This is a genomic window from Massilia polaris (assembly GCF_012927275.1).
GTDB classification, from domain to species: Bacteria; Pseudomonadota; Gammaproteobacteria; order Burkholderiales; family Burkholderiaceae_D; genus Telluria_A; species Telluria_A polaris.
Map to the genome: position 1 here is coordinate 1 of NZ_JABBGG010000007.1, position 112,817 is coordinate 112,817.

A 112,817-nucleotide genomic window follows, 5' to 3' on the forward strand; every position below is an offset into this window, starting at 1 on the left:
GCGAAAGGCTGGTTAGCCTCCTGAGTGACGAACGGCCCGATCGCAAATACGACCGGGCCGTCAAAGCGACACCGAAGCGCTACGCCGTTCGCGTCATTAAGAAATCACCTTAACTGAACGGCATTACTGGCAGAAGCCAGGCTTTCATGATGCGCCGGAAACGCGGTGCTTACTTGACCGGAGCCGGGGCTGGCGCCGCTGCCGCGCCCGCCGGGGCGTTCAGGTAAGTGATCCAGTACTTCGACAGGTCGGTCAGGCCATCGTTGCCCTTCAGGCCTTCGAACGCCTTGATCGCATCCGCCTTGCGGCCAGCTTTCGCGTAGGCAATCGCCAGGCGCAGCTTGGATTCGTCAGTGCGCTTCAGGCCGCCCTTGGCGATACCTTGCTCCATCAGCTTGATGCCCTTGTCGAACTGGTCCATGGTCACGTAAGCGTAACCGAGGTTGACCAGGCCGGTGCCGTCCTTCGACTTCATCGCGCTCGCTTCGCCAGCGGCAATGTTTTTGGCATCGTCGGCGGCTTGCTTGTTAGCCTTGTCGCGCAGTGCCTTGTGCGGGCCGGCATTGTTGCCTTTGCCCATCACGCCAGCAGCGTAGCCTTCGTCCATCGCCTTTTTCGCCTCGGTCGGGAAGCCTGCCAGCAATGCCAGCTCAGCCATTTCGTTGTACTCGAGCGGATCCAGCGTCTTCATCGCCATATCCTGCAGGCGCAGCACGTCGAGGCGGAAACGGTCGTTCCAGGTCGGCTTGCGCTGCATGCGGCTCAGCAGGTCGGTCCAGAAATCGTCGCTCGGGTGGTAGGTGACCAGCTTTTCCATCGCCATGATGTAGGTAGGATCATCCTTCAGCTTGGCGGCCGAGCTGCCCAGCAGGCGCAGGTCTTCCAGCTCAGGCGCCTTGCCTGCCTTTTCCGCATCGGCGATCACCGGCAGCAGCTCGGTCTTGGCGCCGGCGTAGTCGCCGCTCAGGTAGTAGGCGCGTACCAGCGCGTTACGGACCTTCTCCGGTGCTGGGCTTTCTTTCTGGTAGCGCTTCAGCCACTCGATTGCCTTTGGGTAGTTCTTGGCGTTGTAGTGGTAGTTGCCAAGTGCCTGGGTGAATTCAGCCTGTTCGTTTGCCGGCAAGCGGCCCGAAGTGATGACCGCTTCCAGTGCGCCCATTGCCATCGCATCGTTCCCCGACGACGAGCCCAGCGCCAGCTTCATGCGGTTCAGGACGTAGTCTTCGTACGGGGTGCGGTTCGGGAAAGCCTCGGCCTGGGTAACGCGCTCCTGCAGCTCGGGGAATTTCTTTGCAGCCATCATCTCTTTGAACACGGCCGGGTCGAGCAGCTTGAACATCTCCGGGCGGACGGTGTCCTTAGGCGCTTCGGCGGCGGCCGGGGCGGCTGCCGGTTTCGCCTGGGCATGCGCGCTGGTAAGCAGGGCAGGTGCCGCGTTCAGGCCGATAGCGGCCAGGAGCAAGCTGATACGAGCAAGACGGAATTGGGACATGAAAGATCCTTCAACAATGACAAAGAGGTGGAACCAGCACTACAACGCGCGAGCCCGGCAATCCGTGGACAAAGGCGAATCCGACGATGCCGAACGCAGAAAAGCGCACATTGTGGCATAAAGTAGACAAACAGACCCGGCAATCGTGTGAGCAAACGTTTCCGACTTCGGCGGCAACTTCGGGGTCCGTCCCCGGGGACAGACCCCGGGGACGGACCCCGAAGTTGCCGCCGAAGTTGCGGCGCCGAAGTTGCCGCCGAAGTTGGGGGAATGTTCAGGCGTTGTCGAAACCGGGGACGGGGACGTGGCCGTTGGCGTCGAGTTCGCCGGCAAGCCAGGCGTCGACGGCGTCGAGCGCCGGGGCGGCGAAGCCGTAGGTGATCAGCGCGGGCGCGTCGAAGTCGAGCGCCTGGTACGGATTCCACAGCGCGAGATGCAGGTCAGGCCTGAAGCGCGCGCGCGCATTCGGGCCGTAACGTACGCGCGAGGTGGACGCCAGGATGACGAAGCGGCCATCGTCAGGCAGCGCGCTCCAGTCGAAGGCTTCAGCGTCCGCATACGTCACGGTATCGACATCGAACCTGCGCGCCAGCACCGTGGCCAGCACGCTGGCCGTGACGCCGGCTTCCGACACGCCGTCGCTGACCGCATCCTGGCGCATCACCAGCCGTACCTTGCCGCCCACCGGCGGTCGCTGCGGATTGCCGCGCGCGGTCAGCGCACGCTTCCAGCCTTCGGCCATCAGCGCGCGGTCGTCTTCATCGGCCGCGTAATCGCACTGCGCGCACGCATAGGCGGCGGTCAGCGACGCCAGGCGTTCTAGCTTGCGCTCGACGTCGGCCATCGGCAGCTCGCCCGATTCGATCGCGCGCGCAATGGCATCGATGGTTTCTTCTTGCGTGACCGGGGTGCCGAGCGCCATGACCATGTCGGCGCCCGCGACCAGCGCCAGTACGGCTGCATGGCCGATGCCGTAGCGCCCCGCGATCGCATGCATGTCCATGCCGTCGGTGATGATCACGCCTTTGTATTGCCACTCGTCGCGCAGCAGGTCGCCGAGGATGCGGCGCGACATCGTGGCCGGGTGGTCCGGGTCGAGCGATGGGTACACGATGTGCGCGGTCATCATCGCCGGCGCCGCCTTCGAAGCGAGCCGGAACGGCTTGAATTCGAATTGTTCGAGTTCGGCCAGCGGCTTGTCGACCGTCGGCAGGTCGCGGTGCGAGTCGACGTGGGTGTCGCCGTGTCCCGGGAAGTGCTTGACGCAGCAGGCCACGCCTTCCGATTCGCTGCCGGCCATCCAGGCCATCGCCAGTTCGGTGGCGCGCTGCGGGTCGGCGCCGAACGAGCGTTCCGCGATCACCGGGTTGTGCGGGTTGTTGTTCAGGTCCAGCACGGGCGCGAAGTTCCAGTTGAACCCGAGCGCCTTGACCGCGCGCGCAACGGCGGCGCCGGTGCGCCAGGCGAGATCGGTGTTGTCGGCCGCGCCCAGCGCCATCGCCGACGGCGGCGCCGGCACCCAGGTCGAGCGAACGACAGCGCCGCCTTCCTGGTCGAGCGCGATCAGCGCGCCCGCTCCCATCGCCTCGGACAGATCGGACGTCAGCCGCTTGAGCTGCGCGGCGTCGGTCATGTTCTGCCTGAACAGGCAGGCGCCGCGCACGCTGTTGGCGCGCATGAAGTCAGCCGTCGCTTCGTCCAGCACGGTGCCGGGGAAGCGGATCATGATCAGCTGGCCGGCGAGTTTGCGGTATTGGTTCAATTGGCTGCTCCGTGGCCGTGCTTAGTTTGTCTTGGTGACTTTGCTCAGGTGGCGCGGACGGTCCGGGTCCATGCCGCGCGCTTCGGCCAGCTTGGCGGCCATCACGTAGAACGCCTGCACCGCGACGATCGGGTCGAGGTCCGGCGTGGCGGCGGTCGGCAAGGTCAGGTCGCGTTCGGCGATGTCGCTTGGCGCCGCCAGCAGCACGCGCGCGCCGCGGCCGCGCATCTCGGCTGCCAGCTGCACCAGGCCTGCCTGGGTCGGGCCGCGTGTGGCGAAGATCATCAAAGGGTAGCCTTCTTCGATCAGCGCCATCGGGCCGTGCTTGATCTCGGCGCCCGAGAATGCCTCTGCCTGCAGGGCCGAGGTTTCCTTGAACTTGAGCGCCGATTCGAGCGCGATCGGGAAGCTGATGCCGCGGCCGACGACCATGATGTTGCGGGCTGGCGCCAGCACTTCGATCGCAGGCGACCAGTCGGCTTGCGCCGCGACGGCCAGCGCGTCCGGCAGCGCGGCCAGGCTTTCTTTCAGCTCAGGGTCGTTCTGCCATTCTGCGACCAGGCGCGCGCCGGCGACCAGGCTGGCGATGAAGCTTTTGGTGGCGGCGACGCTTTGCTCTTTACCGGCGTGCAGCGGCATCGCCCATTCCGCGGCCTGCGCCAGCGGGGAGGTGATGTCGTTCACCAGTGCGACGGTGGTGGCGCCGCCGTTGCGGAAGTAGCCGGTCGGTTCGACCACGTCCGGGCTCTGGCCCGACTGCGAGATGGCGATGGTCAGCGTGTTGCGCGTGACGAGCGGCGACTTGTAAAGGGTCAGCAGCGACATCGGCAGCGACGCGACCACGCGGCCCATGCGCGCCATGATCAGGTAGGCGCAGTAGTTCGCGGCGTGGTCCGAGCTGCCGCGCGCGATGGTCAGCGCGGTGTTGAACTGCGTGGTCCGGAGCGTTTGCCCGAGGGCGGCGTAGCGGTCGGCGTCTTGCGACAGTTGCAGGGCGACGCATTCTGCCGCGGATACGGCCTCTTTAAGCATCATTGAGGTCACAGGCTTCTCCTTCGATATAAACAGATTTGATGTTCAGGTTGCGGTCGAGGACCACGAGGTCGGCGAAACAGCCAGGCGCGATGCGCCCGATCTGCGTTTCGCCCAGATAGTCGGCGGCATAGGTCGATACGCGGCGCGAGGCGTCGGCCAGGTCGAGGCCGAGCGAGACCAGGTTGCGCAGCGCCTGGTCCATCGTCAGCGTGCTGCCGGCCAGCGTGCCGTCGGGCAGGCGCACGCCGCCCATGCATTTGTGGACGACCTGGCGGCCCAGCATGTACTCGCCGTCCGGCATGCCGGTGGCCGCGGTGGAGTCGGTCACGCAGTACAGGTGCGGGATCGCGCGCAGCGCCACCTTGATGGCGCCTGGGTGCACGTGCAGCAGGTCGGGAATCAGTTCGGCGTACTGGGCATGCGCCAGCGCCGCGCCGACCATGCCGGGCTCGCGGTGGTGCAGGCCGTTCATCGCGTTGAACAGGTGGGTGAAGCCGGCCGCGCCGTGCTCCAGCGCGGCCACGCCGTCTTCATAAGAGCCCATCGTGTGCCCGATCTGGACGCGGATGCCGGCGTCGGCAAGCTGGCGCACCAGTTCGAGGTGGCCTTCGAGTTCGGGCGCCACGGTAATCAGGCGCATCGGCGCATGTTCGCCCAGCTTGTTGACTTCATCCAGCGTCGCCGAGCGCGCGAACGGCGGCTGCGCTCCGAGCTTGCCGGAGTTGATGTACGGGCCTTCGAGGTGTACGCCGAGGATGCGCGCGCTGCCTGCCACCGGATTGGCGCATGCCGCGCCGATTGCCTTCAAGGCGGCGACGATGTCTTCCGGCGGCGCCGTCATCGTGGTCGCCAGGAGGCTGGTGGTGCCGTGCTTCGCGTGCATCTTCGCGATCACCTGCGGTGCGTCGCCGCCCTGCATGACGTCCTTGCCGCCCGCGCCGTGCACGTGCAGGTCGACGAAGCCGGGGATGATGTAGTCGTCGCTGTTGATGGCCGGGTCGGTGGCGCCGCCATCGATGGCATCGATGCGCTTGCCGAAGCGGACCTCGCCGCTTACCCAGCCTTCAGGTGTAAGGATGTTGCCCTTGATTGCAGTGCTCATTGCACGCCTTTCTCGATGTGCTGTTCGATCATGCGCAGCGCGCCGCTGGCGGCGTCGCCGTGCGGTGCGACTGTGCGCGCGAGGAGTTCAGGAGGCAGGTAGGCGCGCAGCGCTTGACCGAGGCCGCCGCATAGTGCCAATGGTAGTTCCGCTGCCGGATCGAGGGCGCGCGCAATGACGGCCACTTCGCTGCCCGCATCGGCCAGGATCTGGCGCGCGGTTGCGTCGCTGGCCGCATGCGAGACCACGATCGGCGCCAGCGATGCGTACGCGGTCTGCGTCGCCTTGCCAAGCCAGACCTGGATGGCGTCGCGGTTGCCGCCGCAGGCGTCGATCACCTGCTGTGCAAACGGCGAATGCGGCTTGCGGCCGTCGAGAACCTGTTCGATGTGGTTGATGGCGCGCAGGCCCATCCAGCCGCCGCTCGCTTCGTCGCCGGCGGGGAAGCCCCAGCCGCCGACTTCGTGCTGTTCGCCGTCCGGCAACAGCACCTGGCCGACGCTGCCGGTCCCGATGGCGACAATCGCGCCGGGCTGGCCCTGGTGCGCGCCCATCAGTGTCGTGAAGCCGTCGGTCTCCAGCCGCAGCGCGGCATAGCCCGGGTTCGCGGCGACGAATTGCGCAGCCCACTCCTTGTTATGCACGCCCGCCAGGCCAAGGCCGATGGCGAGCAGGGACAGGGGAGGGTGTTCAACGCCGGCGGATGCAAAGGCGGCTGCGACCGCGTCGCCGATCGCACGCCACGCCTTGTCGATGCCGTGTGCGAGGCCGGATGGACCGCCCTGCGCCTGCGCGATTTCCTGGCCGCCTGCGCGCGCGAGGCGAACCCGCGTGCCAGTGCCGCCGCCATCAACGCCGATGAGATATTCGATCATATGGAGTGGGATCCTGTGCTGCCGTGAAGGTCAGGGCACTATAGGGATGCCAAACTCGTGTGTCAACAGGTATTTAATTGGTATTGGTGGGGTTTAAACTGGTATTGTGGTGGTGCTGTGTTTCGTGCGCCAAGTCCTTGATTTTTAAGGACTTGGCGCGAAAGTGGAATGGTGGTGCGGGGAAGGTGGTATGCGACCAGCCGGCGGACCGTCATCCCCTCCTGCTGCGGGAATGACGGGACCTTACTCTTCGCGCGCGCCCTTGCGGTCGATGGTGACCATGCGCGGCTTGTCGAGCATCGCGGTGCGGGTTTCGATTTTCGAGCGCACGTTGACGACGGCGTTACCAGGACCGCTCACGACAACGTCGGCGTGGCCGGCGGTCAGGGTGCGCGCATTCAGGCTGCCCGATCCCGACAGTTGCGCATTGATGCCTTCGACCGTGCCGCTGATATCGGCGTCGGCAGGGCCCATCATCTTCAGCAGCAGGCGCTTGCCGGACAGCGCGGCCTGCAGGCCGCCGGAGCCGTGCAGTTCGGCGTCGAGCGTGCCGGCCACGGTGGCCAGTTCCGCCGAGCCCGGGCCGCGCGTGCGCACGGTGGCGTTGGTGACCGCCAGGCGCGAGCCATCCAGGTCGCCCGATCCGGAAATGTCGGCATTCAGGGTGCCGGTGCTGCCGGCCAGGTCGACATTGCCCGGTCCTGCCATCAGCACGCGCACGTCGCGTGCGGCCAGGCCGCTGACCGACAGGTCGCCCGATCCATGCACTTCGCCTTCGAATTTTTTCAGGTTGCCGGCGATGCAGCCGTTGCCCGGCCCGTGCATCTGCGCGGTCGCGGATTCCACCGCCAGCGAGCAGGCTTCGAGGTCGCCGGAACCGTGTACTTCGGCGCGCAGGTCGCGGCTGCTGCCATCGAGGCGCGCGCCGCCCGGACCGTGCAGGTCGATGTTGGCCGATGCCAGGCGCAGGCGCCGCGCTTCCAGGTCGCCCGATCCGCTGACGCGGGCCGACAGCGTGCCGCTGATGTCGGCCAGCGTGACGTCGCCGGGGCCGGACATGGCCAGGTTGGCGCGCGTCGCGCGCATCAGGTGCAGGTCAAGGTCGCCGCTGCCGCTGCTGGTGACCTGGAGGTCGCGCACAGCGCCGCTGGCGCGCACGTCGCCTGGGCCGTTGAGGGTGACGGAAAAGCGTTCGCCGCCGACCTGGTCAAGTTCGACGTCGCCGCTGCCGGACGAGGTCAGCTTGCCCACCATCGCCGCGCTGATATTGACGGTGATCCGCTCGCGCGGCTTGCTGAAGCCGATGAAGAAGCCGCGCCGCTTCACCGGCCGCACCACCAGCGTGTCGCCGCTGACGAAGGTTTCGACGTCCGCCAGATCCTTGCGCGGGCCGGTCACCGACAGTGCGTTGCGGCCCTGCGCCTTGATGATCACGCGATAAGGGCCCGACAGTTCGATCGATTTGAACGCGCCGACCTCGCGCTGCACGGAGACGAGCTCCGAATCCTGCGGCGCTGCTGCCTGCAGCGATGGTGAGGCGAGGATGCCGGCGGCGACGGCGACGGCGAGACTGGTTTGCTTGAGCATCGTTTTCATGTCTTCTTTTCGTGGATGTGATCGAACCGAAGCATGACAATACGACAGGCCCTGGCCGGGCGCGACCGGAAACCGACAGAAGCGCAAAAACGTGGCCTCAAATGCAAAAGCGGCGGATAAACCGCTCAAGCCTCGTCATTCCCGCGGAGGCGGGAATCCATGGCATCGCGGATCATCCGGGCATGGCGTTCCCACCTGCGCGGGAACGCCGGCTGGCTTAGTTCTTGTACTGTTCCAGCTGCACGGCCAGCGCAGTTTTGTGGTTTCGTACGAACGCCACGGCTTCGGCCTTGACGGCGGCGCGGTCGCTTGCCGACGATTTGCCGATCGTGACGGTCGGGATGTTGAGCTGGTCGGCGCTGGCGCTGTTGGCGGCTGCGGTTGCTGCTGCTGCGGCGGTCACGGCGGCGTTGGCCAGTGGCGCGTCGGCGGCGAATGCGGAACCTGCTGCGACGAACACAACAGCAGCGGCGATGAATTTGGTTGCTTTCATGGTGTTTCTCCCTGTGTGTGGATGTCGCGGTATTGCTCGTCCAATGAAAGTCAGTGTACACATTGCGCCCTGAGCAAAAAAGGCGAATAATCGCAATGCTCCGTTGCGGTGGGCGCAATAATCAAAGGACAACATGGACAGATTGCAATCGATGCGGGTATTCGCGAAGGTGGTCGAGATGGGCAGCTTCGCCAAGGCCGCCGACGCGCTCGAGCTGTCGGCCACGGTCGTCACGCGCAACCTGGCCGATCTCGAAACGCATTTGGGCAGCCGGCTGCTCAACCGCACAACCCGCAAACTGTCGCTCACCGAATCGGGCCAGGTCTACCTGGCGCGCGTGCGGCAGATTTTGTCCGATATCGAGGACGCCGATGCCGAAGTGTCGTCGCAATCGCGCACGGCCAGCGGCGTGCTGCGTATTTACTGCCAGCCGGGTTTCGGCCAGTCGCAGCTTGGGCGCCTGCTGCCGCTGTATGCGCGCGACATGCCCGACGTGGTGCTCGACGTGACCTTGTCCGATCACGGCGTCGACCTGGTGCAGGAGGGCTTCGATGTCGGCATTTTCCTCGGCGTGCAGAAGTTCGACAGCAGCCTGGTCGCGCGCCAGCTGGCCACGTCCAACCTGATCCTGTGCGCGTCGCCGGAGTACGTGGCGCGCCGCGGCGAGCCGATCGCACCGGCCGACCTGTCCAATCACGACTGCCTGAACTTCGCCTACGAACAGCTGCGCCACCACTGGCCGATCCAGTGGGGCGACCAGCATGTCAATGTGCCGATCCACAGCCGGATGATCTCGAACAATGGCGCGGTGCTGCGCGAGGCGGCGCTGGCCGGGATGGGCGTGGCGATCCGGTCGTCGTTCGCGATCGAGGACGACCTGACCAGCGGTCGGCTGGTGCAGCTGCTGAAAGGTCGCCACCTCGGCCAGACCTCGGTGATGATTGTCTATCCGAGCCGGCGCCTGATGTCCTGGAAGACGCGCACCTTCATCGACTTCATGGCCGCCCGGTTCCCCCATCCGAAGTGCGATCCGTGGCTGGCGGAGACCGAGGCTGTGGCTGAGGCGTCCCCGGACGCCGCTTGTCGGGCGAAGTGATAGCCGCGCTGGCCGCGCCGGTGTCATAATGCAGGCATTGGCGCGGGCCCACGGGCATATCGCGCGCGCAAGTGGAGAATGGTAATGATTCGTTATATGGGTACGCAGAAGAACCCGGACGGTGCGACTGTCTACGTATTCCTCGTAAACGGCTTGCAAAAAGAAGTACGCGAGAGCGCGCTGAAACAGCACCCCGGGTGCTATGAAGCTTTGCCTGCATCGGCCAAGGCCAAGATCGCGGCGAACCGGCAATGGCTGTCAAAGCTGTAGCAGTGCGTCTCTGCGCCGCGCTGGCCTTCACCCTGGCCGGTCTGGCGCCGTCCTTTGCGCTGGCGGCGCCATCCACCTTCGGTCCCGTGATCGGCAGCGCGCTGCTGTGCCGCAGCCATCTCGATAATGCCTACTTCCATTCGTACCTGACCTCCGCTTTCGGCCCCTCGTACAAGCACGAAGGCGGCGCGTACTGGTTCAAGGCCGACGGCAGCCTGTGGGGCGCGCAGGTCACGGACATCATCGTCAGCGACGATACCAGCGAACTGGTTTTCGTCGGCGCGGTCGCCGAAACCTCGCCCGACAAGCTGGAACAATCGATCCGCAGCGCGTCCGGCGTGCGCCATCTTCCCGCCGACGGCTCGGTCTTTCCGGTGAGGCGCTCGGTGCCGGGTAGTAAAATCGTCTACTTCAACGACAAGTCGAAGATTTACTGCGCCCGCTACAAGCCTTTGCCGCCGGCGCGCCAGGTCAGGTAAACATGTACACCCAATTCTTCAGCCTGACCCAGCCTCCGTTTTCCATCGCGCCCGATCCGCGCTACCTGTTCATGAGCGACCGCCACCGCGAAGCGCTGGCGCACCTGCTGTTCGGCGTGGGCAGCGGCGGCGGCTTCGTGCTGCTGACCGGCGAGATCGGGGCAGGCAAGACGACCGTGTGCCGCTGCTTCCTCGAGCAGGTTCCCGAGCACTGCGAGCTTGGCTACATCTTCAATCCGCGCCTGAGCGTGGAGGAGCTGCTGCAATCGGTGTGCGAAGAATTCCACATCGCGCTGCCCGCCAGTGCAAGCGTCAAGGCGTACGTGGATGCGATCAACCGCTACCTTCTGGACTGCCACGCGCAAGGCAAGAACAACGTGCTGGTGATCGACGAGGCGCAGAACCTGTCGGCCGGCGTGCTTGAGCAACTGCGCCTTCTGACCAACCTCGAAACCAGCGAACGCAAGCTGCTGCAGGTGATCCTGATCGGCCAGCCGGAGCTGCGCAGCATGCTGGCGGAGCCGGGCCTGGAACAGCTTGCCCAGCGCATCATCGCGCGCTACCACCTTGGTTCCTTGTCCGAACAGGAAACCGGCAGCTACGTCGGCCATCGCATGGCGGTGGCGGGAGCCGTTGGTGCGCCCGCGTTCCCGCCCGCGCTGACGCCCTTGATCCATCGCCTGTCGAAAGGCGTGCCGCGCCGGATCAACCTGCTGTGCGACCGCGCGCTGCTTGGCGCCTATGTCGAAAACACGCTTCAGGTGACGCGGGCCATCCTGCGCAAGGCGGCTTCCGAGGTATTCCACGAACAGGGCGAGGCGCCGGCACACAAGCGCTGGGCGATGCTCGCCGGCGGCGTGCTGGCAGGCGCCGCGATCAGCGCCGCGGCGCTGCAGTTGGTGCCACAACAGCGGCAGGCAAAGTCCGTGGCCGTTCCGGCAGCGGCGCCGGCGCCGGTTGCAGCCGCCATCCCAAATGGCCACGAGTCGGCGGCCCCCGCGCTGCGCGAGCTGGCGGCGCTGTGGGGGCAAACGCTTTCCATGGGCGATCCATGCGAGGCAGCACTGCTGCAAGAACTGCGCTGCCTTCAGGGCAAGGGCGGCCTGTACGAAATGCTTCAGCTGGACCGCCCCGCGGTATTGACGCTGCGCGATGGCCCGCTGACGCGCCACGCCGTGCTGGTGGCGCTGGACGACGACAAGGCCACGCTGTCGGTCGCCGGTGTCAGGCGCGTTGTGACGGTCGCCGCACTGGCTGCGCGTTTCGACGGCAGCTTCATCACGTTCTGGCGCGCACCGCGCACGTTCCGTGATCACGTGCCTTCAGGCGGGCAGGGCGCGGACGTCGACTGGATCGCGGCGCGCCTCGCACAGCTTGACCGTGCCGACGCACCGGCTTCGGGCCAGCTGCTCGACGCGGACATGCAGAAGCGGCTGCGCGCCTTCCAGGCCGCGCAAGGCCTGAAAGCCGACGGCATGGCAGGCCCGCGCACCTACATGCGTTTGAACCAGTTGGGCGGGGTCGCGGAACCGCGCCTGCTCGCCCAGCGCAAGGAACACTGAGCCGATGTCATACATCCTTGAGGCCCTTAAAAAAGCACAGGCGGAGCGCGAGCTTGGTTCCGCGCCGAGCATCCATGCAGCACCGGTCCACGCCGCGCCTGTGCGTCCGGCGGCCAGCCGCAAGCCGCTCTTGATCGGACTGGGCGCGGGCGCGCTGCTTGCCGGCGTCGCGGCCTTCGCGATGCTGCGCCAGAGCGCGCCGCCGCCACAGCCGAAGCTGGTCGCCATGGCTCCGGCGCCGGCGCCGGCCATCGTCGCCGTTCCGCCCGCACCTGTCGTCGCGCCGGCGCCGGTTCCGAAGCCCCCCGTGGCAGCGGTAAAGCCGCCGCCACCGAAACCGCAGCCAAAGCCTGAACCCGCGCCCGCGCCGGCCGCGCCGCCGCAACCGGTCGAGGACACCACCCCGCCGCTTAGCCAGCTTCCCGACGCCATCCAGCGCGAAGTGCCGCAGATCGCTGTCGGCGGCTACATCTACTCCGCCAATCCTGCCGATCGCCTGCTCCTGATCGACAAGGTGCTGCGGCGCGAGGGCGAGGAAGTGGCGCCCGGCCTGACCCTGGAGAGGCTGCTGCCCAAGGCGGCGGTGATGAACTACCGCGGTTACCGATACCGTCTACCGTATTAGAAAGCGCCGAACATGCAGAACGAAACACGGCCCGGAAACGTGCTGGGCGTGGTCGGCTGGTCCGGCAGCGGCAAGACCACCTTGCTCGAATACCTGGTGGCGCAGCTGGCGGCGCGCGGCGTGCGCGTCAACGTCGTCAAGCACAGCCACCACGACATCCCGCTCGAACCGCCGCACAAGGACAGTGCGCGCCTGCGCATGGCCGGCGCGGCCGAGGTGATGATCGCGTCGCCGTTCCGGGTGGCGATCATGCGCGAACTGCACGGCGCGGCCGAACCATCGCTGCCTGAGCACCTGCAGCGCCTCGCCGCCGCCGACCTGACGCTGGTCGAAGGGTACAAGTGGGAGCCGATCCCCAAGCTGGAGGTGCATCGGCCAGCCCTGGGGCAGCCGGCGCTGTATCCGGACGACCCGGACATCGTCGCCGTCGCAAGCGACGCGGCGCGGCCGGCGCAGTTGCGCGCAGGCGTCGAGTGGCTCAACCTGAACGACCAGGCGGGCATCCTGGACTGGCTTGAGCGCCGCCTGCCTAAAGTTCGCTGAAAACCTGCCGTTACCAGGGCATAGCCCCTATCACGGAGAACGCCATGGACGTCGCTGCAATCGCAAAATTATCGAGCTCGATCGCTGAAACCGGCAACCGCCAGGAAGTGCAGGCTGCTCTCCTCAAGCGCGCCCTGCAGATCGAAGGATCGACCGCCACCCAGCTGATCGATGCCGTTAAGACAGTGCCATCCGTACAGAACTTGCCTTCGAACCTAGGCAATACCATCAACACGACTGCCTGATCGTGCCACGGTTGGAAAACGCGGTAGAATCCGCCATCCAACCGAGGAGAGTTACATGAACAAACGTCAAGCCATGATCGCCGCAGCCCTTGCCGGCATGTGCGCAGCGGCCAGCAGCACCGCATTTGCCCATAACCACGGTTCCGAAAAAGGTGACAAGGCCGAACAGGAAAAGTGTTTCGGCGTCGCCAAGACCGGCCAGAACGATTGCGCCAGCTCCAACGGCTCGCACGGCTGTGCCGGCCAGGCCAAGGCCGACAACGATGCGACCGAGTGGAAGTACGTTGCCAAGGGCACGTGCGAGAAGGCCGGCGGCAAACTGCCGGAGAAGAAGTAATTTTCCTCCGTGACGCTTGAACAGCGTGCAGGACTGGCGCCGGACATTGCTGCCGGCGTCGGCCTCCGCGTCCCGCATTACCGCGATTTTCTTGAGCAGCGGCCGAAGGTCGGCTGGCTCGAAGTCCACACAGAAAACTTCCTCGACCGTTCCGGCTGGGACTGGCACGTCCTGACCCAGCTGCGGCGCGACTATCCGGTCAGCCTGCATGGCGTCGGACTCGGCCTTGGTTCCGCACGCGGATTCTCCGAATCGCACCTTGAGCGCGTCCGCGCGCTGGTCGCCGGCGTCGAGCCGATGCTGGTGTCCGAGCACCTCTGCTGGGGCGCCACACATGACCGCAACCTGAACGACCTGCTGCCGCTGGCGCTGGATAACGCCGCGCTGGACCTGCTGTGCGAGCGGGTGGGGCGCGTGCAGGATGCGCTCGGCCGCCAGCTATTGCTGGAGAACGTCGCGACCTATGTCAGGTTCCGTTCTGACCAGATGAGCGAGGCCGAGTTCATGGCGGCGTTGTCGAAGCGGACCGGCTGCCGCCTGCTGCTTGACGTGAACAACCTGTACGTCAACCAGCGCAACCATGGCGAGGATGCGCTGGCCGCCATCGCCGCGATCGCGCCAGGCAGCGTCGGTGAAATCCATCTTGCGGGACACCTCGCCACGCCCGCAGCCGTTGTCGATCATCACGGCGCGGCGGTTGCGCCCGAAGTGTGGGAACTGTACAAGGCGGCGCTGGCGCGTTTCGGCCGGCTTCCAACGCTGGTTGAATGGGATACGGACGTGCCCTCGCTCGATGTGCTGCTGGCCGAAGCGTACAAGGCCGATGAGATCGCCGCCGGGTTCACTCGCCGTGCGGACATTGCCCCGGCGCAGCCCCGTCCGGGCAGCGGCGCCGCCCATGATGCGCTTGCCGCCAGCCAGGACGCCTTTGCGCGCGCCTTGTTCGATGCAAACGGCGAGGCCGGCGTGCTGGCGCACTTCAGCAGTGGCGGCGCCGAGCGTTTCGGCCTGTACCGCGGCAACCTTACCGTCACCTGGGACAAGGTCCTGTCCGCCGCCTTTCCGGTCATACGCCAGCTCGTTGGCAAAGAATTTTTCACCGCGTTGAGCCGCGCCTGCGGCATGGCGTATCCCTCGGCCGACGCCGACCTGAACAATTTTGGCGCTGGCTTCGCCGCCTTCCTCGCCGATTTCGAGCACGTTGCCCAGTTTCCCTACCTGCCCGACATGGCGCGCTTCGAGTGGGCGCTGCACCGCAATCACTTCGCCCCGGACGCTGGCGCTGTCACGGCGGCACAGCTCGGATCGCTCGACCCCGTCCGTTTCGAGCAGGCGTGCGCCAAGCTCCACCCGGCCTGCACCTTGTTCGCCTCCGAGTGGGCGATCATCCCGCTGTGGCAGGCGCACCAGCCAGGCAGCGGCATCGCCTTCCCTGAAGACATGTCCAGGCCATCGTTCGGACTGATCGCGCGGCCGCGCTGGAAAAGCGAAGTCGCGGCAATTCCCGCCGCCGCACATGCCGCATTGAAAGCACTTGATTCGGGAGAAAACTTCGGCGCCGCGCTCGACGCAGCCTTCGCCATCGACGACGATGTCGACGTGGCTGCACATTTGGCGCAATGGATCGCGCTGGGTGTGTTCGGTTCGCTGGAAGAAGGGTAGGGGATGCGGCGCCGGGCCCGGACGCCGCACTGGTCCTGCTGGAACTACTCAGTGGAAAGCACGCAGGACGCGCGCTTCGCCGGACTGGTCGGCATGCTGGACGGCGGCGGCGTTGGTCGCTTCGATCATGCGGGACAGCTGGGCGTCTTCGAACCGCGCCAGTTCCTCGGTCGCGGCGGTGAGTGCATGCGCCAGCTTGGCGCGCGCGTTCTGGTAAATCACACTGGTGTACTGGTCGGTGTTCTTGAGTAGTTCCTCCGCATTTTCGATGACGAGTCGCAGGTCTCCGATGAGCCTTTCCTGTGCCTGAGACCTTTCTTGAGGGCTGTTCATGGCGGCCTCCTCCAACGGTTGATCACGGTTACAATATAAACAAGCAAGAACGGCTGAGTTTGTCTGCGCGCAAATGAATGCGGGCACTTATCCCCGGCCCAAAGAGCCGCCTGATCCTTGCTTTGTTTCCATCATTTCCCGTCAACCGCGACGCTTCACCGACCCTTATTGCACGCGAATCCGCACGTCGCCGACACTGACGGTCTGGCCCGAGCGGATCTTCGCGGTCTTGCGTAATTCACGCTTCCCATCGACGGCGACCACGCCGCTCGCGACCATGTTCTTTCCGGCGCCGCCGCTGGCGCACAAGCCAGCCAGTTTTAGCAGCTGGTTGAGCTCGACGAACTCGCCTTCCAGATCAAAAGTGACATTTTGCATTCTATCCTCAATTAAATTTGTTGGTTTTTTGATACGCAAATCGCCTCATGGGGCAGGGTGGGTCATGTCCATCGGAACGATCCATTGGCCGAACTCCTGCTCCGTGACATAACCCAGCGCCAGCGCGGCTTGCTTGAGCGTGGTGCCGTCGTGCTGCGCCTTCTTGGCGATCTGGGCCGCGCGATCATAGCCGATGTGCGGCGCCAGTGCAGTCACCAGCATCAGCGACCGCTCCATCAGCTCGCCGATGCGGGCCCGGTTCGGCTCGATGCCGCGCGCGCAGTGCTCGTCGAAGGAGCGCATGCCGTCGGCCAGCAAGCGCGCGCTCTGCAGGAAATTATGGGCAATCATCGGTTTGAACACGTTCAGCTCGAAGTTGCCCGACGCGCCGCCGACGGTGATCGCGACATCGTTGCCGAACACCTGGCAGCACAGCATGGTCAGCGCCTCGCACTGGGTCGGATTGACCTTGCCAGGCATGATCGAACTGCCCGGCTCGTTTTCCGGGATCGTGATTTCGCCCAGGCCCGAGCGCGGGCCGGACGCCATCCAGCGCACATCGTTGGCAATCTTCATCAGCGCGGTGGCCAGCGTCTTGAATGCGCCGTGGGCCGCGACGAGGGCGTCGTGGCCGGCCAACGCGGCGAACTTGTTGGGGGCACTCTTGAATGCGACGGCGGTGCGCGAGCCCAGTTCGGCCGCGATGCGCGGCGCGAAATCAGGATGGGCATTGAGCCCGGTGCCGACAGCGGTGCCGCCTGCCGCCAGCTGCAGCAGGCCCGGCAACGTGGCCCTGATCATGTGTTCCGAAAACTCCAGCTGCGCAACGTAGCCGGAAAACTCCTGCCCCAGGGTCAGCGGCGTCGCATCCTGGAGGTGGGTCCGGCCGATCTTGACGATGTCGGCAAAGTCGCGCGCCTTGACGGCCAGCGTGGCACGCAGTTGCACCAGCGCCGGCAAGACGTTTTTCACCACCGCCTGGGCCGCTGCGACGTGCATCGCGGTCGGGAAGATGTCGTTCGACGACTGCCCCATGTTGACGTGGTCGTTCGGGTGCAGCAGCCGCGCTTCGCCGCGTTCGCCGCCCATCAGCTCGGATCCGCGGTTGGCCAGCACCTCATTCATGTTCATGTTGCTCTGGGTGCCGGAACCGGTCTGCCACACGACCAGCGGGAACTCGTCCGGATGCTGGCCTTCCAGCACTTCCAGCGCGGCCTGCATGATGGCGTCGGCCTTGTCGGCGGGCAGCAGGCCCAGCGACCGGTTGACCGCGGCGGCGGCGCGCTTGACCTCGGCCAGCGCGTTGACCAGTTCCGCCGGCATCCGTTCGCTCGAAATGTGGAAATGCTCAAGCGAACGCTGCGTCTGCGCGCCCCACAAGCGGCCTGTTGGCACCGCGATCGGGCCGAAACTGTCCTTTTCCATCCTGGTTTCCATGGCGTTTTTCCTGTTATGGGTGGATTTTGCTAAAGAGTTTACTCCAACGCTCGTTAATGACGTCAGGGTAGCAAATTCGCGCTGCCTACCTTTAGCCATTGGCCCAGATTCCATGCCTCGTCGTTGCCTCGCCGTTCTCATCCGCACCGCAGCATTCCTTGCCCTCGGCGGGCTGCTTGCCAGCGCCCACGCGGTGGAACTCGGCGAGGTGGCCGTGCGCTCCCACATCGGGCAGCCGCTGGTGGCGGACATCGAACTGACCGGCTTCGCGGCGGACGGCGGCACGGTCGACGCGCGCCTGGCGCATCCGGACGTATTCCAGGGCGCGAACATCGGCATGCACCCGGTGCTGCCGAGCGTGCGCATGTCGGTGATGCGGCGCGATGGCCGCCAGTTCCTCCACATCACCTCGATCGCGCCGGTCCAGACGCAATACGTGCACCTGTTCCTCGACCTGGGTGAAGGCGGGCGCCGCAACGTGCGCGCGGCCAGCCTGCCGCTGACGCCTGATCCGCGGCCAGCGCCTCCGCCACCTGCACCGACGCCAGCTGCGCCTGTTCCAATTCCGCTCGCGGCCGCTGCTGTACCGAAACCGGTTGCGCCAGCGCCGAAGCCCGCTGCCGCTGTGGTGAGAGCGGTTGCCGCCGCCTGCCCGACACCCCGTTACAGCGACGAAGAAATCCTGTCCTGCGCCACGCGCGACTACAAGAACGCGATGCTGTCGGCCCAGATCGTCGAACTGGAAGAGAAGGTCAAGGCGCTGCAGGCGGCGCTTGACGTTCCCGCGCCCGCTGCGCCGGTCGCCCTGCCTGCCATCAAGCCGGCCAAGGCCGCGCCGCCGCCGATCCGTACCGCGCCTCGCACGAAGGCTTCGCCGGCGCCAGCGAAGGACGCGGCGTTCCCGTGGATGTGGATTGGCGTGGCATTGGCTGCCCTGGCTGCATTCGCGGTCGGCACGATCGTCGTGCTGAAACGCCGTAGCAGGGTAATGGTCGTCGCGCCGGAGCGGCCGAAGAGCAACCTGATGGGCCGTCTGAGGGATGCCCTGCACCGCGACAAGCGGCCCGGCGCGCCGGTCGAGGAAGCGCCTGAAGCTGTGGTGTCTTAATTAATGTTACGAAAATGTTAAAAATACTTTGCGTGCATGGTGCACAAGCGAAAGAACTGGGCTATACTCGTTCCCATGGTCTTCAAGGCCAACAAAACAGGGCATGGACCTGGCGCAGCCACCACCGATAGCGTGGCGCGACAAACAGGTGATCGTTGAAGAAACGCCTGTCCTGGAAGCTGACTGCGAGGCTACGACGCCTTTCAGCCGCCGGATGCAACCGGCAACGAGGCGACACCAGGAGATACCTGGTGTTCGCTCTCCAGAATTCCTTCCTGTAGCAAATCCCTTTGTGTCTGCGCCAAGCCCCTCCCGGGGCAACTGTGCGTTTGTTTGCCGTAATAATCGGACGAGTTAAAGTCACAAGACCTCGACCGGCCGCTATCGACCCGAGGCAGACCGTCAACGTGAACAGGCGATGTGTCCCGTCTTACTAACGTTTCGCACAGCTATGAGGCGCACGACGTCAAAATCGTCTGTGTCTCCCTTCGCTGACTCATTACGGTCGCGGTGTACGGGGAGAGGAGGAGGGCGGTGCTTTCGCCCGGCGCCACCTGGCCCGGTAATCCATAAGCGATACGGTAGCTCGCGAGTGACGCGAGCAGGATCGGCGTCACCGGGATGCGCCGTTCCTTCCCGCCTTTACCCGTTTCGGCGGTGACCAGGAACACCCAGTACCGCTGTGCGGACTTTGGGTCCGACAATTGATAGAACGCACCCATCGACGCGCCTACCAGCTCACCCGGGCGCAGGCCCAGTTCGCGCAGCGCCACCAAAATAAAACAGTCGCGCCGTTTTTTTGTCGGCCGATCGCGCGATCAAAGGTGTCGCGTTCCAGCGTCTGCAGGACCAGTTGATACAGGTCGACGTCGATGGCGCGTCGTACGTTCACCTTCCGCTTGGATCCGGCGCCGTCCATCCCCATGGGGTTGATTCGGACGTATCTCATCGTGTGCCAGGCCTTGAACATCGCGTCCACGCAGCGCACGATGTCCGACTGGCTGCCGACGGCGGGCTGCTGGCGGAAGGGTGTGTATCCGGTCTACACCGAATGTTTGAGTTTCAAACGCTGCCACCCACGGTTTAGTAAACGCGATTAAACATATGCCGGATCAGCATGGTTCTCTTGCTCAACAAGCGAACTCGGCATATGTTTGCAAAACAATCAAGCGTTTGCTGCCACCGATGGAGACACCATGACCAACCGTTTCGCCCGCTATGCCATCCCCTTATCTACCCTCGCTGCCATTACCAGCCTGGCCCTGCTGGCGGCCAGCGCCCTGCCTGCGCATGCCGCAGCCCCGGGCACCGCGGCCGCCGCGGTAAACGTCTTCATCGGCACCGGCGGCGACGGCCATACCTTTCCGGGCGCCAGCCGGCCCTTTGGCATGGTGCAGCCCGGCCCCGACAGCCAGGTGCGCCACTTCCGCCAGAGCTACCCATGGGCCGCTGGCTACCGCCACGAAGACAATTCGATCCTGGGCTTCTCGCACACCCATTTCTCGGGCAGCGGCCATTCGGACCTGGGCGACGTGCTGCTGATGCCCTACAGCGGCGCCACCAAACTGGAACCCGGCTATCCCGAGCGGCCCCACTCCGGCTACCGCTCGCGCTTCTCGCACGACGAGGAAAAGGCCGAACCTGGCTACTACGCGGTGCGCCTGAAGGACAATGAGGTCGACGTCGAGCTGACCGCCAGCGACCGCGTGGCCATGCACCGCTACCGCTTTCACAAGAACGCGCCGGCCAAGGTGATCCTCGACCTGCGCAGCAGCATCTACGACTATGCCGGCAAGAACCTGTGGTCGCGCCTGCGCGTGCGCGACGCCACCACGCTGACCGGCATGCGCGAGACGCGCGGTTGGGCGCCGGGCCGCCAGCTGTATTTCGCAGTGCGCTTCTCGCGCCCGATGAGCGCGCGCCAGCTGCACAACCGCGAGGAAGCCATTGAGTACCGCGGCTTCACCCCGCCCGGCAAGACCCCGGCCGACAAGGTGGTAGTCGAGGGCAAGGCCCTGATGGCGGCGCTGGAATTCGGCGTTCCCACCGATGGGACCCTGCTGGTGAAAGTCGCCATTTCGCCGGTCAGCGAAGACAATGCCATGGGCAACCTCGACGAGATGCCCGGCTGGGACTTCGAGGCCGAACGCGCTGCCGCCTCGGCCGCCTGGAATGAGGCCCTGTCGGTGGCGCAGGTGCAGGCGCCCGAACCGATGCGCACCATGTTCTACACCGCCCTGTACCACAGCATGCTGGCGCCGTCGCTGTTCATGGACCGCGACGGCAGCTACCGCGGGCCGGACAACGCGGTGCACCAAGCCAAGGGCTTCCGTTACCACTCCACCTTCTCGCTGTGGGACACCTACCGCGCCCTGCACCCGCTGCTCACGCTGCTGGCGCCGGAGCGCCGCAACGCCGACTTCGTCAATTCGCTGATCGCCTCGCGTGAGCACAGCCCCCACGGGATTTTGCCGGTGTGGCAGTTCCACGGCCAGGAAACCTGGTGCATGATCGGCTACCACGCGGTGCCGGTGATCGCCGACGCCTACATGAAGGGCATCCGCGGCTTCGACGCGAACAAGGCGCTAACCGCCATGACCGCCAGCGCAGAATACGGCCCCTACGGCGGCCTCGAACACTACATGAAGCTGGGCTACGTGCCGATCGACCGCGAGCCCGAGGCAGCATCGAAAACCGTCGAATACGCTTTCGACGACTGGACCATCGCCCGCATGGCCGAGAAGATGGGCAAGAAGGATGTCGCCGCCACCTACTACAAGCGCGCACAGAACTACCGCAACGTGTTCGACCGCGAAACCGGCTTCATTCGCGCACGCAAGTCCAGCGGCGAATTCCGCACGCCCTTCGATCCGGCCCAGTCGAACTTCGGCAGCGACTACACCGAGGGCAGTGCCTGGCAGTATTCCTGGTACATGCCGCACGACAATGCCGGCCTGATCTCGATGCTGGGCGGCGACGCGGCGCTGGCCGCCAAACTCGACCAGGTGTTCGACGCCAAGATCGACGAGAAAGTCTACGCCCACATGGAAGACATTTCGGGCCTGATCGGCCACTATGCCCACGGCAACGAGCCGTCGCATCACGTCGCCTACCTGTACGGCTTTGCCGGCGCGCCGTGGCGCACGCAGGAGCGCCTGGCCAACATCATGGCGACCCAGTACAGCAACCGCCCGGACGGACTGTCGGGCAACGACGACCTGGGCCAGATGTCGGCCTGGTTCGCCTTCACCGCGCTCGGCTTCTATCCGGTGGCGCCCGGCAGCAACGAATACGTGATCGGCCGTCCCTTCCTCGACAAGGCGGTGCTGAACCTGCCGAGCGGCAAGCGCTTCACCGTGCGCGCCGAGCAGTTGAGCGAGGCCAACCGCTACGTCGGCGGCGTGACCCTCAACGGCAAACCGCTCGCCCGCACCTTCCTGCGCCATGACGACATCACCTCCGGTGGCGAGCTGGTATTCACGATGCAGGCAAGCCCCAACAAGGACTGGGGCAAGGAACGCAGCGCCCGTCCGTACACCCAGACCAACTATTAATGCCATGATCATCGTTCGCCACACTGCCACCGCCCTGCTCCTGGCCAGCACCGCCAGCCTCCCCGTCCACGCCCAGGTCGTGGACAAGGTGCCCGACCCGGTCAAATGGGTCAATCCGCTGATGGGCACGGCGAGCAAGCCCGAGCTCTCGAACGGCAACACCTACCCGGCCATCGCGCTTCCTTGGGGCATGAATTTCTGGACGCCCCAGACCGGCAAAATGGGCAACGGCTGGGCCTATGCCTACGACGCCGACCAGATCCGCGGCTTCAAGCAGACCACCAACCCTCGCCCTGGATGAACGACTACGGCCAGGTCGCCATCATGCCGGTGACCCGGTCCAGGCGCTTCACCCAGGACGCGCGCGCCAGCTGGTTCTCGCACAAGGCCGAGGTCTCCAAACCGTATTACTACAGCGTGTATCGCGCCGACGCCGACGTCACCACCGAGATCGCGCCGACCGAGCGCGCGGCGCAGTTCCGCTTCACCGTCCCCAAGCCCGACGCCAGCTACGTCGTGGTCGACGCCTTCGACAAGGGCTCGTACGTGAAGATCCTGCCGGGCCAGCGCCGGGTGATGGGCTACAGCACCCGCCATAGTGAAAACAACGGATAGGCTGACGCTCGATCGGACTGATCAGGAGACGAGCCCAGGCTTCGACCGAGCGACGAACAGGATCAACGTAAGCGACACTCGCCAGCATCGGATAGTGGTCGCACCTTTAAATGACTTCACCTCGTTGCGACTCATTGTTGCGTTAGCCGCACCATTACCTCGGGCGGCGCACCGACGGCACTCAGCCAATGTGGAACTGTATTCATGGTTGATAACCTCTACTGGCTGACGCCTTTCGGGTAATGGGCTACGTCCGCAGCCGATAGCAGACATCGTGCCGAAGCGCTCAAACCCAAAAACAAAAAGCGCCCGCAGGCGCTTTCGATGTGTCGGTCGGGCAGGGCTTAGTGAGCTGCGTGCATTACGTCCGACAATTGCCAAGGTTGGGTAACTTCGCGGATGGCGCGGTCGTTGGCCATGATCTGCTTGATCAGCTCGATCTTGCGCAGGCGGGCAGCGCCTGCCAGTGCCGGCACGCCGGTGTCCACGCCAGCCGCTTGTGCTGCACACGCGTTTTCCATCGCAGCCAGGCCATTCCAGTCGCCGGTTTTTGCGGCGCCTGCCATCTTGGCAGTCAGGCCAGCAATATTTTCGTACATCGAGAGGACTTCGTTGGAGGTCATGTGACACCTGGCCGAGAGTTAGCGGATTACCGCGTGTCCCTCTATATCGGTGCCCGTTTAGGAAACTTTAGGGTTTATTTGGAAGTTTTTGAAAATAATTTCGATGTTGCTAATTGATTAATTCGTCCAGGCCGGCGCTGAGTTTGGACAATTGGGGGCATTTCCTCCAGCAGCAGCCCAGGCTCGAGCCCGAACATTGAAGCGGCTGCCGACGGCGCTTCGCCGGCAATGTCGTCCGGCGCTTCGCGCTTCATCGAGCTGGGCGCGCCATGCGGCAAGGTGCACGATGGCGGCGAGCCGGTCAGGGGGTGACGGAACCAGCGGAGTGGGCATCGCGCGGATCGTGCGTGTAAATACTGCCGGGAACTTCCAGCGTTGCGCGAGGTCAGCGCCGGCGTCGTAGAAACTGAAGCCGAACGACGCCATTTCCTGCTGCATCCGGCCCGGGTCGTAAGGGCTCACCACCTCATCGAGCTTCCGGGCTTCCACCGGCATGCCGGCATGAATGATCACCAGTCCGATCGCATGCATCAGGCCGATCGTGAAGGCCAGGTCGGTGTCGTCGCCGGTTTTCTTCGCGATCCATCGCGCCGCAACCGCGGTGTTCAGGCTGTAGCGCCAGAAGCGCTGCAGGTCGAGTCCGGGTGCGCTCTTGAATCCATTGACCAGCCCGCTGCTGATGACGAGGGTGCGTACCGTCACGAATCCGAGCATGCGCACCGCGTCATCCACCGTGGCCACGCTGCGCGATACGTTGTAGTAGGCGGAGTTGGCCAGGCGCAGCAGCTTTGCGCTCAGCACGGGATTGGCCGACAGGGTCCGCGTGATCTGCGCGACCGTCACGTCCGGGTTTTCGAAACTGTGGATCAGGTCTGCCAGCACCTTCGGCGCGGTCGGCAGGGCCTTGGGATTGTGCAGCAGTTCGTCCAGTGTCATTACAGCTGTCTCCTCGGTTGCGCGGTCACGACACCCCGACTATATGGCGATTCTTCGCGCAGCGGTACAGGCGCCGGCACAGCCGGGGCATTCCGCGATTTGTGCAGTCTGGCGCTGGATTTTGCATCCTGTCGCAATTGCACGCTGCGCCGTCGCCCGTTCGAATACAGTGCATGCTGGGGCGTTGCGGCATGTTGCGCGCCCACCTACAATAATAGAGAGACGAGATGAGACATCCACAATTGAAACAGTTGGCGCTGGCCGCCGCACTTGCGTTCGCCACGCTTTCCTCGCAGGCGGAAGCGCCGTATTCCTTCGCTGCCACGCCCGGCAAGCTTCCCAAGAACGTCGTGCCGGTGCTGTACACCGCGCACCTCGTACCTAATTTGACCGACAACACCTTCGCCGGTTCGCAGACTGTCGACATCGATGTATTGACGCCGACGTCGCGCATCATGCTCAATGCCGCCAACATCGAGATCGATGGCGCCAGTTTGTCGGGCACCGGGTTCCGTGAGCTCGCGCTGCGTCCGCAGCTGGACAAAAAGGAAGAAACCGTCACCTTCGACGTCGGCCGGCAACTGGCTCCGGGCCGCTACCAGCTGGCGCTGAAGTTTCGCGGAGAGATCAACCGCGAAGCGCGCGGCATGTTCCACATGGATTACAAGGCGGGCAGTGTCGCCAAGAAGATGTTCGCCACCACGATGGAGCCGACCGACGCGCGCCGCATGCTGCCCACCTGGGACGAGCCGGCCTTCCGCGCCAGTTTCAAGCTGACGGTCGACGTGCCGGCCAGCTTCAAAGCTTACTCCAACACCGCGGTCGAAAAACAGGAAGCGCTCCCCGACGGCATGCAGCGCATCCGCTTCGGCGCGACGCCGAAGATGCCGAGTTACCTGGTGGTGCTGGTTGCGGGCGAGCTGGAACGCAGCAGCGACCGGCATAACGGCGTCGACATCGGCGTCGTCACCACCGAAGGCAAGAAGGAATCCGGCGCGTTCGCACTCGAATCGACCAAGCGCCTGCTGGGCTACTTCAATAACTACTTCGGCCAGCCATACCCGCTCGCCAAGCTTGACCAGATCGCGATCCCGGGCGGCTTCAACGGCGCGATGGAAAACTGGGGCGGTATCGTCTACAACGAAGCGACCCTGCTGTACGACCCGAAGAAAAGCCCGGACCATGTGCGCCAGGGCTCGTTCGAAATCAACGCCCACGAAGTGGCGCACCAGTGGTTCGGCAACCTGGTGACGATGGCGTGGTGGGACAACCTGTGGCTCAACGAAGGCTTCGCCTCGTGGATGGCGACCAAGGCCACCGACCATTTCTATCCGGACTGGCGCCCCTACCTGTCCAGCATGGCCGAACGCGATTACGTGATGGAGCTGGACGCGCGCAAGACCACGCATCCGATCCAGACCCCGGTGCTGAACGAGTCGCAGGCGGCCGACGCCTTCGATGCGATCACCTACACCAAGGGCCAGGCTTTCCTGCGCATGCTTGAAGCCTACCTGGGCGAGAGCGACTTCCGCAAAGGGATCCGCAGCTACATGGAGAAGCACCAGTACTCGAACACCACCACCGCCGACCTGTGGAGCGCGCTGGAAAAGGCGTCCGGCAAACCGGTCGAGAAGCTGGCCTCCGACTGGACCACGCAGCCGGGCTTCCCGGTGCTGAAGGTCGAGCAAAGCTGCGAGGGCGGCAAGCGCAAGGTCACCTTGTCGCAGCAGCAGTTCCGCCTCGACGAACCCGCCACGGAACAACGCCTGTGGAACGTGCCGGTGCAAGTGGGGACTGTCGGCGGCAAGGCCTACTACACGCTGCTGGCCGGCCCGAGCACGACGATCACCCAGTCCGGCTGCGACGCGGCGCTGGTGGTCGATCCGCACAGCGTCGGCTACTTCCGCGTCCAGTACGACACCGCGTCGTTCGATGCGCTGTCCCGCCAGGCCGCGCGCCTGCCTGACACCACGCGCTTCAAGCTGCTGTCGGACACCTGGAGCATGGTGCAGGCAGGCCGGCTTGACCTCGGCAGCTACCTGAAACTGGTATCGGGCTATGGCGAGGAGCCGCGCCTGGCAGTGTGGGCGACGATTCTTAGCAACTTCGGGACATTGGACCGCATGGCGCAAGGCGAGCCGGAACAAAAGCTGATCCGCCGCTACCTCGTCCAGGTCGTCAAGCCGCGCTTCAGCAAGCTCGGATGGGACGAACGGCCAGCCGACACGATCGAAGACAAGCAGATGCGCGCGATGATGGCCGCGTCGCTGGCGCGTGCCGGCGACCTTGACGCGATCGCGCAGGCACGCGCGCGCTTCGCCAGCTTCCAGGCCGACCCGTCCAGCGTCAGCCCGGCGATGATCGACTTCACGCTCAGCGTGACGGGCCGCTATGCCGACGCGGCCACCTACGAGGCCTTGTCGAACAAGGCGATGACGGCGCAAACTGGCGAAGAGCGTAACCGCTACGGCCGCGCGCTGACCAACGTCCTCGATCCGGCGCTGTCTGCGCGCACGCTGGAAAAAGCCCTGTCGCCCGACCTGCCGCCGCAGCTGACCACCCGGATCGTTCCGGATGTCGCGCGCAGCGAGCATATCGACCAGGCCTGGGCGTTCGCCGTGAAGAACCGTGACGCGCTGATGAAAAACCAGGACGCCATCGGGCGCAACCGCGCATTCCCGAGCATCGTCGGTTCTTCGGCCGATGCACGCCATGCCGACCAGCTCGAAGCCTACGTCAAGGCCAACTTTGGCGAGGACGCGCAAGCGGAAGCGCAACGCGTAGCCAACGCGATCCGCACGCGCGCCGCGCAAAAAGCGATGCTGCTGCCGCAGGTACGCGCCGCCCTCAACTGACAACATCAAAAGGAAAACCGTGAAAACAAGCTGGAGACCTGCCCGTACCGCCATCGCGATGGCCTTGTGCGCCACCTTCGCGATCGGTACCGCCCAAGCGCAAACGCCCGCCGCCCAACCCGCGCCAACGGCCTCGATGACCGTTATGCCGGGCGACGACTTCTTCGCATACGCGAACGCCGACTGGCTGGCGAAGACCGAGATCCCCGCCGACCGCAGCGGCTGGGGCGCCGGCGCCGCGCTGGCCGAAGAGACCAATGACCGCATCCGCAAGATGATCGAAGCGATCGCCGCGGACACAAGGCATTCGACGTGAAGCCGGGGCAGAAGCTGTACCTGTCGCCTGAGGAGCGCGTGCGCGTCTGGTAACCTGAGCCGGCGGATTGCGCTTTGCGCAATCCGCCATTTTTCACGACGCCGGCCCATACTTCCGCGCCAGCGAATCCATAAAATCAAACAAGCGCAGCAAGCTCTTGCTGGTGCTCGTATCGCACACTCCCGCCCCGCTGATCGGGAACTCGCGCGGGATGCCATCTTTGGTCATCGTCACCACCATCCCCGCGTGATTGCACGGGTCCAACGTGATCCCCGGCGGCACTGTCAGCGCCACCAGCAGGTTCTCCTCCTCCACGATCCTGCGCAGCGCCGCAAATTCATCCGCAGTGATCGACTTCGTCCACTCCTGCGTCGTAAGACCGGACCTCGCGGCGGAATACTTCATCGACTCCCGCTCGATCGCCGCCGTCCACGCCGGGCCGACGTTAATCCCACGCATGGCGCTCCACACCGCGCGTTCCTCGGCGGAGTCGGGCCCGAACCGGTCGCGGCTTGCAGTGATCAGCGCCTGGCGCGCGGCGGCGTAATCGGTGGCAGTCGTGAAGTAGTAGTTCATCGCCCGGTACCAGATGCGGAAAGCGCTGTCGTTGCCGACGCCTGTCATGCCCGACGGGAGGTAAGTCGTCGAGGTCGATCCGGTGGTGGTGGCGCCGCGCGCAAGGAAGTAGGAGGCGCGGTTCATCGGCCCGCTGGATGTGTGCGGCCCGTACTGGTACAGCTTCGGCGTCCAGAGAAGCCCCCTTTGATGCCGGCGTCGCGCGTGGCGGCAAGGATCACGGTGCCGGACGAGACGCGGGGATTGACGTCGACGGCGGGGGATCGGTGCAACGCTAGCGTGTAAGGCAGCAATCGCTTGTCCGCATCCATGTGGCTGAGCAGCTGTCCACCCCAGACCTTCAGGTCGCGGTAGCGCTGCTGGAAACGCACATGGGTTATGCCGAACTGGTCCACGGCGGACCAGATCGGCTCGAAATCGCTTTCCGCGATGACGCCAAGTTCTTTTTTTGCGGCGCGCACCGCAAGCAGCGAGCGCGCGACTCTTTCGTTTTTTTCGAGTGGATATATGCCAGCGTGCTTTCAGTCCTTATGGCAAGCTGGGCTTGCGCCAGCGGCGCCGCGATTGCCGATATGGCGAGAATGATTGCCCCCGGGTGCAGCCTGATCGATGACCACATTTTTTTGTTCTCCACATGGATAGGCGCGGGACGGCGGGATCGACGGCCTCGCTGGTTAACGGTTGAGTTACTCAGACACCGCGGCGTGGAAGTCGTTCGCCTCATATGTTAGGTATCGAACAGAGCCCGGCGGGTAAGGGCCCTAAGGTTGACCGGTCACATGCACCACGTGGCCCCGAGGTCAACGATTTACTCATCTAGCGAGGTAATTGAAATGAACAAGGATCAGGTAAAAGGCAAGGCGAAGGAAGTCGGCGGCAAAATCCAGCAGAAAGTTGGCGAAGTGGTCGGCAGTTCCGAGCAACAACTCAAAGGCATGAAGAACCAGGCCGAAGGCAACATCCAGCAAAAGGCCGGTGATGTGAAGGAAGCTGCGAAGGACATAGCGAAAGACCGCGGCAACCGTTAAGGTTTAGTCTCGCGCTCACTACCCGGCGTATTGAGCCTGCCCGCCCGTGATCCCTCACGGCGCGGGTAGAATGCGTTCATGGACGAACTCGACGACATCGCGCAGCGCACGCTCGCACACTACGAACGCAACGCGCAGCAGTTTTTCGCCGGCACCATCGGCCACGACGTCAGCCAGAATATTGCCGCGCTGCTCGGCGCGATCCAGGTGCAGGCGCCTTTCACCATCCTCGACCTGGGCTGTGGCCCGGGCCGCGACCTGAAGACCTTCGCGTCCATGGGGCATCGGGCGATCGGTGTTGACGGGGCGCAGCGCTTCGTCGACATGGCGCGCGAATACAGCGGCTGTGAGGTGTGGCGCCAGGACTTGCTCCACCTCGATCTTGCCCCGGCGATGTTCGACGGCATCTTTGCGAACGCGGTGCTGTTCCATGTTCCCAGCGCGGCGCTGCCGCAGGTGCTCGACCGGCTTTACGCCGCGCTTAAGCCGGGCGGGGTGCTGTTTTCATCGAATCCGCGAGGGCGCAACGAGGAAGGGTGGAACGGCGAGCGCTACGGAAGTTACTACGATTACGAGACGTGGGAGCGGTTTGTCACCGCCGCAGGGTTTGTTTCGCTGCATCATTATTACCGTCCGGAAGGCTTGCCACGCGAACAGCAACCGTGGCTGGCGAGCGTCTGGCGCAAGCCCGCGGACTGATAGCAATGTGCGTGTGCGAACAGAAGAGTTCGCAGGGAAGGGATATTCTGGCCTCGATGCATCGCCATTGTGGCCATGCACCTTCTAAGGAGCTCACCATGAACAAAGACCAAGTCAAGGGCGCACTGAAAGACCTCGGCGGCAAAATCCAGGAAGAAGCCGGCAAGCTGACGGGCAGCACCGAACAGCAGGCCAAGGGCCTGGCGAACCAGATCGAAGGCAAAACCCAGGAAAAAGTGGGCGACGCTAAAGAAGTAATCAAGGACGCGCTGAACTAAGCCGTTTCCCGAAAACAAAACAGCCGCTTGTCATCAAGCGGCTGTTTTGCATTGGGCGCGGCTAAAAATCAGCGTGCGTCATTGCCGACGTGGCGGTGGAAGAAAGCTTCGATCGTGCCGTACACATGGCGCTGGCCAGGACGCGACGAAATGCCGTGCTTGGCGCCAGGGTAGGTCATCAGGTCGAACCTGACGTTGCGGTTCACCAGCGCGTCGATCAACTGCGTGCTGTTCGAGAACAGGACGTTATCGTCGGCCATGCCGTGCACCAGCAGCAGCGGCGACTTGAGGCCGTCGAGGTGTGCGAACACGCCGCTGGTCTTGTACGCTTCCGGATCGGACTTCGGCGTCGCACCGACGAACTGCTCGGTGTAGTGGGTGTCGTACAGCGACCAGTCGGTCACCGGCGCCACCGACACGCCCATCGCGATCTTGTCCGATGCCGCAGCCAGCAGGCGCAGCGTCATGAAACCGCCATAGCTCCAGCCGAATACGCCGATACGCTTCGGATCGACGAAGGCCTGCTTGCCGAGCCACTCGATGCCGGTCAGCTGGTCTTCGACTTCATGCTTGCCGAGGCCACCGTAGATCGCATCGGTGAAGCTGCGTTCGCGGCGCGACGAGCCGCGGTTATCAAGGCGGAACACCACATAACCCTGCTGCGCCATGTACTGGTCGAAGTTGTTGCCCCACTTGCGCGCCACGTGCTGCGCGTGCGGGCCGCCGTAGGTCGACAGGTACACCGGATAGCGCTTGCCCGAATCGAAGGCCGCCGGCTTGATGATCGAGTAGTGCAGCGTATGGCCGTCGTTGGCCTTGAGCGTGCCGTATTCGGTCTTCAGGTGGTCGGCCTTGTACTTGGCGTACGGGTGGCTGTCGTCCAGCTCATTCTTTTCCAGCCACTCGACCAGCGAGCCGTCCGCGCGGCGGATCGCCACTTGCGGCGGGGTCGACGGATCGGAGAAGGTGTCGACGAAAATCTCGCCGTTATGCGCGAACGAGGCGTCGTGCCAGCCGTCGGCCTTGGTGATGCGGACCGGCTTGTCGGCGGTGCTGCCGTCGAGCTTGAGCGCGTAGGTTTGCTTGTCGACGACCGCGTCGCGGTTGGACGACACGAACACGCGGCCCGATTTCTCATCGACCGCGAGGATGTTATCGATGCCCCATTCGCCGCGCGAGATCGGGTGCAGCAGCTTGCCGTTCATGTCGTACAGGTACAGGTGGTTGCGGCCGGTGCGCTCGGACGCCCAGATGAAGGCCTTGCGCTTCTTCAGGAACTTCAGGTCGTCATGGATGGTGGTCCAGGTCTTCGACGTTTCGGAGAGGAGCGGGCGCTGTGCCAGCGTGGCCGCGTCGACGGCGATCAGGTCGAGGCGCTTCTGGTCGCGGGTCTGGCGCTGGTACACCAGCTGCTTGCCGTCCTCGCTCCAGTCGGCGCGCACCAGGTAAATGTCCTTCTCCGCGCCCAGGTCGACCTTGCGCTGTTCGCCAGTGGTTGGCGAGACGATCATCAGGTCGACCAGCACGTTCGGGTCGCCGGCCGATGGATAGCGCTGCTCGACCACTTCGGTGCGGTCGGCGAAGATCTCGAAGCGGCGCACGACCGGCACCGGAGCCTCGTCGTAGCGCTTGTAGGCGATGGCGGAATCATCCGGCGCCCAGTAGTAGCCGGTGCTCTGGCCCATTTCTTCCTGCGCGATGAATTCGGCTTCGCCGTTGTGGACCGTGCCTTTGCCATCAAGCGTCAGCTGCTTCTCGGCGCCGGTCGCCAGGTCGATCACGAACAGGTTCTGGGCGCGCACGAACGACACGTAGCGGCCCTTCGGCGAAATCTTCGGATCGCCCACGTTGCCCGATGCGACCTTGCGCGCCGCTTCCGGCTTGCTGGCGTCGACCAGGTACAGGTCGCCGGCGATCGGTACCAGCAGCTGCTTGCCGTCCGGCGACCAGCTGTAGCTGATGATGCCGTTCAGGCTCGCGGTGCGCGCGCGTTCGCGGCGCGCTTTTTCTTCAGGCGACAGGGTCTCGTTCGGGACCAGCTGTTTGGAGTCGACCAGGCGCTTGGTGGTCTTGTCCTTCATGTTGTATTCCCAGAGGTCCAGCTGGAACTGGTTGTCCGGACGGCCGCGCAGGAAGGTCACGCGGGCGCCGTCTGGCGACACGCGCAGGTTGCGCACGCCTGGTCCCGCCAGCGCCGGGTCGGCGTGGATGCGGTCCAGCGTCAGGCGCTCCGCGGAGGCAGGAACGCACGACAGTGCAGCTAACAAGGGAAGTAGAAAACGCATGGAAGGTCTCGAAGTTTTGATTAATTGGGTCGGAAACTGCGAGACGATACCAGAGTCGCTGGCAAAACGCTGTAAATATGGCCTTCTTTTAGCGGTCCGATTGCAGCACGCGTTCGCGCGACAGGTAGTGCAGCGACCACGTGAGCAGCACCGCGGCGATGGTCAGTCCGACAACCAGGCCGATCCAGTAACCGGCGGCGCCCATCGGCGCCGCCGGGGCCCACGCGAACCACGACGGCGCGCGGCCCAGCAGGTAGCCAAGCGGCAGCGAGAAGCCCCAGAACGCCAGCAGCTGGATCTGCATCGGCTGGCGCGTGACCCGGTAGCCGCGCAGCGCGCTGGCGGTGGCGACCTGGGTGGCGTCGGACAGCTGGAAGAAGGCGGCGAACAGCAGCAGGTCGACGCACATGCTTTGCACCGCCGGGTCGGAGGTATAGGCGCGCGCGATCTCCCAGCGGAACAACGCGATGAAGGCGGCCGACAGCACGCCGAAGGCCACCGACATCCCCACCCCGACCCACGACGCGAAGCGGGCGCGCGCCGCATCGCCTTCGCCCAGCGCCTGGCCGACCCGCGTGACCATGCCGATGCCGAAGCTGAGCGGCACCATGAACACCAGCGCCGAGAAATTCAGCGCGATCTGGTGCGCCGATACCTGCACCACGCCGAAGCGCGCGACCAGCAGGCTGATGGCGCCAAACGCGCTCGCTTCGGCAAAGTAGGTGATCCCGATCGGCGCCCCGAGGCGCAGCATGCTGGCGATTTCCGGCAGGTGCGGCCACTCCCAGTGGGTGAAGGGGAAGGTGATTCGGTAGGCCGGGGCGATGCGCATCCACGCGATCATCGCGGCCAGCATCAGCCACATGCCGGTGGCGGTGGCCACCGCGCAGCCGATGCCGCCCAGTTTCGGCATGCCCCAGTTGCCGAACACGAGCAGCCAGTTGATGAATATGTTGAACAGCAGTCCGAGGATGGCGATCACCATCACCGGCTTGGTGGCGTTGATGCTGGTGGTGTAGCCGTACAGCGCGCGGTAGCAGCCGAAGGCCGGCATGCCGAGGCTGATGATGTGGACAAACAGCGCGGCGCGGCCGGCGACCGCCGGGTCGAGCCCGATATGGTCGAACAGAAGGGTGGCGACGTTGGTCAGCACCATGGCGATGAGGCCGACGCCGAGTCCCTTCCACAGGCCCTGGCGCACCACGTGCGGGATGCGGTCGAACTGGCCGCCGCCGGTTTCGTGGGCGACCACGGTATTCATCGACATCATGGTGCCCATCACCGTGACCAGGATGATCGACCAGACCGACGTGCCGATCGACACCGCGGCCAGTTCGTCGGCGCTGACGTGACCCGTCATCGCGACGTCGGCCACGCCCATACCGACGGTGGCCAGCTGCCCGATCAGCATCGGCCATGACAGGCGCCACAGGGCATCGATTTCAGTGCGGGCGGAGTAGTGCGGACGGGTGGTGGTGGAATGCATGGGCGGCGCGAATCGGGCGAAACCGTGGATTTTAACGGCTTTGCCCGCGCCGCGGGCGTCGATCTCAGTGCTGGCCGGCCGCGCGCGGCGGCAGTGTCTTCAGGTAGGCGTGCAGCGCGTCGATGTCGACGTCGTTCATTCCGCCCAGCGACGCGAACGGCATCACCGTGCTGACCGCGCTGCCGTCGGGCCGGCGGCCGCTGCGCAGCATCGCCTTGAGCGCCTGCGCGGTCGGGTAGTGCGCCATCGCGCCGCCCTTACCCGGAGTGAGGTTGGCCGCATGCGGCCAGTCGGGCGGCGCGCCGGGGATCTTGCCGCCGCTCAGGCGGGCGCCATGGCAGCTGATGCAGCTGTTGGCTACATAGGCGCCATGGGCGACCGTGGCCGCCACCGGATGCGGCGCAGCCGGCGGCAGGGCGTGGTCGATCTTTTCGGCGGCATCCTGGATCATGCCGAAGCCATACTGCACCTTGTAGATCCACGGCAGGCTGATGACCGCCTCTTTGCCTGCCACCGGCGGCAACTGCTGCGCGTAGCTGATGATGGCGGAGATGTCCTCGTCGGTGAGCCGGTTGTAGTCTTCGCTCGGCATGATCATCACCGGCGTGCCGTCCGGCCTGACCCCGTGGCGCAGTGTGCGCACCCAGTCCATCATCGCGTAGTTGCCGGTGACGCTGCCGGCGCCGCGGGTGAGGTTGGGCGAGACCACCAGCGTGCCGCCGCCGTTGACCACTTCCTTGCCGGCGCCGTTGGCGCCGTGGCAGTCGGCGCAGCCGCGGGTAGAGAACAGGTAGCGGCCATGTTCGATATGCGCGGCGTCGGCGCGCAGCGTCACCGGCGACGCCGGTACGGTCAGCGTGCGCGCCATTTTGCGCTCGCCAAGCGCCTTGCCGAGGGCAAGCACGGCCAACACCAGCAACCCCAGCGCGGCGATGGCCGCCGCGACCGATTTGATCCACGTTTTCATGCGATCTCCTTCGTTGCCGCCTGCTGCTATGGATGAGTGATAAAAGGAATGGGGCCGGTGCGGAAACGTGCGCCTGCGGCCGTGGCTGCGCAGTACGATGATGCAAACCGATTCCGGAGTGCCGACCGTGGAATACAAGGACTACTATCAGACGCTTGGAATCGAAAAAAACGCATCCGCGGATGACATCAAAAAGGCGTACCGCAAGCTGGTGCGCAAGTACCATCCGGACGTCAGCAAGGCGAGCGACGCCGAATCGAAAACCAAGGAACTGAACGAAGCCTACGACGTGCTGGGCGACGCCGAGAAGCGTTCGGCCTACGACGAGCTTGGCCGCGGCCACCGCCATGGGCAGCCATTCCAACCGCCGCCGGAATGGGGATCGGCCTACGATTTCGGCGGCGGCGGCGGCGCCGAGGACTTCTTCTCCGACCTGTTCGCCAATGCGGGCCGGCGCGGGCAGCGCGGCGGCGGCGCCCAGTTCAAGATGCGCGGCGACGATGCCCACGCATCGATCGCCATCCCTTTGCGCGACGCCTACCATGGCGCCAGCCGCACCATCACGCTGCGCGCGCCTGAACGCGACGCGCAGGGCAGGGTGGCGATGCGCGAGCGCTCGCTCAGCGTCAGTATTCCAACGGGCGTGGTCCCCGGGCAGCAGCTGCGCCTGGCCGGCCAGGGCCATCCCGGCGTCAACGGCGGCGCCGCCGGCGACCTTTTCCTGGAAATCCAGCTGCAGCCTGATCCGCGTTACCGCGTGGAGGGACGCGATGTGTACGAAAACGTCCCGGTCGCGCCATGGGAAGCGGCGCTGGGCGCGCAGATCGATGTGCCGACGCCCTCCGGCCAGGTGCAGGTCACCGTGCCCGCCGGTTCGCAGTCCGGGCGCAAGCTGCGCCTCAAGGGGCGCGGCATTCCTGGCCACCCGGCCGGCGACCTTTACCTGATCCTCGACCTCGTGCTGCCGCCGGCGAAGGACGACCGCGCGCGCGCGCTGTACCAGCAGATGGCGCGTGAAATGGCGTTCAACCCGCGCGCCGGCATCGGAGCGTGAACCATGAGTACCAACCAGTCCCTGGCATCCCAGTTGCTCGACGAAGCTGCGCTGACGCTGGACGAACTTGCCCATGCCTGCGGCGTGGAACCGGACTGGGTCGTGCAGCACGTCCAGGCGGGCGTGCTGGGCGGTAACGTGGAAGTGGAAGTGACCAGCTGGCGCTTCGGCAGCGGCGATCTCGGCCGAGCGCGCCGGCTGCTGCAGATCGAGCAGGACTTCGACGCCAACGAAGACGTCGCGGCGCTGGTGGTCGACCTCGGCGATGAAATACGCCGGCTCATGGCGCGGCTCGCCGCGCTGGGCGCCCGCTAAGCGCGCCCGCGAATTCCAGCGGCGACCATGCAACATGAGAGCTCCCTCCTGGCGGGCTGATGTACGGACTATGCTACTGGTGCGGTTCCGATCATTGATGCACAACAACACCCTTGCTGTTTGATCATGCTGGCCGGGTCTTGGCAAGCGCCGCGCGATGCCGCTGTAGCGAACTAACCCATCCGGGCGACGCCATCGGCCGATGGGCCTTAGACTTCAATATCAGGACAACAAGACTCACCCAAAAGGAAAAATGATGGAAACGAACAATGGACACGCGCTGAAAGGCAAACGGGTTGCTGTGCTGATGACCGACGGGGTCGAGCAGGTCGAGTACACGAAGCCGCGCGGTTTCCTCGAACGACACGGCGCGATCGTCACCCTGATGTCGCCGAAAGCCAAAGGCGAACAGGTGCAGGGCAAGAACCACGACACCAACGGCGATACGTTTACCGTCGAAATGCACGTGCGCGATGCCAAACCAGGCGATTTCGACGCGCTGATGCTGCCGGGCGGCGTAGAAAATCCGAAGAAATTGCGCGAAAGCGCGGAAGCGATCGACTTCATCCGCCAGTTTGGGCTCGAGGGCAAGCCGATCGCCGCCATTTGCCATGGTCCGCTCGCGCTGATCGACGCCGGCCTCGCGCAGGGGAGCCACCTCACCAGCTGGCCCGAATGCAAGGACGAACTGACCGCTGCCGGCGCGGAGTGGAGCGATGATGAGGTGGTGGTCGACGACAAGCTCATCACCAGCCGCAAGCCGGCCGATATTCCGGCGTTCAATGAAGCGCTGTTCAAGGCGCTGCGCATCGACGCGCAGGTTGCCGACATGGGGCCGTCGTCTTGAATCGAACGGCATTCAGCGATGAGGGATGGCTGTGCGCATCGTACAGCCCGGTTCGCATCGTCGCTTATTTTGATGATTGGACATCGCATGCGCTAAATGTCCAAGCGGATGTATGCCTTTTGAAACATTGATCGCTTGCAATGTGTTAACGAAGCCAGTAGCCTGTGCTGCACGGCCGTACCTTCTAAAGATTTCAAAAGGCTTGCAGTGAGCACCGATCCAAATCTCGACCCACAGCAGCTGCGCACCTGGCTCCAGGCCGCCGCGCGGCGCGACGCCAAATCCTTCCGTTCGTTGTACAACGCAACTTCACCGAAACTGTTCGGCTTCGCGCTGCGTATACTTCGTAAGCGGGAGCTGGCGGAGGAAGCGATGCAGGAAGCGTTTGTCGCGATCTGGAATAACGCCGGCAACTATGATGCGCAGCTGGCCGCGCCAATGACCTGGATGGCGACAATCGTGCGCAATAAAGCCCTGGATGTATTGAGGCGTACCGACCACGTGGTCGAGATCGATGCTGCGCAGTTCGACAGCGAAGTCCTGAACGCGTTCCGTGATCCGGGCGCGACCCCGATCGAAGCGCTGCAGATCAGCAGCGACGCCCGTGCGCTGGCCTACTGCATGTCGCTGCTGGAAGGCCAGCACCGGCAGGTGGTGGGGATGGCCTTCTTCCATGACCTGTCCCACAGCGAAGTCGCGCAGAAAATGGCGATCCCGCTTGGGACAGTCAAGACGTGGATCCGGCGCAGCCTCGAGCGCCTGAAGACCTGCCTGGCGAAACGGCAGCAAGCATGAACATACGCGATAACCTGCCGTTACGCGAGAAGCTCGCGGCGGAATACGTGCTTGGCACCTTGAAGGGCCACGCGCGCCGCCGTTTCGAAGGCTGGATGCACAACGACGCCGCTTTGCGCCGCACGACGGCGGAGTGGCAGGACCGCCTGATGCCGATGGCCGAGCTGTCCGGCGCGGTCAACCCGCGCCCGCAGGTGTGGCGCGGTATTGAGCGGCGGCTGAACCTGAAGGCGGAGCGCAGATCGTGGCAGGTGTGGGGCGACGAGGCGGCCGGCTTCTGGCGCTCGCTCGGCCTCGCGTCCAGTGCGTTCGCCGCGGTGCTGCTGTTTGTGCTGGCGACGAGGACGCTTGACGCGCCGGTAATCGATCACGTGGCGACACTGACCGATGCGCAGGCGCAGACCGCGTTGCTGGTGACGGCCGACACGCGCCGCAAGAGGCTTGGCGTGCGGGTGATGGATAATGTGGCGGTGGCGAGCGACAAGGTGCTGCAGCTGTGGGCGATTCCAAAGCAGGGCGCGCCAAGGTCGCTGGGCGTGCTGCCGAAACATGGCAGTGTGGAGCTGGCGCTGACGGACCGGGCGATCGGCAGCGATGTGGTGATGCTGGCGATCAGTCTGGAGCCGCAGGGCGGTTCGCCGGATCCGAATGGGCCGACCGGGCCGGTGCTGTACAAGGGTGCCTGGGTAAGGATGTAGAGCTTCCGCTTATCGGTCCTACGTAAATCTCGCCTGGACTTGCGCCAGCAGCTCGACGTCGAACGCGCGTTCACCCAGCCAGACGACGGCGAGCAACGCGATCACCGCCGAGCCGCCAACCAGTACCACCCTCCGGTAGAACCAGCTGGCCCTTACTGCGTAGGCCAGCGGCAGGAACGCAGCGACAATCGCCACCTGTCCCAGTTCAACGCCCACGTTGAACCCAATCAGTGCCAACGCCAGCGAGTCTTGCGGCAGTCCCAGGTCCGCGAGCACGCTCGCGAATCCGAACCCGTGAATCAGCCCGAACGCCAACGCGGCAACCCAGCGCTTTCCGTGGACGATCGGTGCGACGTTATTCAGGGCTGCAATCACCACCGAGGCCGCAATCGCACTTTCAACCCAGCGCGACGGCAGGGAAATAATCTGCAGCGCGGCCATGCTCAGCGTTACAGAATGCGCCAGCGTGAAGGCGCTGATAATCTTCAGCACATCGACGGCGGCGCTGCGGAAGTCCGGCGCCTTCCGCCACCCGCCAGCGCGCCAGACCAGCACCGCCGGAAGCAGCAGCGACAGCAGGAACAGGATATGGTCGAAGCCGATCCAGATATGCCATACGCCGTGCTTCACGTAGTCGACAAACTCGCCCATGCGGCTCGCGTTGCCCGCCAGGGCAAACGCCTGTTCCGGCTGCTCGACACCGAAGATGGCAGTCCTGGTCGAACCGTTGGCGCTGATCTTCACCAGCCCTTTATGCTGCGGGTCGGTGTCGGCGAACAGGCGATAGGCCACTTGCAGCTCTCGCGGCGCCACTCCGCACGCAGCGGTGAAGCGCAACACGGTGTATGCGCCGTCGGTGTGGTTGTCGATCAGCTGTTCGCCGGCGGTGACAGGGCAGCCGGCAATGCTGAGGCGCGCCAGCGCATACGCCGCAATCGCTTCATGCCGTGCACGGATTTCGTCCCAGGTCAGCTGGCCGTCGGCGTTGCCGTCGACGCCGATGGCGAATTCCAGGTCGCGCAAGGCGATGTCCCATTGGCCGTGGACTTTTTCTCCAACGACCGCCAGCGTCAGGTAGCTGTCGCTCGGCTTGTGCGCGGAGGCTGGCATTGCCGCGCCAACGAACAGCGCGAGTACAAACAGGGCGCGGACCATCATGACGGGGACCTCAGGCGCTGGACCAGTGCGGCGATCGCCACGTCCTCGAGGCGGGTCTTCTCGATCCAGCGCACCACCGGTTCGGCCGCGGCGCGGTTGCCGGCGCCAAGCGCCGCTTCTAGTATGAGCCTCGTATCGGCCGGCTCCTTCTGCACCATCCAGTTCTGCTGCGCCAGCGCAAGGGCGACCCTGGGCTCGCGGCGCAGGTGCAGCGTGTAACGCGCCTGCTCGCGCTGGTGCACGCTGTCGCCGCGCTGCATGGCGGCGCGGAAGCGCGCGTCAAGCTCCTTCGTCGCCGCATCGAGTTCATCCTTGCGTGCGGATTGCTGCTGCAGGGCCAGCGCATATCGCAGCAGCAGGGCGTCGATGCGGCGATGCTCACGCAGCAGGTTCGCCACGTCGCGCGGACGCTTCTGGCCTAGCAGGAGGTCGGCGTAAGCGCCCAGCACATAGCTGTCGCGCGGGTTGGTGGCAAGGACGCGGCGGTAGCGCGCCTCCGCCGTTGCGGCGTCGCCCCGGCGCGTCGCCATCTCGGCGAGCAGCGTCAGTGCCCACGCCTTTTCATCCGCCGAAGCGTCGGCATTGCGGGCAAGCGCTTTGTCGAGCAGTCGTTCGCTGGCCTCCAGGCGCCCGGTCACGCCGGTGACATTGCCAAGGCAAGCGAGGCTGGCCAACTGAGATGCGAGCGATGAGAGCCGTGCGCAGCTGGCGGCGGCGCCTTCAAAGTCGCCGCGCACGGTCTGCACCGTGGCGCTGGTAAGCCAGGCCTGTGCGTTGGCGGGATCGGCGACGGTGATCGCATCCAGGTCTGCCATCGCCTGGTTGAAGCGGTGGGTCGATTGCATCAGCGTCGCGCGCAGCAGGCGCACGTCGTGGGGCGGTGATTTGGCGTCCCACCAGGGCGCAAGCGCGGCCTGCGCATAGCCGAAGTAGCGCGGGTCCGTTTCGCTGCGGCCGATATCGATATAGCGCCGTGCCAGCATGGTGGCCAGCCGGACGTCGTTCGGGGATGAGCGGACCTGCTTGCGCATCCGCTCGATATCCTGAAGCGCCGGATCGGAGCGGCGCGGCATTGTCTCGATCACCTGGGCGCCGGCAGCGGGCAGGTATGGCGCCGCGCAAGCGGCCAGCGCCGCCAGGAACAGCGCAATGAACAGAATTAGTCTCATATTATTCAAAAGTGGCGATGAACGAAAAAGCCGGGCCGCGCGCCTGGCGTGGCCCGGCTGTGACGGGTTACTGCACCGGTTCCGTGCGTTCCGGCGCGGTAGCGGCGATGGAGTCGATCGCGACCGGCTCCGCATCCTCCGGCGATGAGCCGGCCAGCGACTGCACCGCTGCGAAGAACGAGTCGATCATCGACACCGGCGATGGCGGTGGCGTTGGCGTCGGCGCTGGGGGCGGCGAACTCTCGGTGTGGCTGCTGCCGCCGCACGCAGTCAGCGCGGCTGCGATTGCGGCTATGAGTACGAGCTTTTTCATGGCGGTCTCCTTATTGCTGCGGCGATCCAGCCAGCGGCGTTTTCAGGTAAGGGAAGCCCGCGGTGAAGAAGGTCTCATCGAGGAAGGCGCCGTCGGTGAAGCGGATCGCGCCGGCAGGTGCGTCGGACGGTGCACAGCCGAGGTTCAGCGTGCACAGCTTGCCCATTACAACGCGCAGCGCGATGTCGACCACGTCGTCGCCAGGGCGGCGGCCGTTAGGGAAGCCGGCATTGTCGCCGTCGATCACGCCGAGGCGCTTCTGCGCGCCGACAGCAGTCGGGGCGATCGACGTATTCAGGCGCAGCATTTCGGCTGGCGTGACGGTGGCAGGCTGGTTGACGCCTTTGACGCCGGTGAGGAAGGCGGCAATGAGGTCGTTGCGCGGGAAGTTGGTCGGCGCCTTGGCGCCGGCGCTGCCGTACAGGACTTCGATCAGCGCAGGCAGGGTCGGGTTGGTGACGTAGTCGGCAAACTGGCCATCGGCCGACGGCTTGCTGTGGTTGAACGTGTCCTTGTCCTTCAGGCCGATCACGACTTCGTTCACCAGCGGCATGCCCAGGCGCGACACCTGGGTCCATGCGCCGCCTTCTTTCGATGGCGCGCTGGCGCCCGGGGCAGGATTCAGCAAACGGCCCTGGCGCAGGCTGGCCGTGGTCCAGCCGCCGATGACAGGGTCGCTGCCGGTGGACGCGGTCAGGCAGGATGCGGCCACTTCCAGCTCGATCGAGGTGACGTTCTTGCCAGCCAGGTCATCGCGCGCATTGCGTTCGGCATTGGCGAGGAATTCGACGGCAGGCGCCTTGATGTTGATAAGGTCGAAGGTCTCGCCGAGGTTGACCACGAACGAATCCTTGCGCTGGCCGACGAACATGCGGGCAGGCGTGGCGCAGCCAGGGATGTCGACCGCGTAGACGTGCTTGGCGGCGTAGGCCGCGTAGTCGGGAATCGACTTCTTGCCGATGTTATCGATCGGCTTGTCGAAGGTCGTTGCGCCCCCGGTGGCGTTGGTGACTGCCGCACGGGTGCCGGAACGGCGGTCGCCGCGCACCACGGAAACGCTGTACGTTTCGCGCACATTGGTGCCGGCCGCGTTGACGTCGGCGATCGGGCCGCCGTTGATCACCAGCGGGATCGACACTTTCTTGCCGCCGACGGTGAACTGCGCGTCTTTTCCGGTATTTGCGAAGCGAAACTGGAAGGTGAGGTCTTCTTTCGCGTCGCCGTTATTGTCGACGTGGATTTCGTACAGCGCGTCCGGGTCCATCTGGAAGTAGTTAGGGCCGGCGCCCGGGTCCTGCAGGGGGACGTAGTTGGCGATCAGGGTGACGAATTTGTCGCGGCCCGATTCGTAGCTGCGGAACATGTAGAAGTCGGTGGCGTCGATCTTCGGGCTTTTCGTGATGAACGGCGCTTCCCGGTGGCTCGAAGCCATGGCGTTTGGCGCCGCCACCGCCGCCAGCGCTATCCCTGCCAGCATCGCCCGCAAGGGCTGCTTGATTATGTGTGACATGGTATCTCCTCCAAAAGGTTTATGTGCGTGTGCAGGGCCTTGTACGCTGCAAGCTGGCAACCGGTTTCACCTTTTCCGGGTATTTTCGCAACTTGTTGCGCGAAGGTTGCGCACGATTCGAAGGCGCGCACTGAACAATGTTTCACAAGTAGAATAAGGCTCGCAATCCGAAAGCAAAAAAAGCATGCGTATTTCCAAACGAATCGCCTCGGCATCGCCGCTCGCCACGACCGCAATGCATGGGCGTGTCGACCAGATGAAGCTGCAGGGTGAAGAGGTCATCGATTTCTCCATTGCCATCTCGCATTTCGCCGCGCCGGAAGCAGTGCGCCGTGACGTTTCGGACATGGCGCTGCATGATGTGCTGCCCTACACGGCCGTTGGCGGCGCGCATGGATTGCGCGCGCGCCTTGTCGAGAAGTTAAAAATGGAAAACGAAATCGACGCGCTTCCGGAAGAGGTGATCGTCACCAACGGGGCCAAGCAGGCGCTTTACGAAGCGATGTATGCGATGACCGATCCGGGCGACACGGTGATTGTGTTCCGCCCGTACTGGCCGGCCTACCTCGCAACGGCGCGCCTGCTGGGACTTGAGGTCGTGCTGGTGGACCTGCCCGAGGTGCTGACCGCCGGGCTGCTGGACACGCTCCCGCCCGCCCGCCTGCTGATCCTGAACAACCCGCACAACCCGACCGGCAAAGTATTTGCGCGCGACGAACTCGACCTGCTCGAAGGCTGGCTGGCGCGCACCGGTTGCGGCGCCATCGTCGATGAAAGTTACGAAAAACTGTTGTACAGCCAGCCGCACCACAGCCTGTCCAGTGCCGGCCAGTGGCGCAAGCTCGGCATCGTGACGATCTTCTCGGCCTCCCAGAGTTACGCGATGATGGGCTGGCGCTGCGGTTTCGCGGTCGGGCCCGCCGACGTGGTGAGCGCGATGGAAACCCTGCAGGGACCAATCACGGCCGCGCCGTCGGCGTTGACCCAGGCGGCCTGCGAGGCGGCATTCTTCTCCGGCGAACCGCACCACCTGGTGGCGGACTACCAGGGCAGGCGCGATCTCGTCATGGACATGCTGTCCCCGGTCAAATGGATGAAAGTGCGCATTCCCGATTCCGGCCCTTACATCTGGGTCGACGTGACCGCGCTCGGTTGCGACACCGTCGCGTTCTCCGAGCGCCTGCTGGCTGAAAAGCGGGTTGCCATCATGCCCGGCGACGCCCTCGGCATGCCTGGCTTCATCCGGATGGGATTCATTTCCGACGACATCGCCACGCTGCGCAAAGGCATGGCGGCAATCGTTGCGTTCGGCAACGAAATAAATCAGGACAGCAGGTAAGCGCGTGCCACGATGGCCTCTCCCAGGCTTTGACATGGCGCGGCTGAACAGCCTGCGCTGGCGCTTGCTGCTGCTCGTCGGCCTGGCGATCGCACCGATGGTGGCGATGACCGTTGCGGCCGGCATCCAGGAGCGCGCCAATGCGCTGGCTAACGCGCGCCAGAACCTGCAGCGGCTCGCCAACCTGGCCGCGGCCAACGAAGCACAGTCGCTGGAGGGGGCGCGCCAGATCCTGCGCGACTTGTCGAGCGTCCCGGACGTGACCGCCAATGCCGCGAAGTGCAATGAGTTGATGGCGGACATCCTTGCCAAGAACTCGCTCTATGTGAACTTCGGCCTGATCGAGATGGATGGCAACGTCAGTTGCAGCGCGGTGCCGCTCGCCGCGCCCGTGAACCTGGGTGACCGCCTGCACTTCAAACGCGCCGTGGCGGAACGGCGGTTTATCGCCAGCCGCTATGTTTTCGGCCGCGTCATCCAGAAGCACACGATCAACCTGACTTACCCGGTCATCAAGCGGGGCGAGGTTGTCGCGGTGCTGTTCGCCGCAATGGACCTGAGTGCGCTCGACAAGTTTGTCGCCGATGTAAAACTTCCTCCGGGTACGCTGCTATGGACGGTTGACGGTGAAGGGACGGTCATTTCGCGCCGTCCAGACTCCGGCATATGGCTTGGCAAGAAAACCAGCACGACACTGCACCAGGTCGCCCTCACTGGCCGCCCGCCGCTCATCGTGAACGACTTCGATGGCGTTGAGCGGCTGTATGCGTCGGCCGGCGTCGGGCAGGGCAACCTGAGCGACTATCGTGTCCTGATCGGTGTGCCGCAGATCGATTTCCTCGCGGCAGCCCAGCAGGACCAGCGCTTCGTCATCCTCGGCCTGATTGCCACGGTCCTGATGGCAGGCCTGGCAGCGTGGTTCGGGGGGGATATCCTGATCGTCCAGCGCATGCGCCGGCTCGCCGTCACGGCGAACCTGATCGCCTCCGGTTCGCTCGCCACGCGCACCGGAATGCGCTACGAGAATGAGGAGATCAGCGAACTGGCCCGCTCGCTCGACGAGATGGCGGCAGCGCTGCAGCGCAAGGATGCGCAGCGCGATCACAGCGAAGCCATGCTGGTGGCGGCCGACCGCCGCAAGGACGAATTCCTCGCGATGCTGGCGCATGAGCTGCGCAACCCGCTTGCGCCGATTTCCGCCGGCGCCGAAATCCTGAAACGTACGGCGACGGATGACCGGTCGATATCGCAAGCCGCGCTGATCATCGCGCGGCAGGCAGAGCACATGACGCGGCTGATTGACGACCTGCTCGACGTGTCGCGCGTGAATCGCGGCTTTATCGAACTGCACAACGAAACGCTGGTGCTTGACGATATCGTGCATGACGCCGTCGAACAGGTCGGCCCGCTCATCACGCGAAAGACACAGCAGCTGGTGGTGGCCGTGTCGCCGGAAGCATGCCGGGTGAGCGGCGACCGCAAGCGCCTGATACAGGTCGTGGCGAACTTGTTGAACAATGCGGCGAAGTACACGCCGGTTGGCGGCCGGATCGGGGTCAGCGTTACTTGCATGCAGGATCATGTAACGCTGTCGGTGACGGACACCGGCATTGGCATGGCGCCGGACTTGCTGGCGCGCGCATTCGACCTCTTCGCGCAGGGTGAACGGGCGTCGGACCGGTCCGACGGCGGACTCGGATTGGGGCTGGCGCTGGTGAAGAAACTGGTTGGCTTGCACGGCGGTACGGTGATTGCCGAGAGCGCAGGACTGGGCCACGGCAGCCGCTTGACGGTTGAGTTGCCGCGCGTTGCCGCCGGCGCCGGGCGGATCGGGGAAGACCACGCGGCCAGCGTCGCGCCGATTGAATCGGGAGCGCGCTGCCTGCTGGTGGACGACAACAAGGATGCGGCGCAGATGCTGGCCATGTATCTCGAAGCCTTCGGCTTCGACGTGACGGTGGCGTATTGCGGCGAGCAGGCACTGTTGGCGGCTTGCGAACATCCACCGGCGTTCTGCCTGCTCGATATCGGCTTGCCGGATATCGATGGGAATGAGCTGGTGAAGCGGTTGAGGAGACTTCCTGAAGCGGCGTCAGCGGTGATGATCGCGATTAGCGGATACGGCAGGGCCGAGGACCGCGCGCGCTCGCTTGCGGCAGGGTTTGATCATTACTTCGTTAAACCGGTGGATGTTGAGGCGTTACGGGGGCTGTTGATCACGACGGCCAAGTGATTGCCGGCGGTACGCCGCACGGCATCGGGTCAGTAGTGATATCGGCACGAGATTATGGTAAGTGCGTCCTCTCCGACTTGATAAACAAGGCGGTTTGCCTCATCGATTCTGCGCGACCAGTATCCGGACAGGTTTCCCTTGAGTGGCTCAGGCTTGCCGATTCCGCTGAAAGGATCGCGTTGCGCGTCCTTGATTAGCAAATTTATTCGCTTTAAGGTGCGTTTATCCTGATTTTTCCAAAAGAGATAATCATTCCAGCAATCATCCGTGAATCGCAGGGTTCGCATTTGAAGGTTCCTGCGTTTCGGGGGCGTCAATCAACTCTCGAGGCTGCGCATGACCACGGCGTGCTTGTTCGATTGATCGGCCAAGGTGAGCCGCATTGGCTGGTGAGCTGAGTAGGTGCACGGTTTCCATCAGGCTACTGTAATGATCGAAGGACATGATTACCGCATCCGGCGCGTCACGGCGCGAGATCACTGTCACGTCAGCGTCGTCCACGACTTGATCAATGACCGTTCGCAGACTTCCCCTAGCGTCGGAAAAGTTAATTATCCGCATTTTCTCACCTCTTATTCGATTTACAGGCAGTTCTTCGCTCAACTTGTTCAATATATTGTACAGGTTAAAGTGTATCTCTTGACTGCGGAATCGCAAGCGGGTTGGCCCAGCTTTTACGCGGGGTGAGGCAGTGCTAGTGGGAATGTTTCTTGAAATGAAATCGCCTTCGGCGATTTAAAGGAGAGGCGGTGGAGGCGAAGAGCAAGAAATCGCTTTCGCGATTTCCCCTGGTCAGACGAATCGGAGAGCCTTGCCTTGCTAAGGCAGTCTGCCTTGCACGGCAGACTCGTTCCGCAGGGGCGCGGCAGACCGCGCCAATTCCCTGCTCCACCGCTTGCAAGCGCAAGTCGCTCCGGCGGCGCCGAGCAGTGCTCGCCGAAACCCCGCCTACGCCCTTGCGTCCGCGGGTTCGCTTCCCGCCGCCGGTTGGCGCAAACGAAAAAAAACCGCCTTTGGCGGTTTTTTTAGCAAGCGGTGGTGGAGGCGGCGGGAATCGAACCCGCGTCCGCAAGCACTCTACAGACAGTTCTACATACTTAGCACTGCCATTTAATTTAACCCTGACAACGCGGACGTGCACGCTGTGCCAAGGCGAGTTACCTATTATTTAGTCTGATACTAAGTAACCCAGCATCGGACGAGTCCCTGTAAATGACTCTAGAGCTTTTGACGGCCCACCCCAGGGACGAGGTGTTCTAGAGCTAGCAGCAATTAAGCTGCGAGTGCGTACGAGTTATCGTTTGCAGTTATTAATTTTCTGGATGTATTTACGAGGTAACCAGTCCTCGGTATGCCCTGCGCTGCTTTGCAACCCACGTCGAAACCAGGTCGCCCCCAACAATTCCCATTGTAGCAAACTCCGGGCCCGCGCGCCGGTTTGCTACAGAGACTTACAAAGTTCCGTAAGAGACCTTGATGTCCTGCGCGTGCGCGGGCTGATGGAGAGGCTGCGCTTTACAGGGCAGTCCAGCCGGGCGATCCTGTGGGCGCAGTACGTGCGCTATCCCGGTGTTAAGCATGTTCCCCAGCGATGCCGTGGTCTGCATGTTCCTCAAACGCTGACCGGCATCGGCGGCCGCACCTTACCTGCTGGTGCGGTTCTGGATCTCGTTGCCGATCATGCCGCCGCCGATGATGCCCGCCAGCGTGGCCAGCTTCTTGCCGTTGCCGCCGCCGACCTGGTTGCCGAGCAGGCCGCCGATCACTGCGCCGGCGCCGATGCCGACATAGTTGGGCTGTTTTGGCGCTGGCTGGACCGCCGGCGCCTGGTAGGTCGGCGCGTCGTTCTGCGCGACGTGGTGGTGGTGCACTTCCTTCGGCTGCGGGCGTGGCCGTGGCTTTGGTTTTGGCTTCGGTTTCGGCGCAGGCTCCTCGTCGTACGCCGCGAGACGCAGTGGCGCCGCTGCCTTGACTGCGACCGGCAGCGGCGCAGGCGCGGCGTAGTACGCAGCGGGTGCCGGCGCTGCTACGGATACTGGCACATCGGCCTTGGATGTCGGCAGCAGGCCGGTGATGGCCGCTGTGCCGGCGATGCTGACGGTGATGACGGACAAGGCCGCTGCTGCCATCAGTGGGTGAATGCGTGTAGCGGTTTGGATCGATTCCATGGTCTGCTCCTGTGACTTTTGTTTGTCGTGCAGGAGTAGATTAAGGCCGTTGCCTGTTCAGTGATAGACGCCAGGCTGTATCAATCGTAAGGATGTGTAAGGCGAGGACGGGACGGTGGATTGCGCTGGCGCTCCATCTACCCCACGGTCCCGACAAATGTAGGGTGGATGGAGCGCAGCGAAATCCGCCTGTGGTCAGGCAACCAGCGCGTTCAGCTTTCCCGTGGCGATCGCCTGGATCGCGCGCAGCAGGTCGAGCGGAGTGTCGATGAGGTAGTCGGCGCCCCACGTGGCAGGTTCCACCGTGCCGCAGTAGCCCCATGCGCAGGCCACCGTCACCATGCCGGCAGCGCGCCCGGCTTCAACGTCGCGCACGTCGTCGCCGACATACCAGCACTGCTCCGGCGCGATGTCGAGGCGGCGCGCGCCTTCGTACAGCGGGGCAGGGTGGGGTTTCGAATGCGGCGTGGTGTCGCCGGAGACCACGCAACCAGCGTGCGCAAGGCCGATCTGCGGAATCAGCGGATCGGTAAAGCGCGCCGGCTTGTTGGTCACAATGCCCCACGCGATGCCTGCTGCACTGAGGCCTTCGATCAGTTCAGGCACACCGTCGAACAACGTACTGTGCACCGCCATCGCGGACTGGTAACGGTCGAACCACTCAAGGCGCAGGGTCTCGTAGCCGTCGTCCGCTGGCGTCAGTCCAAAGGCCGCGCCGATCATGCCGCGTGCGCCCGCCGAAGCGGTTGGACGCAAAATGGAATAGGGCGTCGGTTCCATGCCGCGCACCATGCGCAGGTGGTTGACCGCCGCCGCCAGGTCGGGCGCAGTGTCGGCCAGTGTGCCATCGAGGTCGAACAGAATGGCACGCGGTGCCTGCAGAGGAGTGGTGCGGGTCATGGAATAAAAGCGTAAGGATTTTTACAGCGGAAGGCTGCAGGCCACCATGTAGTTAACGTCGGTGTCCTGGTTTAGCGCGTAGATCTTGGTGAGCGGGTTGTAGCTGAGGCCCTTGAAGGCGTCAACCTGCAGCCCCGCTTCGCGCACGAACTGCGACAGTTCGGCAGGCGTGATGAATTTGGCGTAGTCGTGCGTGCCCTTCGGGAGCATGCGCAGCAGATACTCCGCGCCAACGACAGCGAACAGCCAGGCCTTCGGATTGCGGTTCAGCGTTGAGAAAAATACATGGCCGCCCGGTTTGACCAGCGTGGCGGCTGCGCGCACGATCGACGCAGGGTCCGGCACGTGCTCCAGCATTTCCATGCAGGTGACAACGTCGTACTGGCCCGCTTCCTGGGCCGCCATGTCTTCGGCCGCGATGTGCTTGTAGCGCACGCTCACTTCCGATTCCAGGCTGTGCAGGTCGGCGACCTTCAGCGCTTTTTCCGACAGGTCGATCCCGGTGACGTCGGCGCCTTTGCGCGCCATCGATTCGGCCAGGATGCCGCCGCCGCAGCCGATGTCGATCACCTTCTTGCCGGCCAGCGGCGCGCGCGCGTTGATCCATTCAAGGCGCAGCGGGTTGATCTCGTGCAGGGGGCGGAATTCGGACGTCGGGTCCCACCAGCGGTGGGCGAGTTCGCTGAATTTCTGGATTTCGTGTGGGTCTGCATTCATAGCGCGAATAATAGCGGGAAAATTGCGCACGCGACGGACGCGTGCATAAAAAAAACCCCGCCGCAGCGGGGTCGAGTAAAGCGCGTGAGGCTTAGTTGGTGGTAGTGCGGGTGCCCACAACTTCGATCTCTACGCGGCGGTTCTTGGCGCGGCCGGCGGAGCTCTTGTTGTCAATGACTGGCTGCTTCTCGCCCTTGCCTTCGGTGTAGATGCGGTTGGCTTCGATGCCCTTGCCGCGCAGGTAGGTCTTGACTGCTTCAGCACGGCGGATCGCCAGCTTCTCGTTGTAGGCGTCGGTGCCGATCGAGTCGGTGTGGCCCACAGCGATGATGACTTCCAGGTTCATGCCCTGCAGCTTCGAGGTCAGCTCGTCCAGCGATGCTTTGCCGGCTGGCTTGAGCACTGCCTTGTCGAAGTCGAAGAACGCGTCAGCGGCGTACGACACTTTTTCCGTGGTCGGCACTGGCGCAGGCGCTGGTGCCGGAGCAGGTGCTGGCTCGGCTGGCGGCGGTGCTGGTGGCGGCGGTGCTACGCACTTGCCGTTCTCGAGCTTTTCTGGCTCTACGCAGATCGGCAGGTCGCAGCCTGGAACCGCATCGGCAGGAGTCCAGTAGCCGGTGCGCCAGCACAGGCCGAACGGGTTGCGCGTGATGACGCCGCGCGAGTCCTGGACGTAGGCGCTGTGTGGCGTCTTGGCCTTGATGTCGGTGGTGAGCGGCGCGAACGGAGGCGAGGACTGCGCGAATGCACTGCCCGCAATCGCTACACAGGCCGCAAGCATGAGCGTAATTTTCTTCATTTTCTGGTCTTCCTTTCGGGGGTGGTCTCCGCAGCTGGACTGCGCAACTGTTCGTTAAGATTGCGAAACAGGCAATTAACTTCTCGACCATTTTGCCACATGAGCAGAAATAGCACGACCAGCGTTAAATCAAACGTCGGCGCAATTGCCAGCCACGTTGTTTTCGTGCAACATGTTGCAGTGACGGCATATTTTTCCCTTGCGCATTGCATAAATGCTATGGAAAGCCGTCGGGAAGGAATTGCGCTGCCGCTATACGGCGCATGCTAAAATCCCTCTCTTGTCTGTCGGGAGTTTTATCGGCCGCGCCGCGGCGCGGAAGCACCCCGGCAGGTCGTTCCGTGCAGTTTTGCGTACACCTATAAACAAAGCCTGAGAGCAGTCGACCCGCCAATGGATCAATTCGCCAAAGAAACAATCCCTATTTCCCTCGAAGAAGAGATGCGCAAGAGCTACCTCGATTACGCGATGAGCGTGATCGTTGGCCGCGCCTTGCCGGATGTGCGCGACGGCCTCAAGCCGGTGCACCGCCGCGTCCTGTTCGCCATGCACGAGATGAACAACGTGTACAACCGCCCGTACGTCAAGTGCGCGCGCGTGGTCGGCGAGACGATGGGTAAGTACCACCCGCACGGCGACGCGTCGATTTACGACACGCTGGTGCGTATGGCGCAGGACTTCTCGCTGCGCTACACGCTGGTCGACGGCCAGGGTAACTTCGGCTCGATCGACGGCGACAGCGCCGCGGCGATGCGATACACCGAGTGCCGCCTCGACAAGATCGCCAGCGAAGTGCTGGCCGATATCGACAAGGACACGGTCGACTTCCAGCCGAACTACGACGGCAAGGAGAAAGAGCCGACCGTCCTGCCGACCCGCATTCCGAACCTGCTGATCAACGGCTCGTCGGGTATCGCGGTCGGCATGGCGACCAACATCCCTCCGCACAACCTGTCGGAAGTGATCAAGGGCGCGCTGCACGTACTGAACAACCCGGACTGCTCGATCGATGAACTGATCGAACTGATTCCAGCGCCTGACTTCCCGACCGCCGGCATCATCTACGGCGTCTCGGGCGTGCGCGACGGTTACCGCACCGGCCGTGGCCGCGTCGTCATGCGCGCCAAGACCCACTTCGAAGAGTACGGCAAGGACGGCGGCCGCATCGCGATCATCGTCGACGAGCTGCCGTACCAGGTCAACAAGAAGTCGCTGCTCGAACGGATCGCCGAGAACGTGCGCGACAAGAAGCTCGAAGGCATCTCCGACATCCGCGACGAGTCCGACAAGTCGGGCATGCGCGTGGTGATTGAGCTGAAGCGCGGCGAAGTGCCAGAGGTTGTGCTGAACAACCTGTACAAGCAGACCCAGTTGCAGGACACCTTCGGCATGAACATGGTGGCGCTGGTCGACGGCCAGCCGAAACTGCTGAACCTCAAGCAGATGCTGGTGTGCTTCCTGCAACACCGCCGCGAAGTGGTCACGCGCCGCACCGTGTTTGACCTGCGCAAGGCGCGCGAACGCGGCCACATGCTGGAAGGCCTGGCAGTGGCGCTGGCGAACATCGACGACTTCATCGCGATCATCAAGGCCGCGCCTACGCCGCCGATCGCGAAGACGGAACTGATGCAGCGCGCCTGGGATTCGTCCGTGGTGCGCGAAATGCTGATCCGCACCGAAACCGGCGCCGCCGGCGGCATCGAGGCGTTCCGCCCTGAGCACCTGCCGAAGCACTACGGCATGCAGCAGGACGGCCTGTACAAGCTGTCGGACGAACAGGCGCAGGAAATCCTGCAGATGCGCCTGCAGCGCCTGACCGGCCTTGAGCAGGACAAGATCGTCAACGAGTACAAAGAAGTCATGACGCACATCGCCGACCTGCTGGACATCCTGGCACGTCCGGAGCGCGTCACCGCGATCATCACCGACGAGATGGGACAGGTCGTCAACGAGTACACCGCCAACGGCAAGGATGCGCGCCGCTCGGCGATCGAACACAATCCGACCGACCTGGGAACCGAAGACCTGATCACGCCGCAGGACATGGTCGTGACCTTGTCGCACACCGGCTACATGAAGTCGACGCCGATTACCGAGTACCGCGCGCAGAAGCGCGGCGGGCGCGGCAAGCAGGCGATGATGACCAAGGACGAGGACTGGATCGACCAGCTGTTCATCGCGAACACGCACGACTACATCCTGTGCTTCTCGAACCGCGGCCGCATGTACTGGCTGAAGGTATGGGAAGTTCCGCAAGGCTCGCGCAACTCGCGCGGCAAGCCGATCGTCAACATGTTCCCGCTGCAGGACAACGAGAAGATCACCGTGGTACTGCCGCTGTCGGGCGAGAACCGCACCTTCCCTGAAGACCACTACGTGTTCATGTCGACTAGCCTGGGTACCGTGAAAAAGACCCCGCTGCAGGACTTCTCCAATCCACGCAAGGCCGGCATCATCGCGGTCGACCTGGATGACGGCGACTTCCTGATCGGCGCTGCGCTCACCGATGGCAAGCATGACGTGATGCTGTTCTCCGACGCCGGCAAGGCCGTGCGCTTCGACGAGAACGACGTGCGTCCGATGGGCCGTACCGCGCGCGGTGTGCGCGGCATGAACCTGGAAGATGGCCAGAACGTGATCGCGCTGCTGGTTGCGGAAAACGAGCAGCAGTCCGTGCTGACCGCGACCGAGAATGGCTTCGGCAAGCGTACTCCGATCACCGAGTACACCCGCCACGGCCGCGGCACCAAGGGCATGATCGCGATCCAGACCAGCGAGCGTAACGGCAAGGTCGTTGCCGCGACCCTGGTCGAGCCAACCGACGAGATCATGCTGATCACGACCGGCGGTGTGCTGATCCGCACCCGTGTCGCCGAGATCCGCGAGATGGGCCGCGCAACCCAGGGCGTGACCCTGATTGCGGTGGAAGACGGCACCAAGCTGTCCGGCCTGCAGCGCGTGGTCGAGACCGATCTGGAGGAAGTGGAGCTGTCGCCTGCGGATTCCAATGGTTCGGTTGATGCAGCGGAATCGACGGATTCGTCCGACGCCGCCGAATAAGTCAGCGACGTATAAGGGCCAGGCCGTTTTCACCGGAAGGTGAGGGCGCCTGGCCTTTTTTCATTGCACCGTCGTTCCCGGCATTGCCGGGACCGACTTCCCGCGAAAGCGGGAACCCAAAGGCCGCCGATTGGAATGCTCAGCATGGGTTCCCGCCTACGCGGGAACGACGGCAGTTTGATGACGATGTCGGCGGCACTCTGCATTTCATGCGAAAATCTAACTGTTCAACCAACAGAGGACCGTCAGTGACCCAGATCTTCAACTTCTCCGCCGGCCCGGCCGTTTTGCCGAAGGAAGTGCTCCAGCAAGCCGCTGACGAAATGCTGAACTGGCATGGCAGCGGAATGTCGGTGATGGAGATGAGTCACCGCGGACCTGAGTTTATCTCGATCTACCAGGAGGCAGTGCGCGACCTGCGCGAGCTGCTCAATGTCCCTGGCAATTACCGCATCCTGTTCCTGCAAGGCGGCGGACTGGCGCAAAACGCCGTCATCCCGATGAACATGATCGGCCGCAGCGCGCAACCGGCGACGATCGATTTCGTCCACACCGGCAGCTGGTCCGGCAAGTCGATCAAGGAAGCCGCGCGCTACGCAAACGTCAACGTGGCCGCATCCGCGGAAGCTGGCAAGTTCACCTCGGTGCCGCCGCAGGAGAGCTGGAAACTGTCGCGCGACGCTTCCTACCTTCATATCTGTACCAACGAGACCATCGACGGCGTCGAGTTCAATTTCGTCCCGACCGTGCAGGGCGATACGCCAATCGTCGCCGACATGTCGTCACACATCTTGTCGCGTGTGATCGACGTGTCCCAATACGGTGTCATCTTCGCCGGTGCCCAAAAGAACATTGGCCCTGCCGGCCTGACGCTGGCCATCGTGCGCGAAGACCTGGTCGGCCATGCGCTGCCGATCTGCCCGTCCGCGTTCGATTGGAAGATGGTGGCGGACGCCGACTCGATGTACAACACGCCGCCTACCTACGGCATCTATATCGCCGGACTGGTGTTCGCCTACCTGAAGCGCCAGGGCGGAGTGGCCGAGATCGAAAAGCGCAATATCGCCAAGGCCGAGCTGCTGTACGCTGCGCTCGACGCCGACGACTTTTACCAGAACAGGGTGGCGAAGGACTGCCGCTCGCGCATGAACGTGCCGTTCTACCTGCGCGACGAATCACTGAACGAAAAATTCCTGGCCGGCGCCAAAGCGCGCGGGCTGCTGCAACTGAAGGGCCACAAGTCCGTCGGCGGTATGCGGGCATCGATCTACAACGCGATGTCGATCGACGGGGTGCAATCCCTGGTCGATTATTTGAACGAGTTCGCCGGCCGCTGACGCGGCCCCAGCACGTCGTTCCCGTTTTCACGGGAACGACGGCATATAAAGACGCTACCGTAGAAATGACAGACAAACTAAAACCACTCCGCGAACAGATCGACGCCATCGACGCGCAGATACTTGACCTTCTGTCGCGCCGTGCGCGGCTCGCGCAGGACGTCGGCCACGTCAAGGCCGAGACCAACGCGCCCGTGTTTCGCCCGGAGCGCGAAGCGCAGGTGCTGCGTGGCGTCGCCGAACGCAATCCGGGCCCGCTGAAGGACCCTGAAATCCAGACCATTTTCCGCGAGATCATGTCCGCCTGCCGCTCGCTCGAACGGCGCGTCACTGTTGCCTACCTCGGCCCCGCCGGCACCTTCAGCGAGCAGGCGGTGTACCAGCAGTTCGGCCGCGCGGTCGAAGGCCTGCCGTGCGTGTCGATCGACGAAGTGTTCCGCGCCACCGAAGCCGGTACCGCCGATTTCGGCGTTGTCCCGGTCGAGAATTCATCCGAAGGCGCGATCAACCGCACGCTTGACCTGATGCTGGCCACCACCACCGTCATCAGCGGCGAGGTCGCGATCGCGGTCCAGCACAGCCTGATGACCAAGACCGGCAGCATGGACGGCGTCACCGTCGTCTGCGCCCATTCGCAGGCGCTGGCGCAGTGCCAGGCCTGGCTCAACCTGCACCATCCGAACCTTGAGCGGCGCGCGGTGGCGTCGAACGCCGAAGCTGCCGTCATGGCCAGCAAGGATCCGTCGATTGCCGCCATCGCCAGCGAAATGGCGGGCCAGCAGTACGGGCTCGCCGTCGTGGCGGGCCATATCCAGGACGACCCGCACAACCGCACCCGTTTCGCCGTCATCGGACACCTGCACACCAGTCCGTCCGGCCACGACCAGACCTCGCTGGTGCTGGCGGTGCCGAACAAGGCAGGCGCGGTGTACAACCTGCTGGCGCCATTGGCGACGCACGGCGTGTCGATGACGCGCTTCGAATCGCGCCCGGCCCGTATCGGAACCTGGGAGTACTACTTCTATGTCGACATCGAGGGCCACGAGCATGACCCTGCCGTCGCCCGCGCGCTGATTGAACTGAAAGATAATGCTGCATTTTTCAAAGTGCTGGGATCGTACCCGCTCAGCCTCTAACCACTTTTAATCGAGATTTACATGTCCAAGCATTTCGGTCCAGATTACGTACGCGCCATCGCTCCTTACCAGGCAGGCAAGCCAATCGCGGAAGTCGCGCGCGAGTTCGGCCTCGACGAGGCAAACATCGTCAAGCTCGCATCGAACGAGAATCCGTTCGGCGTGCCTGAGTCGAGCAAGAAGGCGATGGCGCAAGTCGTGGCCGACCTCGGGCGTTACCCGGATGCGAACGGCTTCGACCTGAAGGCGGCGCTGGCCAAGCGCTACGACGTGCCCGCCGACTGGATCACGCTCGGCAACGGCAGCAACGACATCCTCGAAATCGCTGCGCACGCCTTCGTGCAAAAGGGCCAGGCGGTGGTCTACTCGCAGTATTCGTTCGCAGTGTACGCATTGGCCACGCAAGGCGTCGGCGCACGCGCGATCGTCGTGCCTGCGGCCGAATACGGCCATGACCTCGATGCGATGGCAGCCGCTATCGATGCGGATACCAGGCTCGTATTCATCGCCAACCCGAACAACCCGACCGGCACCTTTATCCCGGCCGCGCAGATCGAAGCGTTCCTGAACCAGGTTCCTGAAACCGTCATCGTGGTGCTGGATGAGGCGTACAACGAGTTCCTCGCGCCCGAACACCAGTTCGAGTCCGCGCAGTGGGTGCGCAAGTATCCGAACCTGGTCGTGTCGCGCACCTTCAGCAAGGCGTACGGCCTCGCTGGCCTGCGCGTCGGCTTCGCGATTGCGCAGCCGGCAGTGACGGACCTGATGAACCGCATCCGCCAGCCATTCAACGTCAACTCGCTGGCGCAAGCCGCTGCGATTGCGGCGCTGAACGACACCGTGTTCCTGGAAGAGGGCGCGCGCAACAACGCCGCCGGCTACCAGCAGTTCGTCGAAGCGTTCGATGAACTGGGCCTCGAATACGTCCCATCGTTCGGCAACTTCGTGCTGGTGCGCGTCGGTGACGACGACGAAGCCGGTGCGCGCGTCAACCTGGCGTTGCTGAAGCAGGGCGTCATCGTGCGCCCGGTCGGCAACTACGGCCTGCCGCAATGGCTGCGCATTTCCATCGGCCTGCCGAAGGAAAACGCAGTCTTCCTCGCAGCGCTCAAGCAGGCGCTGGGCTGACGTGACGGGCAAGGTCGTCATCTTCGGCGTCGGCCTGATCGGCGGCTCGTTTGCGCGGGCGCTGAAGCGTGCCGGCGCGGCCGCGAAGATTGTCGGCGTCGGGCGTTCTCCCGAAGCGATGGCGCGCGCCCTTGAACTTGGCATCGTTGACGAAGTCGCCGCATCCCCGGCCGAAGCGATGCGCGGAGCCGATCTGGTACTGATTGCTGCGCCGGTCGCGCAGACCGGCGCGATACTCGCGTCTATCCTGCCGCACCTGGAACCGGGAACGGTCGTCACCGATGCCGGCAGCACCAAATCCGACGTTGTGCAGGCCGCGCGCGAAGCGCTGGGCGTCCGGATCGGGCAGTTCGTTCCCGGTCACCCGATCGCCGGGCGCGAAACCAACGGCCCGGATGCCGCCATTCCTGACCTCTACATCGGCAAGAAGGTCGTCCTGACGCCGCTGCCAGAAAACGCCGCCGCCGACGTCGAGCGCGTTGCCGCCGCATGGCGCGCTTGCGGGGCGCTGATCCACAAGCTGTCGCCAGCCGAGCATGACAAGGTATTCGCCGCGGTCAGCCACCTGCCGCACCTGCTGGCATACGCGCTGGTCGACGACATCGCCAACAAGCCGCACGCCAAACAGCTGTTCCAGTACGCCGCCAGCGGCTTCCGCGACTTCACCCGCATCGCCGGTTCGTCGCCAGAGATGTGGCGCGACATCAGCCTGGCCAATCGCGAAGCCCTGCTCGGTGAGCTTGACGCATATCTGGCACAATTAACCGGGCTGCGCGCCATGCTGGCCTCAAGCGACGGCGCAGCACTGGAATCGGTGTACGCCAACGCGCAGCACGCGCGCCGCGAATGGATCGAAGCCATCGAGGCCGCCGAGACCCCGGCCGACCACGACAGCGCCAAATAAACCCCAAGGAACCTGGCATGACGCAGCAGCAACAGCAACACCCGCATTTCATCGACCTCGAACCTGTCATGCACGTGGAAGGCGTCGTGCGGCTGCCAGGATCGAAGAGCATCTCGAATCGCACGCTGCTGCTGGCCGCGCTGGCGGAGGGCACCACCACCATCCACGACCTGCTGGCGTCCGACGACACCCTGGTGATGCTGGGCGCGCTGCGCTCGCTGGGCATCCGGTGGGAGCAGGTCGACGAGCGCACCCACATCGTGCATGGCGAAGGCGGCACGCTGCCGGCGCACGAAGCCGACCTGTTCATGGGTAACGCCGGCACGGCGATCCGCCCGCTGACGGCGGCACTGGCCGTGATCGGCGGCGACTACACGCTGCATGGCGTCTCGCGCATGCACGAGCGCCCGATCGGCGACCTGGTCGACGCGCTGAACGCGGTTGGCGCACAGATCGAATACACCGGCGTCGAAGGCTTCCCGCCGCTGCGCATCCGCCGCGGCCATATCCACGCGCAGCAGCGCATGAGCGTGCGCGGCGATGTGTCGAGCCAGTTCCTGACCGCGCTGCTGATGTCCGCACCGCTGATGGCAAAGGAGCACCCGGTCGTCATCGACGTCGAGGGCGAGCTCATTTCGAAGCCGTACATAGAGATCACGCTGAACCTGATGCGCCGCTTTGGCGTGACGGTGGAGCAGGACGGCTGGCAGTCCTTCACGGTAAAGCCGGGCCAGCGCTACGCCAGCCCGGGCAGCATCCACGTCGAAGGCGACGCCTCGTCGGCCTCGTACTTCCTGGCAGCTGGTGCAATCGCCGGCGGTCCGGTACGGGTCGAGGGAGTAGGGCGCGACAGCATCCAGGGCGACGTGCGCTTTGCCGATGCACTGGAAATGATGGGCGCGACAATCACCCGCGGCGACAACTGGATCGAGGCGACGTCGAACGGCGTGCTGAAAGCGATCGACGCCGACTTCAACCACATTCCCGACGCCGCCATGACCCTGGCCGTGGCCGCGCTGTACGCCGAAGGCACCACCACGCTGCGTAACATCGCCAGCTGGCGCGTCAAGGAAACCGACCGCCTTGCCGCGATGGCCACCGAGCTGCGCAAGCTGGGCGCGACGGTGGAAGAGGGCGCGGACTACATCAGCGTCACGCCGCCGGTCGAAATCCAGCCGGCCAGTATCGACACCTACGACGACCACCGCATGGCGATGTGCTTCTCGCTGGCGACGCTGGATGGCAAGGCGCGGCGCGGCGCCCGGATGCGCATCATGGATCCGAAATGCGTGGCCAAGACCTTCCCCGATTACTTCACGGCCTTCGCGGCCATCGCGCGCAACGAGCTGTTTTGACCGTTGCGCCCCGCAGCACATAACTAATAACTTACATGCCAAACTCGCACATTCCCGTCATCACAATCGACGGCCCGACCGCATCGGGCAAGGGCACGGTGGCCCACAAGGTCGCCGACAAGCTGGGCTTCCACTGCCTCGACTCCGGTTCGCTGTACCGCCTGACCGCGCTGACCGCGATCCGCCGCGGCAGCGACCTGCACGACGAGCACGCGATCGCCAAGCTGGCCGAGCACCTGCCGGTCAGCTTCGCCGGCGGCGAGATCTTGCTGGCCCACGAAAACGTCAGCCAGGCGATCCGCGCCGAGGAAGTTGGCAACATGGCATCGCAGATCGCCGCCTTGCCGACCGTGCGCCAGGCCCTGTACGCGCTGCAACTGGGCTTCCGCAAGGCGCCGGGTCTGGTGGCGGACGGGCGCGACATGGGCACCGTGATCTTCCCCAATGCTCAGCTCAAAGTGTTCCTCACCGCAAGTGTCGAAGCACGGGCACAACGCCGATATAAGCAATTGATTGACAAGGGGTTTTCTGCTAACATGGAAGACCTCCTGTCCGATTTGCAGGCGCGCGACGACCGTGACACGCACCGTGCGATCGCCCCGCTGGTACCGGCAGAAGGTGCGCATTTCCTCGATACATCCAATATGACGGCTGATCAAGCCATCGAACAGGTGCTCCAGTGGTATGCGCATTTGAAGTGACAGGCTGGATTTTCGGCCTTTAAGGTGCTCGGCTCCGGCATGTGTCGGGGACGGGTGTTGTTTTAACTCAACCCAGTTCAGGTCGCATTTGTGACGGTCCTGCTGGCTAACTCTATTAATCCTATGTCTACTGCAACAACTGAAGCAACCGGTATGGAAAGTTTCGCAGCGCTCTTCGAAGAGTCGCTGTCACGCCAGGATATGCGTTCGGGCGAAGTTATTTCCGCTGAAGTCGTTCGTCTCGACCACAACTTCGTGATCGTTAACGCCGGCCTCAAGTCCGAAGCTTTCATTCCTATCGAAGAATTCAAGAACGACCAGGGCGAACTGGAAGTTCAAGTCGGCGACTTCGTTTCCGTAGCGATTGAGTCGCTGGAAAACGGTTTCGGCGACACCATCCTGTCGCGTGACAAGGCGAAGCGCCTGGCATCGTGGCTGGCACTGGAAAAAGCGATGGAATCGGGCGAGATCGTCGTCGGTACCGTCAATGGCAAAGTCAAGGGCGGCCTGACCGTGCTGACCAACGGCATCCGCGCATTCCTGCCGGGTTCGCTGGTTGACACCCGTCCAGTCAAGGACACCACCCCATTCGAAGGCAAGACCCTCGAGTTCAAGGTTATCAAGCTGGACCGCAAGCGCAACAACGTCGTTCTGTCGCGCCGCGCCGTTATCGAAGCTTCGATGGGCGAAGAGCGCCAGAAGCTGATGGAAACCCTGAAAGAAGGCACCGTGGTTACCGGCGTCGTCAAGAACATCACCGACTACGGTGCGTTCGTTGACCTGGGCGGCATCGACGGCCTGCTGCACATCACCGACCTGGCATGGCGTCGTGTGCGTCACCCATCGGAAGTGCTGACCGTTGGCCAGGAAATCACCGCGAAAGTCCTGAAGTACGATCAGGAAAAGAACCGTGTTTCGCTGGGCGTCAAGCAGCTGGGCGACGATCCATGGACCGGTCTGTCGCGTCGCTACCCACAGGGCACCCGTCTGTTCGGCAAGGTCACCAACCTCACCGACTACGGCGCGTTCGTGGAAGTCGAGCAGGGCATCGAAGGCCTGGTACACGTCTCCGAAATGGACTGGACCAACAAGAACGTCGCTCCTAACAAGGTTGTCCAGCTGGGCGACGAAGTAGAAGTGATGGTTCTCGAGATCGACGAAGAGCGCCGCCGTATTTCGCTGGGCATGAAGCAGTGCAAAGCGAATCCATGGGACGAGTTCGGCATGACCCACAAGAAGGGCGACAAAGTCCGTGGCGCAATCAAGTCGATCACCGACTTCGGCGTGTTCATCGGCCTGGCTGGCAACATCGACGGCCTGGTACACCTGTCCGACCTGTCGTGGACCGAAGCTGGCGAAGAAGCTGTTCGCAGGTTCAAGAAGGGCGACGAACTGGAAGCAGTTGTGCTGGCAATCGACGTTGAGCGCGAGCGCGTTTCCCTGGGCGTCAAGCAGCTCGAAGGCGACCCGTTCAACAACTTCGCGGCAATGAACGACAAAGGCTCCCTGGTAACGGGTACGGTCAAGTCGGTTGAGCCAAAAGGCGCTGTCATCCAGCTGTCCGAAGAAGTTGAAGGCTACCTGCGTGCTTCCGAAATCTCGCGCGACCGCGTTGAAGATGCCGGCACCCACCTGAAAGTCGGCGACAGCGTTGAAGCACTGGTCATCAACATCGACCGCAAAGCTCGCAGCATCCAGCTGTCGATCAAAGCGAAAGACAATGTTGAAACCCAGGAAGCAATGCAGAAGATGGCATCGACCTCCGACAGCAGCGCAGCATCGGGCACCACCAGCCTGGGCGCACTGCTGAAGGCCAAGTTCGACAACAAGAACTAAGACCTTCGGGACTGCCAGATGACCAAGTCCGAGTTGATCAACCGCCTGGCTGAGCGTTACTCTCAGCTGGTGGCCAAGGATGCGGAGTATGCTGTCAAGACCATTCTCGATGCAATGACCAACGCTTTGGCGACTGGCCAGCGCATCGAGATCCGTGGTTTCGGCAGTTTTGCCCTGAACAGCAGGCCGCCACGCATTGGACGCAATCCTAAGTCCGGCGACAAGGTGATGGTTCCCGAAAAACGGGTGCCGCACTTCAAGCCAGGCAAACAATTGCGCGAGCGCGTAGACGCGATGGTCGGACAACCGATCATCGAAGATTAAGTCGTCTGGCGATACAGAAAACGGCGTCCTCGGATGCCGTTTTTTTATGGGTGAAGCATTCGTAGAGCGCAGCCCGTACCGTTATTTCATTGTTAGCATGTCGTTCCCGTGGAAACGGGAACCCATGCTGAGTTTGCTAAATTGGCTCAGCATGGATTACCGCGGGGCCGCCGAGGCGGTCGCGGGAACGACGTTTTAACTAGACGATTGCGTATCGGCAAGGCTCAATCGCCCCTGCTTATAATGGTAAGATGCCACACCCGCGAACCCTTCCATTTGGACCCCGCTGATGAAATTTGTATCCACCATTGTTGGCATTATCCTGTTCGTGCTGTTCTTCGGCTTCGCGCTGAAAAACACGCAGGAAGTCGACCTGCATTTTTTCCTGAACTATGAACTGCGCGGCCCCCTGGTGCTGATGCTGCTGGCGTTCTTCGTCGCCGGCGCCGCCCTCGGCATCCTCGCCGTCACGCCGACCGTGTTCCGCCATCGCCGCCTCAGCTCGCAGCACCAGAACACCATCGAAGCGCTGCAAAGCGTCGCGCGCACCAGCACCGTGCAACCGCAGCCGGACAGCGTCAACAACCGGCAATAAGCCAGCGGCGCCAATCAAACCAACAAAAAGAATCGCATGGAATTTGAATTCTGGATGCTTCTTGGCATCCCACTCTTCTTCAGCCTCGGGTGGATCGCCGCCCGCGTCGACATCAGGCAGCTGGTGTCCGAATCGCGCACCCTCCCGCGCGGCTACTTCAAGGGCCTGAACTTCCTGCTCAACGAGCAGCCCGACAAGGCCATCGACGCCTTCATCGAAATCGTCAAGCTCGACCCCGAGACCGCCGACATGCACTTCGCGCTCGGCAACCTGTTCCGCCGCCGCGGCGAAGTCGAACGCGCGATACGCGTGCACCAGAACCTGCTCGCCCGCCCCGACCTGCCGCTCGACCAGCAGCACCACGCCGGCTACGAGCTTGGCATGGACTACCTGAAGGCCGGCCTGCTGGACCGCGCCGAAGAGACCTTCAACGGCCTCGTGGACTCGCAGTACGGCGTGCAGGCGCAGCGCGCGCTGCTCGAAATCTACCAGCGCGAAAAAGAATGGAAGCGCGCGATCACCGCGGCCCAGGGCCTGCAGGCATCGGGCGCCGGCACGCGCCAGAAAGAGATCGCCCAGTTCTACTGCGAACTTGCGCAAGACGCGCTGGTGCACCTGCACACCGATGAAGCGATGGAGCTGCTCGACCAGGCGCTGCACTCCGATCGCACCAACGTCCGCGCCACCATCCTGATCGGCGACGTCCAGCTGGCCAAGGGCGATGTCGAAGGGGCGCTGATGACGTGGCGCCGCGTCGAACAGCAAAGCGTGCCGCACGTGGCGCTGGTCGCCACCCGCCTGATGGACGGCTACCGCAAGGTCGGGCGTCCGCAGGAAGGCGTCAACCTGCTCCGCTCCTACCTGGCCGAAGCCTCGTCGATCGACCTGATTGAAGTCGTGTTCAAGGCCGTCACCGAACTCGATGGCGCGCAGGCAGCCAAGGACCTCGTGGTCGAAGAACTGCGCCGCACGCCGACCTTGCTCGGACTCGACAAGCTGCTGGAAGCCCGCATGATGGACGCGCCGCCCGAACTCTTCGACGAACTCTCGATGGTCAAGAACCTCGTGCACGGCTACACCCAGAAGCTCGCGCGCTACCAGTGCAGCCACTGCGGCTTCAAGGCGCGCCAGTTCTACTGGCAGTGCCCGGGCTGCAGCCGCTGGGACTCGTACCCGCCGCGCCGCACCGAAGAACTCAATGTGATGAACTAAGGTTCGCAATACCACCAACAGAGGGACTGGCCGGCCGGTCCCGCTCCAGACACCAGCCACTCCGGTACCAGACAAATGATCAGTCGCCTGCTCTCCGCGGACACCTATCCGCATATCGCCACCCCCAACCTTGAAAACGTCCGCATCCTCGTGGTCGGCGACGTCATGCTGGACCGCTACTGGTTCGGTGACGTCAGCCGCATCTCGCCGGAAGCGCCGGTGCCGATCGTGCGCATCGAGAAGCGCGAAGAGCGCCTCGGCGGCGCCGCCAACGTCGCGCGCAACGCCGCCGCGCTGGGCGCCTACGCCGGCCTGCTCGGCGTGGTTGGTGCGGACGAAGCGGGCACGCAAGTAGAGACGCTGCTGCGCGACTCGCAGATTCACAGCTTCCTGCAGCGCGACGACGCGATTTCGACGATCATCAAGCTGCGCGTGATCGGCCGCCAGCAGCAGCTGCTGCGCATCGACTTCGAAGAAGCGCCGACCGACACGGTCCTGCGCGACAAGCTCACCCAGTTCAACGCGCTGCTGCCTGACTACAACGTGGTGATCCTGTCCGACTACAACAAGGGCAGTCTGGTCAACGTCGCGCAGATGGTGGCAGCGGCGCGCGCGGCTGGCAAGATCGTCATGGTCGACCCGAAAGGCGAGGACTTCACGCCGTACGCCGGCGCCAGCGTACTCACGCCGAACAAGTCGGAGCTGAAGCGCGTGGTGGGCAGCTGGTCGAGCGAAGAACAGCTGACGACCAAGGCGCAGGCGCTGCGTGAAGAACTGCGCCTCGACGCGCTGCTGCTGACGCGATCGGAAGAGGGCATGAGCCTGTACACGGCGGACGAAGTGCTGCACGTGCACGCCGACGCGCGCGAGGTGTACGACGTCTCCGGTGCCGGCGACACGGTGATCGCCACGATGGCCGCGATGCTTGGCGCCGGCATGACGATGTCCGACGCCATCATGACCGCCAACCGCGCCGGTGGCATCGTCGTCGGCAAGCTTGGCACTGCCACCGTCACCCGCGCCGAGCTCTTCGGCAACTAAGTTTCCCGGATTCGTCGTCGGGCCCAAGCGCTAAAATCGGGGTCCGTCCCCGGGGACGGACCCCGATTTTGGAACACCAATTGCGGTAGTGTCGGATCGTTGTTTTTGATCAAACGGAAAACGTCAACGGTAAGCCACGCTTGAGCCGTTAAGCGCGAGGGACCGCATCCGCTGTTCCCACTTGACTACTCACGGAGAAAATCAACATGATCAAGAAACTGATGCTTGCGGTCGCAACGCTGTGCGCTACGATGGGTTTCGCTTTCGCCCAGGTCGACGTGAACAAGGCCGATAGCGCCGCCCTCGATGGCGTCAAGGGCGTTGGCCCGGCAATGTCGAAGGCGATTCTCACCGAGCGCGAAAAAGGCGGCGAGTTCAAGGACTGGGCCGATTTCCAGAAACGCGTCAAAGGCGTCGGCGACAAGAAGGCAATGAAGCTGTCCGCAGCCGGCCTCCAGGTCAACGGCAAGCCAATGGAGGGCGCCGCCGCCAAGCCAGCCAAGACCTCGGCCAAGCCGGTGGGCAAGCCTGCCGCCGAGCCCGCAAAGATGTAAGCCTGGCCGCCTTCGGGCCGCAGGTCCGGAAAGCCCCGCAGGCCCTGCCGCGCGGGGTTTTTTTTGTCTGTATGGACAGCCGAAACGCGGCCGGCCATGAGAAGATACAGCGCTTCTACCGGACAACTGTTTTTAGAAAGAGGACCACCAATGCCCACCGTTCGTTCCGCTTCCAGCCTGATCGCAGGCGTGCTCGCCATCGCCGCCGGCGCCGCGTCGGCCGCCGCGCCAGCCGCGCCTGACGTCACCGGCCACCAGGCGCAGATCGACAAGATCGTCAGCGAGATTTCGCCCCAGCGTATCGAAGGCTATGTGCGCAAGCTGGTCAGCTTCCAGACCCGCCATACGATGTCGGAAACGGAATCGGACACGGTCGGTATCGGTGCCGCGCGCCGCTGGATCAAGGCCGAGATGGAGCGCTGCGGCGCGCAGTCGGGCGGCCGCTTGCAGGTGGCCTTCGACAGCCACGTCGCCCCGGTCTCGGCGCGCATCTCGCGTCCGACCGAAATCGTCAACGTCGTCGCGACCTTGCCGGGCAGCCAGCCGCAGTCGAAGGAGCGCATCTACGTCGTCAGCGGCCACTACGATTCGCGCAATACCGATGTGATGGACGCGAAGGGCGCGGCTCCCGGCGCCAACGACGACGCCTCCGGCACCGCCGCCGTGATGGAAATGGCCTGCGTGATGGCGCGCTACCCCTTCGACGCCACGCTGGTGTTCATGACCGTCGCCGCGGAAGAGCAGGGCCTGATCGGCGCCACCCACTGGGCCGAGCAGGCCGTGCAGAAGAAATTGAACGTGGCCGGCATGTTGACCAACGACATCATCGGCAGCTCGCGCGCGGACGATGGCCGCATCGACGACAAGCAGGTGCGCCTGTTCGCCGAGAGCATTCCAGCCACCAAGGAAATGAGCGAGACCGTGCGCGCGCTGGTCGCCACCGGCGGCGAGAACGATTCGATCTCGCGCCAGCTGGCCCGCCATGTGAAGGAAGTGGGCGAGCGCTACGTGCCTGGCTTCAAGGTGAGCATCGTCCACCGCCGCGACCGCTACCTGCGCGGCGGCGACCATATGCCGTTCCTGGCGCGCGGTTTCGCGGCGCTGCGTTTCTCCGAACCGAACGAGGATTTCGCGCACCAGCATCAGAACGTGCGCAAGGAAGGCGCGATGCAGTACGGCGACCTGCCTGAGTTCAACGACTACAACTACATCGCCCGCGTCGCGCGCGTCAATGCGGCGGCGCTCGCTTCGCTGTCGCTGGCGCCGGCCGCGCCGCAGCAGGTGCAGGTGCGCACCGACAAGCTGGATAACAATTCCACGCTGCTGTGGCTGCCGAATAGCGAGCCGGACCTGGCCGGCTACCGCATCGTATGGCGTGAAACGACTGCTTCGCAATGGCAGGGCTCGCTGTATGTTGGCAACGTGACCGAGGCAACCGTCCGCCTGTCGAAGGACAATTATTTCTTCGGCGTGCAGTCAGTCGACAAGGATGGCAACGCCAGCGTCGCCACCTACCCGGCGCCCCTGCGCTAAGCAGTAAATCCAGGGGAGGTACGTGGATGAATCCGCTACTTCCGCTGCCGCTGACCGCCCTCATACGCGGATGCGCGGCGTGCATTAGAATGGCGTTTTGTCCATCTGCAAAAGAGTTCCCATGCCTTACATGACCATCGAAGATACGATCGGCAACACCCCGCTGGTGCAGCTGGTGCGCGTTCCGGGCGCCGAAGCGCGCGAGCGCAACAACATCATCCTTGGCAAGATGGAAGGCAACAATCCGGCGGGCTCGGTCAAGGACCGCGCCGCGATGTCGATGCTGAAGCGCGCCGAGGAGCGCGGCCAGATCAAGCCGGGCGATACCTTGATTGAGGCAACCAGCGGCAACACCGGCATCGCGCTGGCGATGGCCGCTGCGATCCGCGGCTACAAGATGCTGTTGCTGATGCCCGATAACCTGTCGATCGAGCGCCGCCAGAGCATGGCCGCCTACGGCGCCCAGATCATCCTGACTCCGAAAACCGGCGGCATGGAATATGCGCGCGACATGGCCGACCAGATGCAGCGCGACGGCAAGGGCATCATCCTGGACCAGTTCGGCAATGCCGACAATCCGCGCGCGCACTACGAAACCACCGGCCCGGAAATCTGGCGCGACACCCAAGGCCGTGTCACCCACTTCGTTTCCGCGATGGGCACGACCGGCACCATCATGGGCGTGTCGCAATACCTGAAGGAGCAGAGCGAGGCGGTGCGCATCATCGGCGCCCAGCCCGAAGAGGGCTCGTCGATTCCAGGCATCCGCAAATGGCCGGAAGCCTACCTGCCGAAAATCTTCGACAAGGCACGGGTAGACCAGGTGGAAAGCGTGAGCCAGGCGGCCAGCGAACACATGGCGCGCCGGATGGCGGCGGAAGAGGGAATTTTCTGCGGGATTTCCGCGGCGGGCGCGTGCGAAATCGCGCTGCGCATTTCACAGACGGTGGAGAACGCCACCATCGTTTTCATCGTCTGCGACCGGGGCGACCGCTACCTGTCGACAGGCGTCTTCCCGGCCTAGCAAGGCCCGGCCTGACAAGGCCAGCCATGTCCCGCCACGCGGCGGGACAGCATCAACACCGACCGATCAGGACTGCTCGCCGCTCCCACCAGGGGGTGCGCCTTCTTTTGGCTTGAACTGCTTGTCGCTGATACGGAACTTGTTGCGGCGATCGCCCATCAGGTAGCGCAGGTCGCGGATCGACAGGTCGCTCACTTCGTGCATGCGAATCAGCAGCGATGCGCCGACCGGCAGGCGGTGATGGCGAATCTTCGAGATGACCGGAGGAGCAACTTCCAGTGCGCGCGACAGTGCTGCGTCGTTTTTCAGGCGCAGGTTTTCGATCAGGGTGTCCAGCAACCGGTTCGGGTTGTACTGCAGCAGTTCGTCGGAATCCGAATCGCTGTTCATATCAATGCCAACTTGGTTTGTCATGATGTTAAAAATTCCTATTGTGAGTTGTGTTGCTTATCAAACACGCGGAGCTCGCTGTAGTTGCGACTACTTCACCATATGACGACAGATTCCGTTTGAAACAACTTTTTATAAAATATACACAATTGTACAAGTTATTCCAATCTTATTCTCGCAAGCAATTAGAGCCGTTCCATATTACTTGCATATCATGTTGTCTAATCGCAACATAGCCTGAATGCAATTCTCTCACAAACTCACCAAAAAAATAATTGTTTTTCCGGAAAACTTAAGTGTAATGCAATCTGGTGGGCAGTGCAGCACATTACCAATAAGACCTGTCGCAAAGGCAACTTTGCGGGGGGTATGCTGAAATGATGACTATTCCTCTAGTGCATCGATGACAATGCTGCGCATACCCCGTGGGGGTATGCGACGCGGCACAGGCAGAACAGCGCAACACGGGGGAGTGTTGCAGTTACACTTCATTACAAATCTTTTATGCCTGTCAGGCGTCGCGCTGGCGCCGTGCCCGGACCGCCTTGCCCAGTTCAATCACCGACATTGCATAGAAGTAGCTTCGATTGTATTGAGTGATAGCAAAAAAATTATTTGTCGCCAGCCAATATTCTGTCGGTTCGGCACCGTTTTGCAGGTCAACCAGCCCGAACAGCGCCGCCGGCGGCAGGCTTGCGCTGCTGATCACGCCGGCAGCTTCCAGCTCATCCTGGCGGAACTTCGCTTCCAGGCCCTGGTTGATAAATTTTTCCCAAACATTGCTCGGCGATACGTTGGCGGCGTAGACCAGCGGTCCCGCCTGGTTGCCGTGCCAGCCGTGATTGCGCAGGAAGTTCGCGACCGAGCCGATGGCGTCGGTGCTCGAGTTGATCAGGTCGACCTTGCCGTCCTCGTCGAAATCGACCGCGTGCGCCAGGATGCTGCCCGGCATAAACTGAGGAATCCCGACGGCGCCTGCGAACGAGCCGGTCAGGCTGAGCGGGTCGAGCTTGGCTTTGCGCGCCAGCAGCAGCGTGTTTTCCAGTTCGCTGCGGAAGAACGCCATGCGCGCGTCGCGGTTCGGCGTCTCCGGATACGCGAAGGCGAGGGTGGTCAGCGTGTCGAGCACGCGGAAACGGCCGGTATTGCGGCCATAGACTGTCTCGACACCGATGATGCCGACGATGATTTCGGCCGGCACGCCAAAGCGCGCTTCGGCGCGCGCCAGCGCGGCCGCATTCTCGTTCCAGAATGTCACGCCGCCGTTCAGGCGCACCGGTTCGATGAACAGCTCGCGTACGGCCGCCCAGTTTTTCGGCTTGCCGGGCGGCGCCGGCTTGACCAGCTGGACCGCGGAGTCGACGAAGTGAAGCTGTCCGATCAGCTTGTCCAGCCACTCGCGCTCGAAGCCATGCTTGGCCACCATCTCGCCGGCGAACTGCTGCACCGCCGACCACTCGCGGAAGTTGACCTGCTCGCCGACGTGGTTCACGTTCGCGGTGCGCTTGATCGCTTCCCTGGCGGCTTTCGATGCCGCGGCCTTGGCGGCGACCTTGCGCGGCACGGGCTTTTTTGCCTTGGCCTTTTTAGCCGCGGCGGCTTTTTGCCTGTCTGTCCTGGAATGGTCCGCGGCGTGCACCGCGGGCACGCTGGCGACAGCCAGGGCTAACAGCAGGGATGACAAACGGCGCGGTACCAACAGCTGCAAAAATTTCATCGTGACTCGTTCAACAAACTCTTCAAAGTGGCGGCCAGCCGTGCGTCGGGCGCCGCGGCTGCATACTTGTAGGCGCTGTACAGCGCGAGGAAGCGCGCAACGGCGGCCTTCCTTGCGGGCGCCAGGCCGGACCCCGACACGCGCCGTGCATACGCGCTCGGACCTTCGTCCGCGGCGCGCGGCAAACCCTGTCGGCCCAGCTGCAGGCACATGGCCGAGTATAGCTCATCGATAGGGTCGCCTTGCCTGCGATGTCGCCATGCGCGTCCTATATACAACAGCGTGAGCAGAAGGACAATGCCCGCGCCGACGCGCCAGTCCGACAGCGCTGCATGCAGGTTTGACAGCAGTGCGTGCTGTCGCTGCGGCGTGTAATTCAGTATCCACTGGTTCCATTCGTTATTCAAGGCGCTCCACTGGTTGCGCAGCTGCGCCAGCAGGCTGCTCTCGCTGACGCCTTCGATCAGGCTACCCAGTCCCGCGATGCCGAACGGTTCCTGGCGCGGCAAGGCGCCGGCAAGCCCGCGCTGGACCCGTTCCGGCGCCACCGCCGCGGTCGGGTCGACCCGCTGCCAGCCGCGCCCCGCAAGCCATACCTCGGCCCACGCGTGCGCATCCGACTGGCGTACCGTCATGTAGCCGTCGACCGGATTCATCTCGCCGCCCTGGTAGCCGGTCACCACGCGCGCCGGCACACCGGCCGCGCGCATCAGGAACACGAAGGAGCTGGCGTAGTGTTCGCAAAAGCCTGCGCGGGTAGTGAACAGGAATTCGTCGACCGATTCGCGGCCCAGGCGCGGCGGCTCCAGCGTGTAAATATAGTTCTCGGACCTGAACATCTTCAGCACCGCCTCGACGCGTTTGGCCGGATCGGCGATGCGGCGCAAGGTCTCGCCCATGCGTTTGGCCTGCGGATTGAAGCCCCACGGGAGCATCAGCGACTGCACCACTTCGCCCAATTCCAGCTTCGGCTGGACGCGATAGCTGAGGTAGGAGGTTACGTGGTAGCGCACCCGCGCGTCGATCGGGCGCGCCGCGGTCAGTTCGAGTTCGGACGACACCGAGACCTGGTTGCCCGCCAGCTGGGGCACCTCGGCCGGCAGGTCGAGCGCGAACAGCCAGCGCTTGCCGCCCGGTTCGAGCGTGACCTGCTGGCGCACCGGCCGCCCGGACACCGACATCGCGATGTTCGAGGCCGATGCCTGGGCTTGCACGCGGGTCCAGGTGCGGCCGTCGAAATCGCCCAGCACCAGGCCGCGCCAGTAAAGCTGGGACGGCATCGGCGCGGGACCGTCGAATTTGACGCGGAACGCCGTTTCGCCCGACATCGCGAGGCTCGACAGGTTCCCCGGCGCCATGCTGTCGGACAGGCCGCTGCGGCCGTTCGCGGCGTCGCCCGGCATGCCCCACAGCGGGCCCTCGATCCGAGGGAACACGAAGAACAGCAGCAACGCCAGCGGCAGTCCCATGCCGAGGATCTTCGCGCCGATCAGCAGGCGCCGGCCGAACGACGGCACCGCGCCGGTAAACTGGAACGACAGCTGCGCCGTCAGCAGCGCGATCACCGACACGATCATCGCGATCGCGGTGGCGATGCTTTGCGAGTAGAAGAAGTTTGTCAGCACCAGGAAGAAACACAGGAAGATCACGACGAACAGGTCGCGCCGCGCGTGCATCTCCAGCATCTTGAAAGCCACCAGCAGCACCAGCATCGCCACGCCGGCATCGCGGCCCAGCAGCGTGTGGTAGGTGGCGTACACCGCGCCCATCGCGGCCAGCGAGACCGGCAGCAGCAGGAAGCCTGGCGGCATGCGGGTGCCGCGGAAGGTGATCGACGCGCGCCACAGCAGGGTCGCGCCGCAGGCCGCCGACACCCACAGCGGCAGGTGTGTGGCGTGCGGCGCCAGCACCAGCAGCGCCGCGCCCAGCAGGAGCAGGGTATCGGCCTTGTCGCGCGTGAGGCGCTGCGTGATGGCTGCAAGCGTTTTCAAGCAGCCTCCCCGATGCCGTGCAGGGCCAGCGCGCGCAGGCAGGCGGCGCGGTGCGCGTCGCCGCTCGACGCCGCGAACTGGTGCGCGCCGATCCGGAAGCCGTAGGGCAGGCCGCGCTGTTCGGCGTCGAGCACCCAGCGCGCCATGCGCGACAGGCGCAGTTCGACGTCCATGAAAATCGGCAGGGCGTCGAAGTCGAGCACCAGCTCCTCGTTGGCGCCGCCTTCGAAATGCTTGGTCACCAGCTGGCCGCCGAAGGCAGGATCGAGGCGGGCGATCTGGCGCCACGCCAGGTGGCGCATCGGGTCGCCCGGCTGGTAGCTGCGGATGCCGGCGAAATTGTCGTCGCCGGCATGGCCGATGCCGTCCACGCTGGCGCTGCCGCGCATCGGCAGCGGCGGCGCTTCGGTTTCAGGGAACGGCCACACCAGCACGCGCGCATCGGGCTGCCAGTAGCTCCATGCGGTAAACAGCCCAAGCGGGAAGCGTGTCGACAGGCGCACGCGCGGCGACGGGCACCAGCCGCGTTCTTCGGTCGGCATGCTGAGTCGCGCCACGGTTTCCGCGCGCGCCGCCACATCGACCGCGTGGCGCGGCGTGCCCTGCGACGCGAAATCGATCCAGATCGCGTAGCGGTCCAGGCGCGTGCGGTTGATCAGGTGCAGTTCGAAGTTGGCTTCCTCGCCGGCGAACACCGCCTGCGCGCGGCCGGCGCGCAGGCGCAGGTGCGCCAGGTTCTTATAGGTGAGGTACATGTCCGCCACCGCGCAGGTGCCGGCGAGGAAGGTCAGGCCGAAGCCGAGGCCGAGGTTGTAGTTGATCGAGCCGACCAGCAACACCAGCAGCAGTGCGAAGAAGCCCATGCCGGCGCCGGTGGGCAGAATGAATACGCGGCGCTGGCTCAGAAAAACTTCGCCCGCCTCCGTGCCTTTCATCCGGAACAGCCATTTGTCCGTCTTGCGGCGTACCAGCCCTGTCAGTGCCGCCAGCATCTTCAATCTCAGACCGGTACCGATTTCTGCAGCTGCAGCACCAGGTCGCGGCTGGCGAGCGCGGTGCCGTGGGTCGACTTGAGCGGCCGCAGGCGGTGCGCGCATACCGGCACCAGCACGGCCTGCACGTCCTCGGGGATCACGTGGTCGCGTCCCTCCAGCGCGGCCCAGGCGCGCGCCGCCTGCAGCAGCGCGATCGCGGCGCGCGGCGACAGGCCTTCGGCGAACAGCCCGTCGCGGCGCGACGCCTGCGCCAGCGCCTGGACGTAATCGACCAGCGCGGCCGACGTATGGATCTGGCGCAGCGCCTGCTGCGCGGCCGCCAGTTCGGACGGCTGCATCGCCGGCTGCAGGGTCTTGAGCATGCTGCGCCTGTCCTCGCCCATCAGCAGCGCGCGCTCGGCGGCGGCGTCCGGATAGCCCAGCGACAGGCACATCAAAAAACGGTCCAGCTGCGATTCGGGCAGCGGGAAGGTGCCGACCTGGTGGGTCGGGTTCTGGGTGGCGATCACGAAGAAGGGTTCGGGCAGGGCGCGCGTGACGCCGTCCGCCGTGACCTGGCGTTCTTCCATCGCTTCGAGCAGGCCCGATTGGGTCTTCGGCGTGGCGCGATTGATCTCGTCGGCCAGCAGCACCTGGGTAAAGATCGGGCCGGCGTGGAACACGAAGCCGTTCTTTTCGCGCTCGTACACCGAGATGCCGGACACGTCGGCCGGCAGCAGGTCGCTGGTGAACTGGACCCGGTTGAAGCGCAGGCCGAGCGAGATGGCCAGCGCGTGCGCCAGCGTGGTCTTGCCGACGCCGGGCACGTCCTCGACCAGCAGGTGGCCGCCGGCCAGCAGGCAGGTCAGGGCCTGCCGTACCTGCCGGTCCTTGCCGACGATAACTGTGCCAACCTGGCGCGCAACGGCGTGCAATTTTTCAAACATGTGCATCCCTGTGTAGCGTAAAGACAGCCGCTGGCGTGTTAGATTAGCGCCATCGAGCCACTTAATCATCCGTCATTCGTTTCGTCGATTCTATGCGAGAACGGCAGAGCCGTGCGGGATTGATGACAGCGCCACAGAAGCGGAGAACATGAGTACAGCAATTTACAGCCACATCGACTGCCGCATGCACGAGATGGGCGAATGGCATCCCGAATCGCCCGCGCGCCTGCAGGCGATCGAGGACCAGCTGATCCTGGCGCGCATCGACGGCCTGGTCGAGCGCCGCGAAGCGCCGCTGGCCGAGCTGCCGATCATCGCCCGCAACCACTCGCTTGACGCCATCGCGCGGGTGCGCGACAACGTGCCGGCCGAGCCAGGCGAGTACTACCCGCTCGATAACGACACCATGCTCAACTCGTGGAGCTACAAGGCCGCGCTGCGCGCCGCCGGCGCCGCGGTCGCCGCCACCGATGCGGTCATCGCCGGCAGCATCGACAACGCCTTCTGCTCGATCCGCCCGCCGGGCCATCACGCGCGTCCCGGCGAAGCGATGGGCTTCTGCCTGTTCAACAACGTGGCCATCGCCGCGCGCCACGCGATGGAATCGCATGGCCTCAAGCGCGTCGCCATCGTCGACTTCGACGTCCATCACGGCAACGGCACCGCCGAATCCTTCCGCGACGACCCGCGCGTGCTGATGGCCAGCTTCTTCCAGCATCCGTTCTACCCTTACAGCGAACCGGAACCGGTCAGCGCCACCCACGTCAACATCCCCGTGCCCGCATACAGCAAGGGCGACGTCGTGCGCCAGCTGGTGCTCGAACACTGGCTGCCCGCGCTGCACGCGCACCGCCCCGAAATGATCTTTATCTCGGCCGGCTTCGACGCCCACCGCGACGACGACATCGGCCAGATGGGACTGGTCGAGGCCGACTACGCCTGGATCACCCAGCAGCTGATGGCGGTCGCCCGCGAACATGCGCAGGGGCGCATCGTCAGCTGCCTCGAAGGCGGCTACAACCTGTCGGCGCTCGCCCGCAGCGTCGTCGCCCACATCAAGGTGCTTGCCGAGCTCGACTGATTTTGGGGTTTTGTCTCCATAAACTCACAGTTGCGGCTTTCTCAACCGTGCGGATTGACATGCATATATCCGCTCGGTAAATTCATTGCTGAACGGCAGCACGCTCGTTCTATTTCCATTCTTCCCGCCTAGCCGTCTCACCCGATTGTTTCGTCCGTTGTCCCATACAAGGAGAAATAAATGAGTCGATTCACGCGCATTTTCGTCACGCTCTTCGTCCTCGCGCTGACCGCCGCATCCAGCCTGGCCAGCGCCGCCAACTACACGCTCTGGATCAACGGGCGCACCGGCGGCGGCGTGGTCGGCAATTACAACAGCTTTACCTATTGGGGGCCGGGCACGACGGCTGCGGGCGTGAACAAGAAATCGGTGAACTGGGACGGCTACAACAGCATCTCCTCGCAGAACGGCAAGATCCGCGACGCGCTCGACTGCTTCTGCACCGGCGCCAACTGGTGCTACGTCGCCACCCACAGCGCGGGCGACCTGATGATGGGCTACACGCTGGCCAACTATGGCAGCTCGGCGCGCCTGAAGAAGAACGCGACGCCGAATACGGCTGGCGTGTGCGGCAATTCGGACGGCAGCGCGCAGACCGGCTGGAATATTAAATGGGTGCGCGCCGCCTCCGGTGCGGGCGGCGGCTCCGAGCTGTCCGACGCCGGCTCGTGGACCACCTCCGAGCCGCTGGTCAAGGACCTGAAGACCACCACCGCGCGCGCCATGTACAACCACAATGCGACCGCCAACGTCTGGTTCTACATGTACGCCGGCGCCAAGGGCACGGCCTACTCGGGCATCCTGCCGGGCCAGGACGACGAGGCCGTGGCCTACCACAGCACCGGCGGCGTGGCCGGCAGTTCGGGCGGCTCCTACTGCAACCCAAGCGACTGGTTCTGCAACGACCTGTCGCTCGGCACGGCCGCAAATGAAGGCGGCAATGCGAAGTGGAGCTACCACTCGGTCTCGTTCAGGGACGATAACGAGAGCTACAACCACTACGCCAACGGCAACTGGGGCGGCATTGTCGGCGTAGTACGCACCGCGGTGGTCAATAGTGCCTACTAAGCGTCCAAAGCTGGCGCTGGCGGCAGCCGGCGTCGCCATCGTGGCGGCGCTGGCCATTCTCTTCTGGCCCGAGGCAGGGAGGGGCGCGGCGGCAAGCAGCGGCGCCGCGCCGGTGCGTACCGCCGCCGCCGTGCAGTCGTCCGGCGCGCCGGTCGGCTTGCCGGGGTTGCCCGCCGGCGCCGGGCAAGAGGAGCGCGCGCGCCTGCTGGCCGAGCAGTACCGGAACGCCGACCAGGCGTATTGCAGCTACCACGCCAGCACAAAGTACCCGGTGTCCTCGCGCCCGATCGCCGAGCATCCGGACCAGGTCTATCCGAACCAGCCGGTGGTCGAAATCCAGCCGATGCGCGGCGAGGGAGGCCGCGGCGCCGATCCGAACGTGCTGGTCCAGACCTCGCAGTCGCGCGTGTTCATGGTGGCCGGCGAAGCGGTGGCGTTCTCGCTGCGCGCCGTCAACGCACAAGGTGGCGCCTTGCCGCTGGTGGTCACGCGCGCGGTTGCGGGCGGCATGACGTTTGGCGCCAGCCGGCCCGCCGCGCAGGTATCGCTGCCGTTTGCCGACGATGGCGCCGGCGCCGATCCGGTCGGCGGCGACAGCCATTTCGCCGCGTTGCTGGCGCCGGCGCAAACCTCGCTCGCCCAGTTCAACGGCACCATCCGCACCGAGGTGCGCTATACCGTCAACGGCCGCGCGGGTGTCGCGCTGTTCGACGTGAACTACAGTCCCGAAGTGCCGGCCACCTGGGCCGGCCAGGCGCGCGAAGTGATCGAGGACGGCTCGCTGTCGTACGTTTTGAAAGCCGATGTGCGCCAGGCCGGGCGCTACATCGTGACCGGCCGCGTCGACGACGCGAAGGGCAAGCCGTTCGCGCTGGCGACCTTCAACGACGTGCTGCGCGCCGGCCCCAACGACATCAGGCTGACGGTGTTCGGCAAGCTCCTGCATGACAAGGCGCCGGCCATGCCGCTGACCCTGCGCGACGTCGACGGCTACCTGCTGAAGGAAAACGTCGACCCGGACCGCGCCTTGATGCCGCGCCTCGCGGGCAGGGTGGTAGCGGGCAAGCCGCATCCGCTGCGCAGCTTCTCGGATACCGAATATGCGGGCGAGGAGCGTACCCGCCACCTGGCCGAATTCGCGAACGACGCCAGCCGGGCGAAAGACGCGCTGGCAGCCTTCGATCCCGCGCGGCCGCTTCCGGCCAGCCAGTGCGACGCCAGTGCCGTAAAATAGCGGTTCTACAGAGGATTTTGAAAGCGCAGCATGTCGATACAATGGTACCCGGGCCACATGAACGCCGCCCGCAAGAAGGCGGCGGAGCAGATGGAGAACACCGACCTGGTGATCGAAGTGCTGGACGCGCGCCTGCCAGAGGCGAGCTGCAACCCGATGGTCGAGGAACTGCGGCTGTTCCGCCAGCGCCCCTGCCTGAAGATCCTCAACAAGGTCGACCTGGCCGACCCGGAAGCGACCAGGGCCTGGAGCGCCTTCTACGACGCCCAGGAAGGCGTGACCGCGTATCCGATGACCACCAAGAAGCCGGCCGACGTGGCGCGCATCCCGGACCTGTGCCAGTCGCTGGCGCCGCACCGCGGCGTGCCGACCAAGCCGCTGCGCATCATGATCATGGGGATCCCGAACGTCGGCAAATCGACCCTGATGAACGCGCTGCTGAAGAAAAAGGTCGCCAAGGTGGGCGACGAGCCGGCCGTCACCAAGATGCAGCAGAAGCTCTACCTCGGCAAGAACACCATCCTGGTCGACACGCCCGGCATGCTGTGGCCGAAAATCGCGATGGCCAGCGACGGCCTGATGCTGGCGGCCAGCCATGCGATCGGTTCGAACGCGCTGATCGAGGAAGAGGTGGCCGTGTTCCTGGCCGAGGTGCTGCTGGAACGCTATCCGCATTTGCTGACCGCGCGTTATGGCTTCAAGCTCGAAGGCATCGACGCGATTGGCGTGGTCGAAGGCGTGGCCGCGCGCCGCGGCTTCCGCCAGAAGGGCGGCGACCTCGATTTCGAGAAGGCCGCGCACACCTTCCTGCAGGATTACCGCAGCGGGGCGCTGGGGCGCATCAGCCTCGAGACGCCGGAAACCCGCGCTGCCCGCCTGATGCAGCATGACGCGGAAATGGCGGCGAAGGCGGCCAGGGCCGCTGCCGCCGCCGCCGAAAAAGCCGAGCGCAACGCCCGCGGCAAGCGCGGGTCTTGATTCGTCCGAAAGGACCTTACTTCAGGTCGCGCCACCATGACGTGCCGGCATGCGGCCGCGTGAGGTCGAGCGGCTCGCCCATTTCGGGCGTCGTCAATGCCACGCCAGCCGTTGCCGCCAACGCGGCGATCCGGTCGAACGGTTCCTGCCATGGATGGAGGCCCAGGTCGAACGTTCCATTATGGACCGGCAGCAGCCAGGCTGCGCCCAGGTCGAGGAACGCCTGCATCGTCTCTTCCGGCTGCATGTGGACGTCCGGCCACTGCTCGTCATACGCACCCGTTTCCAACAAGGCCACGTCGAAGGGCCCATATTTGGCGCCAATCTCCTTGAAGCCGTCAAAGTAACCGGTATCGCCACTGAAGAAGATCTTCAGGTCGTCGTGCTGGATCACCCAGGAAGCCCACAGGGTCGCGTTGCCATCGTTGATGCCGCGTCCGGAGAAATGCTGCGCGGGCGTGGCCACAAAGCGCACCGCGCCGAACTCGGCGCCCTCCCACCAGTCGAACTGGCGCACCTTCGCGGGATCGACGCCCCAGTCGAGCAGGATATCGCCCACGCCCAGGGGCGTCAGGAAGTACGAGGTCTTGGCGGCAAGCGCCATGATTGCCGCACGGTCGAGATGGTCGTAGTGGTCATGGGACAAAATGACGGCCTTGATCGGTGGCAGGTCATCGATGTCAAGCGGCGGCGCATGGAAGCGCGCAGGGCCGGCCCACTGTACCGGCGAGGCGCGTTGCGAGAAGACCGGATCGGTCAGGTAAAACTCTCCGGCCAGTTTGAACAGCATGGTCGAATGGCCCAGGCGATAGAGCGTATTGTCCGGCGCTGCAAGAAGCGCGCTCGTGCTCAGGGGACGTTCGGGAACGGCCTGGAGCGGCGCGGTACCGGCAGGCTTATTGAAAAAGAAGGTCCAGGCAAGGCGCACCATGTCGCCGGTACTTTGTTTGTGCATGGGTACCGGGTTATTTAAAGCGAAGATCGTGGAAGCGCAGCAGGCGGGAGTGGTGAACAAGACGATCCCTGCCGAGCATCTCCTGTCACTCGTGCTGCGCCTGAGCACCGTTCAGCTCGACTACTGCAATCTCGACAAGCGGGGCAGTACAGAACTGCGCGCCTCGATGATGGAAGCCGTGCGCCGGGTGGTGGCGCCGTAGACGGTGACGAACCCGCTACGGTTGCCGCGCCTGTCCGAAGCGAAAGCTCGACACCGCCAGGCTGCCGAAGAATTCATCCTCGTGGTACACGCAGGCCGCCGCTTCATGCTCGGCCGCGCCATACGCGACCAATAGCGGCATCAGGTGTTCCTCGCGCGGATGCGCCATGCGCGCGTACGGCGCCTGGTCCCAGTGCAGCAGCGCGCCGGTGCGCTCGGACGGCGCCAGCTCCAGCAAGGCAAAGCGCAGCCAGTCGTCGAACTTGTGCGACGCCAGCCGTCCGCCCGGGCCGAACTGGTGCAGGTTGTGATAACTCAGCCCGCTCCCGATAATCAACACGCCTTCGCCGCGCAAGGGCGCCAGCGCGCGCCCCGCATCCACATGCGCCTGCGGGTTGAAGCCATGGCGCAGCGACAGCTGCACCACCGGCACGTCCGCCTGCGGATAGACCGGGTACAGCATGCTGAAGGTGCCGTGGTCGAAGCCGCGGTTCGGATCGAGTCCGGCGTTGAACCCGGCCTGCGCCAGCAGGATCGCGGCGCGCGCGGCCAGCTGCGGCGCGCCGGGCGCCGGATATTTGACCTGGTAAGTATGGGACGGGAAGCCGCCGTAGTCGTAGATCATTCCGGGCGCGGCGCTTGACGACAGCGTGAACTCGCGCTCTTCCCAGTGGCCCGACACCACCAGCACGGCGTTGGGACGAACGCCGACCTGGCGCGGGATGTCGGCCAGCGACGCTTCCAGCACGTCGTAGGTCGAGCCATACTGCTCCTTCATGAACGGCCACGGGCCGCCGCCATGCGACAGGAAATAGGTGGGTAGCGCGTCTTCCATGCGTCCTCCGTTGCCAAAGACCTCGATGCCGATTCTGGCACAACGGGCCTTGCGCTTATAATATCGGTGTTTTGGTGCCCGCCGGCGTAGTCACGCCGGCAGTTAAACGGGAAACACGACGCTGCTGCGCAAACGCCGGCGGCCAACGTGTGCTGCCCCCGCAACGGTAAACAAGCGTCGCCGCATGCCGGCGACTGGCCGCCCCGAACACCACTGTGCCCCGGCATAGGAAGGTGGGGCGGTCTGTCTTGCGAGCCCGGATACCGGCCAGGACAGGTGGAAGCGCGTGCCGAACGCCCGCGCCTTCCGTTGAATCCGGCTTGCGGGGACGCAGGCCGGATGCTCACATTCGAAAAAAAGCACCATGAACATTCACGCAGCATTTTGCCGCGCACCGGCCGCCAGGCCGCTTGCGCTCGCCCTCGCACTTTCCGCCTGCTTTACCGTTTCCGCCAACGCCCAGCAAACCATGCCATCGGTCGTCGTGACCGGCGCGCGCTTTGCCAGCGACCCGTCGCTGTACCCGATCGCCGCCACCGTCATCGACGCCGGCCAGATCCGCCGCGCCGGCGTCACCGACGTCAACCAGGCGATCCGCAAGCTCGGCGGCGTCTACGGCCGCCAGAGCCTGGACGGCTCGCCCGACTTCAGCCTCGACCTGCGCGGCTTCGGCTCCAACAGCAGCCAGAATATGGTCGTCGTGCTCGACGGCGTGCGCATGTCGGAAAATGAACTGAGCGGACCGATCCTGTCGACCATCCCGATCGACACGGTCGAACGCATCGAGATCGTGCGCGGCGGCGCCAGCGTGCTGTATGGCGACGGCGCCACCGGCGGCGTGATCCAGATCGTCACCAAGCGCGCGGCGAAGAACGAAGGCCGCGGCATGCTGAGCCTCGAAGCGGGGCAGTTCGGCCTGCGCGAAGTGCGCGCCAGCGCCGCCCGCAGCTGGGATGCATTCGCGCTCGACGCCTCGATCAGCGACCTCGAGACCGACAACTACCGCGACCACAACCGCTTCGACAACCGCAGCTTCAGCGGCGGCCTGCAATGGACGACGGAGGCCGGCCGTGTCGCCGTGCGCGTCGACAGCGCGCGCCAGGATGCCGAGTTCCCGGGCTCCCTCAGCCTGCTGCAGTTCGAAACCAACCCTGAGATGGCCAGCACGCCGCGCGACTTCGGCGGACTCGAATCCGACCGCGTGACGGCGCTGTTCGAGCACCGTATCGGTTCGACCGACTTCGCCGCCGAACTGTCGCACCGCGAAAAGACCGTGTCGGCCACCTATTACTTCACCTTCGGCGGCATCACCAGTCCGTCGGCCGCCACCTACGACAGCCGCCAGACCCAGTTCTCGCCGCGCCTGCGCCACCTGACGCAGTTCGACGGCAAGCTGAATGAATTCGTGGCCGGCATCGACCTGATCCGCTGGACCCGCGCAACCGAATCCGGGTTCTCGGCAGCCGACGCCACGCAGGATTCGAAGGCGCTGTACCTGCGCGACGAAATCCGCTGGAATGCCGCCCACAACAGCCGCCTGGCACTGGGCGTGCGGCGCGAATCGTTCGACAAGGAGACCGTCGATGCGCTGGCGTTCCCGGCGCTCGACGAGCGCGTCAAGCAGTCGCAGACCGCATGGGAAGTGCAGGCCAGCCAGGACGTGGCGCCGCTGCTGAAGGTGTACGCCAAGGCAGGCCGCAGCTACCGCATGCCTAACTCGGACGAGAACGCGTTCCGTTCCGGCCCGTCGCCATTGAGGGCGCAAACCTCGCGCGACCTCGAACTGGGCGCGGCGTTCGGCCCTGCCGATCACCAGGTCGGCGCGCGCGTGTTCCGCCACAAGATCGAAGACGAGATATTCTACGACCCGACCATCAACTTCGGCGTCAACACCAACCTCGATCCGACCCGCCGCCAGGGCGTGGAACTCGACGCCAAAGCGCGCATCGCCGCCGACTGGCGCCTGACCGCGAGCCTGCAGCACGTGAAGGCGGAGTTCACCGACGGCCCCAACGCCGGCCGCGAAATGGTGCTGGTGCCCGAGAACGTGGTGTCCGCGCGCCTGTCGTGGGCGCCGGCCGGCGGCCATAGCGCCGATGTCGGCGTGCAGTGGGTCGACAGCCAGCGCTTCGGCAACGACTTCACCAACAACTGCGGCGCGCGCATCCCGGCCTATACCACCGTGGACGCACGCTACGCCCGCAAGGTCGGGCAGTGGGAGTTCGCGCTGGCGGGGCTGAACCTGGGCGACAAGCAGTACTACAGCAACGCCTTCATCTGCCGCGGTGGCATCTACCCGGCCGATGGCCGCCAGTTGCGGGTCTCCGCCCGCTACGACTTCTAAGGCTGCCGCATGATCCACACTGCGACCCGCTACCGCACCTTGCTCGCGCTGCTGTCGTCGGCAGCGCTGCTGGTGCTGCTCGGGTCCGGCATGGTCGGCTCGGTCGGCATTCCGCTGGCCGAGCTGCCGGCGGCGCTGGCCGGGGAGGGCGGCATGGCGTCGACGCTGCTCGACCTGCGCCTTGGACGCGCCTGTGCCGCATTCGCCACCGGCGCCGCGCTGGCGCTGGCCGGCGTGATGATGCAGGCGCTGCTGCGCAACCCGCTGGCCGATCCCTACGTGCTGGGCATCTCCAGCGGCGCTGCGGTCGGCGCGCTGGCGGCGCTGCTGGGCGGGGCCGCATTGTGGATGGTGGACCTCGGCGCGCTGGCCGGCGCGGTCGGCGTATCGGCCGTGCTGTACCTGCTGGCGCGGCGCGACCTCGGCGGCGGCGCCTTGCGCGACGCGCCCGCCGACCCCAATACCTTGCTGCTGACCGGCGTCATCCTCGCCGCGGCATGCATGGCGCTGGTCACCCTGATGCTGTCCATCGCACCGGAATCGCGGCTGCGCGGCATGGTGTTCTGGATGGTCGGCGACCTGTCCGGAGCAGGGTGGCGCGTGCTGCCCTGGCTGATCCTGGCAGGCGCCTTGCTGTTCGCGCTGCGCAGCGCGCGCCAGCTCAACGTGATGGCGCTGCACGCGGACGCCGCCGCCACCCTCGGCGTCGATGTCGGCCGGCTGCGCCGCTCGCTGTTTATTTGTTCCGGCATCCTGACTGCGAGCGCGGTGACGACCGCCGGCAGCATCGGCTTCGTCGGCCTGATCGTGCCACACGCCTGCCGCCACGCGTTCGGGCCCGATCACCGCGTGCTGCTGCCCGCCGCGGCAATTACCGGCGGCGCCTTCCTGGTGCTGGCCGATACCCTGGCGCGCACCGTGCTCGCACCGCAGCAGCTGCCGGTCGGCGTGCTGACGTCGCTGATCGGCGTGCCGGTGTTCCTGTTCCAGCTGCACCAGCTGAAGTTGCGCCGGCCATGATCGAAACTTTCTCCCTTACCCTGCGCGCCGGTGAGCGCACCCTGGTCGACGCGCTGTCGTGGAAGGCGTCGCCCGGCCAGCTGTGGTGCATCATTGGCCGCAACGGCGCCGGCAAGAGCACCTTGCTGCGCACCCTGGCGGGCCTGCGCACGCCGGACGGCGGCCGCGCCGCGATCGCCGGGCGCACGCTGGACGGACGCGACGCCGCCGCGCTGGCGCGCGAGCGCTCGTTCCTGGCGCAGTCGCGCAACGACGCCTTTGCCTACCGCGTCATCGAGACGGTCCTGATGGCGCGCCATCCCTACCACGCCGACCGCTACTGGGAAGGCAGCGACGATCACTTCGCGGCGCAGCAGGCGCTGGAGGCGCTCGATGTGCTGCACCTGGCCCAGCGCGACGTGCGCACCTTGTCCGGCGGCGAACGCCAGCGGGTGGCGATTGCCGCGCTGTTGGCGCAGGACACGCCGCTGATGCTGCTGGACGAACCGGCCAACGCGCTCGACCTGGCCCACCAGGTGTCCGCGATGCGGCTGCTCGCGCGCCTGTGCCGCGAACAGCGCAAGACCGTGGTAATGGTCGGCCATGACCTGAACCTCGCGCACAGCGTGGCCACCAACGCGTTGCTGCTGATGGGCGACGGCGGCTGGCTGGCAGGCAGCGCCGAGGAAGTGATGCAGCCGCCGACACTCGGCCGCTGCCTCGGCCATCCGATCGACATGCTCAGGCACGGCGGCCGGACAGTGTTCATCGCCGGCGACGCAACTGCCATTTGAGACCGACATGAACAACACATTCAAGATTATCCTGCTCTCAATCGCGGCATTGTCGCCCGCGGCCCGCGCGGCTATCAGCGTCGTCGACGACGCCGGCAACCGCGTCACCTTGCAGCAGCCGGCGCGGCGCATCATCTCGATGTCGCCGCATGTGACCGAGCTGCTGTTCGCCGCCGGTGGCGGCAACCGCATCGTCGGCGCGATGAACTTCAGCGACTACCCGGAGGCGGCCAAGCGCATCCCCCTGGTCGGCAGCAACAGCCAGATCGACATGGAGCGCGCGGTGGCGCTCAAGCCCGACCTGCTGATCGTCTGGCAAAGCGGGAATACGGCGCGCCAGCTGGAGCAGCTGCGCAGCCTGGGCATACCGGTGTTCTTCAGCGAACCGCGCAAGCTCGACGACGTGGCGACCAGCCTGGCGCGCTTCGGCCAGCTGCTCGGCACCGAGGCGACTGCGCAGAAGGCCGCCGCCACCTACCGCGCCCAGGTCGCCGCGCTGGCCGCGCGCCACAGCAAGCGCCCGACCGTGCGGGTGTTCTACCAGATCTGGGACAAGCCGGTCTACACGCTCAGCGGCGACCATATCGTCAGCGACGCCATCCGCCTGTGCGGCGGCGAGAACATCTTCGCGGGCCTGAAGGTGAAGGCGCCGTCAGTCAGCATCGAAGCAGTCATGCAGGCGAATCCGGAAGCCATCGTCGGCGACCAGCAGCACGGTCCGGACGACGCCGGCATCACGATCTGGAAGCCGTACAAGGCCATGACGGCGGTCGCGCGCGACAACCTGTTCACCTTGAACAGCGAGCTGCTCACGCGCGCCGGGCCGCGCCTCCCGGCTGGCGTGGCGCAGCTGTGCGACCGGCTCGAATCGGCGCGCCAGCGGCGTCCGAAATGAGCGCTGTAATGACAGCCTTGCCCCGCGTTACAGAGGTAAGCAAATGCAATAACCGGGGCGGATCACTGCTTTGCGGGCAAAAAAGTGGTAACCTCCGCTTCGTTGCTTAACTACACTACGAAGGATAATTATGCGTTCCCTGCGTTTTGCCCTTGCCGCCGCGAGCCTGATCGCCAGCACGGCCTTTGCTTCGCCAACCGCGCCGACCAACGGTGTCGAATACATCACGCTGGCCCAGCCGCAGCCCGCGCAAACCGTTGGCAAGAAAGTGGAAGTCATCGAATTCTTCATGTACCACTGCCCGGCCTGTAACGCGCTCGAGCCGACCCTGGCCGCGTGGGTGAAAAAGCAGGGCGACAATATCAACTTCAAGCGCGTGCACATGCCGTTGCAGGGCGCGAACGATCCTGAAGCGCACCTGTACCTGACGCTCGAAGCGATGGGCAAGCTCGAAGAGATGCATCCGAAGGTGTTCCGCGCCTTCCACGTCGAGCGCCAGCGCCTGAACCGCGACGACGCGATCATCGAGTGGGTTGCCAAGAACGGCGTCGACAAGGCCAAGTTCCTCGAATACTGGAACTCGTTCGGCGTGCTGTCGAAGCTGCGCCGCACCCAGCAGGTGCTGGGCGCCTACAAGGTCGATTCGGTACCGACGCTGATCGTCGACGGCCGCTACATGACCTCGCCATCGGTGGTCGGCGCGGCGGTCAAGGGCGCGACCAACGCCAACGTGGCCCAGTCGACGCTGCAAGTGGTCGATGCGCTGGTCGCCAAGGTGCAGAAGGACAAGGGCCTGGTGCCAGCGGCGAAGAAGTAAGCCGTACCATCCTGTGAAGACTCCGCCGCGGCGGAGTTTTTTTTGCCCGTCGGCGGCGTGACTGGAATAAGTGGCCGCGATTGATTAGAATGAAGCGTCTGGCGCCCCCTGGCGGCAACAAGAAAAGGCGACCGAAATGAGCAAAGCAGAAGAAAAACTATTAAAGATTTACGACGGCTCGCGGCCGGACGAGGAAGGCCTGTTCGAGATCCGCTACATCAACCAGCTGGCGTGGACGCTGGTGGTGGTCTTTGCCGGTGTCGTGATCTGGATGTCGATCGCACTGATCAACGCCGAAAACCAGCGCAACGCGCTGATGACAAAGCAGTGCGCCGACCCGGTGTTCAAGGGCGAGGTCGACCGCAAATGCCTGGAGATCGTGGCCTCGCGCGAGCACTGGTGGCAGCACCTGTGGTACGGCGTGACGCACTTGCGTCCCGACGAAGTAAAGTAACCACCAACTCCGCTGCGGCGGAGTTTTTTTATGCTTGCGCGGCCGGCAGCGTGATGACGAAGCGCGCGCCGCCCAGCGGCGACTCGGCCACCGCGATGGTGCCGCCGTGCAGCGTGACGGCCTTCTGCGCGATCGACAATCCCAGGCCGAAGCCGCCGGTGGCGCGGTCGCGGCTGCGGTCGAGCCGATAGAAGGGCTCGAAGATCTTTTCGCGCTCTTCCGCTGGAATGCCGGGGCCGTCGTCATCGACCACGATCTCGATGCTGCCGTCGGCGAGGCGGCGCGCGCCAAGTTCCACCCGGCCCTGCGCGTACTTCTGCGCATTGCGCATCACGTTGCCGATCGCCCGCGCCAGCAGCCGGCGGTCGGCCGTCGCCTCGCCGAGGCCGACCAGTGGCCCGAACGACGGGACCGGGCCGGCCGGGTCGAGCGCATCGCGGCAGCCGGCCAAAGCCGCTGCGAGGTCGAAGGTTTCCAGCTGCAGCGCCTGCGGGCTGTCGAGCCGGGTCATGCTGAGCAGTTCGCCGACCAGCGCGTTCAGTTCCTGCAGGTCGCCTTCCATCGCGGCGATACGGCCTTCCAGCGCCGGGTCGCCGGCGGCGCCGCGCAGCAGTTCAAGCGCGAACTCCAGCCGCGCGATCGGCGTACGCAGTTCATGCGAGACCGAGTGCACCAGGTTGCGCTGGGCGTCCAGCAGCCCCTCGATGCGGGCCGCCATGTGGTCGATCCGTTCGGCCAGCGGATAGATGCTGGCGCTGGGCCGCATGTGCGCGCGCGCCGACAGGTCGCCGGCGCCGAAGTCGTCCGCCACCTTCGACAGCGCCTGCAAGCCGTTCCAGTGCGAGCGCGACCACATCGCGATCGGAATCAGCAGGGCCAGCGCGACGATCACATAACGCACCGCCTCCATCTCGAGCGCCAGCCCGACGTCGATCGGCAGGTCCTGCGCATGGATCACGTCGGCTTCGCTGCCGATGTACTTGTGGCCGGTCAGGTCGACGCGCCGGTAGAACGCCTTGGTGTCGGCGTCCAGCACGACGGCGCCGCTGTCGAGGGCGCCCAGCTGGGCGGCGTCGAGGCGCGAGCGCGCCTGGGTCAGCGGAATCAGGTCGAGTTTGACGCCCGACACCTCGCGCACCTTGTTCAGGCGTTCCAGCCATTCATCGGTGGGGGCTTTGTCGACGTACTGCTCAAGCAAAAAGATCTGGGCGGCGGCCTGGCGGCGCGCGATATCGTCGAGCGGATCGCCGAACAGGCGGCTCATCGCGAAGTAGATGACGAAGGTGGCGGCGGTGATCGACAGCATCACCAGCATGAAGAAACGGAAGAAAATGCGGTTCACAGCCGCCGGCTCCTGTACTGCCCGATATCCCTGGCGTTGAACAAACTTGCCGAAAACATAGTTTTTCTCCCTGAAGCGCATTGTATAAGAGCAGCGCGTTCCGTGGGGAATTACAAATCCACGACAATTGCCTTACATGTCACGGGTGAATGGAAACCCGCCAGTGCCTAAGATAGGCACATGGATTTTCCGTTTGCCCACTGATACGACAAGTGTCGTGGGCTTTTTTTATTCTTGTTCAGTCTGGGCGTAATAAGCGCTGGCCGGTGTGAGGGGAGCGTTGGTAGCATGAGGATTCTGGAGCGTATGATTGGCGCGGTGCCGCTGGCCGGCGTCGTGTTGCTGTCGAGCTGCGGAGGCGGGGGCGATGGCGCCCGCCTGCCAGACCGGCAAGCCAGTCCAGCAGTCATCGTGGGTCAACCGGCTCCATCCGCCAGCACCATCCCGGCTGAACTGTTCTTCACGCGCGCCCGCGAGGAAGTCTGCGCCAATACGCGCAACCGCCTGTTCGTGATCGACGGCAAGCAGGTATTCTGGGACCGCGCCGGCACCTGCGCCGACAATTCCTACGCCCAGCGCCTGTATGGCGCCACGCCTGACGCATTGCTGTGCGAAGCGGGCGACTCCATCATGGGGCCGCGCATCAGCTGCAGCGACGTGGGCGCGCGCGCCATGTTCGACACCATCCTGAAAAACCTCGGCAGCGCTGACCTCGGCCTCGGCAGCGCCCACACGGTTGAATTGCTGAGTTTCCAGCCGGAAAAGCGCGAACCGGTGGCCTTCACGCAAGTGGCCGAGGACGCCTTCTCCGGCGTGCATGAGGCAAAGACGGTCGTGGTTCGCGACGAAGCCGCCTGGTCCAGCCTGTGGGCCGCGCACAGCAACGGCCGCAGCCCGGCGCCGGAGAGGCCGCGCGTCGATTTCGGCAGCAAGATGCTGGTGGCGGTGTTCGGCGGGCAGGGCGGCAATGGGTGCCGCCAGGTGCGCATCGACAAGGTGATGGCAGGCTCGGGCAAGGTCGTGGTCAGTTTCGACGAACGCGACCTCGCCACCTTTGCGGTCTGCACGCAGGCGGCCAGCGCGCCGATGGCGGCCGCCGCCATCCCGCGCAGCGACGCCGTGGTGGAATTCGTCAATATCAATCCGGTGCAGCTGGCGTTCAGGGAACTCGACCGCAGCAGCCGCTCGCTGCTGGTCCAGCCGAAAAACATGGTGGCGCGCGATGGTGCCGCATTTGCCGCGCTGTGGGCCGAACACGGCGGCGCGATGCCGCTGCCGCAGGTGGACTTTACGCGCCACATGGTGATCGGCGTCTTCCTGGGCAGCCGGGAAAACGGCTGCCACTCCACCGCGATCGACAGTGTGGTGCGGGCGAACGGCAAAATTACCGTGGCGCGTACCGACACCGCGCCCGGGCCGGGCGTCATGTGCACGCTGGCGATCGTGCATCCGGCGCACATTGTGATGGTCGAGCGCTCCGAGGCTCCTGTCGAGTTTACGTCACAGGTAAAGGTCCTCAAGTAAGGGAATTGTTGGGTTGCCGGGCGGTACGCCGTAAAATGGCGTCCACCCGAACTCCGACACAATGATAAATGGATAAGCTTCTCGCCCTCGCCCTGGCCGGTGCATGCAGTGCAGCTGCTGCCCAGACGCCCGCCAGCAACCCGATGCCCGACGGCAGCCGCGACATGTATGTCGGGCTGGGCGCCGTCACGGCCCCGGTGTACGAGGGCTCGGGCCAGCGCCGGGTGCGGGCCTTGCCGGTGTTCCAGGCCGCGTGGAGCAACGGGCTGTTCGTTTCCGGCCTGAGCGCCGGCATCCACTTGTCGAACCAGCCGTCGGTCGAATACGGCCCATTGCTGGCAATCCAGCCGCGCCGCAGCGAGTCGGGGCTGTCGGGCGACGTCGGCATGGTGGTCACTGGATCGGACTGGACGCTGGGCCCGCCGGATGTGCAAGGCCCATTCAAGTCGCACAACGGCGATGGCCACCGGCTGATGGGCATGGACGTGCAGCGCACGCGCCTGCAGGCGGGCGGCTTCTTCAATTACTACCCGATGCCGCAGGTTCGCCTGACCAACAGCGTGCTGTATGGTTCCGGCAATGGAGGCAACGGCGCTTTGTGGCGCGTGGGGCTGCAGCACGCCAGCAGGCACCTGGCGCCAAACCATTTCGTCTCGGTCGGGGTCGGCATGACTGTGGCCAACCGCAACCACAACCAGGCCTATTTCGGCGTCACCGAGATCGAGTCGGTGCGCGGATTGAATAAGGAATTTGCGGCCAGCGGCGGTGTCAAGGACGTGCACCTGAACGTCCGCTGGAACTGGTCGTTCAGCCCGTCCTGGCTGGTGACCACCGGCGTGCAGGCATCGCGCCTGCGCGGCAGCGCCGCCGATAGCCCGCTCACCGAGCGGCCGACCAACCTGACCGTCTCGACGGCCCTAGCTTACCGTTTCTGACCATGCGCGTTTACCGTCACCTTCCGGCTGTTGTTGCCATGCTGCTTGCGGCAGGCAGCGGTGCGGCCAGCGCTGCGGCGACCGGGGAGTGGGTCAGCTATCGCGACGCCTACCGCGCGATGGTGGTGTTCGAGAAATACGGCCAGCCGAAGAACTTCATCCAGAGCCACTACCAGGTGATGCCGCGCGAAAAAGGCGTCAGCCTCGACGGCGTGCAGCTCAGCCTGCAGGGCAAGACGATGCAGCTGAACCTGCCGCTCGACGCCGCCGGGCGCTCCGTGTTCCCCTTCCTCAAGGCAGCCTACGACGAGAATGCCGCGCTGGTGCTGAGCCGCAAGGTCGGGCAGTACGTGTTCCGTCCGCGCATATCGATCATCGTCCAGGCCGACGGCCTGTATGAAACTGCGCACCTGCGCGCCGCCTGCGAACAGGCGCTGGCCTGGCAACGCCACACGGACGCCTCGGCTGGCGCGAAGAAATGTGTCGGTGTGCGCTTCGCCTTCACCGGCGCGGCCGGCGAACCGGAGGTCAGGCTGAGGAGGGGAGCTGCGGGAGACACGGTGCTGCCGGCAGTGACGGGCGCGGCGTTCAGCGACGATCCGCACGCCGCCTTCCGCGTGGTCAACTACCGCTTCGCCGAGGGCGCCGACAAGGGGCAGGTCGTGATGACCGATGCGCCGCTGTCGATCGCGGCGCTGATCGAGTAAGCGCCGGGCTTAGGTCCAGGCCGACGGCGAGAACAGGTAGCCCTCGCCCCACACCGTCTTGATTTTTTCCGACTCGGTATCGTCGAACTTGCGGCGCAGCTTGGAGATGCAGTTATCGATGCTGCGGTCCAGGCCATCGAACTCGATCCCGCGCATCTTCTTCAGCAGCGCATCGCGCGACAGCACCGTCCCGGCCGCCTCGGCCAATACCAGCAGCAGCTTGTACTCAGTATTGCTCAGCACACACGGCTGGCCGCGCCACGTGACGCTGCGGTCACTGGTAAAGATCGACAGCGCGCCGAAGGCCAGCACGCCGGTCTCGGGAGCTGCCTTGTTCTGGGCGCGCCGCATCAATGCGCGCAGGCGGGCCAGCAGCACGCGCGGCTGCACCGGCTTGTTGACGAAATCGTCCGCGCCCTGTTCCAGTCCGGACACCTCGTCATACGAATCCTCGCGCGCGGTCAGGATCAGGATAGGCACGTCGCCCAAGTCGCGCAACTGGCGGCACACCACCATGCCGTCGAGGCCGGGCAGCATCAGGTCGAGGACCACCACGTCGGGGGAGAGTTCGCGGAAGCGCTGCAGCGCCTCGTCGCCGCGTGTCACGACGTCGACCGAAAACTCGTAAGCCGTCAGGTACTCCGTCACCAGCTGCGCCAGGCGCGCATCGTCTTCAACCAGCAATAATTTATGCATAAGGCTCTCCTAACCGATCATTTTATAAGAGCAAGTAGCAAAAAAGGCGATTGCAGGAACAAGACGACAATACGATACATGTTGATGACAACTTCAGGGGCCACGTGACGGGGTCCGTCCCCGGGGACAGACCCCGAAGTGAGGAAGATTGGCGAAAAAAATCCGCCGGAGCGGATTTTTTAGGCGATGCTTTTAATTAAGCGGCGTTCTGGGCGACGAAGTCCCAGTTGACCAGGCCCCAGAACGATTCGACGTACTTGGCGCGCAGGTTGCGGTAGTCGATGTAGTAGGCGTGTTCCCAGACGTCGCAGGTCAGCAGCGGGGTGTCGCCAGTGGTCAGCGGGGTGCCGGCGTTCGAGGTGTTGACGATGTCGACCGAACCGTCCGCTTTCTTGACCAGCCAGGTCCAGCCGGAACCGAAGTTGCCGACGCACGACTTGGTGAATTCTTCCTTGAACTTGTCGAACGAGCCCCACTTGGCGTTGATCGCGTCAGCCACGGCACCAGTCGCCTGGCCGCCGCCCGCCGGCTTCATGCAGTTCCAGTAGAACGTGTGGTTCCATACCTGGGCCGCATTGTTGAACACGCCGCCGCTCGATTTCTTGACGATCTCTTCGAGCGACATGCTTTCGAACTCGGTGCCCTTGATCAGGTTGTTCAGGTTCGTCACATAGGTCTGGTGGTGCTTGCCGTAGTGGAACTCAAGCGTTTCCTTGGAGATGTGCGGTGCAAGGGCGTCCATCGCGTATGGCAGTGCCGGCAGGGTATGTTCCATGTTGTTGTCCTTTTATTGATTGGGAATGCGTTATTTCTTCAGAAACGACGCTTATTGTAATTCGTCTCAGCTTTCATTGCACATTGCTTCGCGCCGGAAAAAAAACGGGCCTAACCGAGCGCCTTCTGCACACTCGCTACGCCGACCTCGGCAGTACCTTCGGCCAGCCGCACCGTCAACGCTTCGCGTATGCGGATATCGTCAGGGGAGCGCAGTACCTTGCCGCGGCTGTCGCTGACAATGGCATAGCCGCGCTCAAGCGTGCGCTGCGGGTTGAGCAGCTCGAGCTGGGCCGCCAGCGCGCCCAGCGCATCGCGGCGCTGCCCAAGCTGGCTGGCGATGCTGGCAGCGCAGTGGCGCTGCTGCGATGCGAGTTCGGCGCGCAGCGCCCGCACGTCGGGACGGTGGCGCGCCCAGCGCGCGCGCAGCTGCGCCAGCGCGAAACCGTGGCGGTTTACCGGCGCGCGCACCGCATGGGTGAGCGCGGTCGACAGCGCGACCAGCTTCAGGCGCTGGTGCCCGATCTGCGCGGAGGGACTGAGCAGGCGGCGCGTGTAGTTGTCGAGGTTGAGGTTCGCTTCCGACAGCATGCGCCGCATCGCGCGCCGCAGGTCGGTGGCGTCGCCCGACAGCGACGCCATCCAGTCGGCACGCGGGGTGGCCGCCAGTTCGGCCGCCGCCGTCGGCGTGGCCGCGCGCATGTCGGCGGCGAAGTCGGCGATCGTGAAGTCGGTTTCGTGGCCGACGCCGGCGATCACCGGCATGCTGCAGCCGGCAATCGCGCGCGCGACTACTTCTTCGTTGAAGCTCCACAGGTCTTCGATCGAGCCGCCGCCTCGCACCACCAGAAGCACGTCGACTTCGGCGCGGTGCGAGGCGGTCGCGATGGCGTCGGCGATCTTCTGGGCCGCCAGCTGGCCCTGCACCGGGGCAGGGTAGAGCACGATGCGCAGGTGCGGGGCGCGGCGCTGCAGCGCCGTCAGCACGTCGCGCAGCGCGGCCGCTTGCGGGCTGGTGACGATGCCGACCGAGCGCGTGAACATCGGCAGCGCGCGCTTGCGGTCCGGGTCGAACAGTCCCTGCGCGGTCAGCTTGTCCTTCAGGCGCAGGAAGGCTTCATACAGCGCGCCGACGCCGGCCCGGCGGAGCGCCTCGACATTGATCTGGTAGTCGCCGCGCGCGCCATACAGCGTCACCAGCGCGCGCACTTCGACCTTGTCGCCTTCGCGCGGGATGAAGCCGGCGAACTGGGCGCGGCCGCGGAACATCACCGCGCGCACCTGCGCCGCATCGTCCTTGAGCGTGAAATACCAGTGGCCGGAACTGGCGCGCGTGAAGTTCGAGATCTCGCCGCCGATCCAGGTCAGCGGAAAGCTGCGCTCCAGCAGCCGCGCCACTTGCGCGTTCAGCGCGGTCACGGTCAGTACGGGCGGGGCGGCGTGGCCAGGGTCGGCGTCGGGGATTGTTTGCATGGGCTTGAAGGTGTTTCGATGATGCTATTGTCGCAAATCCGTCATGGTATCAAGATCTCGGCAGATGTGATTGATTTTCAAAGAAAGCTGAGTGCCGCGCTAACGACCCAGCCCTCGCTCCCGTATCAGTTCCACCATCCAGTCCACAAACACTCGTACACGGGTACTCAGGTGGCGGTTGGGGGCATACACAATCGACAGCGGAACGCTGGCAGCCTTCCAGTCGCGCAGCAGCGGCACAAGCAGGCCCGAGGCGATGTGCTGCTCCGCGATAAAGGCCGGGGAATGCATCACTCCCAGCCCCGCCAGGCCCGCGGCAAGCATTGCATTGGTGTCGTTGATGCCGACAAAATGCCGTGCCTTTACCTTGACGCGCTCGTTGCCACGCACCAGTTCGATCGGCAGTTGCCGTCCCGTGCCCGCGAAGAAATAGCGGACTAACAGGTGGCCGTTCTCGAGGTCCGACGGATGGTTCGGCACGCCGTGCTTGCGCAGGTACCCGGGTGTCGCGGTGGTGACAAACGGCATGTCGCCGATATGGCGCGCGATCAACGATGGATCCGTAACCGTACCGCTACGCAGCACGCAATCGACCCGGTCGCCTAGCAGGTCCACGGGGCGGTCGCTCACGCCGATGTCGATCTGCAGATCCGGATAGCGGCGCTGGAATTCCGGCAGCGCAGGTATCACCAGCACGGTCGCGATGGTCGCACCCATGTCGACCCGTAATCTTCCGCGCGGATTCGACTGGGCGCTGGCCAAGGCCAGGTCGGCCTCCTGCCATTCGTCGATCAGGCGCGCCATGCGCTCGTAATACGCGGTGCCGTCGTTGGTCGTCGACACGCGCCGCGTCGTCCGGTTCAGCAGCTTGACGTGCAGGTGGGCCTCCAGCGCCTGCACCAGCTTGGTCACCGTGTTGCGCGGCAGGTCGAGCGCGTTGGCCGCTTTGACGAAGCTGCCGGCCTCCACCACCGCTGTAAATGCCCTTACCGCCAGGAACTGATCCATTCCGGCCTCTCCGATTATCACGTTATTGGGAACACCGCTGTCATTTATAACAGCTTTATCACCGCAGTGGTGATACCTATACTTCGATCCATGATCTGCTGTATGCGGGCACAACGCTTCGCCGGCCAGACAAGGAGAATGACATGAAACAGCAACGCGTACGCATCTATGAACACGGCGCCCCGGAAGTGATGCGCTATGAGCCGGCCCCGGCCGCCATCGCTACCCCGCCACGCGGCCAGGTCCGCCTCGGCCAGCAAGCTGTTGGCCTTAACTTCATCGACACGATGTTCCGTGATGGCACCTTCAGCATGCCCCTGCCGTTAAGCATCGGCGTGGAAGGCGCGGGCGTCATCGAGGAAGTCGGCGAAGGCGTCACCGGTTTTGCCACCGGCGACCGGGTCGCCTACTTTTTCTCGTTGGGCGCCTACGCCAACGTCCGCATGATCGAAGCCGACGTGCTGGTCAAGCTGCCGCCGGACGTGGCAACCGAAACCGCCGCTGCGCTGCTGACCAAGGGGCTGACCGCATGGATGCTGCTCAAGCGCGTACACAACATCAAGGCAGGCGACACCATCCTCGTGCACGGCGCGGCAGGCGGTGTCGGCTCGCTGGTGACGCGCTGGGCAAAGGCGCTCGGCGCCACCGTCATCGCCACCGTCGGTTCGGTTTCCAAGGTGGCGCTGGTGAGCGCGCACGGGATCGACCATGTGCTCGACGCCAGCGCGGCCGACCTGGCAGGCCAGGTGCGCGCCATCGTCCCCGGCGGCGTCGACGTGGTGTATGAATTTGTCGGCCAGGCCACCTTCGCGCAGTCGATCCTGGCGCTGCGCGACGGCGGCCACCTGGTCCACGTCGGCAATGCCTCGGGTTCGCCGCTGCCGAATTTCCAGGGCCAGCTGGACCAGCGCGGCATCCGCTACACCAAGCCAGCTACCAGCCAGTACGTCAACAGCCGCGAGAGCCTGGACGAGTCAAGCGCTGACCTGTTCGCTACCTGGCGTGCCGGTGTCTTCGGCGACGTCACCCCGGTGCGCTATGCCATGTCGGACGTGGTCCGCGCCCACCACGACCTGGCAGCGCGCCGCATTGCGGGCCCGGCGATCCTCGTCCCTTGAATCCGAACCGAAGCAAAGGAGTTTCATCATGAACGCAGTCTTATCCGCCAAACCGGCGCGCCAGGTCCAGTACCGTACCCGCGGCCAGCGCCAGGCTTGGTTCAACCGCCTGGTCAGTCCGTCCGGCCTGGGCGAGCGTATCAAGCCCTTCGTCTTCCTTGACGATTTCGATATCGCACCAAGCGGCAAGCCGCTGTCCGGGTTGCACCCCCATTCCGGCATCGCCACCCTCACGGTCATCGTCTCAGGCGAGATGGAATACATCGACACCACCGGCAAGACCGGCATCCTGCCAACCGGCGGCGTCGAGTGGATGAACGCGGGCGGCGGCGTGTGGCATGGCGCCATCGGCAACTACGCGCTGTTCGACGAGCTGTTCGCCGACGACTTCGTGGACCATACGCCGCAACCAAACTCGACGCCGGACAAGGCGGGCGCACTGAAGCTATACAAGACACTGCGCAGCGCGTTCCCCGACTTCCGCGCCAACATCCACTGGCAAATCGCCGATGGCGACCGTGTGACTACCTACAAGACCTACCACGGCACCCACCGGGGCGAGTTCCTTGGGGTTGCACCGACCGGCCGCAGCGTCCAGTTCGAAACCGTCAACGTCATGCGCGTACAGGACGGCAAGATCGCCGAACACTGGGGCGTGGCCAACCTGTACTCGTTGATCCAGCAACTGACCGCAACATGAGGTGAACATCATGAGTGAGCTGTTGAAAGGAAAGACAAAGTAGCGCCATGACCGGCGCCCGCCAGCCGCGCGCCGGGGTTGAAGCTCCGCGAAAGACGTTGCCGTGATGAAAAATTGTGCGAAGCAAGGAATCCTTTATGAATCAAGGGCTTACCAGTTTGTCAATTTGCTTGCGCACAGTGTTGTCCACAGAAGGTGTGCAAAAGGGCTACTGCGCAGCCGGCACAGCCATGGCTTATCCACTGCCGCATTTTTAGGCGGGACGATAATTCCCTTTAAAAACAAGGTACTTACCGACTGTTGGACGGCTTGCACACAGTGTTCTCCACAGAACGTGTGCAAAAGAACGGGAGATGTTCACAGCGGCTTCATGTGGGCGTGAAACTGATCCCGAGCGCGGGTGAAAAGAGCTCAGGAACGCCGCATTAGCCCAATTGCATAAAATTTTCGCAAGGCAATAAATGTGTTTTAAATCAAGGGCCTTACGCTTGGGTAAACCTCTTCCTCACAGTCTTATCCACAAAAAATGTGCAGAAACTGGCGCCAGGACGGAATTTGGCTCAACATGAAATCGTGCCATCTTTTTAGGCGGCGTGGCTTTGTTCTTTTAAATCAACAGCTTGCAATCGTGCGCGCCCTATTGCTAACAATTTTATCCACAGATTCTGTTTGCAACTGGGGATAAAACGCCCGTTCCAATCGGTCCCTCATCCGATTTGAACGAAGTGGCGCCGGGTTTTCCACTCTGCCTTGATTTTGATCAATGCGATAATTCATATATAAATCATGGGCTTAGATATATGCATGCCCGCTTGCACACAATCTTATCCACAATTCCTGTGCAGAACCCTACTTGCCGTCCAGCTGGCAACACGTTACATTGCCGGGGTTGTCTCAACCGGCTTTCCACTTAATTCAGGAGTTCGTTTTGCTCGCCATTATCCAAGCTGCAGGCTGGCCCATCTGGCCATTGTTGATCGCCTCCATCGTCGCCCTGGCGCTGATTATCGAACGCCTGATCTACCTGCGCCGCGCCAAGATCCTGCCGCCGCAGCTCCTCGATGAGGTGGTTCGTGTCTACCATAATGGCAAGATCACCGGGGAGGTCGTCGAAAAGCTCGAACAGAATTCGCCGCTCGGCACTGTGCTCGCCGCCGCGCTGCGCAATGTGAACTCGCCGCGCGACGTGATGAAGGAGTCGATCGAGGAAGCAGGGCGCGGCGTGGCCCACGTGCTCGAACGCTTCCTGACCACCCTCGGCACCATTGCTTCGCTGGCGCCCTTGATGGGATTGTTCGGTACCGTGGTCGGCATGATCGAGATCTTCGGCGCGCAGAACTCTACCGGGACCAACCCCGCGCAACTGGCGCACGGCATTTCGGTCGCCCTCTATAACACCGGTTTCGGCCTGGCCGTCGCAATGCCCGCGCTGGTCTTCTATCGCCACTTCCGCGCACTGGTCGACAGCTTCATCATCGACATGGAGCTGCAGTCGGTGAAGCTGGTCGACATCGTGCACGGTGCCCGCAAATGATGGACTTTCGCCGCGGCCAGCGCCGCGAGGATCCCGAGATCAACCTGATCCCGTTCATCGACGTGCTGCTGGTCGTACTGATCTTCCTGATGGTGACGACCACCTACAGCAAGTTCACCGAACTGCAGATTACGCTGCCGACCGCGGACGCCGAGAAGGCGCTCGAAAAACCGTTCGAGATCAACGTCACCGTCGACGCCAAGGGCAACTACACCGTCAACAATGTGCCGGTGTCGTTCCACAGTGTGGCCGGCCTGGCTGAAGAACTGAAGAACGCCGCGCGCACCGGCCCCGATGGCCGGCCGCTCGCTGCGCCGTCCGAAAGCCCGGTCGTCATCGTCAACGCCGACCAGTTCGCGATGCACCAGATGGTCATCAACGTGCTGGAAGCCTCGCGCATCGCCGGCTACGACAAGCTGACCTTCGCCGCCCAGACGGGCGCCAGGAAGTAAGAGCGCGGGCGAAGCCGCTTCGCCCGCCATCGCATGCCGAACACGAAACCATCCATCGAATCGACGCTGACCCGCGCCTGGCTGCACCGCGGCCCGCTCGCCTGCGCGCTGCTGCCGCTGTCGCTGCTGTTCCGCGCGCTGGCGGCGCTGCGCGTGCGCCTGTTCAAATCGGGCCTGCTGGCCTCCACTAAACTGCCGGTCCCGGTGGTCGTGGTCGGCAATATCTTCATTGGCGGCACCGGCAAGACGCCGCTGACGATCTGGCTGGCCGAGGCGTTGCGTGCAGCCGGCTTCGCGCCGGGGATCATCTCGCGCGGCCATGGCGGCGAGGGCGGTGCGCCGCGCGCCGTCACCTCCGCATCGACCGCACAGGAAGTCGGCGACGAGCCCCTGCTGATGGCGCGCCGTACCGGCTGCCCGGTTTTCGTCGGCCGCAAGCGCGCCGAAGCGGGGCTGGCGCTGCTGGCCGCCCATCCCGACGTCGACGTGCTGATCGCCGACGACGGCCTCCAGCACTACGCCTTGCAGCGCGATGTCGAAGTGGTGCTGTTCGACGGCCGCGCCGTCGGCAATGGCTGGCTGCTGCCGGCAGGGCCGCTGCGCGAACCGCCCACGCGCCGCCGCGATTTCACGGTGGTCAACGCACCGCAGCTGACGCCGCAGCTGGCCGCGGCGGTCGGCGGCAAACCGTTCCAGATGCGCCTCGCCGGCGAATATGCCGAGCCGCTGGCGGGCGGCGCGCGGATACCGCTGGCGTCCATGGCCGGCAAACGCATCGCCGCCGCCGCGGGCATCGGCAATCCAAAGCGCTTCTTCGACATGCTGCGCGGCGCCGGCCTGGCGTTTGCCGAGCTGCCGCTGCCCGACCACCACGACTTCCTCGACGACCCGTTCGCCACCGTCGACGCCGACATCATCCTGATCACCGAGAAGGATGCAGTAAAATGTGGGCAACTTGAAAACCTGATCAACGACCCGCGCCTGTGGGTCGTCCCGGTGACGGCGCAGCTTGACCGCGCGCTGGCCGAACAAATTGTGGAGAAATGTCGTGGATGCTCGTCTGCTTGATATCCTGGTCTGCCCGCTGTGCAAGGGCCCCCTCGAATACGATAAAAAAGCGCAGGAACTGATCTGCCGCGGCGACCGCCTGGCGTTCCCGGTCCGCGACGGCATCCCGATCATGTGGGCCGACGAGGCGCGCAAGGTGGAGCCGCAATAAGATGGGCTTCATCGTCATCATCCCGGCGCGCCTGGCGTCGACCCGTCTGCCGAACAAGCCGCTGGCCGACCTGGGCGGCAAGCCAATGGTGGTGCGTGTCGCCGAGCGCGCGGCGTTATCCGGCGCTTCGCGTGTGATCGTCGCCACCGACCACCTCGACATCGCGGCCGCCTGCGCGGCCCACGGCGTCGAAGCTTTCATGACCCGATCCGACCATCCGTCCGGCACCGACCGCATCGCCGAAGTGGCGCGCGCGCTCGAACTGGCGCCGGACGACGTGGTGGTCAACCTGCAGGGCGACGAGCCGCTGATCGATCCGGAGCTGCTGTCCGCATGCGCGGCGCGCATCTCGCTCGATGTGCCGATGGCGACCTGCGCGCATCCGCTCTCCAGCGCAGAGGACTGCTTCAACCCGAACGTGGTCAAGGTGGTGCTCGACAAGCACGGGCGCGCGCTGTACTTCTCGCGCGCGGCGATTCCATGGCACCGCGACGCTTTCGCGCAGTCGAAGGACACGCTGCCTGCCGCTTACGCGCCGCTGCGCCACATCGGGCTTTACGCCTACAGCAATGCCTTCCTCCAGGCTTACCCGGGACTGGCGTCGTCGCCGCTGGAAGAAGTCGAGGCGCTCGAACAGCTGCGCGTGCTGTGGCATGGCTATCCGATCGCCGTGTATATTACTGAGAGCGCGCCAGCGGCCGGCGTCGATACGCCCGAAGATCTCGCGCGCGTCCGCCTGCACTACCCGGCGACGATGTGAACGCGATCGCCCTGCGCAAGATCGCTCTAAAAAACGCGAAGCATTTCCCGTTGGCTTATTCAATGACTTTTGTGGTAAGTTTCGTACCAAGGTAGTCAGATATGCATCAATGTGGATTTGTTGCTAAAAATATAATCAAATTTAAATCAGTCTAGGAATTTTCATGCGTCTTATTTTGTTAGGAGCACCAGGTGCCGGCAAGGGCACCCAAGCTAACTTCATCAAGGAAAAGTACAACATCCCGCAAATCTCGACCGGCGACATGCTGCGTGCCGCGATCAAGGCCGGGACCGAACTTGGCCTGGCTGCCAAGAAGGTGATGGACGCTGGCGGCCTGGTGTCCGACGACATCATGATTGGCCTGGTCAAGGACCGCCTGAAAGACCAAGACACCGAGAACGGCTACCTGTTCGACGGCTTCCCGCGCACCATCGCGCAGGCCGACGCCATGAAGGAAGCCGGCATCAACGTCGACTACGTCCTCGAATTCGACGTGCCCGACGAACTGATCGTCGAGCGCATGAGCGGCCGCCGCTCGCACCCGGCTTCCGGCCGCGTGTATCACACCAAATTCAATCCGCCAAAAGTGGACAACGTCGACGACATCACCGGCGAACCGCTGGTGCAGCGTGACGACGACCTCGAAGAGACCGTCAAAAAACGGCTCGGCGTCTACCACAACCAGACCGAAGTTTTGCTCGGCTACTACAACCAGTGGGCGCAGTCCGGCCTGCCTGGCGCGCCGCAGTACCGCAAGATTTCCGGCGTCGGCCCAGTCGATGAAGTGCGCGAGCGCGCCTTCGCGGCCCTGTCGCAATAATCAATCAAAGCGGACCGCGGTCCGCTTTTTTCATGCTCGTTGAATGAGCCTGCGCGCGCTGGAGTAACAGTTGCGCCGGAGCGCCGGCCGCCGGTCTTCCAGGTTTTTTTAAGTTTCAAGGTTTTGCAGTACGCAGTTGTTTGACTGGTAGTCGGTCTTTCGGATGTGTTTGTGTGTTACTTGATTAGAAAAACAGGGGGACTTTTATGGCAGCGAGCTTTCTCGTATTTGCAGTAGCGTGTGGTTTAATCGCGGTGATCTACGGCCTTTGGTCGCGTAGCTGGATTCTCAAGCAGGACCCTGGCAACGCCAGGATGCAGGAAATCGCGCAGGCGATCCAGGAGGGGGCTGCCGCCTACCTTGGACGCCAGTACCGCACGATCGGCATCGTCGGCGTGGTGCTGCTGATCGCGATCGGCGTACTGCTCGGCATGAACACCGCGATCGGATTCCTGATCGGCGCCGTGCTGTCGGGCGCCTGCGGCTTCATCGGCATGAATGTGTCGGTGCGCGCCAATGTCCGCACCGCGCAAGCGGCCACAAAAGGCATGAACGAAGCGCTCAATGTCGCCTTCAAGGGCGGCGCCATTACCGGCATGCTGGTGGTCGGCCTGGGCCTGCTCGGCGTCACGCTGTTCTACTGGTACCTCACCATGCATGCGGTCGGCGACACGCCGCATGACACCATCGAGCCGATGATCGGCCTCGCGTTCGGCGCGTCCCTGATCTCGATCTTCGCGCGTCTCGGCGGCGGCATCTTCACCAAAGGCGCTGACGTCGGCGCCGACCTGGTGGGCAAGGTCGAAGCGGGCATCCCGGAGGACGACCCGCGCAATCCTGCCGTCATCGCCGATAACGTCGGCGACAACGTCGGCGACTGCGCCGGCATGGCCGCCGACCTGTTCGAAACCTATGTGGTCACCCTCATCGCCACCATGCTGCTTGGCGCGCTGGTGTTCGCCGACGCGAGCGCGGTGCAGGCCATGATCTACCCGCTGCTGCTTGGCGCGGTATCGATCATCGGCTCCATCGTCGGCTGCTCGATGGTCAAGGCGAAACCGGGCAAGAAAATCATGTCGGCGCTGTACACCGGCTTGTGGTGGGCGGCCATCCTGTCGCTGATCGGCTTTGCCGGCGTCACCTGGATGGTGTGGGGCGAACAGTCCATGCGCATGACGATGATGGGCTGCGCGCTGGTCGGCATCGTGCTTACCGGCCTGATGGTCTACATCACCGAGTACTACACCGGCACCGAATTCAAGCCGGTGCGCCACATCGCCGAAGCATCGACCACCGGCCACGGCACCAACATCATCGCCGGCCTGGGCGTATCGATGAAGTCGACCGCATACCCTGTGCTGGCCGTGTGCGCCGCGATCCTCACGTCCTACCAGATGGGCGGCTTGTACGGCATTGCGATTGCAGCCACATCGATGCTGTCGATGGCAGGCATCATCGTCGCGCTCGACGCCTACGGCCCGATCACCGACAACGCGGGCGGCATCGCCGAAATGTCGGGCCTGCCGGATTCGGTGCGCGCCATTACCGACCCGCTCGACGCGGTTGGGAACACCACCAAGGCCGTCACCAAGGGCTATGCGATCGGTTCGGCCGGCCTGGCCGCACTGGTGCTGTTCGCCGATTACACGCACGCGCTGCAGGACGTCGGCCATGACATCTCGTTCGACCTGTCGAACCCGATGGTCATCGTCGGCCTGTTCATCGGCGGACTGATTCCTTACCTGTTCGGCGCGATGGCGATGGAAGCGGTAGGCCGCGCGGCTGGCGCGGTGGTGATTGAAGTGCGCCGCCAGTTCCGCGACATCAAGGGCATCATGGACGGCACCGGCAAGCCCGAGTACGACAAGGCGGTCGACATGCTGACTGCGTCGGCGATCAAGGAGATGGTGATTCCTTCGCTGCTGCCAGTGGTGGTGCCGATCGTGGTCGGCATGCTGCTCGGCCCTGCAGCACTGGGCGGGCTGCTGATGGGGACCATCGTCACCGGCCTGTTCGTCGCGATCTCGATGACCACCGGCGGCGGCGCCTGGGACAACGCGAAGAAGTACATCGAGGACGGCAACCACGGCGGCAAGGGCTCGGAAGCGCACAAGGCTGCTGTCACCGGTGATACCGTCGGCGATCCGTACAAGGACACCGCGGGCCCTGCCGTGAACCCGCTGATCAAGATCATCAACATCGTGGCGCTGCTGCTGGTGCCGCTGCTGCCGACAACCGGCTGGATCGCCGTCAGCGCACCTGCGGCAGTGCATGCGCCGGCCGCCATCGCTCCCGCAGCGATCGAGGCGCCCGTCGTGGCCCCGGCGCCTGCACAGTAATCGCCAGTAAGCGCCGTTCCCGCCTCGTCAAGCGGGAACGGCGCCGCTGCGCCGGCTTGATCTCCCCCATGTGCGGCGTATACTGAAACCTCCATCGCAGGAGGTTGTCATGGCACGCAAATTCATCGATTGCCGTGAGTTTCCAAGCGAAACTCACTGCTCCATCACGATTGCCGCGGATACCGAAAACGAGTTGCTCGACGCAGCCGTACAGCATGCCGTGGCCGTGCACGGCCACCAGGATAACCCGGAGTTGCGCGGACAGCTCAAGCAAGCCATCCACGAAGGTGCGCCGCCGGCTTAGCGGGCGTCGCAGCTTGTGCGCTGCATCGGGAAGTCGATTCCCTTCGCCTTTCCGCCCAGCGTGCCTTCAATGCGCGCGTTGAGGATCGTTTCGCCATCGCGGCGGTAGATTACGCGCTGCGGAAAGTCGTGCGCCGGGTCCTCGAACACGGCGTGGTTTGCGCTCGCCTCAGTCAGCGCGAAGGTCGTGGTCGCCTGGCCCGATGGCATCGCGATGTAGGCCAGCCTGCCAGGCGCCGTTTCGCGGATCTGCAGGAATTCATGCGCGACCGTTTTGCCGCCCTTGACCGTGCGGCTCAGTCCCAGCATCGTGCCGCCGGCCGGCGCTGTCCATTGTTCAAGCGATCCCGCTTCGGCGCCGCTGGCGCGCCAGCATCCTTGCAGCCACGCGACCCTGGCGACAGGATCGGGCGCGGCATGCGCGGCGCAGCTGCAGAAGGCGAAGGCTGCAGCCAGCAGCGATGGAAGGCGTGGAGTAAAAATCGTCATCAGAAGACACACATGTTGTTGGCGGCCTCGCGCAGCGAAGCGCGGAAGTCGGGATGCGCGATGGCGATCATCGCCTGCGCGCGCTGCTTGGCCGATTTGCCGCGCAGCTGGGCCACGCCATATTCGGTCACCACATAGTTTACATCGTTCTTGCTGGTCGTCGCGTGGGTGCCCGCGGTCAGCATCGGCACGATGCGCGAGATGCTGTTGTCCTTCGCGGTCGAAGGCAGCACGATGAACGATTTTCCGCCGCGCGAGCGGTTCGCCGCGCGCACGAAGTCGACCTGGCCGCCGGTGCCGGAGTAGGGCAGGTGGGCGATGCTCTCGGAGCCGCACTGGCCCAGCAGGTCGACCTGCAGGGTGGCGTTGATCGAGACGAGCTTGTCGTTCTGGCCCGCGATGTACGGGTCGTTGGTGAAGTTCGACGGGTGCATCTCGATCATCGGATTGTGATGGATGAATTTGTACAGCTTCTGCGATCCGAGCGCGAAGGTAGCCACCATTTTGCCGGGCATGAAGGTCTTCCTGCGGTTGGTGACGGCGCCGGAGTCGATCAGGGTGAGGATGCCGTCGCCGATCATCTCCGTGTGGATACCCAGGTCATGCTTGTGCGTCAGCTGCATGACGACGGCGTCGGGAATGCCGCCATAACCGATCTGCAGGGTCGAGCCGTCGTCGATCATGTCGGCCACGAATTTTCCGATCGCTTCCTGCACCTGGCCGATCTTCGGCAGGCCTACTTCGAGGATCGCGTCCTCGCTCTCGACCAGCGCCGTGACCTGCGAGATGTGGATGTGGCACTGGCCATGCGCGAACGGGACGTTGGGATTGACTTCGAGGACCACCGCGCGCGCCTTCTCCACCGCCGCCATCGTGTAGTCGGTGCCGAGGCTAAGCGCGAAGAAGCCCTGTTCATTCATCGGCGAGGCCATCGCGAACACCACGTCGGCCGGCATCAGCCCGCGCTCGATCAGCACCGGGATTTCGGAGAAGTAGTTGGGGATGAAGTCGCACCACCCGCCCTGGCCGGCGCTGCGCGAAGCGCCTCCCAGGAACAGCGCGGCATGGCGCACGTGGTGCGCCGTCTCCCGTTCGAAGTAGCCGAACTTGCGCATCGCGAGGATCTGCGCGACCCGGACATCGTGGAAGCGGGTGCGCTGCGCCGACAAGGCGGTCAGCAGGGCGGGCGGCTCGCCGACGCCGGTCGGCACGACGATCGTATCGCCATCGCGCACATGCTCCAGGGCATCTTCCGGGCTGCAACGTTTTACGACGTATTGTTCGTGTGGTTTTTGCATTGCTGTCTCCTCTTATCCGGCCCATGCTAGCCCGGCAAACTGACCGCGCGCTTACTCGTCTGCATTGTTACGATGTGTATCGGCGCGCGTGCGCGCCAGCTGCATGGGCAATAATGACAGCATACGCATCAGGCAGCCGGAGGGCACCATGGGATTCGCGAAAATTGTAACGATTCTGTCAGTCGCGCTGGCGACCGCTGGCGGCCCGGCCCTGGCGCAGCAAGCGACGGCACAGGCCAAGGCCCCCGAGGCGCTGCCGCTCAAGCCGGATCCGTCCAAGCTGAAGAAGCCGCCGCTCAAGCGCCGCTCGGTGCAGCAGCGCATCGAACGCGTGCCCACTCCTGCGCCCGTCGTCACCGACGGCTACCGCCCGACCCTGAACCCGCGCGGCCCGATCATCGCAGGCCAGCCGGTTCCCGCGCTGCCGCCGCCATCGCCGCCGATGCCTTCGCAAATCAACAGCTGCGACGGCGGCGGCTGCACCGACACCAGCGGCGCCCGCTACACCGGCGGCGTCGGCAACACGGTGCTGGACCAGAACGGGCGCAGCTGCACCCGCACCGGCACCACCGTGCAATGCTTTTAATGCCAGTTTTTCGGTCTGCCCAAGCAAAAGTTCGCTACAATCCTGCTGGTTGACGTTTACGTAAACGTTAAAAAGAACTTTTCTGAGGAAAACCATGCAAATCCAAAACAATGTCTTCATCGTTACCGGCGGCGCGTCGGGCCTCGGCGCTGCGACCGCGCGCATGATCACCGAAGCGGGCGGCAAGGTCGTCATCGCCGACGTGCAGGTGGACGCGGGCACCGCGCTGGCAGCGGAACTTGGCGGCCAGTTCGTCAAGTGCGACGTGACATCGGAAGCCGACGGCCAGGCGGCGGTTGCCGCTGCCGTCGCGATGGGCACGCTGCGCGGCCTGATTAACTGCGCCGGCGTCGCGCCAGCGGTCAAGACCGTCGGCAAGGACGGCCCGCACCCGCTCGACATCTTCCAGCGCACCGTCAACATCAACCTGGTCGGCACGTTCAACATGGCGCGCCTGGCGGCTGACGCGATGTCGAAGACCGAAGGCGGCGACTCCGGCGAGCGCGGCGTGATCATCAACACCGCATCGGTGGCGGCGTTCGACGGCCAGATGGGCCAGTGCGCTTACGGCGCCTCGAAGGCGGCAGTAGCCGGCATGACCCTGCCGATGGCGCGCGACCTCGCGCGCAACGGCGTGCGCGTGATGACGATCGCACCTGGCATCTTCGAGACCCCGATGCTGATGGGCATGCCGGAAGAAGTGCGCGAGTCGCTGGGCAAGATGGTGCCGTTCCCGCCGCGCCTCGGTCGCGCTACCGAGTACGCCCACCTGGCCAAGGCCATCATCGAAAACACCATGCTCAACGGCGAGACCATCCGCCTCGACGGTGCGATCCGCATGCAGCCGAAGTAATTGATGTAGCATTGCAAGAGTATCGGGCGCGCGGCCCAGGTCGCGCGCCTTTTTTTTATTCCGAAGGAGGATTCATGGTCAAGTTGAAGATGCTGGCGCTGGCTGCGCTGCTGGCAGGCGCGTTCGCGCCGGCGCACGGTCTGGCGCAGGACGCCGCGGCGGCCGATGCCGCGCAAGCGGCGCCGGAAATCGGCATCCGATACAGCGACAAGGCCGGCTGGGCATCGAAGAAATTCATGGTCTCGGCGGCCAACCCGCTGGCCGTGGAAGCCGGCTACACCATCCTCCGCCAGGGCGGCTCGGCCATCGACGCCGCCATCGCTACCCAACTGGCGCTGACCCTGGTCGAGCCGCAGTCCTCGGGCATCGGCGGCGGCGCCTTCCTGGTCCATTACGACGGCAAGGATGTACAGGCTTTCGACGGCCGCGAGACCGCGCCCGCGAAAGCTACCGAAACCCTGTTCCAGAAAGCCGACGGCAGCCCGGTGTCGCGCCTGGAGGGCGTGGTGGGCGGACGCTCGGTCGGCGCTCCCGGCGTGCTGCGCATGCTCGAAATGGCGCACAAGGAGCACGGCAAGCTGCCGTGGAAGGCGCTGTTCGCGCCGGCCATCGACCTGTCCGAGCGCGGCTTTCCGGTCAGCGAGCGCCTCAACGGCATGCTCCTGTGGGACAAGCATATCCGCAAGGACCCGGTGGCCCTGGCCTACTTCTACGACAAGGCCGGCAAGCCATGGCCGGTCGGGCACCTGCTGAAAAATCCCGCGCTGGCGGCCACGCTGCGCGCCATCGCGGCCGGCGGCGCCGACGCTTTCTACAAGGGCTACATCGCCAGCGACATCGCCGCCAAGGTGGCGTCGCACCCGACCAATCCCGGCTTGTTGAGCGCGAACGACATCGCGGGCTACCAGGCCAAGGTGCGCACGCCGGTGTGCAACGACTACCGCAGCTTCACCGTGTGCGGCATGCCGCCGCCATCGTCGGGCGGCATCGCGGTGGCGCAGATGCTCGGCATCCTTGAAACGAAAGACATGCGCGCACTGGCGCCCGTCGATGGCAAGGTCGGCGCCGAAGCCGTGCACCTGTTTTCGGAAGCGGGACGGCTGGCCTACGCGGACCGCAACCGCTACGCGGCCGATACCGACTTCATTCCGCTGCCCGGCCGCGGCATCCCGAGCCTGCTCGACAAAAGCTACCTGGCCAAACGCGCCGCGCTGATCGGCGCGAAGTCGATGGGCGTGGCGACGGCCGGCACACCGCCCGGCATGGACGTGGCGTGGGGACTGGATAACGCGATCGAAACGCCATCGACCTCGCACCTGGTGGTGATGGACGGCAGCGGCGCCGGACTGTCGATGACGACCACCGTCGAAGACGCATTCGGGTCGCGCCAGATGGTGCGCGGCTTCATCCTGAACAACCAGCTGACCGACTTCTCGTTCGATTCGCGCGACGCCGATGGCCCGGTGGCGAACCGGGTCGAGCCGGGCAAGCGCCCGCGCAGCGCGATGTCGCCGACCATCGTGTTCGACAAGCAGACCAAAAAGCTGGTGCTGGCGGTCGGTTCGCCGGGCGGCCCGGCGATCATCAACTACGTGGCCAAGGTCCTGGTGGGCACGCTGGACTGGGGCCTGAACGTGCAGCAGGCCATCAGCCTGCCCAACTTCGGCAGCCGCAACGGGCCGACCGAGCTGGAAGCAGGGCGCTTTTCACCCGCCGTGCATGAAGCGCTGAAGGCGCGCGGCCACCAGCTGCGCAGCTACGACATGAACTCCGGCCTGCATGGCATCCAGCGCCTCACCATCCACGGACAGCAGTACTGGTTCGGCGGCGCCGATCCGCGCCGCGAAGGCGTCGCCAAGGGCGACTGATAGTCCTCCGATGTAACTTTTGCTACCGCAAGACCGGTATTGCCTGATAACCTTGCTGTATGGGATTAAATCAGAAAACCGGGCTGATTCTGACCGGGGGCGGGGCACGCGCGGCCTACCAGGTCGGCGTGCTGCAGGCCATATCGCGCATCTTGTGGGAAGCCGGCTGGCCGCCCGCGCGCTCGCCTTTCGACATCATCTGCGGCACCTCGGCCGGCGCGATGAACGCGACCGCGCTGGCCTGCCGCGCCGACAACTTCGGCGAGGGCGTGCAGAAGCTGCTCGACGTGTGGGAGAACATCGCGGTCGAACAGGTGTACCGCGCCGACTCGATCGGCGTGCTGCGCTCCGGCGCGCGCTGGCTTTCGCTGTTGTCGTTCGGCTGGCTGCTGCGCAAATGGCGCGCCGCGCCGCCTGCCTCGCTGCTTGACAACACCCCGCTGGTCGGCCTGCTGCACCGCATGCTCGACCTGCCGCGCCTCGATGTCGCGCTGTCGGAAGGCCTGCTGCACGCGCTGGCCGTGACGGCGTCGTCGTACACCGCCGGCAACCACATCACCTTCTACCAGGCCGCTACCGAGATCGCGCCGTGGGTGCGCATGCAGCGCATCGCGATGCAAAGCCAGATCGGCATCGAGCACCTGCTGGCCTCGTCGGCGATCCCGTTCATCTTCCCGGCCGTGCCGCTGTACATGGGCGGGCGGCGCGAGTACTGCGGCGACGGCACCATGCGCCAGCTGGCGCCGATCTCGCCCGCGATCCACCTCGGCGCGACCAAAGTGCTGGTGGTCGGCGCCGGCCGCCTGGCCGAGCCGCCCCACGCCGGCCCGCCGAACCCCAGCTATCCGAGCCTGGCGCAGATCGCCGGCCACGCGATGTCGTCGATCTTCCTCGACAGCCTGGCGGTGGACATCGAGCGCCTTAACCGCATCAACCTGACCCTGTCGCTGCTGCCCGGCGAGTACCGCGACATGACCCCGCTCAAGCCGGTCGACTTGCTGGTGATCGCGCCGTCCGAGCGGCTTGACGATATCGCCAGCCGCCACGTCCACAGCCTGCCGGCGCCGGTGCGCACGCTGCTGTCGGGGATCGGCGCGACCGAGGCGCGCGGTTCGGCGCTCGCGTCCTACCTGCTGTTCGAGGCAAGCTACACGCGCGAACTGATCGCCCTCGGCCGGCGCGACACCGAAGAGCGCAAGGCCGATGTGCTAGCCTTCTTCGCATCATGAAAATCCGATGAACCACACCATCAAACACCTGCTCGCCGCGCTGGCGCTGTTCGGCATGCTGGTCGCGGCCAGCCAGGCCGTGGCGCCCGCGCGCACGCTGCGCTTCGAACACCTGAGCGTCGACCAGGGACTGGCCCAGGAGTCGGTATTGGCGATCGCGCAGGACCGCGACGGCTTCATGTGGTTCGGCAGCCAGGCCGGCCTGTCGCGCTTCGACGGCTACCGCGTGGTGGTCTACCGCCACCAGATCGACAACCCGAAAAGCCTGGTCAACAACTGGGTGCGGGTGCTGCATGTCGATGAACGCGGCGACTTGTGGATCGGCACCGACGGCGGCATCGACCGCTTCGACCCGAATACCAACGCGTTCACGCATTACCTTCTGCAGGAGACGGTCCGGCGCGGCAACGGCAACCGCCATATCCGCGCCATCACCGATGCCGGCAACAACGGGCTGTGGATCGCCACCAGCGACGGTCTCCAGCACCTCGATATCGCCACCGGCAAATTCACGGTCTGGCACAAGGTGCCGGGCGATCCGACCAGCCTGTCCGACAACCAGGTCGACGCGCTCGCGGTCGACGCCAGCGGCCGCCTTTGGGTGGGCACGGCGGGGGGGCTGGACAGCCTGGCGCCCGGTGCGCGCAGTTTCATGCACCACCCGGTGACCGATCGCGACCTGCGCTACAACGCCGTCCAGGCGCTGGTCGTCGACGCCCAGCAGACCCTGTGGATCGGCAGCATGGGCGGTCTCGAACGCAGCGCAGGCGACGTGCGCAAGGCCGGCGACAAGCTCGAACGGCGCCGGATGGGCGAGGCCACCGGCCTGAAAGACGGCGTGATTGCCAGCCTGTATGAAGATGCGGACGGCAGTATCTGGGTGGGCAGCTATGCCGAAGGCCTGTACCGCTGGGACGCGCGCGCCGGCCGCTTCCAGAACCACCGCCACCTGCCGGGCGACGCCCACAGCGTCGCCGACAACCGCATTTCCGCGCTGCACCGCGACCGCGTCGGCACCTTGTGGGTCGGCACCTGGTTCGCCGGTGTGAGCCGGGTCGACCTGAACAGCGGCGGCTTCTCGCGCATCATGCGCCAGCCGGACGCGTCCGGCGCACTGTCCGGCAACAAGGCGCGCGCGATCCTCGACGATGGCAACGGCAAGCTGTGGCTCGGCATGAACAGCGGGTTGAATCATTACGATCCGCTAAGCGGCATGGCGCGCGTGTACCGCCACGACCCGAACAATCCGAACAGCCTGGCCGACCCGGCCGTCGGGGCCCTGGCGCGCGACCGCGATGGCGGCCTGTGGATCGGCGGCGACAGCGGCCTGACACGCTTCCACCAGGCCAGCGGGCGCTACACGCACCTGTCGCTGGGCGACCCCGAAAGCGACAAGGTGCGCGGCATGCTGGCCGACCGCGCCGGCAATATCTGGGTCGCGACGCGAGGGGGGCTTCACAAGGTCGATCCGGCCACGCGCCGCGTCTCCAGCTTCCGCCACGACGTCGCCGATCCGGGCTCGCTGGCCGACAACGTGGTGCGTCCGATCCTCGAGGACCGGGCCGGCCGCTTCTGGGTCGGCACCTTCGATGGCCTCGACCTGATGGACCGCGCGGCCGGCACTTTCCGCCACTTCCGCCACGATCCGAACGATATGTCCAGCCTGTCGCACGACGAGGTCCACTACCTGCTCGAAGACAGCAAGGGCACGGT

110 protein-coding genes, 1 other RNA gene, 1 pseudogene and 1 riboswitch (1 of these 113 running past the window's edge) are annotated in these 112,817 nt (G+C 64.5%); of the genes and pseudogenes, 68 read left to right on the forward strand and 44 right to left on the reverse strand.

Annotated features, from left to right (window positions below):
* Nucleotides 1–169: 169 nt before the first annotated feature.
* The 7 genes from HHL21_RS13060 to HHL21_RS13090 form a co-directional block, all read right to left on the reverse strand.
* Nucleotides 170–1,492 carry a tol-pal system YbgF family protein gene (locus HHL21_RS13060; protein ID WP_169466509.1) on the reverse strand — a complete coding sequence of 441 codons (1,323 nt, stop codon included), beginning with the start codon at nt 1,490–1,492 and terminating at the stop codon, nt 170–172.
* Nucleotides 1,493–1,766: 274 nt separating this feature from the next.
* Complete coding sequence (locus tag HHL21_RS13065; RefSeq protein ID WP_169467086.1) at nt 1,767–3,218, reverse strand: glycoside hydrolase family 3 protein; 1,452 nt, start codon at nt 3,216–3,218, stop codon at nt 1,767–1,769.
* A gap of 57 nt (nt 3,219–3,275) precedes the next feature.
* Complete coding sequence (locus HHL21_RS13070) at nt 3,276–4,289, reverse strand: SIS domain-containing protein (RefSeq protein WP_169467088.1); 1,014 nt, start codon at nt 4,287–4,289, stop codon at nt 3,276–3,278.
* Entirely contained in the window at nt 4,279–5,391 is a 1,113-nt protein-coding gene (nagA, locus tag HHL21_RS13075; RefSeq protein ID WP_169466511.1) for an N-acetylglucosamine-6-phosphate deacetylase, read from the reverse strand. Before nagA ends, HHL21_RS13070 begins: the two co-directional genes overlap by 11 nt.
* A complete protein-coding gene (locus HHL21_RS13080; protein WP_169466513.1) occupies nt 5,388–6,266 on the reverse strand; it encodes a glucosamine kinase nucleotide-binding domain-containing protein in 879 nt (292 codons plus the stop codon). Before HHL21_RS13080 ends, nagA begins: the two co-directional genes overlap by 4 nt.
* A 243-nt stretch (nt 6,267–6,509) precedes the next feature.
* Entirely contained in the window at nt 6,510–7,862 is a 1,353-nt protein-coding gene (locus HHL21_RS13085; RefSeq protein WP_169466514.1) for a GIN domain-containing protein, read from the reverse strand.
* A gap of 217 nt (nt 7,863–8,079) precedes the next feature.
* Complete coding sequence (locus HHL21_RS13090) at nt 8,080–8,355, reverse strand: hypothetical protein (protein WP_169466516.1); 276 nt, start codon at nt 8,353–8,355, stop codon at nt 8,080–8,082.
* Nucleotides 8,356–8,488: 133 nt separating this feature from the next.
* Here HHL21_RS13090 and HHL21_RS13095 point away from each other — a divergent pair, with 133 nt between their 5' ends.
* The 9 genes from HHL21_RS13095 (at nt 8,489) to bufB (ending at nt 15,174) form a co-directional block, all read left to right on the forward strand.
* Entirely contained in the window at nt 8,489–9,451 is a 963-nt protein-coding gene (locus tag HHL21_RS13095) for a LysR family transcriptional regulator (protein ID WP_169466518.1), read from the forward strand.
* Between the two features lie 84 nt (nt 9,452–9,535).
* Nucleotides 9,536–9,721 carry a hypothetical protein gene (locus tag HHL21_RS13100; protein WP_169466520.1) on the forward strand — a complete coding sequence of 62 codons (186 nt, stop codon included), beginning with the start codon at nt 9,536–9,538 and terminating at the stop codon, nt 9,719–9,721.
* Nucleotides 9,703–10,200, forward strand: a complete 498-nt coding sequence (locus HHL21_RS13105) for a hypothetical protein (protein WP_169466522.1) — start codon at nt 9,703–9,705, stop codon at nt 10,198–10,200. The genes HHL21_RS13100 and HHL21_RS13105 overlap by 19 nt, the downstream gene beginning before the upstream one ends.
* Before the next feature lie 2 nt (nt 10,201–10,202).
* Nucleotides 10,203–11,762 carry an ExeA family protein gene (locus tag HHL21_RS13110; RefSeq protein WP_169466524.1) on the forward strand — a complete coding sequence of 520 codons (1,560 nt, stop codon included), beginning with the start codon at nt 10,203–10,205 and terminating at the stop codon, nt 11,760–11,762.
* A 4-nt stretch (nt 11,763–11,766) separates the two neighbouring features.
* On the forward strand, nt 11,767–12,387 hold the full coding sequence (locus HHL21_RS13115) for a general secretion pathway protein GspB (RefSeq protein ID WP_169466526.1): 621 nt from the start codon (nt 11,767–11,769) through the stop codon (nt 12,385–12,387).
* A gap of 12 nt (nt 12,388–12,399) precedes the next feature.
* On the forward strand, nt 12,400–12,930 hold the full coding sequence (gene mobB / locus HHL21_RS13120; protein ID WP_169466528.1) for a molybdopterin-guanine dinucleotide biosynthesis protein B: 531 nt from the start codon (nt 12,400–12,402) through the stop codon (nt 12,928–12,930).
* Between the two features lie 44 nt (nt 12,931–12,974).
* Nucleotides 12,975–13,175, forward strand: coding sequence for a YjfB family protein (locus HHL21_RS13125; protein ID WP_169466530.1), 201 nt, complete (start codon nt 12,975–12,977; stop codon nt 13,173–13,175).
* A gap of 55 nt (nt 13,176–13,230) precedes the next feature.
* Nucleotides 13,231–13,512, forward strand: a complete 282-nt coding sequence (locus HHL21_RS13130; protein WP_169466532.1) for a BufA1 family periplasmic bufferin-type metallophore — start codon at nt 13,231–13,233, stop codon at nt 13,510–13,512.
* Between the two features lie 9 nt (nt 13,513–13,521).
* Entirely contained in the window at nt 13,522–15,174 is a 1,653-nt protein-coding gene (gene bufB / locus HHL21_RS13135) for an MNIO family bufferin maturase (RefSeq protein WP_370659724.1), read from the forward strand.
* Nucleotides 15,175–15,222: 48 nt separating this feature from the next.
* On the opposite strand, the gene HHL21_RS13140 is transcribed toward bufB, so the two are convergent.
* The 3 genes from HHL21_RS13140 to fumC all read right to left on the reverse strand — a co-directional run bounded on the left by HHL21_RS13140 (nt 15,223) and on the right by fumC (nt 17,322).
* The gene (locus tag HHL21_RS13140; protein WP_169466534.1) at nt 15,223–15,507 is read right to left on the reverse strand and encodes a DUF883 family protein; all 285 of its coding nucleotides are present in this window, start codon (nt 15,505–15,507) and stop codon (nt 15,223–15,225) included.
* A 165-nt stretch (nt 15,508–15,672) separates the two neighbouring features.
* Entirely contained in the window at nt 15,673–15,885 is a 213-nt protein-coding gene (locus tag HHL21_RS13145; RefSeq protein ID WP_169466536.1) for an RNA-binding S4 domain-containing protein, read from the reverse strand.
* A 45-nt stretch (nt 15,886–15,930) separates the two neighbouring features.
* Nucleotides 15,931–17,322: a class II fumarate hydratase gene (fumC, locus tag HHL21_RS13150; RefSeq protein ID WP_169466538.1), complete on the reverse strand. Its 1,392-nt coding sequence runs from the start codon at nt 17,320–17,322 to the stop codon at nt 15,931–15,933.
* Between the two features lie 112 nt (nt 17,323–17,434).
* Here fumC and HHL21_RS21420 point away from each other — a divergent pair, with 112 nt between their 5' ends.
* Nucleotides 17,435–18,430: a type IV pilus assembly protein FimV gene (locus tag HHL21_RS21420; protein ID WP_206085772.1), complete on the forward strand. Its 996-nt coding sequence runs from the start codon at nt 17,435–17,437 to the stop codon at nt 18,428–18,430.
* 449 nt (nt 18,431–18,879) lie between these two features.
* Here the strand turns inward: HHL21_RS21420 and HHL21_RS13160 are convergent, their stop codons facing one another.
* Together HHL21_RS13160 and HHL21_RS13165 are read right to left on the reverse strand one after the other, a co-directional pair.
* Nucleotides 18,880–19,152, reverse strand: a complete 273-nt coding sequence (locus HHL21_RS13160) for a hypothetical protein (RefSeq protein ID WP_169466541.1) — start codon at nt 19,150–19,152, stop codon at nt 18,880–18,882.
* Nucleotides 19,153–19,160: 8 nt separating this feature from the next.
* Entirely contained in the window at nt 19,161–19,409 is a 249-nt protein-coding gene (locus HHL21_RS13165) for a hypothetical protein (protein ID WP_169466544.1), read from the reverse strand.
* Nucleotides 19,410–19,626: 217 nt separating this feature from the next.
* Here HHL21_RS13165 and HHL21_RS13170 point away from each other — a divergent pair, with 217 nt between their 5' ends.
* Nucleotides 19,627–21,984, forward strand: a complete 2,358-nt coding sequence (locus tag HHL21_RS13170) for a GH92 family glycosyl hydrolase (protein ID WP_169466547.1) — start codon at nt 19,627–19,629, stop codon at nt 21,982–21,984.
* A 121-nt stretch (nt 21,985–22,105) separates the two neighbouring features.
* Nucleotides 22,106–22,599 (forward strand): annotated as a pseudogene (locus HHL21_RS13175) (hypothetical protein).
* A 344-nt stretch (nt 22,600–22,943) separates the two neighbouring features.
* Here the strand turns inward: HHL21_RS13175 and HHL21_RS13180 are convergent.
* Both HHL21_RS13180 and HHL21_RS13185 read right to left on the reverse strand, forming a co-directional pair.
* Nucleotides 22,944–23,222: a flagellar protein FliT gene (locus HHL21_RS13180; RefSeq protein WP_169466550.1), complete on the reverse strand. Its 279-nt coding sequence runs from the start codon at nt 23,220–23,222 to the stop codon at nt 22,944–22,946.
* A 117-nt stretch (nt 23,223–23,339) separates the two neighbouring features.
* The gene (locus HHL21_RS13185) at nt 23,340–24,158 is read right to left on the reverse strand and encodes an HDOD domain-containing protein (RefSeq protein WP_229496393.1); all 819 of its coding nucleotides are present in this window, start codon (nt 24,156–24,158) and stop codon (nt 23,340–23,342) included.
* Between the two features lie 227 nt (nt 24,159–24,385).
* Between HHL21_RS13185 and HHL21_RS13190 the strand changes: the two genes are divergently transcribed.
* Nucleotides 24,386–27,013 (forward strand): M1 family metallopeptidase, encoded by a 2,628-nt coding sequence (locus HHL21_RS13190; protein ID WP_169466552.1) that lies wholly within the window; start codon nt 24,386–24,388, stop codon nt 27,011–27,013.
* 19 nt (nt 27,014–27,032) lie between these two features.
* Nucleotides 27,033–27,329, forward strand: coding sequence for a hypothetical protein (locus HHL21_RS22170; protein WP_370659725.1), 297 nt, complete (start codon nt 27,033–27,035; stop codon nt 27,327–27,329).
* A gap of 93 nt (nt 27,330–27,422) precedes the next feature.
* Here the strand turns inward: HHL21_RS22170 and HHL21_RS13200 are convergent, their stop codons facing one another.
* Nucleotides 27,423–28,031: a M4 family metallopeptidase gene (locus tag HHL21_RS13200; protein ID WP_169466555.1), complete on the reverse strand. Its 609-nt coding sequence runs from the start codon at nt 28,029–28,031 to the stop codon at nt 27,423–27,425.
* The gene (locus tag HHL21_RS13205) at nt 28,028–28,366 is read right to left on the reverse strand and encodes a hypothetical protein (protein ID WP_169466558.1); all 339 of its coding nucleotides are present in this window, start codon (nt 28,364–28,366) and stop codon (nt 28,028–28,030) included. The genes HHL21_RS13200 and HHL21_RS13205 overlap by 4 nt, the downstream gene beginning before the upstream one ends.
* A gap of 372 nt (nt 28,367–28,738) precedes the next feature.
* Between HHL21_RS13205 and HHL21_RS13210 the strand changes: the two genes are divergently transcribed.
* The 3 genes from HHL21_RS13210 to HHL21_RS13220 all read left to right on the forward strand — a co-directional run bounded on the left by HHL21_RS13210 (nt 28,739) and on the right by HHL21_RS13220 (nt 29,910).
* Entirely contained in the window at nt 28,739–28,933 is a 195-nt protein-coding gene (locus tag HHL21_RS13210; protein ID WP_169466561.1) for a CsbD family protein, read from the forward strand.
* A 78-nt stretch (nt 28,934–29,011) separates the two neighbouring features.
* A complete protein-coding gene (locus tag HHL21_RS13215; RefSeq protein WP_169466564.1) occupies nt 29,012–29,632 on the forward strand; it encodes a class I SAM-dependent methyltransferase in 621 nt (206 codons plus the stop codon).
* Nucleotides 29,633–29,730: 98 nt separating this feature from the next.
* On the forward strand, nt 29,731–29,910 hold the full coding sequence (locus HHL21_RS13220; protein ID WP_169466567.1) for a CsbD family protein: 180 nt from the start codon (nt 29,731–29,733) through the stop codon (nt 29,908–29,910).
* Nucleotides 29,911–29,978: 68 nt separating this feature from the next.
* On the opposite strand, the gene HHL21_RS13225 is transcribed toward HHL21_RS13220, so the two are convergent.
* The 3 genes from HHL21_RS13225 to HHL21_RS13235 all read right to left on the reverse strand — a co-directional run bounded on the left by HHL21_RS13225 (nt 29,979) and on the right by HHL21_RS13235 (nt 34,648).
* Nucleotides 29,979–32,195, reverse strand: coding sequence for a S9 family peptidase (locus HHL21_RS13225; protein WP_169466570.1), 2,217 nt, complete (start codon nt 32,193–32,195; stop codon nt 29,979–29,981).
* Between the two features lie 88 nt (nt 32,196–32,283).
* Nucleotides 32,284–33,681, reverse strand: a complete 1,398-nt coding sequence (locus HHL21_RS13230) for an MATE family efflux transporter (protein WP_169466573.1) — start codon at nt 33,679–33,681, stop codon at nt 32,284–32,286.
* Nucleotides 33,682–33,745: 64 nt separating this feature from the next.
* Nucleotides 33,746–34,648, reverse strand: a complete 903-nt coding sequence (locus HHL21_RS13235) for a c-type cytochrome (protein WP_169466576.1) — start codon at nt 34,646–34,648, stop codon at nt 33,746–33,748.
* Nucleotides 34,649–34,775: 127 nt separating this feature from the next.
* Here HHL21_RS13235 and HHL21_RS13240 point away from each other — a divergent pair, with 127 nt between their 5' ends.
* The 5 genes from HHL21_RS13240 to HHL21_RS13260 all read left to right on the forward strand — a co-directional run bounded on the left by HHL21_RS13240 (nt 34,776) and on the right by HHL21_RS13260 (nt 38,357).
* A complete protein-coding gene (locus HHL21_RS13240; protein WP_169467094.1) occupies nt 34,776–35,702 on the forward strand; it encodes a DnaJ C-terminal domain-containing protein in 927 nt (308 codons plus the stop codon).
* A gap of 3 nt (nt 35,703–35,705) precedes the next feature.
* On the forward strand, nt 35,706–36,017 hold the full coding sequence (locus tag HHL21_RS13245) for a chaperone modulator CbpM (protein WP_169466579.1): 312 nt from the start codon (nt 35,706–35,708) through the stop codon (nt 36,015–36,017).
* Nucleotides 36,018–36,273: 256 nt separating this feature from the next.
* Nucleotides 36,274–36,864 carry a type 1 glutamine amidotransferase domain-containing protein gene (locus HHL21_RS13250; RefSeq protein ID WP_229496397.1) on the forward strand — a complete coding sequence of 197 codons (591 nt, stop codon included), beginning with the start codon at nt 36,274–36,276 and terminating at the stop codon, nt 36,862–36,864.
* 207 nt (nt 36,865–37,071) lie between these two features.
* Nucleotides 37,072–37,659: a sigma-70 family RNA polymerase sigma factor gene (locus tag HHL21_RS13255; protein WP_169466585.1), complete on the forward strand. Its 588-nt coding sequence runs from the start codon at nt 37,072–37,074 to the stop codon at nt 37,657–37,659.
* Nucleotides 37,656–38,357 carry an anti-sigma factor gene (locus HHL21_RS13260; RefSeq protein WP_169466588.1) on the forward strand — a complete coding sequence of 234 codons (702 nt, stop codon included), beginning with the start codon at nt 37,656–37,658 and terminating at the stop codon, nt 38,355–38,357. Before HHL21_RS13255 ends, HHL21_RS13260 begins: the two co-directional genes overlap by 4 nt.
* An 18-nt stretch (nt 38,358–38,375) precedes the next feature.
* On the opposite strand, the gene HHL21_RS13265 is transcribed toward HHL21_RS13260, so the two are convergent.
* The 4 genes from HHL21_RS13265 to HHL21_RS13280 form a co-directional block, all read right to left on the reverse strand.
* A complete protein-coding gene (locus tag HHL21_RS13265) occupies nt 38,376–39,515 on the reverse strand; it encodes a HupE/UreJ family protein (protein WP_308640240.1) in 1,140 nt (379 codons plus the stop codon).
* Nucleotides 39,512–40,684, reverse strand: a complete 1,173-nt coding sequence (locus HHL21_RS13270; protein WP_169466591.1) for a tetratricopeptide repeat protein — start codon at nt 40,682–40,684, stop codon at nt 39,512–39,514. The genes HHL21_RS13265 and HHL21_RS13270 overlap by 4 nt, the downstream gene beginning before the upstream one ends.
* A 67-nt stretch (nt 40,685–40,751) precedes the next feature.
* Entirely contained in the window at nt 40,752–40,997 is a 246-nt protein-coding gene (locus HHL21_RS13275; RefSeq protein ID WP_169466594.1) for a hypothetical protein, read from the reverse strand.
* 10 nt (nt 40,998–41,007) lie between these two features.
* Entirely contained in the window at nt 41,008–42,507 is a 1,500-nt protein-coding gene (locus HHL21_RS13280) for a DUF4331 domain-containing protein (protein ID WP_169466597.1), read from the reverse strand.
* A gap of 184 nt (nt 42,508–42,691) precedes the next feature.
* On the opposite strand from HHL21_RS13280, the gene HHL21_RS13285 reads away from it, so the two are divergent.
* Nucleotides 42,692–43,846 carry a pyridoxal phosphate-dependent aminotransferase gene (locus tag HHL21_RS13285; RefSeq protein WP_169466600.1) on the forward strand — a complete coding sequence of 385 codons (1,155 nt, stop codon included), beginning with the start codon at nt 42,692–42,694 and terminating at the stop codon, nt 43,844–43,846.
* A gap of 34 nt (nt 43,847–43,880) precedes the next feature.
* Nucleotides 43,881–46,079 carry an ATP-binding protein gene (locus HHL21_RS13290; RefSeq protein WP_169466603.1) on the forward strand — a complete coding sequence of 733 codons (2,199 nt, stop codon included), beginning with the start codon at nt 43,881–43,883 and terminating at the stop codon, nt 46,077–46,079.
* Nucleotides 46,080–46,108: 29 nt separating this feature from the next.
* Here HHL21_RS13290 and HHL21_RS13295 read toward each other — a convergent pair whose 3' ends face one another.
* The 7 genes from HHL21_RS13295 to ompA all read right to left on the reverse strand — a co-directional run bounded on the left by HHL21_RS13295 (nt 46,109) and on the right by ompA (nt 50,663).
* Nucleotides 46,109–46,366 (reverse strand): Txe/YoeB family addiction module toxin, encoded by a 258-nt coding sequence (locus HHL21_RS13295; protein WP_169466606.1) that lies wholly within the window; start codon nt 46,364–46,366, stop codon nt 46,109–46,111.
* Nucleotides 46,341–46,640: a type II toxin-antitoxin system Phd/YefM family antitoxin gene (locus tag HHL21_RS13300; RefSeq protein ID WP_169467098.1), complete on the reverse strand. Its 300-nt coding sequence runs from the start codon at nt 46,638–46,640 to the stop codon at nt 46,341–46,343. Before HHL21_RS13300 ends, HHL21_RS13295 begins: the two co-directional genes overlap by 26 nt.
* Nucleotides 46,641–47,115: 475 nt before the next feature.
* Nucleotides 47,116–47,476, reverse strand: a transfer-messenger RNA (tmRNA) gene (gene ssrA, locus HHL21_RS13305).
* A gap of 246 nt (nt 47,477–47,722) precedes the next feature.
* Nucleotides 47,723–48,247 carry a glycine zipper 2TM domain-containing protein gene (locus HHL21_RS13310; protein ID WP_169466609.1) on the reverse strand — a complete coding sequence of 175 codons (525 nt, stop codon included), beginning with the start codon at nt 48,245–48,247 and terminating at the stop codon, nt 47,723–47,725.
* Nucleotides 48,248–48,442: 195 nt separating this feature from the next.
* Nucleotides 48,443–49,147: an HAD family hydrolase gene (locus HHL21_RS13315; protein WP_169466612.1), complete on the reverse strand. Its 705-nt coding sequence runs from the start codon at nt 49,145–49,147 to the stop codon at nt 48,443–48,445.
* Between the two features lie 21 nt (nt 49,148–49,168).
* A complete protein-coding gene (gene ubiG / locus HHL21_RS13320; protein WP_169466615.1) occupies nt 49,169–49,864 on the reverse strand; it encodes a bifunctional 2-polyprenyl-6-hydroxyphenol methylase/3-demethylubiquinol 3-O-methyltransferase UbiG in 696 nt (231 codons plus the stop codon).
* Nucleotides 49,865–49,955: 91 nt separating this feature from the next.
* Nucleotides 49,956–50,663 (reverse strand): outer membrane protein OmpA, encoded by a 708-nt coding sequence (gene ompA, locus HHL21_RS13325; protein ID WP_169466618.1) that lies wholly within the window; start codon nt 50,661–50,663, stop codon nt 49,956–49,958.
* Nucleotides 50,664–51,056: 393 nt separating this feature from the next.
* Between ompA and gyrA the strand changes: the two genes are divergently transcribed.
* The 15 genes from gyrA (at nt 51,057) to cysM (ending at nt 68,403) form a co-directional block, all read left to right on the forward strand.
* Nucleotides 51,057–53,723 carry a DNA gyrase subunit A gene (gyrA, locus tag HHL21_RS13330; RefSeq protein WP_169466622.1) on the forward strand — a complete coding sequence of 889 codons (2,667 nt, stop codon included), beginning with the start codon at nt 51,057–51,059 and terminating at the stop codon, nt 53,721–53,723.
* Nucleotides 53,724–53,971: 248 nt separating this feature from the next.
* Nucleotides 53,972–55,060 carry a 3-phosphoserine/phosphohydroxythreonine transaminase gene (gene serC, locus HHL21_RS13335; protein WP_169466625.1) on the forward strand — a complete coding sequence of 363 codons (1,089 nt, stop codon included), beginning with the start codon at nt 53,972–53,974 and terminating at the stop codon, nt 55,058–55,060.
* 65 nt (nt 55,061–55,125) lie between these two features.
* Entirely contained in the window at nt 55,126–56,196 is a 1,071-nt protein-coding gene (gene pheA, locus HHL21_RS13340; RefSeq protein ID WP_169466628.1) for a prephenate dehydratase, read from the forward strand.
* 21 nt (nt 56,197–56,217) lie between these two features.
* The gene (hisC, locus tag HHL21_RS13345) at nt 56,218–57,324 is read left to right on the forward strand and encodes a histidinol-phosphate transaminase (RefSeq protein WP_169466631.1); all 1,107 of its coding nucleotides are present in this window, start codon (nt 56,218–56,220) and stop codon (nt 57,322–57,324) included.
* Between the two features lies 1 nt (nt 57,325).
* Nucleotides 57,326–58,228: a prephenate dehydrogenase gene (locus tag HHL21_RS13350; RefSeq protein WP_169466634.1), complete on the forward strand. Its 903-nt coding sequence runs from the start codon at nt 57,326–57,328 to the stop codon at nt 58,226–58,228.
* Between the two features lie 17 nt (nt 58,229–58,245).
* Nucleotides 58,246–59,583, forward strand: coding sequence for a 3-phosphoshikimate 1-carboxyvinyltransferase (gene aroA, locus HHL21_RS13355; RefSeq protein ID WP_169466637.1), 1,338 nt, complete (start codon nt 58,246–58,248; stop codon nt 59,581–59,583).
* A 35-nt stretch (nt 59,584–59,618) separates the two neighbouring features.
* Complete coding sequence (cmk, locus tag HHL21_RS13360; RefSeq protein ID WP_169466640.1) at nt 59,619–60,284, forward strand: (d)CMP kinase; 666 nt, start codon at nt 59,619–59,621, stop codon at nt 60,282–60,284.
* A 153-nt stretch (nt 60,285–60,437) separates the two neighbouring features.
* Nucleotides 60,438–62,120 (forward strand): 30S ribosomal protein S1, encoded by a 1,683-nt coding sequence (gene rpsA / locus HHL21_RS13365; RefSeq protein WP_169466643.1) that lies wholly within the window; start codon nt 60,438–60,440, stop codon nt 62,118–62,120.
* An 18-nt stretch (nt 62,121–62,138) separates the two neighbouring features.
* On the forward strand, nt 62,139–62,444 hold the full coding sequence (locus HHL21_RS13370; RefSeq protein WP_008446215.1) for an integration host factor subunit beta: 306 nt from the start codon (nt 62,139–62,141) through the stop codon (nt 62,442–62,444).
* Nucleotides 62,445–62,733: 289 nt separating this feature from the next.
* Nucleotides 62,734–63,039: a LapA family protein gene (locus HHL21_RS13375; RefSeq protein ID WP_169466646.1), complete on the forward strand. Its 306-nt coding sequence runs from the start codon at nt 62,734–62,736 to the stop codon at nt 63,037–63,039.
* A 36-nt stretch (nt 63,040–63,075) separates the two neighbouring features.
* Nucleotides 63,076–64,251 carry a lipopolysaccharide assembly protein LapB gene (lapB, locus tag HHL21_RS13380; protein WP_169466649.1) on the forward strand — a complete coding sequence of 392 codons (1,176 nt, stop codon included), beginning with the start codon at nt 63,076–63,078 and terminating at the stop codon, nt 64,249–64,251.
* 75 nt (nt 64,252–64,326) lie between these two features.
* Nucleotides 64,327–65,292 carry a D-glycero-beta-D-manno-heptose-7-phosphate kinase gene (gene rfaE1, locus HHL21_RS13385; protein ID WP_169466652.1) on the forward strand — a complete coding sequence of 322 codons (966 nt, stop codon included), beginning with the start codon at nt 64,327–64,329 and terminating at the stop codon, nt 65,290–65,292.
* Nucleotides 65,293–65,498: 206 nt separating this feature from the next.
* Nucleotides 65,499–65,846 carry a ComEA family DNA-binding protein gene (locus tag HHL21_RS13390; protein ID WP_169466654.1) on the forward strand — a complete coding sequence of 116 codons (348 nt, stop codon included), beginning with the start codon at nt 65,499–65,501 and terminating at the stop codon, nt 65,844–65,846.
* 150 nt (nt 65,847–65,996) lie between these two features.
* Nucleotides 65,997–67,379 (forward strand): M28 family peptidase, encoded by a 1,383-nt coding sequence (locus HHL21_RS13395; RefSeq protein ID WP_169466657.1) that lies wholly within the window; start codon nt 65,997–65,999, stop codon nt 67,377–67,379.
* Between the two features lie 121 nt (nt 67,380–67,500).
* Nucleotides 67,501–68,403 (forward strand): cysteine synthase CysM, encoded by a 903-nt coding sequence (gene cysM / locus HHL21_RS13400; RefSeq protein WP_169466659.1) that lies wholly within the window; start codon nt 67,501–67,503, stop codon nt 68,401–68,403.
* A 66-nt stretch (nt 68,404–68,469) separates the two neighbouring features.
* Here cysM and HHL21_RS13405 read toward each other — a convergent pair whose 3' ends face one another.
* The 5 genes from HHL21_RS13405 to HHL21_RS13425 form a co-directional block, all read right to left on the reverse strand.
* A complete protein-coding gene (locus tag HHL21_RS13405) occupies nt 68,470–68,817 on the reverse strand; it encodes a hypothetical protein (protein ID WP_206085775.1) in 348 nt (115 codons plus the stop codon).
* Between the two features lie 487 nt (nt 68,818–69,304).
* Nucleotides 69,305–70,510 carry a lytic murein transglycosylase B gene (gene mltB / locus HHL21_RS13410; protein WP_169466663.1) on the reverse strand — a complete coding sequence of 402 codons (1,206 nt, stop codon included), beginning with the start codon at nt 70,508–70,510 and terminating at the stop codon, nt 69,305–69,307.
* The gene (locus HHL21_RS13415; protein WP_169466665.1) at nt 70,507–72,501 is read right to left on the reverse strand and encodes a transglutaminase TgpA family protein; all 1,995 of its coding nucleotides are present in this window, start codon (nt 72,499–72,501) and stop codon (nt 70,507–70,509) included. Before HHL21_RS13415 ends, mltB begins: the two co-directional genes overlap by 4 nt.
* Nucleotides 72,498–73,493, reverse strand: a complete 996-nt coding sequence (locus HHL21_RS13420) for a DUF58 domain-containing protein (protein WP_169466667.1) — start codon at nt 73,491–73,493, stop codon at nt 72,498–72,500. The genes HHL21_RS13415 and HHL21_RS13420 overlap by 4 nt, the downstream gene beginning before the upstream one ends.
* A gap of 8 nt (nt 73,494–73,501) precedes the next feature.
* Nucleotides 73,502–74,422 (reverse strand): AAA family ATPase, encoded by a 921-nt coding sequence (locus HHL21_RS13425; RefSeq protein WP_169466669.1) that lies wholly within the window; start codon nt 74,420–74,422, stop codon nt 73,502–73,504.
* Between the two features lie 148 nt (nt 74,423–74,570).
* Here HHL21_RS13425 and HHL21_RS13430 point away from each other — a divergent pair, with 148 nt between their 5' ends.
* The 4 genes from HHL21_RS13430 to ylqF all read left to right on the forward strand — a co-directional run bounded on the left by HHL21_RS13430 (nt 74,571) and on the right by ylqF (nt 78,783).
* Complete coding sequence (locus HHL21_RS13430) at nt 74,571–75,503, forward strand: histone deacetylase family protein (protein WP_169466671.1); 933 nt, start codon at nt 74,571–74,573, stop codon at nt 75,501–75,503.
* 180 nt (nt 75,504–75,683) lie between these two features.
* Nucleotides 75,684–76,571 carry a hypothetical protein gene (locus tag HHL21_RS13435; RefSeq protein ID WP_206085776.1) on the forward strand — a complete coding sequence of 296 codons (888 nt, stop codon included), beginning with the start codon at nt 75,684–75,686 and terminating at the stop codon, nt 76,569–76,571.
* The gene (locus HHL21_RS13440; RefSeq protein ID WP_169466672.1) at nt 76,561–77,805 is read left to right on the forward strand and encodes a hypothetical protein; all 1,245 of its coding nucleotides are present in this window, start codon (nt 76,561–76,563) and stop codon (nt 77,803–77,805) included. Before HHL21_RS13435 ends, HHL21_RS13440 begins: the two co-directional genes overlap by 11 nt.
* Before the next feature lie 57 nt (nt 77,806–77,862).
* Nucleotides 77,863–78,783: a ribosome biogenesis GTPase YlqF gene (ylqF, locus tag HHL21_RS13445; protein WP_229496434.1), complete on the forward strand. Its 921-nt coding sequence runs from the start codon at nt 77,863–77,865 to the stop codon at nt 78,781–78,783.
* Nucleotides 78,784–78,799: 16 nt separating this feature from the next.
* Here the strand turns inward: ylqF and HHL21_RS13450 are convergent, their stop codons facing one another.
* Nucleotides 78,800–79,765, reverse strand: a complete 966-nt coding sequence (locus HHL21_RS13450) for an MBL fold metallo-hydrolase (protein WP_370659733.1) — start codon at nt 79,763–79,765, stop codon at nt 78,800–78,802.
* Between HHL21_RS13450 and HHL21_RS13455 the strand changes: the two genes are divergently transcribed.
* Nucleotides 79,713–79,940 (forward strand): hypothetical protein, encoded by a 228-nt coding sequence (locus HHL21_RS13455; RefSeq protein WP_169466678.1) that lies wholly within the window; start codon nt 79,713–79,715, stop codon nt 79,938–79,940. The genes HHL21_RS13450 and HHL21_RS13455 overlap by 53 nt on opposite strands.
* Nucleotides 79,941–79,955: 15 nt before the next feature.
* On the opposite strand, the gene HHL21_RS13460 is transcribed toward HHL21_RS13455, so the two are convergent.
* Entirely contained in the window at nt 79,956–80,774 is an 819-nt protein-coding gene (locus HHL21_RS13460) for a DODA-type extradiol aromatic ring-opening family dioxygenase (protein ID WP_169466680.1), read from the reverse strand.
* A gap of 55 nt (nt 80,775–80,829) precedes the next feature.
* Nucleotides 80,830–81,060, forward strand: a riboswitch (cobalamin riboswitch).
* A gap of 78 nt (nt 81,061–81,138) precedes the next feature.
* On the opposite strand from HHL21_RS13460, the gene HHL21_RS13465 reads away from it, so the two are divergent.
* From HHL21_RS13465 to HHL21_RS13490, 6 genes are all read left to right on the forward strand, one after another.
* Nucleotides 81,139–83,118, forward strand: a complete 1,980-nt coding sequence (locus HHL21_RS13465) for a TonB-dependent receptor (RefSeq protein ID WP_229496400.1) — start codon at nt 81,139–81,141, stop codon at nt 83,116–83,118.
* Between the two features lie 9 nt (nt 83,119–83,127).
* The gene (locus tag HHL21_RS13470) at nt 83,128–84,138 is read left to right on the forward strand and encodes a FecCD family ABC transporter permease (protein ID WP_169466682.1); all 1,011 of its coding nucleotides are present in this window, start codon (nt 83,128–83,130) and stop codon (nt 84,136–84,138) included.
* Entirely contained in the window at nt 84,135–84,911 is a 777-nt protein-coding gene (locus HHL21_RS13475) for an ABC transporter ATP-binding protein (RefSeq protein ID WP_169466684.1), read from the forward strand. Before HHL21_RS13470 ends, HHL21_RS13475 begins: the two co-directional genes overlap by 4 nt.
* A 7-nt stretch (nt 84,912–84,918) precedes the next feature.
* Nucleotides 84,919–85,806 carry a cobalamin-binding protein gene (locus tag HHL21_RS13480; RefSeq protein WP_169466686.1) on the forward strand — a complete coding sequence of 296 codons (888 nt, stop codon included), beginning with the start codon at nt 84,919–84,921 and terminating at the stop codon, nt 85,804–85,806.
* Nucleotides 85,807–85,936: 130 nt separating this feature from the next.
* Nucleotides 85,937–86,623 (forward strand): thiol:disulfide interchange protein DsbA/DsbL, encoded by a 687-nt coding sequence (locus HHL21_RS13485; protein WP_169466688.1) that lies wholly within the window; start codon nt 85,937–85,939, stop codon nt 86,621–86,623.
* 136 nt (nt 86,624–86,759) lie between these two features.
* Nucleotides 86,760–87,077 carry a hypothetical protein gene (locus HHL21_RS13490; protein WP_169466690.1) on the forward strand — a complete coding sequence of 106 codons (318 nt, stop codon included), beginning with the start codon at nt 86,760–86,762 and terminating at the stop codon, nt 87,075–87,077.
* A 28-nt stretch (nt 87,078–87,105) separates the two neighbouring features.
* Here the strand turns inward: HHL21_RS13490 and HHL21_RS13495 are convergent, their stop codons facing one another.
* Nucleotides 87,106–88,419 carry an ATP-binding protein gene (locus tag HHL21_RS13495; protein WP_169466691.1) on the reverse strand — a complete coding sequence of 438 codons (1,314 nt, stop codon included), beginning with the start codon at nt 88,417–88,419 and terminating at the stop codon, nt 87,106–87,108.
* A 288-nt stretch (nt 88,420–88,707) separates the two neighbouring features.
* Here HHL21_RS13495 and HHL21_RS13500 point away from each other — a divergent pair, with 288 nt between their 5' ends.
* The 3 genes from HHL21_RS13500 to HHL21_RS13510 all read left to right on the forward strand — a co-directional run bounded on the left by HHL21_RS13500 (nt 88,708) and on the right by HHL21_RS13510 (nt 91,585).
* Nucleotides 88,708–89,943, forward strand: coding sequence for a protease complex subunit PrcB family protein (locus HHL21_RS13500; RefSeq protein ID WP_169466693.1), 1,236 nt, complete (start codon nt 88,708–88,710; stop codon nt 89,941–89,943).
* Between the two features lie 68 nt (nt 89,944–90,011).
* A complete protein-coding gene (locus HHL21_RS13505; protein ID WP_169466695.1) occupies nt 90,012–90,878 on the forward strand; it encodes a MipA/OmpV family protein in 867 nt (288 codons plus the stop codon).
* Between the two features lie 38 nt (nt 90,879–90,916).
* Nucleotides 90,917–91,585, forward strand: coding sequence for a hypothetical protein (locus HHL21_RS13510; protein WP_169466697.1), 669 nt, complete (start codon nt 90,917–90,919; stop codon nt 91,583–91,585).
* A gap of 9 nt (nt 91,586–91,594) precedes the next feature.
* On the opposite strand, the gene HHL21_RS13515 is transcribed toward HHL21_RS13510, so the two are convergent.
* The 4 genes from HHL21_RS13515 to HHL21_RS13530 all read right to left on the reverse strand — a co-directional run bounded on the left by HHL21_RS13515 (nt 91,595) and on the right by HHL21_RS13530 (nt 95,536).
* A complete protein-coding gene (locus HHL21_RS13515) occupies nt 91,595–92,281 on the reverse strand; it encodes a response regulator (RefSeq protein ID WP_169466699.1) in 687 nt (228 codons plus the stop codon).
* Nucleotides 92,282–92,477: 196 nt separating this feature from the next.
* A complete protein-coding gene (gene sodB, locus HHL21_RS13520) occupies nt 92,478–93,056 on the reverse strand; it encodes a superoxide dismutase [Fe] (protein WP_169466701.1) in 579 nt (192 codons plus the stop codon).
* Nucleotides 93,057–93,166: 110 nt separating this feature from the next.
* Nucleotides 93,167–94,528, reverse strand: coding sequence for an exodeoxyribonuclease VII large subunit (xseA, locus tag HHL21_RS13525; RefSeq protein WP_169466703.1), 1,362 nt, complete (start codon nt 94,526–94,528; stop codon nt 93,167–93,169).
* Between the two features lie 99 nt (nt 94,529–94,627).
* Nucleotides 94,628–95,536, reverse strand: a complete 909-nt coding sequence (locus HHL21_RS13530; protein WP_169466705.1) for a LysR family transcriptional regulator — start codon at nt 95,534–95,536, stop codon at nt 94,628–94,630.
* Between the two features lie 143 nt (nt 95,537–95,679).
* Here HHL21_RS13530 and HHL21_RS13535 point away from each other — a divergent pair, with 143 nt between their 5' ends.
* The 10 genes from HHL21_RS13535 (at nt 95,680) to HHL21_RS13580 (ending at nt 104,782) form a co-directional block, all read left to right on the forward strand.
* Complete coding sequence (locus HHL21_RS13535) at nt 95,680–96,654, forward strand: quinone oxidoreductase family protein (RefSeq protein WP_169466707.1); 975 nt, start codon at nt 95,680–95,682, stop codon at nt 96,652–96,654.
* 28 nt (nt 96,655–96,682) lie between these two features.
* On the forward strand, nt 96,683–97,354 hold the full coding sequence (locus tag HHL21_RS21710; protein ID WP_169466709.1) for an ester cyclase: 672 nt from the start codon (nt 96,683–96,685) through the stop codon (nt 97,352–97,354).
* 928 nt (nt 97,355–98,282) lie between these two features.
* On the forward strand, nt 98,283–98,888 hold the full coding sequence (locus HHL21_RS13545) for a MotA/TolQ/ExbB proton channel family protein (protein WP_169466711.1): 606 nt from the start codon (nt 98,283–98,285) through the stop codon (nt 98,886–98,888).
* Nucleotides 98,888–99,340, forward strand: coding sequence for an ExbD/TolR family protein (locus HHL21_RS13550; RefSeq protein ID WP_169467104.1), 453 nt, complete (start codon nt 98,888–98,890; stop codon nt 99,338–99,340). Before HHL21_RS13545 ends, HHL21_RS13550 begins: the two co-directional genes overlap by 1 nt.
* Before the next feature lie 33 nt (nt 99,341–99,373).
* Entirely contained in the window at nt 99,374–100,408 is a 1,035-nt protein-coding gene (gene lpxK, locus HHL21_RS13555; protein ID WP_169466713.1) for a tetraacyldisaccharide 4'-kinase, read from the forward strand.
* Nucleotides 100,389–100,559 (forward strand): Trm112 family protein, encoded by a 171-nt coding sequence (locus HHL21_RS13560; protein WP_131422485.1) that lies wholly within the window; start codon nt 100,389–100,391, stop codon nt 100,557–100,559. Before lpxK ends, HHL21_RS13560 begins: the two co-directional genes overlap by 20 nt.
* Before the next feature lies 1 nt (nt 100,560).
* Complete coding sequence (gene kdsB / locus HHL21_RS13565) at nt 100,561–101,319, forward strand: 3-deoxy-manno-octulosonate cytidylyltransferase (RefSeq protein WP_169466715.1); 759 nt, start codon at nt 100,561–100,563, stop codon at nt 101,317–101,319.
* 163 nt (nt 101,320–101,482) lie between these two features.
* Nucleotides 101,483–102,139 (forward strand): adenylate kinase, encoded by a 657-nt coding sequence (gene adk / locus HHL21_RS13570; protein ID WP_169466717.1) that lies wholly within the window; start codon nt 101,483–101,485, stop codon nt 102,137–102,139.
* A 206-nt stretch (nt 102,140–102,345) separates the two neighbouring features.
* Nucleotides 102,346–104,478, forward strand: a complete 2,133-nt coding sequence (locus HHL21_RS13575) for a sodium-translocating pyrophosphatase (RefSeq protein ID WP_169466719.1) — start codon at nt 102,346–102,348, stop codon at nt 104,476–104,478.
* Between the two features lie 109 nt (nt 104,479–104,587).
* A complete protein-coding gene (locus HHL21_RS13580) occupies nt 104,588–104,782 on the forward strand; it encodes a DUF1059 domain-containing protein (protein WP_169466721.1) in 195 nt (64 codons plus the stop codon).
* Here the strand turns inward: HHL21_RS13580 and HHL21_RS13585 are convergent.
* Nucleotides 104,779–105,270, reverse strand: coding sequence for a DUF6265 family protein (locus HHL21_RS13585; RefSeq protein WP_169466723.1), 492 nt, complete (start codon nt 105,268–105,270; stop codon nt 104,779–104,781). The two genes, HHL21_RS13580 and HHL21_RS13585, sit on opposite strands and share 4 nt — an antisense overlap.
* The gene (locus tag HHL21_RS13590; protein ID WP_169466725.1) at nt 105,270–106,568 is read right to left on the reverse strand and encodes an acetyl-CoA hydrolase/transferase family protein; all 1,299 of its coding nucleotides are present in this window, start codon (nt 106,566–106,568) and stop codon (nt 105,270–105,272) included. The genes HHL21_RS13585 and HHL21_RS13590 overlap by 1 nt, the downstream gene beginning before the upstream one ends.
* Nucleotides 106,569–106,716: 148 nt before the next feature.
* Between HHL21_RS13590 and HHL21_RS13595 the strand changes: the two genes are divergently transcribed.
* The 5 genes from HHL21_RS13595 to HHL21_RS13615 all read left to right on the forward strand — a co-directional run.
* Nucleotides 106,717–107,154 (forward strand): hypothetical protein, encoded by a 438-nt coding sequence (locus HHL21_RS13595; RefSeq protein ID WP_169466727.1) that lies wholly within the window; start codon nt 106,717–106,719, stop codon nt 107,152–107,154.
* Nucleotides 107,155–107,248: 94 nt separating this feature from the next.
* A complete protein-coding gene (locus tag HHL21_RS13600) occupies nt 107,249–108,007 on the forward strand; it encodes a 3-hydroxyacyl-CoA dehydrogenase (protein WP_169466729.1) in 759 nt (252 codons plus the stop codon).
* A gap of 74 nt (nt 108,008–108,081) precedes the next feature.
* Nucleotides 108,082–109,875 (forward strand): gamma-glutamyltransferase, encoded by a 1,794-nt coding sequence (gene ggt / locus HHL21_RS13605; protein ID WP_169466731.1) that lies wholly within the window; start codon nt 108,082–108,084, stop codon nt 109,873–109,875.
* Between the two features lie 59 nt (nt 109,876–109,934).
* On the forward strand, nt 109,935–111,104 hold the full coding sequence (locus HHL21_RS13610) for a patatin-like phospholipase family protein (RefSeq protein ID WP_169466733.1): 1,170 nt from the start codon (nt 109,935–109,937) through the stop codon (nt 111,102–111,104).
* Between the two features lie 7 nt (nt 111,105–111,111).
* Nucleotides 111,112–112,817, forward strand: partial view of a hybrid sensor histidine kinase/response regulator gene (locus HHL21_RS13615; protein ID WP_169466735.1) — the 5' portion only. 2,596 nt of this gene lie beyond the right edge of the window; only the first 1,706 of its 4,302 coding nucleotides appear in the window; it begins with the start codon at nt 111,112–111,114; the stop codon falls past the right edge of the window.

Coding starts and splice junctions, on each gene's coding strand:
- HHL21_RS13060 (WP_169466509.1), bottom strand. CDS start 1,492: ATGTCCCAATTCCGTCTTGCTCGTATCAGCTTGCTCCTGGCCGCTATC.
- HHL21_RS13065 (WP_169467086.1), bottom strand. CDS start 3,218: ATGATCCGCTTCCCCGGCACCGTGCTGGACGAAGCGACGGCTGACTTC.
- HHL21_RS13070 (WP_169467088.1), bottom strand. CDS start 4,289: ATGATGCTTAAAGAGGCCGTATCCGCGGCAGAATGCGTCGCCCTGCAA.
- nagA (WP_169466511.1), bottom strand. CDS start 5,391: ATGAGCACTGCAATCAAGGGCAACATCCTTACACCTGAAGGCTGGGTA.
- HHL21_RS13080 (WP_169466513.1), bottom strand. CDS start 6,266: ATGATCGAATATCTCATCGGCGTTGATGGCGGCGGCACTGGCACGCGG.
- HHL21_RS13085 (WP_169466514.1), bottom strand. CDS start 7,862: ATGAAAACGATGCTCAAGCAAACCAGTCTCGCCGTCGCCGTCGCCGCC.
- HHL21_RS13090 (WP_169466516.1), bottom strand. CDS start 8,355: ATGAAAGCAACCAAATTCATCGCCGCTGCTGTTGTGTTCGTCGCAGCA.
- HHL21_RS13095 (WP_169466518.1), top strand. CDS start 8,489: ATGGACAGATTGCAATCGATGCGGGTATTCGCGAAGGTGGTCGAGATG.
- HHL21_RS13100 (WP_169466520.1), top strand. CDS start 9,536: ATGATTCGTTATATGGGTACGCAGAAGAACCCGGACGGTGCGACTGTC.
- HHL21_RS13105 (WP_169466522.1), top strand. CDS start 9,703: ATGGCTGTCAAAGCTGTAGCAGTGCGTCTCTGCGCCGCGCTGGCCTTC.
- HHL21_RS13110 (WP_169466524.1), top strand. CDS start 10,203: ATGTACACCCAATTCTTCAGCCTGACCCAGCCTCCGTTTTCCATCGCG.
- HHL21_RS13115 (WP_169466526.1), top strand. CDS start 11,767: ATGTCATACATCCTTGAGGCCCTTAAAAAAGCACAGGCGGAGCGCGAG.
- mobB (WP_169466528.1), top strand. CDS start 12,400: ATGCAGAACGAAACACGGCCCGGAAACGTGCTGGGCGTGGTCGGCTGG.
- HHL21_RS13125 (WP_169466530.1), top strand. CDS start 12,975: ATGGACGTCGCTGCAATCGCAAAATTATCGAGCTCGATCGCTGAAACC.
- HHL21_RS13130 (WP_169466532.1), top strand. CDS start 13,231: ATGAACAAACGTCAAGCCATGATCGCCGCAGCCCTTGCCGGCATGTGC.
- HHL21_RS13140 (WP_169466534.1), bottom strand. CDS start 15,507: ATGAACAGCCCTCAAGAAAGGTCTCAGGCACAGGAAAGGCTCATCGGA.
- HHL21_RS13145 (WP_169466536.1), bottom strand. CDS start 15,885: ATGCAAAATGTCACTTTTGATCTGGAAGGCGAGTTCGTCGAGCTCAAC.
- fumC (WP_169466538.1), bottom strand. CDS start 17,322: ATGGAAACCAGGATGGAAAAGGACAGTTTCGGCCCGATCGCGGTGCCA.
- HHL21_RS21420 (WP_206085772.1), top strand. CDS start 17,435: ATGCCTCGTCGTTGCCTCGCCGTTCTCATCCGCACCGCAGCATTCCTT.
- HHL21_RS13160 (WP_169466541.1), bottom strand. CDS start 19,152: ATGGGTGCGTTCTATCAATTGTCGGACCCAAAGTCCGCACAGCGGTAC.
- HHL21_RS13170 (WP_169466547.1), top strand. CDS start 19,627: ATGACCAACCGTTTCGCCCGCTATGCCATCCCCTTATCTACCCTCGCT.
- HHL21_RS13180 (WP_169466550.1), bottom strand. CDS start 23,222: ATGACCTCCAACGAAGTCCTCTCGATGTACGAAAATATTGCTGGCCTG.
- HHL21_RS13185 (WP_229496393.1), bottom strand. CDS start 24,158: ATGACACTGGACGAACTGCTGCACAATCCCAAGGCCCTGCCGACCGCG.
- HHL21_RS13190 (WP_169466552.1), top strand. CDS start 24,386: ATGAGACATCCACAATTGAAACAGTTGGCGCTGGCCGCCGCACTTGCG.
- HHL21_RS13200 (WP_169466555.1), bottom strand. CDS start 28,031: ATGAACCGCGCCTCCTACTTCCTTGCGCGCGGCGCCACCACCACCGGA.
- HHL21_RS13210 (WP_169466561.1), top strand. CDS start 28,739: ATGAACAAGGATCAGGTAAAAGGCAAGGCGAAGGAAGTCGGCGGCAAA.
- HHL21_RS13215 (WP_169466564.1), top strand. CDS start 29,012: ATGGACGAACTCGACGACATCGCGCAGCGCACGCTCGCACACTACGAA.
- HHL21_RS13220 (WP_169466567.1), top strand. CDS start 29,731: ATGAACAAAGACCAAGTCAAGGGCGCACTGAAAGACCTCGGCGGCAAA.
- HHL21_RS13225 (WP_169466570.1), bottom strand. CDS start 32,195: ATGCGTTTTCTACTTCCCTTGTTAGCTGCACTGTCGTGCGTTCCTGCC.
- HHL21_RS13230 (WP_169466573.1), bottom strand. CDS start 33,681: ATGCATTCCACCACCACCCGTCCGCACTACTCCGCCCGCACTGAAATC.
- HHL21_RS13235 (WP_169466576.1), bottom strand. CDS start 34,648: ATGAAAACGTGGATCAAATCGGTCGCGGCGGCCATCGCCGCGCTGGGG.
- HHL21_RS13245 (WP_169466579.1), top strand. CDS start 35,706: ATGAGTACCAACCAGTCCCTGGCATCCCAGTTGCTCGACGAAGCTGCG.
- HHL21_RS13250 (WP_229496397.1), top strand. CDS start 36,274: ATGGAAACGAACAATGGACACGCGCTGAAAGGCAAACGGGTTGCTGTG.
- HHL21_RS13260 (WP_169466588.1), top strand. CDS start 37,656: ATGAACATACGCGATAACCTGCCGTTACGCGAGAAGCTCGCGGCGGAA.
- HHL21_RS13265 (WP_308640240.1), bottom strand. CDS start 39,515: ATGATGGTCCGCGCCCTGTTTGTACTCGCGCTGTTCGTTGGCGCGGCA.
- HHL21_RS13270 (WP_169466591.1), bottom strand. CDS start 40,684: ATGAGACTAATTCTGTTCATTGCGCTGTTCCTGGCGGCGCTGGCCGCT.
- HHL21_RS13275 (WP_169466594.1), bottom strand. CDS start 40,997: ATGAAAAAGCTCGTACTCATAGCCGCAATCGCAGCCGCGCTGACTGCG.
- HHL21_RS13280 (WP_169466597.1), bottom strand. CDS start 42,507: ATGTCACACATAATCAAGCAGCCCTTGCGGGCGATGCTGGCAGGGATA.
- HHL21_RS13285 (WP_169466600.1), top strand. CDS start 42,692: ATGCGTATTTCCAAACGAATCGCCTCGGCATCGCCGCTCGCCACGACC.
- HHL21_RS13290 (WP_169466603.1), top strand. CDS start 43,881: ATGGCGCGGCTGAACAGCCTGCGCTGGCGCTTGCTGCTGCTCGTCGGC.
- HHL21_RS13295 (WP_169466606.1), bottom strand. CDS start 46,366: ATGCGAACCCTGCGATTCACGGATGATTGCTGGAATGATTATCTCTTT.
- HHL21_RS13300 (WP_169467098.1), bottom strand. CDS start 46,640: ATGCGGATAATTAACTTTTCCGACGCTAGGGGAAGTCTGCGAACGGTC.
- HHL21_RS13310 (WP_169466609.1), bottom strand. CDS start 48,247: ATGGAATCGATCCAAACCGCTACACGCATTCACCCACTGATGGCAGCA.
- HHL21_RS13315 (WP_169466612.1), bottom strand. CDS start 49,147: ATGACCCGCACCACTCCTCTGCAGGCACCGCGTGCCATTCTGTTCGAC.
- ubiG (WP_169466615.1), bottom strand. CDS start 49,864: ATGAATGCAGACCCACACGAAATCCAGAAATTCAGCGAACTCGCCCAC.
- ompA (WP_169466618.1), bottom strand. CDS start 50,663: ATGAAGAAAATTACGCTCATGCTTGCGGCCTGTGTAGCGATTGCGGGC.
- gyrA (WP_169466622.1), top strand. CDS start 51,057: ATGGATCAATTCGCCAAAGAAACAATCCCTATTTCCCTCGAAGAAGAG.
- pheA (WP_169466628.1), top strand. CDS start 55,126: ATGACAGACAAACTAAAACCACTCCGCGAACAGATCGACGCCATCGAC.
- hisC (WP_169466631.1), top strand. CDS start 56,218: ATGTCCAAGCATTTCGGTCCAGATTACGTACGCGCCATCGCTCCTTAC.
- aroA (WP_169466637.1), top strand. CDS start 58,246: ATGACGCAGCAGCAACAGCAACACCCGCATTTCATCGACCTCGAACCT.
- cmk (WP_169466640.1), top strand. CDS start 59,619: ATGCCAAACTCGCACATTCCCGTCATCACAATCGACGGCCCGACCGCA.
- rpsA (WP_169466643.1), top strand. CDS start 60,438: ATGGAAAGTTTCGCAGCGCTCTTCGAAGAGTCGCTGTCACGCCAGGAT.
- HHL21_RS13370 (WP_008446215.1), top strand. CDS start 62,139: ATGACCAAGTCCGAGTTGATCAACCGCCTGGCTGAGCGTTACTCTCAG.
- HHL21_RS13375 (WP_169466646.1), top strand. CDS start 62,734: ATGAAATTTGTATCCACCATTGTTGGCATTATCCTGTTCGTGCTGTTC.
- lapB (WP_169466649.1), top strand. CDS start 63,076: ATGGAATTTGAATTCTGGATGCTTCTTGGCATCCCACTCTTCTTCAGC.
- rfaE1 (WP_169466652.1), top strand. CDS start 64,327: ATGATCAGTCGCCTGCTCTCCGCGGACACCTATCCGCATATCGCCACC.
- HHL21_RS13390 (WP_169466654.1), top strand. CDS start 65,499: ATGATCAAGAAACTGATGCTTGCGGTCGCAACGCTGTGCGCTACGATG.
- HHL21_RS13395 (WP_169466657.1), top strand. CDS start 65,997: ATGCCCACCGTTCGTTCCGCTTCCAGCCTGATCGCAGGCGTGCTCGCC.
- cysM (WP_169466659.1), top strand. CDS start 67,501: ATGCCTTACATGACCATCGAAGATACGATCGGCAACACCCCGCTGGTG.
- HHL21_RS13405 (WP_206085775.1), bottom strand. CDS start 68,817: ATGACAAACCAAGTTGGCATTGATATGAACAGCGATTCGGATTCCGAC.
- mltB (WP_169466663.1), bottom strand. CDS start 70,510: ATGAAATTTTTGCAGCTGTTGGTACCGCGCCGTTTGTCATCCCTGCTG.
- HHL21_RS13420 (WP_169466667.1), bottom strand. CDS start 73,493: ATGCTGGCGGCACTGACAGGGCTGGTACGCCGCAAGACGGACAAATGG.
- HHL21_RS13425 (WP_169466669.1), bottom strand. CDS start 74,422: ATGTTTGAAAAATTGCACGCCGTTGCGCGCCAGGTTGGCACAGTTATC.
- HHL21_RS13430 (WP_169466671.1), top strand. CDS start 74,571: ATGAGTACAGCAATTTACAGCCACATCGACTGCCGCATGCACGAGATG.
- HHL21_RS13435 (WP_206085776.1), top strand. CDS start 75,684: ATGAGTCGATTCACGCGCATTTTCGTCACGCTCTTCGTCCTCGCGCTG.
- ylqF (WP_229496434.1), top strand. CDS start 77,863: ATGAACGCCGCCCGCAAGAAGGCGGCGGAGCAGATGGAGAACACCGAC.
- HHL21_RS13455 (WP_169466678.1), top strand. CDS start 79,713: ATGTCGCCGGTACTTTGTTTGTGCATGGGTACCGGGTTATTTAAAGCG.
- HHL21_RS13460 (WP_169466680.1), bottom strand. CDS start 80,774: ATGGAAGACGCGCTACCCACCTATTTCCTGTCGCATGGCGGCGGCCCG.
- HHL21_RS13465 (WP_229496400.1), top strand. CDS start 81,139: ATGAACATTCACGCAGCATTTTGCCGCGCACCGGCCGCCAGGCCGCTT.
- HHL21_RS13470 (WP_169466682.1), top strand. CDS start 83,128: ATGATCCACACTGCGACCCGCTACCGCACCTTGCTCGCGCTGCTGTCG.
- HHL21_RS13475 (WP_169466684.1), top strand. CDS start 84,135: ATGATCGAAACTTTCTCCCTTACCCTGCGCGCCGGTGAGCGCACCCTG.
- HHL21_RS13480 (WP_169466686.1), top strand. CDS start 84,919: ATGAACAACACATTCAAGATTATCCTGCTCTCAATCGCGGCATTGTCG.
- HHL21_RS13485 (WP_169466688.1), top strand. CDS start 85,937: ATGCGTTCCCTGCGTTTTGCCCTTGCCGCCGCGAGCCTGATCGCCAGC.
- HHL21_RS13490 (WP_169466690.1), top strand. CDS start 86,760: ATGAGCAAAGCAGAAGAAAAACTATTAAAGATTTACGACGGCTCGCGG.
- HHL21_RS13500 (WP_169466693.1), top strand. CDS start 88,708: ATGAGGATTCTGGAGCGTATGATTGGCGCGGTGCCGCTGGCCGGCGTC.
- HHL21_RS13505 (WP_169466695.1), top strand. CDS start 90,012: ATGGATAAGCTTCTCGCCCTCGCCCTGGCCGGTGCATGCAGTGCAGCT.
- HHL21_RS13510 (WP_169466697.1), top strand. CDS start 90,917: ATGCTGCTTGCGGCAGGCAGCGGTGCGGCCAGCGCTGCGGCGACCGGG.
- HHL21_RS13515 (WP_169466699.1), bottom strand. CDS start 92,281: ATGCATAAATTATTGCTGGTTGAAGACGATGCGCGCCTGGCGCAGCTG.
- sodB (WP_169466701.1), bottom strand. CDS start 93,056: ATGGAACATACCCTGCCGGCACTGCCATACGCGATGGACGCCCTTGCA.
- xseA (WP_169466703.1), bottom strand. CDS start 94,528: ATGCAAACAATCCCCGACGCCGACCCTGGCCACGCCGCCCCGCCCGTA.
- HHL21_RS13530 (WP_169466705.1), bottom strand. CDS start 95,536: ATGGATCAGTTCCTGGCGGTAAGGGCATTTACAGCGGTGGTGGAGGCC.
- HHL21_RS13535 (WP_169466707.1), top strand. CDS start 95,680: ATGAAACAGCAACGCGTACGCATCTATGAACACGGCGCCCCGGAAGTG.
- HHL21_RS21710 (WP_169466709.1), top strand. CDS start 96,683: ATGAACGCAGTCTTATCCGCCAAACCGGCGCGCCAGGTCCAGTACCGT.
- HHL21_RS13550 (WP_169467104.1), top strand. CDS start 98,888: ATGGACTTTCGCCGCGGCCAGCGCCGCGAGGATCCCGAGATCAACCTG.
- lpxK (WP_169466713.1), top strand. CDS start 99,374: ATGCCGAACACGAAACCATCCATCGAATCGACGCTGACCCGCGCCTGG.
- kdsB (WP_169466715.1), top strand. CDS start 100,561: ATGGGCTTCATCGTCATCATCCCGGCGCGCCTGGCGTCGACCCGTCTG.
- adk (WP_169466717.1), top strand. CDS start 101,483: ATGCGTCTTATTTTGTTAGGAGCACCAGGTGCCGGCAAGGGCACCCAA.
- HHL21_RS13575 (WP_169466719.1), top strand. CDS start 102,346: ATGGCAGCGAGCTTTCTCGTATTTGCAGTAGCGTGTGGTTTAATCGCG.
- HHL21_RS13580 (WP_169466721.1), top strand. CDS start 104,588: ATGGCACGCAAATTCATCGATTGCCGTGAGTTTCCAAGCGAAACTCAC.
- HHL21_RS13585 (WP_169466723.1), bottom strand. CDS start 105,270: ATGACGATTTTTACTCCACGCCTTCCATCGCTGCTGGCTGCAGCCTTC.
- HHL21_RS13590 (WP_169466725.1), bottom strand. CDS start 106,568: ATGCAAAAACCACACGAACAATACGTCGTAAAACGTTGCAGCCCGGAA.
- HHL21_RS13595 (WP_169466727.1), top strand. CDS start 106,717: ATGGGATTCGCGAAAATTGTAACGATTCTGTCAGTCGCGCTGGCGACC.
- HHL21_RS13600 (WP_169466729.1), top strand. CDS start 107,249: ATGCAAATCCAAAACAATGTCTTCATCGTTACCGGCGGCGCGTCGGGC.
- ggt (WP_169466731.1), top strand. CDS start 108,082: ATGGTCAAGTTGAAGATGCTGGCGCTGGCTGCGCTGCTGGCAGGCGCG.
- HHL21_RS13610 (WP_169466733.1), top strand. CDS start 109,935: ATGGGATTAAATCAGAAAACCGGGCTGATTCTGACCGGGGGCGGGGCA.